Raw genomic sequence first — 113119 nt, forward strand, 5'->3', positions numbered from 1 at the left:
GATCGGCTTGGTGCTGACCCGGCAGTTGTTCCTCTCGTTGCGCTCGCGGACCTTCTTCTTCGCGTCGGCGCAGACGACCAGGTAGTAGGACCCCGCCGCTGTCCGGGAGGGGATCGCCACCGAGATCTTGCGGGAGACGGACCTCCGCGGTCGCAGTGGCGTCATCTTGCTGGTCGCAGCCAGACCGGTGTCACCACCGACCTTGCGATCCCGGGACAGCGACAGGCCGACGACCGACGCGCCGGCGGCCTTGGTGCCGGTGTTCTTGAGCGTGGTCGAGATCCGCATGCTCGTGCCGGCCCTCACCGCCGAGGCGGTGGCGACCTTCGCGACCGTCAGGTCGGGCTGGCGCTTGGCGGCGGTGGATGCCTGCCCGGGGGCCCCCAGAGCAGGCAGCACCAGCGCTAGGAGGAGCAGGGAGATGGCGGTCCGCGAGGTCGTACGCCGGCGTCTCGCGCCCGCAGCGGTAGTCACGTGTCTGACGCTCCTGCACGGTTGCGGGCAGGGTCCCCGACGAGGGTGCCCGAGTGTGCTGGCGACATTAGCGGAGAGTGCGGTTCTGCGCAGTTGTCAACCGGCCCCGGGCTAGACCAGGGAGCCATCGGCCGGCTCGCCGCGTCACACGAGCATGTCGATGCCTCCACGGACGGGAGTGGCTGCGGCCCTGGTGTCGTGCCTCTCAGCGCTCTTCCTGACGGCGTGCGCCGGCACCGACGAGGCGAAGGAGCGGCCGCGCGCTCTCTCAGGTCGGGCAGGGTCTCCGGCTGGCGCGTCGGCGCCCGGCGAGTGCCTGGACGCGGCGGAGGCGACGAGGAGGAGCGTGGAGGGGGCGCCGCTGTGGGCGAGGTTCTGCCCAGGCTCGCAAGGGAGCACGTCGCCGGCCGAGGTGCCGTCCGACGCGTTGATCACCCACATGGAGCTCCTCGACGGGCTGGTCGCGCTCAGGTCGGTGGGTGGGCCGAGGCGGGTGGGGTGCGCGGGGTCAGGGGCTCGGACCTACCGGCTCCAGATCGGCTACGACGACGGCCGGGTCGCGACCGTCGTCGGGCACACCGACCCACACTGCGCCGGGTACATCCCCGGCGCCGGAACGTTGGTCGACGGCCCGAACGGCCTCGGGGTCTACGGGCTGCTGATGACGGCGTTCGGTCGCCAGCACGCCGACGGCTTCGAGGACGCCGCGGGCGACCAGGCGCTCGCCTGCCCGACAGACCCTCGCCAGCCCGACAGCGTCGACCGTGACGGCGCGTCGGCGTCGATGGACACCGGCTACGTCCTCGGAGAGCGGGCGCCGATGGTCATGCCGCTGCCGGCGGTCCGCGGGATCGTCTGCACCTGGCCGTTCGGGGCGGAGAGCAAGGCAGCCCGGGTGCGAGACCTCAGCCCCGAGGACGCCGAGCGCGTGCGCATCGGCCTGCACGCCATCACCAGCGGCATGGTCGACTGCGGGGGGAGCCCGGAGCCCACGCACACCGCTGTCGTCGAGGACCGGACGGGCACCCGGCGCGCGGTGACGGTCGTCGATTCGGAGTGCGAGACCGTGATTCGCAGCGACGAGGGGTACGGCCTGGGTCTCGCCTGGCTCGAGCGGTAGTGCAGCCCCGGCTCAGGCCGGTTTCGACGTCCGTCCGTCGAGCACCAGGAGCAACGCCCACGTCACGGTGGCGGACACGAGTGCCGCGCCGAGCATGTGGAAGCCGACCAAGATCTCGGGCAGGTCGGTGAAGTACTGCACGAAGCCGATGGCGCCCTGGCTGAAGGAGACGGCCAGCAGCACGACGACGGCCCGGCGCGCCTCGCGCGACGCGCCGACGGCGATGAGCGCGAACAGCAGCCCGACGCTCAGGCCGAAGAACAGGAAGACGGAGTCGGCGTGGAGCTGGCTCACCTGGAGCGGGTCCAGCTCGTTGCGCTTGGACTCCAGGTCGCCGGCGTGCGGGCCGGAGCCGGTGACGACCGTGCCGATGTAGAGCACGACCCACGCGGCGGCGAAGGTCAGCCAGGCGAGGCCGACGAGGCCGCGCGCAGCCCGCTGCGGGTCAGGGTGGTCGATCCGTCGCAGGAACAGCACCGCGAGGCCGATGATCGCCATCGAGCACAGCAGGTGGAACGAGACGATCCACGGGTTCAGGTCGGTGAGCACGGTGATGCCGCCGATGACGGCCTGCGCCGGGATCCCCAGCGCGAGGACGATCGAGAGGCGGCGGAGCTCGCGCCGGCGGGTCTGCCAGGCCGAGACGAACGTCGCCACGGCGATCGCCACGAGGACGAACGTCAGCATCCGGTTGCCGAACTCGATGGCGGCGTGGAGGGTCAGCTCGCCGTGGGGACGGAACGACTCCTCGGTGCAGCGGGGCCAGGTGGGGCAGCCGAGGCCCGAGCCGGTCAGTCGGACGGCGCCGCCGGTGACGACCAGCATGATGTTGGCGACCAGGGTGGCCCAGCCGAGCGGGCGCACCCAGCGCGCCAGGCTCCAGCGGGTGTCGGTCACTCCCACGTGAACGTCCTCGCGGTGAGGACGGCGCCCCCGACGGCCCACCCGACGAGCACGGCGAGCTCGCGCCAGGCGACGGCGGAGTCGAGGAGGGCGTCGCGCATGGCGTTGCCCAGCGCCCCCGAGGGCAGCCACCGGACGACCTCGCCGAAGTCGCCGTACGCCGAGGTCGGCAGCACGACGGCGCCGCCCGCGAGCAGCAGCAGGTAGACGAGGTTGGCGGCGGCCAGCGTGGCCTCCGCACGCAGCGAGCCGGCCAGCGCGAGGCCCAGGCCGGCGAAGGCGGCGGTGCCGAGCACCAGCGAGAGGAGCACGGCGACGACGTCGACGCGGGGCGACCAGCCCATGGCGAGCCCGACTCCGGAGATGACCGCGACCTGGAGCACCTCGACCAGCAGGAGGGCGCCGACCTTGCCGGCGAGGAGGCCGGTGCGCGACAGGGGAGAGGTGCCCAAGCGCTTGATGACGCCGTAGCGGCGCTCGAAGCCGGTGGCGATCGCCAGTGAGGTGAACGCCGTCGACATGATCGCCAGCGCCAGGACGCCGGGGGTGAGCACGTCGACGGCGGGGCGCGAGAAGTCCAGGCCGATCCGGTCGGCGCCCTGGACGCCGCCGACCAGCACGATCGCCGGGATGACGACGGCCAGCAGCAGCTGCTCGCCGTTGCGCAGCATCAGCCGCGCCTCCATGCCGGCCTGCGCCAGGACCATGCGGGGGAGCGGTGCGGCTCCGGGCATCGGGGTGAAGGTGCCAGTGGTGGGGCCGGTCACGGGGTGAGCTCGCCTCCGGTCAGGTCGAGGAAGACGTCCTCGAGGTTGCGCTGGCCGAGCGTCAGCGACTCGGGCAGCACGCCCTGCTCGTCGCACCAGCGCGACACCTTGGCCAGCGTGGACGCGTCGGCAGGGCCCGTGACCAGCAGGCTGACGGCGTCCAGCTGGGCGACGACGGTCTCGGGGCCGAGGGCCTCGCGCAACGAGTCCGGAGCGCCGGCGGGGAAGGGCTGGGTGACGACCAGCCGGATCGTGGTCACGGTGCCGCCGCGGGTCAGCTCCAGCGGCGTGCCCGAGGCGACGAGCCGGCCCCGGTCGATGATGTGGATCATGTCGGCGAGGTGCTCGGCCTCGTCCATGTAGTGCGTGGTGAGGACCACGGTGACGCCGTCGGACCTGAGCTCCTCGAGCAGCTCCCACGTCGTACGCCGCACGGCCGGGTCCATGCCCGCGGTCGGCTCGTCGACGAAGACCACCTCGGGGCGCCCGACCAGGGCCAGCGCCAGCGCCAGGCGCTGCTGCTGGCCGCCGGAGAGCCGCCGGTACGGCGTGCGGCCGCAGTCGCCGAGCCCGATCCGCTCGGCCAGCACGTCGACGTCGAGCGGGTGGGCGTGCAGCTTGGCCATGTGCCGCAGCATCTCCATGGCGCGCACCCCGCTCCACGCGCCGCCACCCTGGAGCATGACGCCGATGCGGGGGTGGAGCTCGGTGCGCTGGCGGACGGGGTCGAGCCCGAGCACCCGGACGCTGCCCTGCTGCGGGGTGCGGTAGCCCTCGCAGGTCTCCAGCGTCGTGGTCTTGCCGGCGCCGTTGGGGCCGAGCACCGCGGTGATCGTCTGCTGCTCCACGGTGAGGCTGAGGCCGTCCACCGCGAGCTTGTCGCCGTAGCGCATCACCAGGCCGTCGACGGAGACGGCGGGGATGGCGGGCACCACCGCAGTCTAGGGTTGCGGCCGTGAACGTCTGGGTCATGGGTGCGGTGCTCGTGCTGGCCGCCGTGACCTTGCTCGCGGTGGCGGTCCTGCTGGTGCGAGACGAGCCGGCCGGTGACCGCGAGTTCGTCGTGATGGGCGCGGCCGAGGCGGTGCTGCTGGTCCAGCTGGTGCTCGGGCTGGTGCTGCTGTCGGGCACGGAGCGGGAGATGTCGGGGGTGCTGTTCGTGAGCTACCTGGTCGGCGTCGCGCTCGCCCTTCCCATCGGCGCCTTCTGGTCGCTGGCCGAGCGCTCGCGCGCCGGGACGGCCGTGCTCGGCGTCGCGACCTTCACGGTCGTGGCTCTCGAGCTGCGCCTGTGGGCGATCTGGGGAGGCGCCGGTGCGTGACCTCTCCGCCGGCCCCGGACGGGTGCTGGTCTTCGTCTACGGCGTCTTCGCGGTCGCCGCGACCGGCCGGTCGCTGGTCCAGCTCGGCACGGCCGCCGACCGCGCTCCGGTCGCCTACTCCCTCTCGCTGCTCGCCGCCGTCATCTACCTCGTCGCGACCACCTGCCTGCTGCTGGGCGGGCCGCGCGCCTGGTGGATCGCGGTGGCCGCGGTCTCGGTGGAGCTCGCCGGGGTCGCGCTGGTGGGGGTGCTCAGCTACGTCGTGACCGACTGGTTCCCCGACAAGACGGTGTGGTCGCACTTCGGTCAGGGCTACGCCTTCCTGCCCCTCGTGCTGCCCTTCGCCGGCCTCGCCTGGCTGCGCGCGACGAGACCCGGGTCACACCCTGCTGCCGGGTAAGGCTCACCTTCCTTGAAGGACCCCCCGCATTAACGTCACACTGGTGTTGTGGAATTCAACGAGGCGCCCGTCAGCGGGCCCGACCAGACGACGCGACAGCGCGTCGTGCGGTCGATCCTCGTCGACGGACCGTCCACCGCCGCAGCGCTGGCGGAGCGGCTCGCCCTGACGCCGGCCGCCGTACGCCGCCACCTCGACCAGCTGGTCGAGGAGGGCGCCGTGGAGGCACGCGAGCCGCGCTCGCAGGGCACCCGCGGCCGCGGTCGCCCGGCCAAGCTGTTCGCGCTCACCGAGGTCGGCCGCGACGGCTTCGACCAGAAGTACGACGACCTCGCCGTGCTGGCCCTGCGCTTCCTGGCCGAGACCGGTGGCGAGGAGGCCGTCCGCGCCTTCGCCGACCGTCGCGTCGCGTTCGTCGAGGAGCGCTTCGGCCCCGTGAGCGCCGCCGAGCCCGACCTCAGCCCGGCCGAGGTCCTCGCTCGGATCTTCACCGAGGAGGGCTACGCCGCCTCGGTGCGCCAGCTTCCCGTCGTGGGGGAGCAGCTGTGCCAGCAGCACTGCCCGGTCTCCCACGTCGCCCACGAGTTCCCGCAGCTGTGCGAGGCCGAGACCGCGGCGATCAGCCGCGTGCTCGACCACCACGTCCAGCGACTTGCCACCATCGCGCACGGCGACGGGGTCTGCACCACGTGCATCCCCGGCGCCGCCGCCACCAGCCCAGGCTCGACCAACCAGAAGGAGAGGGTCACCGGATGACCTCCATCGAAGAGCTCAACCCCGAGCTCCAGGGAATCGGCCGCTACGACTTCGGCTGGGCCGACACCGACGTCGCGGGTGCCACCGCGAAGCGAGGACTCAGCGAGGACGTCGTCCGCAACATCTCCGCGCTCAAGAACGAGCCGCAGTGGATGCTCGACCTGCGCCTGAAGGGCCTCAAGCTCTTCCACCGCAAGCCGATGCCCACGTGGGGCTCCGACCTCGGCGCGATCGACTTCGACAACATCAAGTACTTCGTGCGCTCCAGCGAGAAGCAGGCCGCGACGTGGGACGACCTCCCCGAGGAGATCAAGAACACCTACGACAAGCTCGGCATCCCCGAGGCGGAGAAGCAGCGCCTCGTGTCCGGCGTGGCCGCGCAGTACGAGTCCGAGGTCGTCTACCACTCGATCCGCGAGGACCTCGAGGCCCAGGGCGTGCTCTTCCTCGATACCGACACCGCCCTGCGCGAGCAGCCCGAGCTGTTCCAGGAGTACTTCGGCACCGTCATCCCCGTCGGTGACAACAAGTTCGCCGCGCTCAACACCTCGGTGTGGTCCGGTGGCTCGTTCATCTACGTGCCCAAGGGCGTCCACGTGGACATCCCGCTCCAGGCCTACTTCCGGATCAACACCGAGAACATGGGCCAGTTCGAGCGCACGCTGATCATCGTCGACGAGGACGCCTACGTGCACTACGTCGAGGGCTGCACCGCGCCGATCTACTCCTCCGACTCGCTGCACTCCGCGGTCGTGGAGATCATCGTGAAGAAGGGCGGCCGCTGCCGCTACACGACCATCCAGAACTGGTCGAACAACGTCTACAACCTCGTCACCAAGCGCGCGACGTGCGAGGCCGGCGCGACCATGGAGTGGGTCGACGGCAACATCGGCTCCAAGGTGACGATGAAGTACCCCGCCGTCTACCTCATGGGCGAGCACGCCAAGGGCGAGACGCTGTCGATCGCCTTCGCCGGCGAGGGCCAGCACCAGGACGCCGGCGCCAAGATGGTCCACGCCGCGCCGAACACCTCCAGCTCGATCCTGAGCAAGTCGGTGGCGCGAGGCGGCGGCCGCACGTCGTACCGCGGGCTGATCCAGATCAACGAGGGCGCCCACGGCTCGAAGTCCAACGTGCTGTGCGACGCGCTCCTGGTCGACCAGATCAGCCGCTCCGACACCTACCCCTACGTCGACATCCGCGAGGACGACGTCTCGATGGGGCACGAGGCGAGCGTCTCGAAGGTGTCTGACGACCAGCTCTTCTACCTGATGTCGCGCGGCATGGAGCAGGACGAGGCCATGGCGATGATCGTGCGCGGGTTCATCGAGCCGATCGCCAAGGAGCTCCCGATGGAGTACGCCCTCGAGCTCAACCGGCTCATCGAGCTCCAGATGGAGGGGGCCGTCGGCTGACCGCCGACCCCTCTCCGACCACCTGCAACGCGAGGAAGACGACGTAGTGACTGTGACCGATGCTGCACGCGAGAGCGTGGAGTCGATGCTCGAGACCAAGAAGATCGAGAGCCACCTCAACCCGACCGGGTCCTTCGACCTGGCCGACCACCCGGTCCCCACGGGGCGCGAGGAGATCTGGCGGTTCACCCCGCTCAAGCGCCTGCGCGGGCTGCACGCCGAGGCGGAGTTCGCCGCCCCGACGAGCGCGACGGAGTGGAACACCCCGGCCGGCGTGCGCATCGAGGTCGTCGAGGGTGACGAGGCCCGGGCCCTGCGCGGCGTGAGCGGGCTCGTGCCCAACACGCGGTTCGCCGCGCGGGTGCTGGCCGAGGTGCCCTCGACCCTGCTGGTCGACGTGCCGGCGGAGGCCGACGTGTCCGAGCCGATCCACGTGCGGGTCCAGGGCCAGGACGCCGGTTCCGCGGAGGCGGCCCACGTCGTGCTGCGCTTCGGCGCCCACTCGCGGTCCGTCGTGGTCCTCGACCACAGCGGCCACGCCTCGCTCGCCCAGGTGGTCGAGGTCGTCGCCGGCGACGGCGCGCAGGTCTCGGTCGTCTCGCTGCAGGACTGGTCCGACGACGCCGTCCACCTGACCCACCACGAGGCCAGCGTCGGTCGCGACGCGACGTACAAGCACGTGGCGATCAGCTTCGGCGGCGACGTCGTGCGGATGGACTCCAACGTCCACTACGCCGGACCCGGCGGCTCCGCGGAGCTGCTCGGCCTCTACTTCGCCGACGAGGGCCAGCACATCGAGCACCGGCTCTTCGCCGACCACAACGAGCCCCGCACCAAGAGCAACGTCGTCTACAAGGGCGCGCTGCAGGGCCAGGGCGCGCACACGGTGTGGGTCGGCAACGTCCTGATCCGCCAGGTGGCGGAGGGCATCGAGACCTACGAGGAGAACCGCAACCTCGTGCTCACCGACGGCTGCCAGGCCGACTCGGTGCCGAACCTCGAGATCGAGACCGGCGAGATCGAGGGCGCGGGCCACGCGTCCGCCACCGGCCGCTTCGACGACGAGCAGCTGTTCTACCTCCGTGCCCGCGGCATCGCCGAGGCCGAGGCCCGTCGCCTGGTCGTGCACGGGTTCTTCAACGACCTGATCCGCAAGATCGGCGTCGCCTCGCTCGAGGAGAAGCTGATGGCGACCGTCGAGGACGAGCTGTCCAAGAACGTCCTCAAGGACGTCACCGGGGACGTGACGGAGGTCGGCGTCTGATGGCCTTCGAGCTCGCCTGCGCCCTGAGCGACGTCCCCACCGATGAGGCCCTCGGGGTCACCGTCGGGGGAGTCGACCTCGCGGTCGCGCGTCACGAGGACGAGGTCTTCGCGCTGCAGGACCTCTGCTCCCACGCGGCGGTCGCGCTGAGCGAGGGCGAGGTGGAGGACTGCACGGTCGAGTGCTGGCTCCACGGCTCGCGCTTCGACCTGCGCACCGGCAAGCCGAGCGGGTTCCCCGCCACGGAGCCGGTCGCCACCTTCCCGGTCGAGGTCCGCGACGACGGCGTCTACGTCGACGTCTCGTCCACCCTCAACGGCGTCCGTCCCAGCTGAGGTCCAGCACCTCCACCCTCGAACTTCCGCAGAACCTAGGAGACACAATGAGCACCCTCCAGATCACCGACCTGCACGTCTCGGTCGACACCGAGGACGGCCCCAAGCAGATCCTCAAGGGCGTCACGCTGACGATCGACGACGGCGAGACCCACGCGATCATGGGGCCCAACGGCTCCGGCAAGTCCACGCTGGCCTACTCGATCGCCGGTCACCCGAAGTACACGGTCACGGGCGGCAGCGTGACCCTCGACGGCGAGGACGTCCTCGCGATGTCCGTCGACGAGCGCGCCCGCGCCGGCCTGTTCCTGGCGATGCAGTACCCCGTGGAGGTGCCCGGCGTCTCGGTGTCGAACTTCCTGCGTACCGCCAAGACCGCCATCGACGGCGAGGCGCCCAAGCTGCGCCACTGGGTCAAGGACGTCAACAAGGCGCTCCAGGACCTGAACCTCGACCCGTCGTTCGGCACCCGCTCGGTCAACGAGGGCTTCTCCGGCGGCGAGAAGAAGCGCCACGAGATCGCCCAGCTCGAGCTGCTCGACCCCAAGGTCGCGATCCTCGACGAGACCGACTCCGGCCTCGACATCGACGCGCTCAAGGTCGTCTCCGACGGCGTCAACCGCTTCCGCGCGAAGGAGGGCAAGGGCGTCCTGCTGATCACGCACTACACCCGCATCCTGCGCTACATCACGCCCGACCGCGTGCACGTCTTCGTCGACGGCAAGATCGCCGACCAGGGCGGCCCGGAGCTGGCCGACCAGCTCGAGGCCGAGGGCTACGACAAGTACCTCACGAAGGTCTGACCCGATGGACGGTCTTCTCCCCGAGCTGGACGTCATTCGCAAGGACTTCCCGATCCTCGAGCGGACGCTCGACAACGGGCAGCCGCTGGTCTACCTCGACAGTGCCAACACCTCGCAGAAGCCCCAGGTCGTCATCGACACGATGGTCGACCACCTGGAGCGCCACAACGCGAACATCTCGCGGGCGATGCACCAGCTCGGGGCGGAGTCGACCGAGGCGTTCGAGGCCGCGCGCGACAAGGTGGCGACGTTCATCGGCGCCCCCGACCGCGACGAGGTCATCTTCACCAAGAACGCCACGGAGGCGCTCAACCTCGTCGCCAACACGCTCGCCTGGGCGACCGGCGACCTGGCCATCGGCGAGGGCGACGAGGTCGTCATCACCGAGATGGAGCATCACTCCAACATCGTGCCGTGGCAGCTGCTCACCCAGCGCAAGGGTGCGACGCTGCGGTGGTTCGGGCTGACCGACGACGGCCGCCTCGACCTGTCGAACCTCGACGAGCTCGTCAACGAGCGCACCAAGGTCGTGTCGCTGACCTGGGTCTCCAACATGCTCGGCACGATCAACCCGATCACGCAGATCGCCCGCCGCGCCCACGAGGTCGGCGCGATCGTCGTCGTGGACGCCTCGCAGGCCGTGCCGCAGCTGCCCGTCGACGTCGCCGCCTCGGGCGCCGACCTGCTGGCCTTCACCGGCCACAAGGTCGTCGGGCCGACCGGCATCGGCGTGCTGTGGGGCAAGCGCGCGGTGCTCGACCAGCTGCCGCCGTTCCACGGGGGCGGCGAGATGATCGAGACCGTCCGCATGGACATCTCGACGTACGCCGGCATCCCGCACAAGTTCGAGGCCGGCACCCCGCCGATCGTCGAGGCCATCGGCCTCGGCGCCGCGGTCGACTACCTCGGCCACATCGGCATGGAGGCCGTGCACGCCCACGAGCAGGCCATCACCCGCTACGCGCTCGAGGGCCTCGCCACCGTGCCGGGCCTGACGGTCCTGGGCCCGCTGGACGCGCGCGAGCGCGGCGGCGCGATCTCCTTCGAGGTCGAGGGCGTCCACCCCCACGACATCGCGCAGGTGCTCGACTCCCGCGGCATCGCCGTGCGCGCCGGCCACCACTGCGCCAAGCCCGCGCACGCGCGGTTCGGGGTGCAGAGCTCGACCCGGATGTCGTCGTACCTCTACACCACGCCGAGCGAGATCGACGCCCTCGTCGAGGGGCTGGAATACACCCGGTCCTACTTCAAGTTGGGTTGAGAGATGAGCAACGAACTCGACGCGCTGTACCAGGAGATCATCCTGGACCACTACAAGCACCCTCACCACCAGGGGCTCCGCGAGCCCTTCGAGGCCGAGGTGCACCACGTCAACCCCACCTGCGGCGACGAGGTGACCCTGCGCGTCCACGTCGACGACGGGGTCGTGAGCGACGTCTCCTACGACGCCGTCGGCTGCTCGATCTCGCAGGCCTCGACCTCGGTCATGGCCGACCTGGTGATCGGCAAGCCGGTCGACGAGGCCATGAGCATCCACCAGGAGTTCCTGACCCTCATGCAGGGCAAGGGCACCGTCGTGCCGGACGAGGACGTCCTCGAGGACGGCATCGCGTTCGCCGGTGTCGCCAAGTTCCCGGCGCGCGTGAAGTGCGCTCTACTGTCATGGATGGCCTGGAAAGACGCCACCACCCAGGCGGGCGCGTCCGACGCGACCGCATCGAAGGAGATCTGATGGCTGACACTAGTTCTATCAACTATGGCGACCTGCCCGACGTACCCGAGGCAGCCCCGACGGGCGGCGGCACCGCCACCGTGTCGATCGACGACGTCACCGAGGCCATGAAGGACGTCGTCGACCCCGAGCTGGGCATCAACGTCGTCGACCTCGGCCTCGTCTACGACGTCCACCTCGACGAGGGCAGCAACGTCGTCCTCGACATGACCCTGACGTCGGCGGCCTGCCCGCTGACCGACGTGATCATGGACCAGACCAACTCCGCCTTGGAGGGCATCGTCAACGACGTCGCCATCAACTGGGTCTGGATGCCGCCCTGGGGCCCGGACAAGATCACCCCCGACGGCCGTGAGCAGCTGCGCGCCCTCGGGTTCAATGTCTAGGCCGTGACCTGATCCTCATCCCCGCCGCCCGCGTCGAGCGCTGGGTGGCCAACTTCGTCGAACGCCACGGCGGCGCCACGTTGGCGGTGACGGACGGCGCCCTGGCCGGGACGGCCGAGGACGGCTCGGACTTCACCGCGGTGCTGCCGTTCGACGCGTCGTACGACGGTCCGCCGGACGCGGCGTCGTTCGCCGGCGCCGTGACGTCGGCCGTGCCGTCCGACTGGGGCGTGCTGCTGGTCCGCAAGGGGGGCTTCGCCGTGGCGCGGATGACGGGCGACACGTTCGCGGAGTCCAAGGTCGGTCAGCGACACGTCCAGGGCCGCACCAAGGCCGGGGGCCAGTCGCAGCAGCGCTTCGCCCGACGCCGGGGCAACCAGGCGCGCCAGGCCTACGAGGCCGCCGCCGACCACGCGGCGCGCATCCTCGGCAGCGGCTCGCGCCTCGTCGTCGTCGGCGGTGACCACGCCGCCGTGGAGGAGGTGCTGGGCGACCCTCGCCTGGGCGCCCTCTCCGTGGTGGATCCGTGGCTGCCGGTGCCCGACCCGCGGCGCGGGATCCTCGAGCAGGCCGCGCGCGACGCCTGCGCTGCGCGGTTCGAGGTGCGCAACGCGGAGGAGGCGTCGTGACCCGGCTGCTGCTCCTCGCCGACACCCACCTCCCCAAGCGGGCACGCGACCTGCCCGAGCAGGTGTGGGCCGAGGTCGACGCCGCGGGCGTCGTCGTCCACGCGGGCGACTGGGTCGAGCCGTCGCTCCTCGACGCGCTGGAGGCCCGGTCAGCCGCCCTGCTGGCCTGCTACGGCAACAACGACGGCGCCGAGCTGCGCCGGCGCCTCCCCGAGGTGGCACGGGCCGTCGTCGGCGGCGTGCGGATCGCGGTGGTGCACGAGACGGGCGACGCGAAGGGCCGTGAGACGCGCTGCGCGGCGACGTACCCCGACGACGACGTGCTGGTCTTCGGCCACAGCCACATCCCGTGGGACACCACGACCGCGACGGGTCTGCGGCTGCTGAACCCCGGCTCGCCGACCGACCGCAGGCGCCAGCCGCACTGCACGTACATGACCGCGGTCGCGACCGGCGGTCGCCTCGAGGACGTCACGCTGCACCGGCTGCCGCCCCGACGCTGACGGCGTTCGAGGCCTGGTTGCGCGGCGATCGGGTCGGGATCGGCTAGCGTCCGAGGCATGTGGCAGCCCGAGCCCGGGTGGCATCCGCTCCCCGGCGGCACCGGCACGTCCACCGTCGGCGTGTGGCGCACCTCGCTCAGCGGCCGCCCGATGGTCGTCAAACGGCTCGCCCGACCAGTGCCCGGGGACCCGTCCGAGCTCTCGGACCCGCGGCACTTCGCGTACTGGCGGCGCGAGGCCGACGTCCTCGACTGCAGCCTCACCGCCACCACGCCCGGCCTCCGAGCCGCCCCAGCGGGCGTCGAGGAGGACGGCGAGGGCATCACCGTCACGCGCGAGTGGGTCGAGGACGCCGCGGTGAGCGGCCTGTTCGCGGCGGTGTCGCTCGGCCGCTTCGCCGGGGCCGCGCTGCCGTCGCTGACCTGGCTGTCGCAGGACCAGCTGCGCGCACGCGTGCAGCGGCTGGAGACCCGCGGGGGGTGGCGCACCCTGGCGCGGACGACGGTCGCCGACATCGCCGACCACCTCTGGACCCGTCGCGCCACCATGCTGGAGCTCAGCGAGTCGCTGCCGCAGGTCGCGCAGCACGGGGACCCGGCGCTGGCCAACTTCCCCGGCCGACACGGCGACGACCTCGTGGCCATCGACTGGGCGACGCTCGGCACCGGGCCGGTGGGCGCCGACCTCGGGCTGCTCTCGCTGGCCACGCGCGAGGAGTTCGAGCCGTTGCTCGACGCCTACCTGCTGGGTCTGCCCCCGGACATCGCGACGTCCGAGGAGGTGCTCACCGGAGCGCGGATCACCGGCGTCTTCACCGCCCTCACCCGCGCGGAGTGGGCCCTGTCGCGGGTCGCCGGGGGAGAGGGCGCCCTCGCCGGCAAGTACCGGCACCCCGCCGTCGCTCCCCACCTGCGCGCGCTGCAGCGCCAGTTCCCCGCGATCGAGGCGCTGCTCGGCTGGTGAGTCTCGCGGCACGCGGCGCGCGGCCCGCGGCTAGACCCGCCGCCCGTCGAAGGTGTCGCAGGCCTCGAGCGTGCCCTGGTCGAGGCCGACCTCGAACCAGCGCTGGCGCTGCTCGGCGGAGCCGTGGGTCCAGGACTCCTCGGTGACCTGGCCCTGGGTCTTGCGCTGGATGCGGTCGTCGCCGACGGTGGCCGCGGCCTCGAGGGCGAGGTCGATGTCCTGCTGGGTGAGCTCGGCGAAGAGCACGTTGCCGTCGGCGTCCTCGGTCTCGGTGGCGGCCTTGGTCCACATGCCGGCGTAGCAGTCGGCCTGGAGCTCGAGCTTGACCGCGTCGCTCTGGGGACCCTGCTGGGTGCGGACCTTGCTCATCGCGCCGAGCAGGTTCTGGATGTGGTGGCCGTACTCGTGGGCCAGCACGTAGGCCTCGACGAAGCCGCCGTCGGGACCGCCGAGCTGGTCCTCCAGCACCTGGTCGAAGAACGTCGAGTCCAGGTAGATGGTCTGGTCGGGCGGGCAGTAGAACGGGCCGACGTCGGCGGTGGCGCCGCCGCAGCCGGTCTCGACCGAGCCCGAGAAGGTCACCAGGGCCTGCTGGGGCGTGAAGTCGTCACCGAGCTCGCCGCTCCAGTAGTCGAAGAGCGAGTTCTCGACGGCCACCCGCTGGCAGTCCTTGTCCTGGTTGGCGTCCTCGCCGTCCTGGCACTTGGCGTAGCGACCGGTGTCGGTGACCCGGCTGGTGTCGAAGGCTCCGCCGGCCGCTCCGCCGCCACCGCCACCCCCACCGCCGCCGGTGAGGTCGATGCCGGAGCACTGGGCGACGACGAACAGGACCACCAGCAGGATCACGCCGCCGATGCCACCCCCGCCGACGCCGCCCGGGATGGGCAGGCGCGAGCGCGAGCCGCCGCCACCGGCGCCGCGGCCCGCGTCACGGGTGCGGCCGGTGTCGAGACGGGCCTTGGGGTTGAAGCGCATCGGCTTCCTCTCGTCGTTCGGGCATACCGGCCCGCAGTACCCGAACCGGCGTACCTACACTAGTGAGCCTCATGATCACTGCCCACCAGCTCGAGGTCCGAGCCGGCGCGCGGCTCCTCATGGACAACGTCAGCTTCCGCGTCGCCGCCGGCGACAAGGTCGGCCTGGTGGGCCGCAACGGCGCCGGGAAGACCACGCTCACCAAGATCCTCGCCGGTGAGGCGCAGCCCGCGTCCGGACAGGTCACCGCCACCGGCGACGTCGGCTACCTCCCGCAGGACCCGCGCACCGGCGACCCCGAGGTCCTGGCGCGCGACCGCATCCTGTCCGCGCGCGGCCTCGACGACGTCGTACGCCGCCTGCGCGAGGCCGAGGAGCAGATGGGCAGCGACGACACGGCGGTCTCCGAGCGGGCGATGAAGCGCTGGACGCAGGCCGACGCGGAGCTGCACGCCGGAGGTGGGTACGCCGCCGAGTCGGAGGCGGCCACCATCGCGGCCAGCCTCGGCATCCAGGAGCGCATCCTCGACCAGCCGCTGAAGACCCTGTCCGGCGGCCAGCGGCGCCGCGTCGAGCTGGCCCGGATCCTCTTCTCCGGCGCCGAGATCCTGATCCTCGACGAGCCCACCAACCACCTCGACGCCGACTCGATCGTGTGGCTGCGCGACTTCCTCAAGGCCCACAAGGGCGGGTTCATCGTGATCAGCCACGACAACGCGCTGCTCGAGGAGACCGTCAACAAGGTCCTGCACCTCGACGCCAACCGGATGACCATGGACGTCTACAACATGGGCTGGCGCCACTACCTCACGCAGCGCGAGACCGACGAGAAGCGCCGCAAGCGCGAGCGGGCCAACGCCGAGACCAAGGCCAAGACGCTCACCGACCAGGCCAACAAGATGCGGGCCAAGGCCTCCAAGGCGGTCGCCGCGCAGTCCATGCTCAAGCGCGCCGAGAAGATGATGGCCGGGCTCGAGGGGGAGCGGCAGGCCGACAAGGTCGCCAACATCAAGTTCCCCTCGCCGGCCCCCTGTGGCAAGACCCCGCTCATGGCCGAGGAGCTCTCGAAGTCCTACGGCTCGCTCGAGGTCTTCACCGACGTCGACCTCGCGATCGACAAGGGCTCGCGCGTGGTCATCCTCGGCCTCAACGGCGCGGGGAAGACGACGATGCTGCGGATCCTCGCCGGCGTCGACCAGTCGGACACCGGTCGGGTCATCCCCGGCCACGGCCTCAAGCTCGGCTACTACGCCCAGGAGCACGAGACCCTGGACACCAGCCGCACCGTCCTGGAGAACATGCAGAGCGCGGCCCCGCAGCTGACCGACACCGAGGCGCGCAGCGTCCTCGGCTCGTTCCTCTTCTCCGGCGACGACGCCAACAAGTCGGCCGCCGTGCTCTCCGGTGGCGAGAAGACCCGGCTCGCCCTGGCCAGCCTGGTCGTGTCGAGCGCCAACGTGCTGCTGCTCGACGAGCCCACCAACAACCTCGACCCCGCCTCCCGCGAGGAGGTGCTCGCCGCCATCCGCACCTACGAGGGCGCGATCATCCTGGTGACGCACGACGAGGGCGCGGTGCTGGCCCTGGAGCCCGACCGGGTGCTGCTGCTGCCCGACGGCGACGAGGACCTCTGGAACGACGAGTACGCCGACCTCGTCTCGCTCGCCTGAGCGCCGGTGCCCGCTCCTCGCACCGTCGGCGCCGGTTCCTAGACTCCGAGCATGTCTCCTGACGAGCTGTCCGCCGCCGGCCTCCGCCTCGACGTCGACCTCGCGGTCGCGACGATCACCCTCGACCGTCCCGACGTGCGCAACGCCCAGACGCCGGCCATGTGGCGCGCGCTCGGCCGCATCGGGGAGGAGCTGCCCGACAGCGTGCGGGTCGTCGTGGTCCAGGGCGCCGGCTCCAGCTTCTCTGCAGGCCTGGACCGCACGCTCATGGACCCCCGCACCGCCCCCGAGGGCGTGGAGTCGGTGGGCGACCTGTTCGGGATGAGCGACGAGGAGATGGCCGAGACCATCGAGGTCTACCAGCGCGGCTTCACATTCCTGCGCGACCCGCGGTTCGTCTCGATCGCGGTCGTGCGCGGCCACGCCGTGGGCGCCGGCTTCCAGCTGGCGCTCTCCTGCGACCTGCGGGTGCTCGCGGACGACGCGCTGCTGTGCATGAAGGAGTCCGCGCTGGGCCTGGTCCCCGACCTGACGGGAACAAAACCGCTCGTGGAGTGTGTTGGCTATGCACGGGCACTCGAGATCTGCGCGACCGCGCGGACGGTGGGAGCGACCGAGGCCGTCGACATCGGCCTCGCCCTGACCGCCGTACCAGCCGAGCAGCTGGACGCGACCGTCGCGGATCTCGTCGTGGCCCTGACCGCGCCCCTCCCGGGAGCGGTGTCCGAGACCAAGGGTCTGCTCCTCGGAGCAGCCCAGCGCCCCCTCGAGGAGCAGCGCCGCCTGGAGCGTGAGGCCCAGGTACGCCGGTTCCGCGAGGTGGCACAGTTCCTGGGCTGACGTGACGTCAGCGCCGGGGGAGTAGGAGGGCCCGGATGTCCGGAATGTCCCCCAACGGCGCCGCCTGGCGCAGCCTGCGCGCCGACCGGAGCGTGGTCAACAACCGCATCGAGGGCAAGACGGTGCGCCGCGTGCTGGGCTTCGCGCGGCCGCACCGCCGCCTGATCAGCGTGTTCCTCGGCCTCACCGTCGTCGACGCCGCGATGGTCGTCGTGATGCCGCTGCTGGTGCAGCGCATCGTCGACGACGGCATCCTCGCGGGCGACCGCGGCCTGGTCACCACCCTGGCGCTGGCGATGGCCGGCGTCGCCGTCTTCACGGCGGTGCTCGCGGTCATCGGCGGCTGGCTGTCCTCCCGCATCGGCGAGGGGCTCATCTACGACCTGCGCACCCAGGTCTTCTCCCACGTGCAGCGCCAGTCGCTGGCGTTCTTCACCCGCACCCAGACCGGCGCGCTCGTCAGCCGGCTCAACAACGACGTCATCGGGGCCCAGCGGGCGTTCACCTCGACGTTGTCGAGCACCGTCTCCAACAGCATCTCGGTCGTGGTCGTCGGCATCGCGATGCTGGCGCTCAGCTGGCAGGTGACGCTGCTCTGCCTGGTGATGTTCCCGATCCTGTTCTTCATCTCGCGCTGGGTCGGTGGTCGCCTCGCGGGGCTCACGCGCCGCCAGATGGACGGCAACGCCGACCTCGGCAACGTCATGACCGAGCGGTTCAACGTCGGCGGCGCGATGCTGCTCAAGCTCTTCGGCCGCCGCGCCGACGAGGACGTGCTGTTCCGCTCCAAGGCCGCCACCGTGCGCGACCTGGGCATCCGCATCTCGCTCATCACCCGGATCTTCGGCGCCTCCATGATGCTGGTCCCGGCCCTCGCCACCGCGCTCGTCTACGGCGTGGGCGGGCAGCTGGCCATCGACAAGACGCTGACCGTCGGCACGCTGCTGGCGCTCGCCACCCTGCTGCTGCGGCTCCTGGGCCCCCTGCAGGGGCTCTCCAACGTGCGCATCGACATCATGACCGCCCTCGTCAGCTTCGAGCGCGTCTTCGAGGTGCTCGACCTGCCCTCCTCGATCCGTCAGAAGCACGGCGCGATCGCGCTGCCGCGCGACGCGGGTCGCCTGGAGTTCGAGCACGTGTCGTTCACCTACCCCAAGGCCGAGGACATCTCGCTCGGCTCCCTGGAGTCGGTCGCCCGCGTGGAGTCGCGCGACAACCAGCAGGTGCTCACCGACGTCGGCTTCGTGGCCGAGCCGGGTCAGATGGTGGCGCTCGTCGGCCCCTCGGGTGCCGGCAAGACGACCATGACGCACCTGGTCGCCCGCCTCTACGACGTCGCCTCCGGCGCCGTGCGGGTCGGCGGCCACGACGTCCGCGACGTCACGCTCGACTCGCTCGAGGACGTCGTCGGCTACGTCACCCAGGACGCCCACATGTTCCACGACACCATCCGGGCCAACCTCGTCTACGCGCGCCCCGGCGCCACCGACGACGAGATCTGGTCGGCCCTCGAGGCGGCGCAGATCGCCCACCTGGTGCGCTCGCTGCCCGACGGGCTCGACACGGTCGTCGGCGACCGTGGCTACCGGCTCTCCGGTGGCGAGCGGCAACGGCTCGCGATCGGCCGCCTGCTGCTCAAGTCGCCCTCGATCGTGGTGCTCGACGAGGCCACCGCCCACCTGGACAGCGAGTCGGAGGCCGCCGTCCAGCGCGCCCTCGACGCCGCCCTGGAGGGCCGCACCTCGCTGGTCATCGCCCACCGGCTCTCCACGGTGCGCAACGCCGACCAGATCCTCGTGCTCGACGACGGGCGGATCGTGGAGTTCGGCACCCACTCCCAGCTGCTGGCGCGGGGCGGGCTCTACGCCGACCTCTACCGCACCCAGTTCCACCAGGACGCGACCGAGCCGCTGCCGGTCCCGGCCGACCTCTCCTAGGCTCGGGGGCATGGACCTCGACCTCGCCGACCGCGTCTACGTCGTCACCGGAGGCGCCCGGGGGCTCGGCAGGGCCACGGCCGACTGCCTGGTCGCCGAGGGCGCCCGGGTGGTGCTCTCCGGACGCTCGGAGGAGTCGCTGCGCGAGGCGACCGCGGCCCTGGGCGAGCGGGCGCACGGCGTGGTGGCCGACAACGCCGACCCGGCCACGCCCGCGCGCCTGGTCGAGGCCGCCCGCGAGCGCTGGGGTCGACTCGACGGGGCGCTGGTCAGCGTCGGAGGGCCGCCGAAGGGGCCGGTCACGAGCATCACCGACGAGCAGTGGACCACCGCGTTCGCCACGGTCTTCCTGGGGGCGGTGCGGCTGGCGCGGGAGATCGGGCAGCAGCTGCCCGAGGGCGGCTCGCTGGCGCTGGTGCTCTCCTCGAGCGTCAAGGCGCCGCTGGCGCAGATGGCGCTCTCCAACGGGCTGCGTCCGGGCCTCGCGATGGTCGCGAAGACCCTCGCCGACGAGCTGGGGCCCCGCGGGGTGCGGGTCAACGGCCTGTTGCCAGGGCGCGTGGCCACCGAGCGGGTCGCCGAGCTCGACGCCGGCACCGGGGACGCCGAGTCCGCCCGGCGCGCGGCCCTGGCCACGATCCCGCTGGGTCGCTACGGCGAGCCGGAGGAGTTCGGCCGCGCGGCGGCCTTCCTGCTCTCGCCGGCGGCGTCGTTCGTCTCCGGCGTGATGCTGCCCGTCGACGGAGGCATGCTGCGCTCGCTCTGAGCCACCCGGGCCCGATCCTCGGCCTCGCGCGCCTCGGCCTCGCGCCGGGCCCGCACGTAGGGGTGGTTGCTCTGCCGCTCCTTCTTGACCTTGGGCGGCCGAGGTCCGGGCGTGCGCGGTCCGGGCTTGCGGGACCCGCGCTCCGGCCGGCCCCCGCGGCGCGCGGTGCGCCACTCGTCGTACATCAGGTAGAAGAAGCCGAAGACCGCCAGCACGCCGAAGAACCACCACTGCAGGCCGTAGAAGAAGTGCGGGCCGTTGTCGAGCTCGGGGAGCTCGACCTGCTCGAGGGTGTCGCCGGGCGGCGGGTCCTCGGAGCGGAGCTCGACGAATCCGCCGTAGACCTCGCGGTCCACCGCCGCGCCGATCGCGGCGCTGTTGATCGCCCTGGTGGAGCCGTCGTGCACCTCGGTCGAGCTGCCGGTGCCGTTGGCACGCAGCCACCCGGTGACGGTGACCTCGCCCGAGGGCGGAGCCGGCACGTCGTCGAGGGCCGCGTCGCCCTGGTTCTCCGTGGGCATCCAGCCGCGGTCGACCAGCAGCGACGTGCCGGAGGAGGTGACCAGCGGCACCACCACGTCGATGCCGGACACGCCGTCGCGGGTGCGGTAGCGCACGATCACGGTGTCGTCGGGGTCGTAGGCGCCGGTGGCGGTCACGATCAGCCACTCGTCGTCCTCGGCGACTCCGCCGCCGTCGCCCAGGACCGCCCCGATCGGGGTGGGGGCGCCGTCCTCGTTGGCTCGGACGACCTCGTTGCGCTCCTTGCGGTCGGCGAGCCGGTCGAACTGCCACTGGCCCAGCCACCACGTCGCGCAGGCGACCACCACGATGGCCAGCGCGAACAGCGCCCAGCGCCTGCTCAGGAGGAACCGGAAGCCGCGCACCCCCCGAGATTATCCGCGCCGCCTAGACTCGTGTCATGGAGGTCTTGAAGCTCGGGGACAGGTTCGGTCGTGTGGCCACGGACCTGCGTGTCTCGCTGACCGACAAGTGCAACCTGCGGTGCACCTACTGCATGCCGGCGGAGGGCCTCGACTGGATGCCCGCCGAGAAGCAGCTCACCGACGACGAGCTCGTGCGGCTGATCCGGGTGGGCGTCGAACGCCTCGGCATCGAGGAGATCCGCTTCACCGGAGGCGAGCCGCTGGTGCGGCGCGGCATCGTCGACATCATCGGCCGGGTGCGCGAGATCTCCCCGCACGTCGACCTCTCCATGACGACGAACGCGCTGGGCCTGGCGCGCTCGGCCCAGGCGCTGGCCGACGCCGGTCTCAACCGGGTCAACGTCAGCCTCGACACCGTGCGCGCCGACACGTTCAAGACCATCACCCGGCGCGACCGTGTCGACGACGTCATCGCCGGACTGGCGGCGGCCGAGGCCGCCGGCATGGGACCGGTGAAGGTGAACGCCGTGCTGATGCGCGGCGTCAACGACGACCAGGCGCCCGAGCTGCTGCGCTGGTGCCTCGACCGCGGCTACGAGCTGCGCTTCATCGAGCAGATGCCGCTCGACGCCCAGCACGGCTGGCAGCGCGACGGCATGATCACCGCCGACGAGATCTTCGCCCAGCTGGCGACGGTCTTCGAGCTCACGCCGGGGGAGGAGCCGCGCGGCAGCGCCCCGGCCGAGCTGTTCCTGGTCGACGGGGGCCCCGGCACGGTCGGCGTCATCGCCTCTGTGACGCGGCCCTTCTGCGGCGACTGCGACCGGGTCCGGCTCACCGCCGACGGGCAGGTGCGCAACTGTCTCTTCGCCCGTGACGAGTCCGACCTGCGCCTGGCCATGCGCAGCGGCGCCACCGACGAGGAGATCGCCCAGCGCTGGGTCACCGCGGTCGTCGGGAAGCTGCCGGGCCACGGCATCGACGACCCGGGCTTCCTGCAGCCCGACCGGCCGATGTCCGCCATCGGCGGGTGATTCACGACCGCGTCAGCGGGCGTGAATGTCGGTGGTCGAGCAGCGACCGCGAGCGAGCCTGCGAGCTCGCGACGGAGCGTGTCGAGACCCGGTGAGACGACCGCCGACAGCGACCCAGGCACCTACTCGTGCGGCTGCACGTCCTTGAGGAACTGACGCGCCGTGAGGAAGTCCGAGAGCGACTCCCGGTGGACGTCGCACGCGAGCCAGATCTTGCGGCGCTCGGGGGTGTGCAGCTTGGGGTTGTTCCACAGCAGCTGCCACGTGGCGGGCGCCTGGCAGCCCTTGGCGGAGCACAGGTCGGGGTCCATCCCCCCAGTCTCGTCGCCGGTGCCCACGCTCAGTCGCGGGGGGCCGCCGCGGCCGGGAGCTCCGGGCGCGACCCGGGTGCGCCGCGCAGCTCGAACGAGTCGCTGCGCATGGTCGTGGCGTTGGCGAGCACGACCGCGATGTAGGGGAGGATGATCGCGCCCGCGATCAGGAACGGCCAGAGCCAGTCGAGCCCAGCGAGGGCCGCGACCACGGCTCCGACGAAGCACGCCGAGCGCAGGCTCATGCTGAGCAGGTAGCGCTTCTGACGTGCGGCGATGTCGTCGCTCCGGTTGGCTGCCGCGGTGGTGATGCGCACCGCGTCGCCGTCCGTCCTGCGTCCCCGAGCCATGCTTCGATCGTACGTCGGTACCGGTAGCCTCCTGAGTCCGCAGTGCACCGTCGTCGAGAGGCTCCCCATGACCAACCGCACCTACCGCGTCACCGAGATCGTCGGCACCTCGCCGGAGGGCATCGACGCCGCCATCCGCAACGGGGTCGAGCGGGCCGCCAAGACGCTGCGCCACCTCGACTGGTTCGAGGTCACCCAGGTCCGCGGGCAGGTCAAGGACGGGGCGGTCGAGCACTTCCAGGTCGGCATCAAGGTCGGCTTCCGCCTCGAGGACGACTGAGCGGCCCGGGGCGGTTAGGGCTACCTCCCGGTAATCGCTAGCGTCGAACAGCGTGAGCAACGACACCCAGCACGAGCCTCGATCGGTCCTGGTCACCGGCGGCAACCGCGGCATCGGCCGCGCGATCGCCGAGGCCTTCCTCGCCCAGGGCGACAAGGTCGCCGTGACCACGCGCAGCGGGGGAGCGCCCGACGGCGCCCTCGACGTGCGCTGCGACGTGACCGACCCGGCCGCCGTCGAGGCGGCGTTCGCGACCGTCGAGGCCGAGCACGGACCGGTGGAGGTCCTCGTGGCCAACGCGGGGATCACCGACGACACGCTGGTGCTGCGGATGTCGGAGGAGCAGTGGTCCTCGGTCATCGACACCAACCTGACCGGCTCCTTCCGGCTCGCCAAGCGCGCCGCCAAGGGCATGCTGCGCCAGCGCAAGGGCCGGCTGATCTTCATCAGCTCGGTCGTCGGGCTCCTCGGCTCACCCGGCCAGGTCAACTACGCCGCGTCCAAGGCCGGCCTCGTCGGCATGGCGCGCTCCCTGGCCCGCGAGCTCGGCTCGCGCTCGATCACGGCCAACGTCGTGGCGCCGGGGTTCGTGGAGACCGACATGACGGGCGTGCTCACCGACGAGCAGCGCGCGGGCATCAAGAGCCAGGTGCCGCTGGGCCGGTACGCCGCGCCCGAGGAGGTCGCCGCCGCGGTGACCTGGCTGGCCGGCGACGGTGGCGCCTACGTCACCGGAGCGGTCATCCCGGTGGACGGCGGACTAGGAATGGGGCACTGACATGAGCGACGAGACCACCCAGATCAACCCGAACGGCATCCTGGCGGGCAAGCGGATCCTGGTCGCGGGCGTGACGATGGACAGCTCCATCGGCTTCGCCGCCGCCAAGGTCGCCCAGGAGCAGGGCGCCACGGTGCTCATCTCGAACTTCGGCCGCGCCCTGGGCATCACCCGGCGCATCGCCAAGCGGCTCCCCGTGACGCCGCCCGTCATCGAGCTGGACGTCACCGACGAGGAGCACCTCGCGGCCCTGCCCGACGCCGTGCGCGAGCACGTCGACGGCCTCGACGGCGTCGTGCACTCCATCGCCTACGGCAACCCCGCGACGCTGCTCGGTGGCAACTTCCTCGAGGGGCCCTGGGACGACGTGGCCCAGGCGATGCAGGTGTCGGCGTACTCCCTGAAGGCGCTGACGCAGGCGTCCCGGCCGCTGATGACGTCGGGCGGGTCGGTCGTCGGCCTCACCTTCGACGCCACGGTGGCCTGGCCGGCCTACGACTGGATGGGCGTGGCCAAGGCCGCGCTCGAGTCGACGTCGCGCTACCTCGCCCGCGACCTCGGCGCCGAGGGCATCCGGGTCAACCTGGTGGCGGCCGGTCCGCTGCGCACGCTGGCGGCCAAGGCGATCCCCGGGTTCAGCGACCTCGAGGACATGTGGGGCACCCGCGCGCCGCTCGGCTGGGACAACACCGACCAGGAGCCCACGGCCAAGGCCGTGTGCGCCCTGCTGTCGGACTTCTTCCCGGCCACGACCGGCGAGATCGTGCATGTCGACGGCGGCTTCCACGCGATGGGCGCCTGACCGATAGCGTGCGGGCGGTGACGTCCTCCCTCATCGAGATCCGGGTCCTCGAGGGCCCCAACCTGTACTTCCCGCGGGCCGCCATCAAGCTGACGCTCGACATCAGCGCGCTGGCCGCAACCTCGGAGGAGACGGCGCTGCGGTTCGCCAGCCGGATCGGGCTCAAGAACGCCCGCCCGGGCGCACCGGAGTCGGGCTTCCGCCAGCGGTTCGCGCTGCGTGCCGTCGGACGCCTGGTGCGCGCCGTCGCCCAGGAGTCGGGCACGTCGCGGCTCGGCGTGCGCGTGCGGCCCACGAGCGACCAGCACCAGATCGTGGTCGCCTTCCCGTGGTCGCACCGGGAGCGGGCGCAGGAGATGGGCCGGGCGATCGGCGACGTGCTCGACGCGCTGCTGAGCAAGGACATCGACGCGGCCGTCAGCGCCGCCGCGGAGCGGGTCTCGACGAGCGAGCCGGGCGAGCGGCCGCGCACCCTGACGCCGTCGGTGCCGGTCGTCGCGGTCACCGGCACCAACGGCAAGACCACGACGTCGCGGATGATCGCGCACATCGGCCGCACCGACGGCCGGCTGGTGGGCTGGTCCAACACCGACGGCATCTACATCGACGGCGAGCTCGTGGAGGGCGGCGACTACTCCGGTCCCAGCGGGGCCGGGCGCGTGCTGGCGCACCCCGAGGTCGAGCTCGCCGTGACCGAGACGGCCCGGGGCGGGATCCTGCTGAAGGGGATCGGGCTGACCCGCAACGACGTCTCGGTCGTCACCAACGTCTCCGCCGACCACCTCGGCCAGCAGGGCATCGACACCGTCGACCAGCTCGCGGAGGTCAAGGCGGTGGTGCCGCGGATCACGCGCAAGAGCGGCTGGGCGGTGCTCAACGCCGACGACCCCCGCGTCTACGACATGCGCAACGTCGTGCGCGCGAAGCCGTGGGTGTTCAGCCGCGACCCCGACTCGCCGGCCATCCGCGAGACGCTCAACGCCGGCGGGCGTGCGACCACGGTCATCGACGGCTGGGTCTCGGTGCTCACGCCCAAGGCCGACCCGGACCCGCTCGTCGAGCTGGTCGACGTGCCGATGACGCTGGCCGGTCTCTCGCGCTTCAACGTCGAGAACACCCTCGCCGCCACCTCGGCGTCGCTAGCGATCGGCATCGCGCGCGAGGTGGTCGTCGAGGGGCTGCGGACCTTCCTGCCCGACGCCGAGCACAACCCCGGCCGGATGAACTTCTTCTCGCTCGGCGAGGTCTCGGTGGTCATGGACCTGGCCCACAACGAGGCGGGGCTCGAGGCGCTGATGGAGATCATGAACGGCGTGCGCCGTCCGGGGGCGCGGCTGCTGCTGGGCCTCGGCGTCGTGGGCGACCGCCAGGACGACCTGATCGAGAAGCTCGGCGAGATCGCGGCCCGCGACAGCGACGTGGTGGCGATCGGCCACAAGGAGAAGTACCTGCGCGGGCGCAGTCCCGAGGAGCTCGAGGCCCTCATGCGCGCCGGCGCCGAGCGGGTGGGCGTCACGGGCGTGCCGGCGTACCCGACGGAGGTGGCGGTGCTGGCCGCGCTGGTCGGCCAGGCCCTGCCGGGCGACGTCGTCGGGCTGATGTGCCACGCGGAGCGCGAGGAGTGCTACGCGTGGATCGCCGAGCACGACGGGTCCCCTGACTCCAGCTCGGCGCTCGCCGCCAAGGTGCGCGCCGCGGCCGCAGGATGAGGGTCGAGCCGGCCTCGGGGCTGCTCGTCGAGGACCGCGAGGTCGTCTCCGGCGCCCCCTCCTCGGGGATCTACCAGATCGGCTCCATCACCAAGGTGTTCACCGCACTCGTGCTGGCGCGCGAGGTGGTCGGGGGAAGGCTGGCGCTCGAGCAGCAGCTGCAGGACCTCCTGCCGAGGCTCGCCGACCGCCCGGTCGGGTCGGTGACGCTGCGCGAGCTCGTCACGCACACCAGCGGGCTGCCCCGACTGCCGCCCGGCATGTGGCGCAAGAGCGTCGGGAAGGAGCGGCGGGACCCCTACGCCGACATCGACGAGTCCTCGCTGCTGTCCTCCGTGGCGGACCTGGCGCCACGCCACCCGAGCCGTCCCGGCTACTCCAACCTCGGCTTCGGGCTCCTCGGGCACGCCCTGACACGTCATCTCGGGACGTCCTACGACGAGGCCGTGCGCGCGGCGGTCACCGCGCCGCTGGGCATGCACGACACCGGGTGCGCTCCGGACCCGGAGCGCCTCGTGGTCGGACGCTCGCGTCGAGGCCGGCCCCACGACGTGGCCTGGACGTTCCAGGCGATGGCGGGCGCAGGGGCCCTGTGGTCCACCGTCGACGACATGCTGCTCTTCCTGCGTGCCCAGCTCGACCCGCCCGGCGGTCCGCTCGGGGAGGCGATCGCGCTCTCGCAGGAGCCTCTGGCCGGATCGGGGAGGATGCGTCGCGCGATGGCCTGGCTCCAGGTGGGCGGCAAGGACGGAACGCTGCTCTTCCACAACGGCGGCACGGCCGGCTACCGCAGCTTCACCGCCGTCGACGCGAGTCGGCGCCGCGCCGCGGTGGTGCTCGGCGCCAGCGACCGCAGCGTCGACCGGGCCGGGATGCACCTCGTGCGCTCAGGATGAGGCCGCGGACGCGGCCCGGCGCTCGCGTCGCCCCCACGGCCAGGTCATCGCGGCCCACACCACGATGACGATCCCGATCTCGGCGAGCACGTAGACCGGCCACGGGCCGAGCAGGTCCAGGACGGAGTCGCCTCCGGGCTTGCGCTGGAGGTAGCCGTAGTTGGTGCCGGCGAGCTCGTTGAAGGTGTAGGCGCAGACCGCCCAGGCGAACGTCGCGGCGACGGTGAACCGGTAGTCGCGCCATCCCGGTGGGAGCCCGCGGCCCCAGACCAGGAAGACCGCCGCCCAGACGACCAGCAGGTGGATGAACCAGTAGGCGAAGTAGCGCAGGTCGGGGAAGTCCTCACCCAGCGACGGCGTCACGATGGCCTGCGTGGTGAGGACGAGGCCCCAGAAGTAGGTCAGGGCGACGGCGTAGCGGTGGTGGGTCCACAGCGCGACGGCGGCCGCGACCCAGGCGAGGTCGCTGAGGTGGAAGGGCAGGGAGACGCCCAGCTCGAAGCGCGTCGCGATGTCGTAGACCTGGGTCGGGACGTGGACCAGCGGGATGGCCACGGCGGCCCCGCGGCTCACCAGGCGGCTGCCGGTGCGTCGCTCCCAGCGTCCGAGCAGGACGGCCAGGGGCAGGCCGGCGACGAAGACGACCAGCATCACCACGTGCGAGCTGCTGTAGGCGTCCATCGCTTCTCCTCAGACGTCGCCCGGGTCGACGTGGTGGCCCGGCGTCCCGACCTCGACCTCGCCCTCGAGGACGAGGGCGACCAGGCCGTCGACGGTGCGGGTCTCGTGCGGCTCGTAGGGCTCCCAGACCACGGCGTGGCCCGGGCCGACCGTCACGGCCTCGCCGGTCCCGTCGGAGCCTCCCGAGACGACGGCCTCGCCGTCGAGCACCACGAGGAGCTGCCGCGCGGCCGCGGGGTGCCGGCCGATCACGCCGCCGGGCGCGAGGGTGACGGTGACCAGGTGGGCCTCGGCCGTGAGCCCGAAGGCCGCCACGGAGAAGCCCTTGCTGCCGTGGGCGTCGATGCGGCGGCCGCCGAGGGCGGTGAGGTCCAGGACGCGCATCAGGCCTCGGTCGGCGCCGCGACGTAGTCGGGGTCGGCCGCCGGGGCGTCCGAGGTGACGCCCGCGCCCGCCTGGGCCTGCGAGGACCAGCTCTCGAGCTCGGTCATCACCGACGCGTGCTTGTCGACGCAGATGACCACGAGGTCGCCGCGGTTGGCCCGGGCCATCGCGTGGCGCACGGCCTCGATCTCCTCGTGCACCTCCTCGACCTGCTTGCACCGGGCGCCGGCCTCCATGGCGGTCCGGACGCCCTCGGCGACCAGCCCGGCGACGTACCCTCGCTCGCGGCCGCGGAGCTGGACGTCCTCGCGGACGATGACGACGTCGAAGTGCTGGGCGGCGATCTCGCCCAGCTCGCGCATGTCCTGGTCGCGGCGGTCACCGGCGGTGGCGATGACGCCGATGCGCGACGGCCGGGCGAGGTCGTGCGAGGACGCCAGGGTCTCGCCCACCCGGTCGACGAAGTCGCCCAGCATGCGCATGCCGGGCGCGTTGTGGCAGTAGTCGACGATGACGTTGACGCCGTTGACCTCGACCTCGTTGAGGCGACCGGGGGAGAGGTAGTAGCTGGTGGAGAACGTGCGCAGCCCCTGGCGGATGTCGTGGAGCGGGGCGCCGGCCGCGAAGGCCGCGGCGGCGGCGCCGAGCGCGTTCTGGACGTTCATGCGGGCGCGACCGCCGAACGTCGCGGGCAGCAGGTGCGTCCACGCCAGCTGCATCTCGCGCGGACCGTGCTTGACGACGATCATCTCGCCACGCTCGGAGGGGTTGAGCACCAGCGCCTTGCCGCCGCGGCGGCAGTGGGCGTCGATCATGTCGCGCGTCTCCGAGCCCGGCTCCTCCATCGAGAACCACACGACCTGGCCCGAGCAGCGCCGGCGCATCTCGCGCACCAGCGGGTCGTCGGCGTTGAGCACGGCGTGGCCGTCGCGGGGGACCGCCTCGACCAGCACGGCCTTGACATCGGCGAGCTGCTCCACGGTGTCGATGCCGCGCAGGCCCAGGTGGTCGGGCTGCACGTTGAGGACGACGGCGACGTCGTTGCGCTCGTAGCCGAGACCCTCGCGCAGGATGCCCCCGCGCGCGACCTCGAAGACCGCGAAGTCGACGCGGGGGTTCTGCAGGACCATGCGCGCCGAGCGCGGCCCGGACGCGTCCGAGCGGATCAGGAGCCGCTCGTCGATGACGACGCCGTCGGTGGAGGTCATGCCGACCTTGCGGCCCATGCCCTTGAAGATGTGGCTGATCATCCGCGACGTGGTGGTCTTGCCGTTGGTGCCGGTCACGGCGACGATCGGGATCCGGCTGGTGGCGCCCGGCGGGAACAGCATGTCGACGACCGGCTTGGCGATGAACTGCGGCTCGCCGATCGTCGGGTGCGTGTGCATCCGGAAGCCCGGCGCGGCGTTGATCTCGCAGATCGCGCCGCCCGTCTCGCGCACCGGCTCGGTGATGTCGGGGCAGATGAAGTCGATGCCGGCGATGTCGAGGCCGACCATGCGGGCGGCCTCCTCGGCGATCTCGACGTTCTCGGGGTGCGCCTCGAAGGTGCGGTCGATGGAGATGCCGCCGGTGGACATGTTGCCGGTGAGGGCGAGCTTGACGACCTGGCCGTCGGGAGGCACGTCGGTCATGGCGAAGCCCTGCTCGCGGACCAGCTCGACGGCGGCGTCGTCGACCTTGATCCGGGTCAGGACCTTCTCGTGCCCGACGCCGCGGCGCGGGTCGGCGTTGGCGGTGTCGACGAGCTGCTCGACGGTGCTGGTGCCGTCACCGGTGACGGAGGCCGGCACCCGCTCGGCGATGGCGGCGACGCGGCCGTCGATGATCAGGCAGCGGTAGTCCTTGCCGAGGATCAGCGACTCGACCACGACGACGCCGCGACGCGACTGCTCCTTGGCGATGGGGAACGCCTCGCGCACGTCGTCGGCGTCCTGCAGGTCCAGGCAGACGCCGCGTCCGTGGTTGCCGTCGAGCGGCTTGACCACGACGGGGTAGCCGATGCGGTCGGCCGCGCGGACCGCCTGGTCCTCGGTGCGGACGGTGTCCTGCTTGGGGACCGGGAGTCCCGCGGCGCCGAGGAGCCGGGTCGTCAGGTCCTTGTCGGAGGCGATGTCCACGGCGATCGCCGAGGTGTTGGACGTCATCGTGGCGCGGATGCGCTTGGCGTGGACGCCCTGCCCGAGCTGGACCAGGGAGTGCTGGTTGAGCCGGATCCAGGGGATGTCGCGCGACACGGCCTCGTCGAGGATGGCCTGCGTGGACGGGCCGAACGCCGTGCGCTCGGCGCGCAGGATGAACGACTCGAGCTCGTCGTCCCAGTCGAGCTCCGGGTCGGCCTGCACGAGGTGGTTGACCAGGCGGACGGCCAGGCGCGCGGCGGCGAGGCCGACCTGCTCGTCGGCGTACCCGAAGATGACGTTGTAAACGCCCTTCTTGCCGCGGACCTGGCGGGTCTTGCCGCGGCGGATGTCGTGGCCGACGACCTGCTGCAGCGCCAGCGCGGTGTGCTCCGCGACGTGGCCCAGCCAGGTGCCCTCGTTGAGGCGCTCGACGAAGCCGCCGCGCTTGCCACGCGAGCAGGAGTGCTCGCGCAGGCCGGGCAGCATCTGCAGGAGGTTGTCGGTGAAGCCGGGGATGGTGTTGGTCGGGAAGTCCTCGAGGGAGCCGAGGTCCACGACGAGGTGGATGGCCTTGTCGTAGGACCAGATGTTGGCTCCGCGGTAGACCCGCGTCTCGATGATGTCGAGGTCGGGGGTGGGGCGTTCGCTCATGAGGTGACTCCGTCCGGTCCGTGGGTGGGCGGTGTGCTCTGGCGCCGGGCCCGCGCGAGGCGTCGACGGAGGGCGGTGGGCGAGGCGTCGGCGGCGGCGATGTCGCGCGCCATCTGGCGCAGGTCGTGGCTGGCCTCCGCGATCTCGGCGGCCTCCTCGAGGTCGACGCGCTGGTCGGGCGCCACGAGGGTGCGGGTGGTGAGGTCGAAGGTGGCGCCCGCCGGGAGCGCGTGGAGGACCACCCCGCTGGCGAGGATCGGCGCGGAGCGCTTGGCCTCGAACGCGTCCGTGGTGATGCGGGCGGGGTCGAAGATCGTGACCGCGCCGCGGCCCACCACGCGGAGCACCTCGTGCTCCTCGCCGTCGACGTCACGGCGCTCGACGACCGCGGCGGTGTCCTCGTCGACGCCGAGGCCCAGCAGCTGGGGTGACTGGGCGACGATCATCAGCAGCCGACCGTAGCGGTTGCGCTGGTCGAAGTGCTGGTCGATGACCGACGACTGGAGCAGGCCGAGCCCGGCGGCGACCTGGGTCATCCGCTGCTTGGCCGTCGCGCCCGGGCCGCCGAACGCGACCATGTGGCTGGACTGGATGCTGGCGCCCGCCGACGTACCGGCCACGACCACGCCGCGCTCGTGGGCGGCGATGATCGCCTCGCCCAGCGGGGTGCCGCCGATGATCGCGGACAGCTTGAGCTGGTTGCCGCCGGTCATGAAGATGCCGGTGGCATCGGCGAGGGTCTTGACCAGCGCCTCGTCGTGGGCGTCCTCGCGACTCTCGGGGCGGATGGCGATCACGTCCGCGGCGCCCTCGCGCCGGAACAGGGCGTCGTAGACCTGCACGACCTCGATCCCGAGGGACGAGGCGGTCGGGATGACCGCGATGCGTGCGTCAGCCCCACCCGCTGCTGCGACGAACTCCTTGAGGATGCTGCGCCGGCGGAGCTTGTCCTCGGCGCCGCCGATGATCATGAGGGGTCCCTTGGGCATGCGAGTCACCCTATGGTGTGCAGATGCCCGCAGCTCACCGCACCATCGTGGTCATGCGTCACGCCAAGGCCGAGCAGGTCGGCGACACCGACCAGCAGCGGGCGCTGGCCGCCTGCGGTCACGACGACGCCGCCGCCGCCGGCGCGTGGCTCGCCGCGCGCGACGTCCGCCCCGACGTGGCGCTGGTCTCCGCCGCCACCCGCACCCAGCAGACCTGGGCCGCCCTGGCCACCGGCGCGTCGTGGGACCTCGAGCCGTCGCTGGACGAGGGCCTCTACGCCGCCGGCCCCGACACCGTCCTGGACCTCCTGCGCGCGCTGCCCGACTCCGCGTCGAGCGTCGTGGTCGTCGGCCACAACCCCACCATGGCCTACGTCGCCACCACCCTCGACGACGGCGACGGCGACCCCACCGCCGCCACCGAGCTCGCCGCCGGCTTCCCCACCTGCTCCCTCGCCGTCTTCTCCTACACCGGCCCCTGGTCCGACCTCGACCTCGGCTCCGCCCGGCTTGACGCGTTCCACGTCGCTCGCGGGTAGCGGGGTCAGCAGGTTTTTCAGCAGATGCGGAAAAACCTGAGGTTCTGGGCCGAAGTTCTGGCCCAGAAGCGTGCCTCAAGGCCCAGAAGCTCTCGCTCGTCGGGCCGGTCGTTGTCCCGGGGAGTGGTTGAACCAGTGACCATCCACAGGCTGGCCCCCGCCGCCCGGCGGGTACGTCGCTCCTGGCCGAGCGTGGGCGCATGCTGCTTCCGACGACGACGCGTCCTGCCGACGACCCGCGCAACGGCTCCTTGATCTTCCGGCGCGACCTCCTCGCCCGGGGATACGACGACCGCGCGATCGCACGGCTCGTGCGCCGGGAGGGGCTCGTCAAGATCCGAGCCGGCGCCTACGTGCCGTCACAGGTGTGGAGTGCGAGCGACGCTCAGGCCCGCTTCGTGCTGCGCGGCCGGGCCGTCCTCGGCGCGTCCCGGACTCCCGTCGTCCTGTCGCACACGTCGGCGCTGGCCGAGTGGGACGTACCGCTGTGGGGCTTCGACCTCTCCACGGTCCACACCACTCGGACCGACGAGCTGTCCGGCAGGCACGGCCGCGACATCCACCAGCATGAGGGGCGTATGTGGCCAGGAGATCTGGCCGTGGTCAACGGCGTTCCTGTCATGACTCCGGCGCGTGCCTGTCTGGAGGCGGTCACGGTGGGCTCCACTGAGTCGGCGCTGTGTGCCACCAACGACGTCCTGCACCGCCGACTGGCCACGCCCGCGCGCCTTCACGGCCAGTACGTCGGCATGGAGAACTGGCCGAACACCCTGGAGGTGGAGCTCCTCCTGAGACTGTGCGACCGGAGGATCGAGTCGGTGGGGGAGAGCCGGTTCTTCTGGTGCTGCTTCCAGCAGGGGTTGCCTCGTCCCACGGTGCAGTACGTCGTCAGGGACGCCTCGGGGCGGGTGGTGGCGCGTCTCGACTTCGCATGGCCGCGGCACCGGGTCTGGCTCGAGTTCGACGGGAAGGTGAAGTACGAGGGACTCCTCGGGCCCGGTGAACGGGCCAGCGACGTGGTCCTGCGGGAGCGCGACCGAGAGCGGATGGTCGCCCGGTTGACCGGGTGGCGTTGCATCAGGATCACGTGGTCCGACCTGGCCGACCCCATCAGGCTCGCCGCGAGCGTCCGTGCCGAGCTGCAGCAGGCCGCGATCGCGTCCTGAAGCGAGCGCTTCTGGGCATTCCCAAGCGCTTCTGGGCCGAAGTTTCGCCCCGGAAGCGCAGGTTTTTCAGCAGATGCTGAAAAACCTGCTCAGGACACCGGCGGCGAGGGGGTGACGATGCCGGCCTCGGCGTCGGCCATCTCGATCTCCTCACGGGAGATGCCGAGGAGGTAGACGATGGCGTCGAGGTAGGGGACGTTGACGGAGGTGTCGGCCGCCTGCTGGACGATGGGGCGGGCGTTGTAGGCGATGCCGAGGCCGGCGGCGTTGAGCATGTCGAGGTCGTTGGCGCCGTCGCCGATGGCGATGACGGCGGCCTCGGGGACGCCGACCTTCTCCGCGAACTCGCGCAGCGCGCGGGCCTTGCCGGCGCGGTCGACGACGTCGCCCACGATCTCGCCGGTGATGACGCCGTCGACGATCTCGAGCTCGTTGGCGCGGGCGTAGTGGATGCCGAGGTCCTGGGCGAGGCGGTCGGTAATCTGGCTGAACCCGCCGGAGACGATCGCGAAGCGGTAGCCCAGGCGTCGCAGGGTGCGCACCATCGTGCGGGCGCCCGGGGTCACGACGATCTCGTCGTAGACCTCGTCGAGGGCGGAGGCGTCCAGGCCGGCGAGCAGGCGCACCCGGGCGCGCAGCGAGGCCTCGAAGTCGAGCTCGCCGCGCATCGCCGACTCCGTGATCCGGGCGACCTCCGCCTCGTGGCCGGCGTGGGCGGCAAGCATCTCGATGACCTCGCCCTGGATCAGGGTGGAGTCGACGTCGAGGACGATCAGGCGCATGCCGCGGCGCAGGAGGTTGGCGGGCTGGACGGCAACGTCGACCGACTGGGCGGCGGCCTCGGCGGCGAGCAGGGCGCGCAGCCGCTCCGGGTCGGCGCCGGAGACGTGCAGGTCGATCGCGGTGACGGGGTAGCGGGCCATCCGCTCGATCCGGTCGATGTTGCCGCCGCAGTCGGCGATCCGGCCGGCGATCGCGGACATCGCGCCGGCCTTGAGCGGCGAGCCGATGATCGTGACGTGCGAGCGGCCGTCGCGGCGCGGCTTGTTGTCGCCCGAGCCACGGTCGACCTCGACGACCATGCCGAGCGCCGCGGCGGTCTCCTCGACGGCGGCCTTGAGCCTGCGCCAGTCGCGCGGCGCGGTCACCAGGACGCCCAGGATGAGGCGGCGCCGGAGCAGGATCTGCTCGATGTCGAGCACCTCGACCCCGGCCTGCGCGAGCGCGGCGAAGACCGAGGAGGTCACGCCGGGGCGGTCCTTGCCGGTGAGGGTGATCAGGAGCGTCTCGGGCTTCGACGTGGGGCTCATGATGAGGGCGAGGCTATCGCCCGCCCGCGGGGTGTCGGTGGCCCCGTCCATGCTGGGGCCATGTCCGACACCGACAGCACCGCCCGCCTGCTGGAGCGCTACGGCGCCGCCGTCTCGGGCCGCGACTGGGTGGCCCTGGCCTCCCTGCTCGCGCCCTCCTTCAGCGCCACCCTGCTCCACACCGGGGAGCGCTTCGACCGCGACGGCTTCGTCGCGCTCAACGCCGACTACCTCGGCGACTGGGTCTTCCACGTCGACGAGGTCGTCGACGGCGGGGCGCGCTCGGTGCTCCGGTCGCACACCGTCCTCGGCGAGGAGACCTACCACGCGGCGTCCTTCGCGGTCGCCGTCGACGGGCTCCTGACCGAGCTGGTCGAGGTCTGGACCGAGGCTGTCGCCGCCCACCCCACCCGAGGAGAGACCGCATGACGCACACCCACCACGCGCTCGACTACGTCGAGCTCCAGGTCAGCGACCTGCCGACCGCGCGCACGTTCTACGAGCGCGCCTTCGGCTGGACGTTCAACGACTACGGCCCCGCCTACGCCGGCATCCGCTCCGCCGACGGCGAGGGCGAGGTCGGCGGGCTGAGCGCCGCCGGGGAGGCCCCGGTGCCCGGCGGTCCCCTGGTGCTGCTCTACTCCGGCGACCTCGACGGGTCCGTGCGGGCCGTCCAGGAGGCCGGGGGACGGGTCACCGAGGGTCCCTACGACTTCCCGGGCGGTCGCCGCTTCCACTTCGCCGACCCCAGCGGCAACGTGCTCGGGGTCTGGGCGGAGGGCTAGGAGCTACGACGGTGGCCAGACCTCGGGGGAGAAGGCAGCGACGAGGGCACGGCGCCCCGCGCGCTCCAACGGCGCCAGCGCGCCACGGCGGGCCGCGATCTCCGCCGCGCTGACCGCGCCACCGTCGTCCGCCAGGGCGAGGTCCACGATCCCGAGCGCCTGCATCGCGCGGGCCGCCAGGTCGACGCACCTCGACGGGACGCCCGGTGGTGCGTCGGGCACGGCGAGGTGGCGCAGGTTCAGCAGCTGGTCGGCCACCTCCGGGCGCCACCGCGCCACGTCGAGGGCCGCGAGGTCGCGTGCGCTCTCGAGCACCGTCGCGCGCAGGCCGCGGTCCGACTCGCCCACGTCGGGCAGCTGCCGGGGAGCGGCCGACTGCGCCTGCCACTCGTACGTCGGTCCAACGGCGCGCGGCACCAGCCCGATGCCGGCGCCGATGGCGACGACCGCCTCGCCGACGTCGAGCGCGTCGGTGTTGAACGCGCGCGGCCCGCCCAGCCCCACCGGGTCGCCCTCGGCGGGGAACGCCGCCCCGAAGCCGGTGGCGCCCCGACTGCGCAGCCGCGCCAGGGCCGTGAGGAGGGGCTCGGTGCCGTCGTCGTCGAGACCGCCGACGACGTGCGAGACGCTGTCGGTCAGCAGCGCGTCCAGGAGCTCGTCCGCGACGATGTGCCCGCGGAGCCAGGAGGTGCCCCACCACGCGACTCGGGCCGAGATCGCCAGGGGGCTGCTCACGACGGCCGATGGTAGTGGCCGGGCCCTAAGACCGCTCTGGATAGGGTGCCCTCATGGGAGCCGTGCTGGAGTTCGCCGACGTCACCGTCCGGCGTGGCCAGGCCACCCTGCTCGACGCCGTCTCCTGGACGGTCGAGGAGGACGAGCGCTGGGTCGTGCTCGGCCCCAACGGCGCCGGCAAGACGACGCTGCTGCAGGTCGCCTCCGCCCAGATGCACCCCACCAGCGGCGTCGTCGGGATCCTCGAGGAGGTCCTCGGCACGGTCGACGTCTTCGACCTGCGACCGCGCATCGGCCTGACCAGCGCCGCGATCGCCGAGCGCGTGCCGCGCGGCGAGGTCGTGCACGACGTCGTGGTCTCGGCCTCCTACGGCGTGGTCGGACGCTGGCGCGAGGCCTACGACGACCTCGACCACGAGCGGGCGTCCAGCCTGCTCGTCGAGATGGGCGTCAGCCACCTGGCCGACCGCACCTTCGGCACCCTGAGCGAGGGCGAGCGCAAGCGGGTCCAGATCGCCCGCGCGCTGATGTCCGACCCCGAGCTGCTGCTGCTCGACGAGCCCGCCGCGGGACTCGACCTGGGCGGCCGCGAGGACCTCGTTTCCACCCTGTCGGTGCTCGCGCACGACCCCGACTCGCCGGCCACCGTGCTCGTGTCGCACCACGTGGAGGAGATCCCGCCGGGCTTCTCCCACGCGCTGCTGCTGCGCCAGGGAGCGGTCGTCGCCGCGGGGCTGCTGGACGACGTGCTGACTCCCGAGACGCTGTCGGCGACGTTCGGGATGCCGTTGGCGCTGCACCACGAGGACGGTCGCTGGGCGGCGCGTCGCCAGACGCGGCACCGATAGGATCACGACATGGACTGGCTCTCGGACAACCTGTGGCAGACCTGGCTGGGTCTTGCCATCGTCCTGGGCGTCGCCGAGATGTTCAGCCTCGACCTCGTCCTGATCATGGTGGCGGCCGGTGCCGTCGCCGGCATGGTCGTGGCCCTGCTCGGTGCGCCGTTCGCCCTCCAGGCGCTCGTCGCGGCCGGCGCGTCCGTCGCCATGCTCGCGCTGGTGCGACCGCAGCTCGCCAAGCGCTTCCACGGCGGTCCCGAGCTCAGCCTCGGGCACGGCAAGCTGATCGGCCAGCGCGCCGTCGTCACCCAGGAGATCACCGGCCTCGAGGTCGGCCGGATCCGGCTGGCGGGCGAGATCTGGTCCGCCGCGCCGTACGACGAGCACCTCACGATCACCCCGGGGCAGACCGTGGAGGTGCTCGAGATCCGGGGCGCCACCGCCTACGTGCACCCGGTCGCCACCCTCGAGCCCTGACGCTCCACTGAAGGAGAACCCGTGATCTACCTGATCCTGCTGGGTCTGCTGTTCCTGTTCGTGATCGTGCTGCTCGCGAAGACCGTGCGCATCGTGCCGCAGGCGCGCGCCGGCATCGTGGAGCGCTTCGGCAAGTACAAGCAGACGCTGAGCGCCGGACTCAACGTCGTGGTGCCCTTCGTCGACAAGGTCCGCTACCTCATCGACCTGCGCGAGCAGGTCGTGAGCTTCCCGCCGCAGCCCGTGATCACCCAGGACAACCTGGTGGTCTCGATCGACACCGTCATCTACTTCCAGGTCACCGACCCGATCGCGGCGACCTACGAGATCGCCAACTACATCCAGGCCGTCGAGCAGCTGACGATGACCACGCTGCGCAACATCGTCGGTGGCATGGACCTCGAGGGCACGCTCACCAGCCGCGACGAGATCAACACCCGCCTGCGCGGGGTCCTCGACGAGGCCACCGGCAAGTGGGGCATCCGCGTCAACCGCGTCGAGCTCAAGGGCATCGACCCGCCGCCGTCCATCAAGGACTCGATGGAGAAGCAGATGCGCGCCGACCGCGACAAGCGGGCGCAGATCCTCACCGCCGAGGGTGGTCGCCAGTCCGCGATCCTGACCGCCGAGGGTGAGAAGCAGGCCTCGATCCTGTCGGCCGAGGGTGACCGCGAGTCGCTGATCCTGCGCGCGCAGGCCGACCGCGAGTCCTCGATCCTGCGCGCCCAGGGTGAGGGCCAGGCCATCCAGACCGTCTTCCAGGCGATCCACGACGGCAACCCCGACCAGTCGCTGCTGGCCTACCAGTACCTCACGATGATGCCCAAGCTCGCCGAGGGCAGCTCCAACAAGCTCTGGATCGTGCCCAGCGAGATCGGCAAGGCCCTCGAGGGCCTGGGCTCCACCATGAGCGAGATGGCCGGCATCCCCAAGGAGAACGACGGTCCGCGCAACCGCATCGACATGGGCAGCATGGACCCGGCGAAGCTCGCCGGCAGCGGCGCCCTCGCCGAGACCGAGCGGCGCACGAACAAGGCCGTCGAGGAGGCCATCGCCGAGGCCAAGGCGGCGGCCAACCCGGTCAAGCCGGCCGCGGCCGCCGTGCCGCCGCCGCCCCCGACCGACGTGGCCGACCAGGGTCCCACCGACGCCCTCGACGACACCGCCGGCGACACCGACACCGCCCCGCCGCCCCCGCCGCCTGCCCAGTAGTCCGTGTCGCTCCTCGAGGCCGCGGCGATCCTGCTCGCGGGCGTCGCTGCGGGCACCATCAACACGGTGGTCGGGTCCGGCACCCTGATCACGTTCCCCACGCTGCTGGCCTTCGGGGTCCCGCCGGTGACGGCCAACGTCTCCAACAACATCGGCCTCGTGCCGGGGTCGGTGACGGGCGCCATCGGCTACCGCCGCGAGCTCGTCGGGCAGCGCTCGCGGGTGCTGCGGCTGCTCTCGGCGTCGGTGCTCGGCGGCGCGATCGGCGCCGTCCTGCTGCTGGTGCTGCCCGAGGGCGCGTTCGCCGCGATCGTGCCGGTGCTGATCCTGCTCGGCGTGGTGCTGGTGATCTTCCAGCCGCGGCTCTCGGCGTGGGTCGCGGCGCGCACCGAGGCCCGTGGCGACACCGGGCGTGACGGCGCCTGGTGGGTGTGGCCGGCGGTGCTGCTGACCGGCGTGTACGGCGGGTACTTCGGCGCCGCCCAGGGCGTGCTGCTGATGGCGGTGCTCGGCATCGGGCTCTCCGACCACCTGCAGCGGCTCAACGCCGCCAAGAACGTGCTCGCCGCAGGCGTCAACGCCGTCGCGGGGCTGCTGTTCGTCTTCATCGCCGACGTCGACTGGCGCATCGCCGGCCTGATCGGCGCGGGCGCCGTCGTCGGCGGGATCATCGGGGCCGGCGTGGGACGACGGCTGCCGCCGCTGGTGCTGCGCGCGCTGATCGTCGTCGTCGGGCTGGTGGCCCTGGTGACCCTGCTCCTGACCTGACCCCGGGCAGGGAGGCCGCGGCGGCTACTCCGCGGTGACGGTCGTGCGCCGCTTCACCCGCAGCCCGAGCAGGCCCGAGACGACCGCGCCCGTCGCGACCGCCACCAGGCCGTAGCCGGCCTGCTTCGGAAGCGCCCCCGACTGCACGCCGGCGTAGGCCGTGGCGGCGTCGGCGCCGTCGACGGCCATGCCCACCAGGACGAGGTTGCGTCGCGCGCCGCCGGAGGACACCAGCGTGAGAGCCCCGAGGGCGATCTCGCGGGAGCCGAACCACTGCGTGAGCAGCGGCGAGGAGGTCTGGCCCATCGTGGAGGCGACGAGGTCGGGCTTGGCGAGCGAGGCGACGCCGATGGCGATGCGGCCGAGGGCGACGCTGGTCACGGGGTTCATGGCGGTGACCCTAGCGGGGAGCGCGGACCCAGCGTCCGAAGGTCGGGACGCGCCAGTCGGTCTCGACGCCCGCGGGTGCCCAGGTGTCGCTGTACCAGCCGTCGCCCACCTGCCCGCCGGTGGTGGCCGCGACCCTCGCACGACGGGGCTGGCGCAGGCAGGCTCGCGGCACGCGGAAGTCGACACGGTCGAGGCCGGGTCGTGCCTTGCCGACGAGGCCGCGGCAGCCGAAGCCGATCGAGCCGTACGCGATGGATCCGCACTCGTCGGGCTCGGCGTCGGAGAGGTCGGGAGCCCCCGTCAGGTCGACGTGCGGCTTCTTGCCGTCCTCCCACCGGATCAGGCTCAGGGAGTAGTCGCGCTTCGGCGTGCGCAGCGTGACGGACACCTGGAGCTCCCCGGTCGCGCGGAGGTCGCGGTAGTGGATCCGGACCCGGACCTCCTTGCGCAGGTGGCGCAGCGACAGCCTCCTGATGTCGACCTGGGTGACCTCGCTGCCGTCCAGGTCGGTGTAGGTGCCGCACGGCGGCGGCTCGGGCACGTAGCTCCAGCCGGTGACGTCGCCCGTCGGGTCGGGTGCGGTCCAGCGGCCGGCCATCGCCGGCGACGCGGTCAGCAGCACGAGGCCGACGACGAGCAGAACGAGACGGGTGCGCGCGATCACCGGACCAGGATGGGGCACGCGAGCAGCGTCCGCAGGCGAACGACTAGAGCAGCGAGCGCGACGGGGGAGCGACGTACGTGGTCAGCCAGCGCCCCAGCTCCTCGTAGACGCGGGCCCGGGGCTCGGGCCGCGACAGGACGACGTCGTGCAGCGCCCCCGGTACGGCGACGTAGGTGACGTGGGTGCCGATCGCGGTCGACCAGCGGCGGATCTGGCCCACGTCCAGGACGATGTCGGTGCTCAGGACGTCCTCGCCCATCTCCCGCGGCTGGGAGGAGCGGTCGGAGGACAGCACCAGCACGGGGCAGCGCACGTCGAGGCCGCGCTGCAGGCGCTTGTGCCCCTCGCGGATCGCGCGCAGCCAGCCGGCGTAGACCGAGAACGACGTCATCGGCTTCCAGGCCAGGTCGAAGTCCCACTCACCCTCGTGCTGGGCGTGCAGGCTGCGGGCGTAGAGACCCGAGACGGTGCGCTTGATCTCGCGCATCGGCTGGCGTGCCCCGACCTGCTTGATGATCGGGGAGCCGACCAGCCGCGCGGCGGTGCCGCCCTGCAGGTCCAGCCAGGGGGAGTTCAGCACCAGGGCGGCCAGCTCCCGCGGCCGTCGGCGGTCGAGCCACAGGGGCAGGATCAGCCCGCCGGTCGAGTGCGCGGAGGCGACGACCTGCGTGTGGCCGTCGCGGGCGGTGATCCGGTGCCAGGCCTCGGCCAGCTCGTCGTCGTAGTCACGCAGGTCGCCGACGTAGTTGGGCGTCTGGTGCGGCAGGATCGAGCGGCCGTACTTGCGGAGGTCGAGGGCGTAGAAGTCGTAGCCACGGTCCAACCACCAGGCGGCGTACTCGGTCTGGAAGAAGTAGTCGGCGAAGCCGTGCACGTGCAGCACGGCGCCGCGGCCGGCGACCGGCGAGCGGCGGCTGACCAGCGTGGCCACGACCTCGCCCTCGTCGTCGGGTCGCAGCGCGAAGGTCTCGGCCACCCAGGGCTCGCCGAGGACGTCGGGGTCGGTCTCCAGCGTCATGCCCGCAGTCTGTCAGGCCCGGTCGGCGGCGTACGACGAGGCCGCGCGCACCAGCCCGGCGAGGAGCCCGACGTCGGCGGCGGTCTCGGGGTGCCACTGCACGGCCAGGCAGAACCGCTCCCCGGGAGCCTCCATGGCCTCCAGGGTCCCGTCGTCGGCGTGCGCCACCCCGGTGTAGCCGGGGTGGTCGCGCACCGACTGGTGGTGGTGGCAGCGCACCTCGAGCACCTCCCCGACCAGGCCGGCCAGCCGGGAGCCCGACGCCGTGCGCACCGCGACGGCCCCGAAGGCGTCGCCGCCGGGGGAGTGCTCCTCGTGGCCGACCAGGTCGGGGGTGTGCTGGTCGAGTGCCCCGCCGGCGTGGACGGCCATCAGCTGCATGCCCCGGCACACCCCGAGGACCGGCAGCCCCACGGAGGCGGCGGCGTCCAGGAGCGCGGTCTCCCAGGCGTCGCGGTCGGGGCGCCAGCCGGCCGTGCGCGGGTGCGGCTCGGCGCCGTAGCGGGCCGGGTCGACGTCGGCGCCGCCGGTGACGACCAGCGCGTCGAGGCGCGCGACCACCTCGTCCGCGGCACCGACGCCGGTCACCGGCGGCAGCAGGACGGGCAGGCCGCCGGTGGCGGTCACGGCGTCGGCGTACTGGGTGGGCAGCAGGTCGGCCGGCTGCTGCCAGACGCCCCAGGCGGCCTGCTCGCGGTACGTCGACAGCCCGATGACGGGGGCGGCCACGTCAGATCGGCGTGACGTAGGCGCCGGAGATGCCGCCGTCGACCAGGAACGTGCTCGCCGTCATGAACGACGCGTCGTCCGAGGCGAGGAACAGCACCGCCGAGGCCATCTCCGAGGGCTCGCCGAAGCGGCCCATGGGCACGTGCACCAGCCGGCGCGCGGCGCGCTCCGCGTCGGCGGCGAAGAGCTCCTGCAGCAGCGGCGTGTTGACCGGCCCCGGGCAGAGCGCGTTGACGCGCACCCCCTGGCGCGCGAACTGCACGCCCAGCTCACGGGTCATCGACAGCACCCCGCCCTTGGAGGCGGAGTAGGAGATCTGCGACGTCGCCGCACCCATGACCGCCACGAACGACGCGGTGTTGATGATGGAGCCGCGGCCCTGCTCGAGCATGTAGGGCAGCGCGGCCTTGCAGCAGAGGTAGACCGAGGTGAGGTTGACCTCCTGGACCTTGCGCCAGGCGTCGAGGTCGGTGTCGAGGATCGAGTCGTCCTCGGGCGGCGAGATGCCGGCGTTGTTGAAGGCGATGTCGACGGCGCCGTAGGTCTCCTTGGCCGTGCGGAACAGCGCGTCGACCTGCTCCTTGTCGGTCACGTCGACGTGCACGTACGTGGCGAGGTCGGTGCCGCCGAGCTGCCCGACGAGCTCGTGGCCGCGCTGGTCGTCGATGTCGCCGATGACGACCTTGGCGCCCTCCTCGACGAAGCGCTGCACGGTCGCCAGGCCGATGCCCGAGCAGCCGCCGGTGACGACCGCGACCCGGTCCTGGATGCGTCCTGCCATGGTGGTGTGGTTCCTTTCGGGTTCCGGGGTCTCGACGGGTGCTCGGGCCTGGGAGGCCCCTCGCTGCTCGACCACCGGGGTGGGGAGGGGAGTCAGTGGGCGATGAAGACGTTCTTCTCCTCGGTGAACGCCGAGGTGGCGTCCGGACCGAGCTCGCGGCCGAGGCCGGACTGCTTGTAGCCGCCGAACGGGGTCCAGTAGCGGACCGCCGAGTGGGAGTTGACGCTGAGGTTGCCGCTCTCGACCGCGCGGGCCACGCGCAGCCCGCGTCCGAGGTCGCGGGTGAAGATCGAGCCGGACAGGCCGTACTCGGTGTCGTTGGCCAGGGCCACGGCCTCGGCCTCGTCGTCGAACGGCATGACGGCGACGACCGGGCCGAAGACCTCCTCGCGCCAGATGCGCGCCTGGGGGTCCTCGGTCGTGACCACGCTCGGCGGCACCCAGAAGCCGGGACCGCCCGGGGTGGAGCCCTCGAAGGCGACGTCGGCCTCGTCGAGGTAGCCGCGCACGGTGCCGAGCTGCTGGGCCGAGATGAGCGGGCCCATCTCGCTGCTCTCGTCGGTCGGGTCGAGCACCCGCATCCCCGTGACGGCCGGCTCCAGCTTGGACAGGAACTCGTCGTAGGCCGAGCGCTGCACCAGGATCCGCGACCGGGCGCAGCAGTCCTGGCCGGCGTTGTCGAACACGGCGTACGGCGCGCTGGCGGCGGCCGCGTCGATGTCGGCGTCGGCGAACACGATGTTGGAGCTCTTGCCGCCCAGCTCGAGGGTGACCCGCTTCACCTGGTCGGCGCAGCCGGCCATGATCCGCTTGCCCACGGCGGTGGAGCCGGTGAAGACGATCTTGCGCACCAGCGGGTGCGTGACGAAGCGCTCGCCGACGACCGAGCCCTTGCCGGGGATCACCGTGAGCACGTGCTCGGGCAGGCCCGCCTCCAGCGCGAGCTCACCCAGACGGATCGCGGTGAGGGGCGTGAGCTCGGCCGGCTTGAGGACCACGGTGTTGCCCGCCGCCAGCGCGGGCGCGAAGCCCCAACCCGCGATCGGCATCGGGAAGTTCCAGGGCACGATGACGCCCACGACGCCCAGGGGCTCGCGGAAGGTGACGTCGACCCCGCCGGGCACCGGGATCTGGCGGCCGAAGAGGCGCTCGGGGGCGGCGGAGTAGTAGTTGAGGCAGTCGCGGACGTTGCCGGCCTCCCAGCGGGCGTTGCCCCAGGTGTGACCGGCGTTGCGGACCTCGATCTCGGCGAGCTCCTCGACGTGGGCGTCGACGACGGAGGCGAAGCGGCGCAGCAGCGTCGCCCGTTCGCCGGGGGCGAGGTCGCGCCAGCCGCCGACGAACGCCGCGTGGGCGGCCTCGACGGCCGCGTCGGTCTCCTCGACGCTGGCCAGGTGGACGTCGGTCACCGCCTCGGTCGTGGCGGGGTTGATGACGGTGTAGGAGGACATCAGAGCCTTTCGAAGCCGCGGCGCAGCTCCCAGTCGGTGACGGCGGCGTTGAAGGAGGCCAGCTCCACGTCGGCCATGTTGGTGTAGTGCTCGACGACCTCGTCGCCGAACGCCGCCCGCGCGATCGCGGACGAGGCGAAGGCCTCGCGGGCGGCGGCCATCGTCGCGGGCACCTTGGGGCGACCGGACGTGTAGGCGTTGCCGGTGAGCGGCTCCTCCAGCTCGAGCCCGTGCTCGATGCCGTGCAGGCCGCCGGCGATCATCGCAGCCAGGGCGAGGTAGGGGTTGGCGTCGGCGCCGGGCACGCGGTTCTCCATGCGGGCGCCGGCGCCCCGGCCCACCAGCCGCAGCGCGCAGGTGCGGTTGTCCAGGCCCCACGCGATCGTCGTCGGCGCGAACGAGCCGTCGGCGAAGCGCTTGTAGGAGTTGATGTTGGGCGCGAACAGCAGCGTGAAGTCGGCGACGGTCGCCAGCACGCCCGCCACGAAGTGGTCGTAGAGCCTGGTGCGCTCGCCGGCGTCCTCGTCCCAGAACACCAGCGACCCGTCGGTGCCGCGCAACGAGAGGTGGATGTGGCACGAGCTGCCCTCGCGGGCGTCGTACTTGGCCATGAACGTGATCGCCTTGCCCTGCTGAGCGGCGATCTCCTTGGCGGCGTTCTTGTAGACCGCGTGGTTGTCGGCGGTCGTCATCGCGTCGGCGTAGAGGAACCCGATCTCGTGCTGGCCGAAGTTGCACTCGCCCTTGGCGCCCTCGACGTCGAGGCCGGCGGCGTACATGTGGTTGCGGATGGAGCGCAGCAGCGGCTCGGCGCGGGTGGTGCCGAGGATGGAGTAGTCGACGTTGTACTGGTTGACCGGCGTGAGGTCGCGGTAGCCGGAGTCCCAGGCCTGCTCGTAGGTCGTGTCGAACGCGATGAACTCCAGCTCGGTTCCGGCCAGCGCGGTCCAGCCCTGCTCGGCGCACCGGTCGAGCTGCTTGGCCAGGATCGTGCGCGGCGACTGCACGACGGGGGAGTGGTCGGGCCACACCAGGTCGCACTGCACCATCGCGGTGCCCTCGAGGTGCGTGAGCAGCCGGATCGTCTGCTCGTCCAGCACGAACTCCATGTCGCCGTAGCCCTTGTCCCACGACGACATCGCGTAGCCGTCGACGGTGTTCATGTCGACGTCGACCGACAGCAGGTAGTTGCAGCCCTCGGTGCCGTGGCCGACGACGTGGTCGGCGAAGTAGTGGCCATGCAGGCGCTTGCCCTGCAGCCGCCCCTGCATGTCGGTGAACGCGACGATCACGGTGTCGACCGCGCCGTCGCGGATGCGGTCGAGCAGGTGCTGCATGCTCAGGTGACGCTCGTTGCGCAGTTCCTTGCCGGTCATGGGGCTCCTATCCCAGGAGGCCGCGCAGGAGCGCGGCCGTGTCGTCGCAGTGGTGCTCCATGGCCCTGCGGGCCCGGTCGGGGCTGCCGGCGAGGATCGCCCGCACGACGGTGGCGTGCTGCCGGTCGGAGTGGGCGATGTTGGGCTCCAGCACCGGGATCGCCAGCAGCATCTCGTGGAGCGTCCCCTGCACCGACGTCACGGCCTCGATCAGCCGGGGCGACTCGCTCAGGGCGGCGATGGTCAGGTGGAAGCGGCTGTCGGCCTGCCGGTGGGAGGCCGCCTTGTCGGCGCCGGCCACCTCGGCGTGCGCCTGCTCCAGCCGCTCCCGTCGTACGGCGGTCAGCTCGAGCTGGGCGGCCAGGGCGGCCGCGCCCGGCTCCACCACCCGGCGGTACTCCAGCGCGTCCAGCCAGTCGGCGCGCTTGGCCTGCGGCACCCGGGCCGCGGCCCGACCCGAGGGCGTGCGCGGCTTGAGGGTGACCACCGTGCCGCCGCCGCGACCGCGCCTGGTCTGGACCAGCCCGGCCTCCCGCAGGGCGGCCATCGCCTCGCGCAGCGTGGCCCGCGAGACGTGCAGCCGCAGGGCCAGCTCGCGCTCGGGCGGCAGGGTCGAGCCGAGCGGGTAGACCCCGAGCCGGATGGCCGTCCCGAGCTGCTCCACGCACGCCTCGAAGGCGTGGTGGCCCCGCACCGGTCGGAGCACCGCCTCGGGCAGGTGCTGCGCGCGGGAGGCGGTCATGGCGACATCCTTCGGTCGAGCGGCGGCGGGTGTCAATCGGAACACGAGCCTAAGGTCTGAGTTCATACCAATTTAACGAGGAACCATTTACAGCCCGGAGCCCGCAGGTCTAGCGTCCCGTTCACGATCGCACTAACCACTCCGGAAGGCGCTCCATGTCTGACGACACCAAGCCGAAGAACGCTGACGAGGAGCTCCTCGCGAAGCTCGGGTACTCGCAGGAGCTGAACCGCAGCTGGTCCGGCTTCTCCAACTTCGCCATCTCGTTCTCGATCATCTCGATCCTGGCCGGGTGCTTCACCAACTACGCGGCCGGCTTCAACAACGGCGGCCCGATCTCGATCTCGTGGTCCTGGCCGATCCTCGGCATCCTGATCCTGATCATCGGGTTCACGATGTCCGAGCTGGTCTCGGCCTACCCGACGTCGGGTGGCATCTACTGGTGGGCGGCCAAGCTGGGCGGCGCCCGGGCCGGGTTCTTCACCGGCTGGCTGAACCTCATCGGGCTGATCGCCGTGACCGCGGGCGTCTCCTACGGCTGCGCGACGTTCATCGACCTGACCCTCGACACCGTCTCCGACGGATGGGCCGAGAGCTCCGGTCTCGGGACCATCTTCCTGATCTTCGTCGTCGTCCTGGTCCTGGCCTCGGTGCTCAACATCTTCAGCAGCCACCTGATGGCGGTGCTCAACAACATCTCGGTGTGGTGGCACGTCGCGGGCGCGCTGATCATCGTCGCGATCCTGGTGATCGTGCCCGACTCGCACCAGAGCCCGAGCTACGTCTTCACCGAGACCTTCAACAACTCCGGCTGGTTCGAGGGCAGCACGAGCGCGTTCGGCTTCTTCGCCGTCGTCATCCCCTTCGGCTTCCTGCTGACGCAGTACACGATCACCGGCTTCGACGCCTCGGCCCACCTCTCCGAGGAGACCGAGTCGGCGTCCAACGCCGCCGCCCGCGGCATCTGGCAGTCGATCCTCTACTCGGTGATCGGCGGCTACATCCTGCTGCTGGCCGTCACGTTCGCGATCCCCGACGGCGTCGACGGCAACCCCGCCAACGCGGAGGTCGGCCTGGGCGGCGTCGCCTACATCTTCAACACCGCGCTCGGCCAGAACTGGGCCGGACTGGTGCTGTTCATCTCCGCCGCCGCCCAGTTCTTCTGCGCCACCGCCTGCATGACGTCGGCGTCGCGGATGACGTTCGCCTTCGCCCGCGACAACGGCATCCCCGGGTCGAAGCGGTGGGCTGCCCTCAGCGCCAACAAGGTGCCGGCCAACGCGGTGATGTTCGTGGCGGTCACCGCCACGATCGTCACCCTGCCGGCGCTGAAGAGCATCAACGGCATCCCGACTGCATTCTTCGCCGTCACCTCGATCGCGGTCATCGGCCTCTACCTCGCCTTCGCGATCCCGATCTGGCTGCGCTGGCGCATCGGCGAGGACTTCGAGCTCGGCTCGTGGAACAACGGCGCCAAGTACAAGTGGATGAACATCCTGGCCGTGGTCGAGATCGTGGTGGTCTGCCTGTTCCTGATGCTGCCCACCGTCCCGGCGGGCGCGCCGTGGCGCGACGAGTTCACCTGGGCGAGCGTCAACTACGCCCCGATCGTCACCCTGGGCGCGCTCCTGGCCCTGGCGGTCTGGTGGAGCGTCTCGGCCAAGCACTGGTTCACCGGTCCGAAGATGACGATCGACAAGGCCGTCATCGAGGCCTTCGACGACTAGTGCCCCTGTCCCAGCTCGACAGCGACCTGGACCGCCTCGCCTGCCTGGCGGGGCGGTCCCGCCGTGTCACCGAGCTGCCTGGCGGGCTCACCAACCACAACGTGCGGGTGCGGACCGACGACGGCGGCGACTACGTCGTGCGGTGCTCGACCGAGGACGTGAGCCTGCTCGGCATCGACCGCGACGCGGAGCACCACAACACGCGACGGGCCGCGGAGGCCGGGGTGGGCGCCGGGGTCGTGGAGTACCGGCCGGACCTGCGGATGCTGGTCATCGAGCACCTTCCCGGCGACGTGCTCGACAACGCGGCGCTCGCCGACCCGGCCGTGCTGGGGCGCGCCGCCGACGCGGTGCGACGGCTGCACGCCGGGCCGCGCTTCGACGGTGACTTCGACATGTTCGCCCGCCAGGCGACGTACCTCGCGACGGTGAAGTCCGAGGGCTTCGCGCTGCCGGACGGCTACGACGACCTCGCCGACGCCTGGCACGACGTACGGCGTGCGCTCGCGGCCGCGCCGCGGCCGACCGTCCCGTGCAACAACGACCTGCTGGCCGCCAACTTCATCGACGACGGCGAGCGGGTGTGGCTCATCGACTACGAGTACTCCGGCAACAACGACGCCGCCTTCGAGCTGGGCAACACCGCCACCGAGTGCGACCTCACCCCGGAGCTCACCGAGGCGTGGACCGTGGCCTACTTCGGCGACCCGACCCCGGCCGACCTGGCGCGGGTGCGCGTCCAGGCGCTGTGCTCGGCCTACGGCTGGTCGCTGTGGGGCTTCATCCAGGCGGCGACCAGCACGCTCGACTTCGACTTCTACGCGTGGGGCGAGGAGCGGTTCGAGAGGGCCGCCGCCGGCCTGCGCGGACCCGACCTGTCCCGACTGCTCACGGAGACCACCGGTGGTTGACCTTCCCTCCCGCGCCCGCGTCGTCATCGTCGGGGGTGGCGTCATCGGCACCTCGGTGGCCTACCACCTGGCGAAGCTGGGCTGGACCGACGTGCTGCTGCTCGAGCAGGGGCACCTCTCGGGCGGCACGACGTGGCACGCGGCCGGCCTGGTCGGGCCGCTGCGGGCCTCGGAGAGCGGGACCCGGCTGGTGCAGTACTCCGCCGAGCTCTACGCCTCGCTCGAGGAGGAGACCGGCCTGGCCACGGGCTACCGCAACGTCGGCGGCGTCATCGTGGCGCGCACCGAGGACCGGATGACCCAGCTGCGGCGCACTGCGGCGAACGCCACGGCCTACGACATGGACTGCGAGCTGATCTCGCCCGAGCGCGCGCAGGAGCTGTGGCCGGCGATGCGCGTCGACGACCTGCTCGGCGCGATCTGGCTGCCCGGCGACGGCAAGGTCAACCCCACCGACGTGACGCAGGCGCTGGCCAAGGGCGCCCGGCAGCGCGGGGTCCGCATCGCCGAGCGCGTGCGCGTCACCGGCTTCGACGTCGTGGACGGTCCGCGCCGGCCGCGGGTCACCGGCGTGCGCACCGACCACGGCGACGTCGAGGCCGAGGTGGTCGTCAACTGCGGCGGCCAGTGGGCCAAGGCGCTGGGCGACCTCGCCGGGGTGACCGTGCCGCTGCACTCCGCGGAGCACTTCTACGTCGTGACCGAGGCGGTCGAGGGCTGTCACCCCGACCTGCCGATCATGCGCGACCCCGACGGCTGGACCTACTTCAAGGAGGAGGTCGGCGGGCTCGTGGTCGGCGGCTTCGAGCCGGAGGCCAAGCCGTGGCGGTCGCCGTCCGACCTGCCCTACCCCTTCGAGTTCCAGCTGCTGGAGGAGGACTGGGAGCACTTCTCGGTGCTGATGGACGAGGCGCTGGTGCGGGTGCCGGCGCTGGCCGACACCGGGATCCGCAAGTTCTACAACGGTCCGGAGTCGTTCACCCCCGACAACCAGTTCCTGCTGGGCGAGGCGCCCGAGGTCGCCGGGTTCTTCGTGGGCGCGGGCTTCAACTCGGTCGGCATCGCGTCGGCCGGCGGGGCCGGGCGGGCGCTGGCGGAGTGGATCGTCGAGGGCGAGCCGACCAGCGACCTGGTCGCGGTCGACGTACGCCGCTTCGCGCCGTTCCACGGCGACGAGGGCTGGCTGCGCTCGCGGGTCTCGGAGGTGCTCGGCCTGCACTACGCCGTGCCGTGGCCCAACCGCGAGCTCGAGTCGGGCCGCCCGCAGCGCACCTCGCCCCTGCACGACGTGCTGGCCGCGGCCGGGGCGGTCTTCGGGACCCGGATGGGCTGGGAGCGCCCGCTGGTCTTCGGCCCCCAGACGCTCGACTACGCGTGGGGCAGGCCGGACTGGCTCGACGCGTCGGCGGCCGAGCAGCGCGCGACGCGGACGTCGGTGGCGGTGTTCGACCAGACGTCGTTCAGCAAGTACGTCGTGGCGGGGCCGGGCGCGCTGGCCGCGCTGCAGTGGCTGTGCGCGGCCGACGTCGACGTGCCGGTGGGCGGCTGCGTCTACACGCCCCTGCTCAACCGGCGCGGGACCTACGAGGCCGACCTCACCGTCACGCGCACCGGCGAGTCGGACTTCCTGCTCGTGTCGAGCTCGGCGACCACGGTGCGCGACCTCGACTGGCTCCGCCGCCAGGCGCCGGACGGGCTGGAGGTGAGCGTCACCGACGTCACCGACGACCACGCCGTCCTGGGCGTCATGGGACCGTCCTCGCGCGACCTGCTCGCCGGCCTGTCGGAGGCGGACCTCTCCGAGGAGGGCTTCGCGTTCGCGACCAGCCGCGAGATCGATGTCGCCGGGGTGAGCCTGCGCGCGACCCGGATGACCTACGTCGGCGAGCTCGGCTGGGAGCTGATGGTGCCGGTCGCCGACGCCGTGGCCGTGCACGCGGCGCTGCGCGACGGCGGGGCCCTCGACGCGGGCTACTACGCGATCGAGTCGCTGCGCCTCGAGAAGGGCTACCGCGCCTTCGGGCGCGAGCTCACGCCCGACCTCACGCCCGTCGAGGCAGGCCTGGTCTTCGCCACCGCGCTCAAGGGCGACAAGGACTTCCTCGGGCGCGCCGCCCTGGAGGCCCACCGCGAGGCGCTGGCCGCCGGCGGGCCGCGCCGACGGGTGGTGTCGCTCGTGGTGGCCGACCCTGCGCCGATGCTCTGGGGTGGGGAGCTGGTGCTGCGCGACGGCACGCCGGTCGGCCAGGTGACGAGTGCCGCGTGGGCGCAGACCGTCGGGTCGAGCGTCGGGCTGGCCCTGCTGCGCCACGACGGCCCGGTGACCTCGGACTGGCTGGGGTCGGGGGAGTGGCGCGTCGACGTGGGCGGAGAGCTGACCGCCGTACGGCTGTCGCTGGCGGCGCCGCTGCGCTGACGCCGGGCCGGTGCCGGATCGTTACCGGTGCTTTGCCGCGTTCGGGACCGGGCGACGTGCCGGGGCCACTAGCCTTCCGCTGTGGATCCGGACCGACGTGCGTGACACGCCTGTGATGAGCCAGTGACGACCGCGGCCTCGCGCTACGTCCGCGAGCGCGTGCGCCGCTGGCGCAGCGGCTCGACGGAGGGACAGCGCGAGGTGCTGGCCGTCCTCATGGTCTGCGTCGTCGGGTCGTTCACGATCTCGGTCATCGACTACGACCTGGTGCCGTTCACGGCGTTCTTCGTCTGGCTCATCGTCGGGATGCTGCTCTTGCGCTTCTGGTTCCTGGCCGTGATGACGGGCTGGACGGCACTGGCCGCGGTGTCGGCGATGCTCATCGACGGACCCGTCACCGGGCCGCGAGGCGCTGCGCTGCTCACGCTGGGCGTCGCGGTGTCGCTGATCCTGTACCAGTCGAGCCGCCAACGCAGCGGGCTGCCGTCGCCGCTGAGCGAGGCCCTGCTGTCCGAGCTCAAGGAGCGGCTGCAGTCGCAGGGGGCGCTGCCCGCGCTGCCGCCGGGCTGGCACGCCGAGACCGCGATGATCGCCTCCGACGGGGTGGGCTACGCCGGCGACTTCCTGGTGGCCGACCTGGCCGACGGGGGGCGTCACTTCGAGCTGGTGCTCGTCGACGTGTGCGGCAAGGGGCTGGGCGCCGGCCCCCAGGCGCTGCAGTTCGCCGGGGCCCTGGGCGGGCTCATCGGGTCGCTGCCGCCGGCCGAGCTCATGCAGGCAGCCAACCGCTTCCTGCTGCGCCGCCATCTCGACGACTCCTTCGCCACGGCCGTCCACGTGGCCGTCGACCTCGACGAGGGCCGCTACTCCATCACCAGCGCCGGTCACCCGCCGGCGCTGCGCTGGGAGGCGGCCGCCGACGTGTGGCACATCGACAACGCGCGGGGCATGGCGATCGGCATCGAGCCCGACCCCGAGCTGACGGTCAGCGAGGGCGTCCTGGCCCCCGGCGACGCGCTGCTCTTCTACACCGACGGCGTGATCGAGACGCCCACGAGCGACCTGGACTCCGGCATCGACTGGCTGCGCGACATCGCCCGCGAGGCGATCCACCAGGGCCCCGTCGGCTCCGCGCACCGGATGGTCGCGCGCGTGGAGCGCGGCGACGACGACCGCGCGGTGCTCCTGCTCAGCCGGACCGGGGGCGCGAGTACAGCTCCCGGATGACCTCCTCGATGTCCGGCTCCTGGATGGACAGGTCCGCGACGTCGTACGACGAGGCGAGGGCCGCCACGATCGGGGCCGCGCTCGCGTCGGTGGGGAAGCTCAGCCACTGGCGGGGCCCCTCGACCCGCCGCGTCACCGCGCCGGGCACCTCGATCGGCGGCGCCTCGTCGACGAGGTCGACCACGACCGTGCGGTGCGAGCCGCCCTGCTCGTGCAGGCCGGCCAGCGTGCCGTCGTAGACCTGGGTGCCGTGGTCGATCACGATCACCCGGTCGCAGAGAGCCTCGATGTCCTGCAGGTCGTGGGTCGTGAGCATCAGCGTCGTCCCGCGGTCGCGGTTGAGCGCACGCAGGAACTCCCGCAGCCGCCCCTTGCTCACCACGTCCAGGCCGATGGTCGGCTCGTCGAGGTAGAGGATCTCGGGGTCGTGGAGCAGCGCGGCCACGATGTCGCCGCGCATCCGCTGGCCCAGGCTGAGCTGGCGCACCGGGGTGTCCAGGAGCGAGCCGAGGTCGAGCAGCTCGACGAACTCCGCGAGGTTGGCGCGGTGCCGCGCCGGGTCGGTGCGGTAGATCTTCTGCAGCAGGTCGAAGGAGTCGTGCAGGGGCAGGTCCCACCACAGGGAGGTGCGCTGACCGAAGACCACGCCGATGCGCCGGGCCAGGGCGGTGCGGTGGCGGCTCGGGTCGACCCCGGCCACCGAGATCCGCCCGCTGGTGGGCACCAGGATGCCGGTCAGCATCTTGACCGTCGTGGACTTCCCGGCGCCGTTGGGCCCGATGTAGCCCACCATCTCGCCCGCGTCGATGGCGAAGGTCAGGTCGCGCACGGCCTCGACCTCGGTGCGCTGCTTGCGGCGCTCGCCCTCGACGCGGCGGCGCACCGTGAAGGTACGGCGCAGGTCGGCGACCTCGATCAGCGACATGTCAGCTCCCGGTCGATCGGTAGTGGCGGACGCCGACGCGCCAGGCGAGGGCCCCGGCGGCGGCGAAGAGGAGGGCGGCGACGGGCGAGGCCAGCTGCAGCCAGTCGGGCAGGCCGAAGGGATCCTCGCGGCCCAGGATGTAGAGGCTGGGGTACCAGTTGACGAAGGCGATCGGCAGGACGAACGTCAGCGCCTTGACGACCTCCGCGGGGAACACCGACATCGGGAACTGCGTGACCTGGTTGCCGCCGTAGGTGAAGGCGTTGGCGAACTCCGTGGAGTCGGCGGTCCAGAACTGCACGCAGGCCAGCCCCACGAAGAGGCTGAAGAAGATCACCGAGCCGCTGGCGACCATCTCGACCGCGACCAGCGCCCGGGGCAGCGTCCAGTCGACGTACGCCGCCGCCCAGGCGAACACCAGCCCCGACTGCAGCACCCGGGCGAACCGGCGCGGGGCGAACTCGTCGGCGCAGACCTGCACCAGCAGCGGCACCGGCTTGGTCATCATGGTGTCCAGGCGGCCCATCCGGATCATCTGCCCGAGTCGCTCGACCCGCCCGACCAGCAGGTCCGCGAAGGCGATGCCGAGCCCGGTGGCGCCGTACAGGAAGCCGATCTCGGTGAGGCTGAAGCCGCCGAGGTCGTCGACGTTGCTCATCAGCACCCAGATGCCGACGAAGTCCAGCCCGGTCATCAGGAAGCTGCCGACCGCCATCATCCAGAACGACGCGGGGTAGGCCATCGAGGCGCGCACCCACAGCCCCGCGATGCGGCAGTAGTCGACGACGGCGTCAGCCACCCTGGACCACCACCCGGCGCTCGGCGCGGTGCAGGACGTAGGCGCAGGTGGCCAGCAGGACGATCGCCCAGCCGGCCATGAAGGCCAGGCCGCCGACAACCTCGAGGCCGGTGCGCTTGCCGAGCCAGATGTCGGCCGGCACCTGCAGGAAGGTCGCCCAGGGCAGCGCCATGGCCAGCTCGCGCAGGCCGTCGGGCAGGATCACCAGCGGCACGGTGAGCCCGCTGAAGAAGAGCGCCGCGAAGCCCAGCAGCATCCGGGGCCCGACGTCGTCGAGCAGCCAGAACGCCGCCAGCGACGCCAGCATCCGCAGCGCGAAGCTCACCGTCACCGCGATCGGGATCGCGGCCAGGAAGACCAGCCAGGTGAGCGCGTCGGCGGGGTAGTGCAGGTCGAAGAGCAGCCCGCCGACGAGCGTGGGGGCCAGGCCGCGGGTGAGCAGGTGGTACGCCGCGCGGCCGAGGTCGGCGGCGAGGTACCAGCCGAGGATCCCGACGGGCCGGTAGAGGTCGATCACCACGTCGCCCGTCCGGATCCGCTCCGCCAGGTCGTCGGGGGACCCGCCGCCCCACACCGCGACGGTCATGATCATCGCCTGGCCGAGCCAGACGTAGGTGACGGCGTCGCCGGCGTCGTACCCGCCGGCGTCGGGGTTGGCGCCCCACACCTCCAGGTAGACGAAGCACATGATCACGCCGAAGACGCAGTTGGTGAAGATGCCCGCGAGGGTGGCCCCGACGTAGGTGGAGTACCTCTTGAAGGCGCGCGTCGCGACGGCGACGTGCAGGGGCATGGGGGGAGTGTCCCACGCCGGCCGCCGTGGGGCGGGAGGCGGAATAGGGCGTGCCAGGATGTCGTTGGAGCAGGTGATGGATCGTTCAACTACCTCTGAGGAGATGGGCAGCATGCAGTTCGGCATCTTCACCGTCGGCGACGTCACCACCGACCCGACGACCGGGCGGACGCCGAGCGAGCACGAGCGGATCAAGGCCCAGGTCGAGATCGCGAAGAAGGCCGAGGAGGTCGGGCTCGACGTCGTCGCCGTCGGCCAGCACCACAACCCGCCGTTCGTGGCGTCGTCCCCGACGACGACCATGGCCTACATCGCCGCGCAGACCCAGCGGATCCTGCTGTCGACCTCGACGACGCTGATCACGACCACCGACCCGGTGCGCATCGCCGAGGACTACGGCACGCTGCAGCACCTCGCCGACGGCCGCATGGACCTGATGATGGGCCGTGGCAACACCGGCCCGGTCTACCCGTGGTTCGGCAAGGACATCCGCGAGGGCATCAACCTGGCGATCGAGAACTACGCGCTGCTGCACCGCCTGTGGCGCGAGGACGTCGTCGACTGGGAGGGCAGGTTCCGCACGCCGCTGCAGGGCTTCACCGCCACGCCGCGACCGCTCGACGGCGTACCGCCGTTCGTGTGGCACGGCTCGATCCGCAGCCCCGAGATCGCCGAGCAGGCGGCCTACTACGGTGACGGCTTCTTCCACAACCACATCTTCTGGCCGAGCTCCCACACGCGCCAGATGGTCGCGCTCTACCGGCGCCGCTTCGAGCACTACGGCCACGGCCGGGCCGACCAGGCGATCGTCGGGCTGGGCGGGCAGTTCTTCATGCGTCGCAACAGCCAGGACGCCGTGCGCGAGTTCCGTCCGTACTTCGACAACGCGCCGGTCTACGGCCACGGGCCCTCCCTTGAGGACTTCACCTCGCAGACGCCGCTGACCGTGGGCTCGCCGCAGGAGGTGCTGGAGCGCACGCTCGGCTTCCGCGAGTACGTCGGCGACTACCAGCGCCAGCTCTTCCTGGTCGACCACGCCGGGCTGCCGGTCAAGACCGTGCTGGAGCAGCTCGACCTGCTCGGCGAGATCCTGCCCGACCTGCGCGCGGGGATGGCCGAGGGCCGTCCCGCGCACGTGCCCGACGGCCCGACGCACGCCGGCCTGGTGGCCGCGCGCGACGCCGCCGTGGCCGCCGGGTCCGCCGTCCCCGAGACCGTCGAGGAGGTCTCGGCGTGACCCGGGTGCTCGCCGTCTCCGCCGGGCTGTCCGTGCCGTCCTCGACGCGGCTGCTCACCGAGCGGCTGGCCGACGCCGTGCGCGCCGACCTCGGCCCCGACGCCGAGGTGGAGCTCGTCGAGCTGCGCCCGCTGGCGCACGCGCTGGCCGACCACCTGCTGACGGGCTTCCCCGACGCCGAGCTCGAGGAGGTGCTGGAGAAGGTGCGGCTCGCCGACGGGCTGATCATGGTCACGCCGGTGTTCAGCGCGTCCTTCAGCGGCCTGTTCAAGACGTTCACCGACGTGATGGAGCCGGGGCTGCTGATCGGCAAGCCGGTCCTCATCGGCGCCACGGCCGGCACGTCGCGACACTCGCTGGTCCTCGACCACGCGCTGCGTCCGCTGTTCGCCTACCTGCGGGCCGTCGTCGTCCCGACCGGCGTCTTCGCCGCCACCGAGGACTTCGGCGACCACGGCCTGGAGCAGCGCGTCGAGCGCGCCGCCGGCGAGCTGGCCGCCCTGGTGGGCGGACGCCGCCCGCTCCACGTCGTACGCGACGAGTTCGCCGACCCCACCCCGTTCGCCGACCGGCTGCGCGGCCTCAGCACCTGAGGCCCCTCCCACGTGCGGTTTGGTCACAGACCGCACGTCTGAGGGCTCCGGACCTGCGGTTTGGCACCAAACCGCAGGGTCGAGGAGCCGCAGCCCCGGCGCTCAGTGCTGGTAGGTGCCGTGCAGGATCGCCCGGCCGGCGGTCTTGAAGGCGAGGTTGAACGACACCACGGCCGGGGAGGCGTCGGCGTCGGCGCCGAGCTGCTCCTCCTTGACCGCGTGCACGACGAAGAAGTAGCGGTGCACCTGGTCGCCCTGTGGCGGTGCCGCGCCCATGAAGCCGGCCTCGCCGCCGTCGTTGCGCACGTGGAAGGCGCCGCCGGGCAGCTCGTCCGCGGCCGCACCGGTGTCCAGCGACGTCACGTCGGCCGGCAGGTCCACCAGCACCCAGTGCCAGAAGCCGCTCGGGGTGGGCGCGTCGGGGTCGAAGCAGGTGACCGTGAAGCTCTTCGTGCCCTCCGGAGCGCCCTCCCACGACAGCTGCGGCGAGGTGTTGCCGAGGTCGGCGACCTGGTCGTCCTTCAGCGGCTGGCCGTCGGTGACGTCGGTGCTCGTCACCGAGAACGACGCAACGGTCGGGAGGAGGTCGTAGGGGTTCGGGCTGACGGGGCGCTCGAGGCTCATGCGTCAAACGTAGTCCGCGCCCTGAACCCTGGCCATCAGCCCGGAGCCGAGACCCGCGATGATGGTGGGATGGACGAGATCGCGACGTACCCCGTTGGCCTGCGCCTGACCGGCCGACGCGTCGTGGTCGTCGGGGGAGGCCATGTCGCGCAGCGTCGGGTGCCCCAGCTGCTGGCAGCCGGCGCCGACGTCCACGTCGTCTCCCCGGACGTGACGCCCGCCATCGAGGGCCTGGTCGGAGCCGGTGAGGCCACCTGGCACCGACGTGGGTTCGAGGAGTCCGACCTCGAGGACACCTGGTACGCGCTGGCTGTCACCGACGTCACCGAGGTCAACGAGCGGGTCTCCGCCGAGGCCGAGCGACGGCGGGTCTTCTGCGTGCGCGCCGACGACGCCACCGACGCCACCGCCTGGACCCCCGCCGTCGGCCGGGCCGCCGGCCTCACCGTCGCCGTGCTCGGCAACCGCGAGCCCCGGCTCTCGGCCTCGGTGCGCGACGAGATCCTGGTCGGGCTGCGGGAGGGCACGCTGGGCCGCCACCAGCGCGCCCATACGGCCGGCGTCACCCTGGTCGGCGGGGGCCCCGGTGACCCCGACCTGATCTCGGTTGCGGGACGCAAGGCCCTGATGGAGGCCGACGTCGTCGTCGCCGACCGGCTCGCCCCGCGCGAGCTGCTGGGGCAGCTGCCCGCCGACGTCGAGCTCGTGGACGTCGCCAAGCTGCCGCGCGGACGCTCCGCGCAGCAGGAGGAGATCAACCGCGTCATCGTCGAGCGCGCGCTCGAGGGCAGGCGGGTCGTGCGCTTCAAGGGCGGCGACAACTTCGTCTTCGGCCGCGGCTACGAGGAGGTCCTCGCGTGTCGCGAGGCCGGCGTGCCCGTCACGGTGATCCCCGGGCTCACGAGTCCCGTCGCCGTGCCCGCCGTCGCCGGCATCCCCGTGACCCACCGTGGGGTCGCGCACGAGTTCACCGTCATCTCCGGCCACCTGCCGCCGGGACACCCGGAGTCCCTCACCAACTGGGACGCGGTCTCCGCGCTGCGAGGCACCCTGGTGCTGATGATGGCCGTGGAGAACGCGCCGGTCATCGCCGACGTGCTCGTGGCGGGCGGGCGCGGCCCCGAGACCCCGGTCGCGGTGCTCTGCGACGGGACGATGCCGGGGGAGCGCACCGTGCTGGCCACGCTCGGCACCCTGCAGGCCGAGCTGGTCGCCCATGCGGTGCTCCCGCCCGCGATCATCGTGGTCGGCGACGTCGTCGCGGTGGCGCACCCCGAGCGCTTCGCGTGAGCGACGCCTGATGGCGGTCCTGGTCCCGATCGAGGACCCCGCCGACCCGCGCCTGGCCGACTACCGCGACCTGCGCGACGTCGAGCTGCGCAAGCACCTCGAGGGCGAGCACGGGCTCTTCCTCGCCGAGGGCGAGAAGGTCGTACGCCGCGCGGTCGAGGCCGGCCACGCGCCCCGCTCGTTCCTGATGGCGCCACGCTGGCTCGACGGCCTGGCCGACGTGCTCGACCGCTCCGACGCGCCCTGCTACGTCCTGGAGGAGCGGCTGGCCGAGCAGGTCACCGGCTTCCACGTCCACCGCGGCGCGCTCGCCTCGCTCCACCGACCGCCGCTGCGCTCGCTCGACGAGGTCCTCGACGGTGCCCGCTCCGTGCTGGTGCTGGAGGACCTCGTCGACCACACCAACGTCGGCGCGGTCTTCCGCAGCGGCGCCGCCCTGGGCTTCGACGCCGTGCTCCTCGCGCCCCGCTGCGCCGACCCGCTCTACCGGCGCTCGATCAAGGTCGGCATGGGGGCGGTGTTCACCATGGCGTGGACCCGCCTGCCCGACTGGCACGACGCGCTCCCGGACCTCTCGTCCCGCGGCTTCACCACGGTCGCCCTGACGCTGGCCGACGACGCGGTCGGCATCGAGGAGGCCGTCGCCGGGCTCGACCGGGTGGCGCTCGTCCTGGGCTCGGAGGGCCACGGGCTCTCCTCGCGCTGGGAGCAGTCGGCCGACCGGCGGGCGATCATCCCGATGGCCGAGGGCATCGACTCGCTCAACGTCGCCGCTGCGTCCGCCGTCGCCTGCTGGGTGACCGCGCGGCGCTGACCCCTGCGGTTTGGTCACAAACCGCAGGTTTCGACCGCCCGGACGTGCGGTTGGTGACCAAACGGCAGGGATCGGCCACCCGGGGCGGGAGGAGACCACCCCGGGCCCGCCTCGGACCGTCGGACGTGGCCGTCGCCGACCCACGCGGCCGGATCCGGACGCCTCTGACCTGCGGGTTGTGACCAAACCGCGAGCTCGGCGACCTCCGGTGGTGACCGGTTCCGGACGCCGGCGGGAGGGGGTGGGCTACGTCACGTCAGGCGCGTGGCACCGATCCTCCGGTTCGACTGCGCGGTTCCCGGCGGCCCGCTTAAGGTCGCGCAGAACCTGGGATCAAGGAGCACTGCGTGCGTCGTCGGACGGGTCGCCGTCCAGGCGCCATGGTTGTACTCTCGCTCGTTCTCGGGCTCGTCGCCGTCACGGCGCCCGTGGACGCCGCTCCCGCGCCGTCGGCCCTCGCCGACGAGGTGGCCGCGGCCGGCCCCAGCGCGACCAGCACAGCGGGAGCGACCGCGTCGACGACTCCGACCGCCGACGACGAGGACGACGAGAACGGCGGGTCCGGCACCGTCCCCGACGTCGACGCCAACTACGGCGACACCAGCGTCGACCTGCCGCGCCCCGTCCACGGCGCGACGGCCATCCGGCTGCTGGGCGAGCAGGTCGACGAGGCCGCCGCGCTCAACGACCTGGAGACCGACGAGCTGGTCGACCTCCTGCGCACGGACCCCACCGCCTGGCTGGACGCCGAGGGACTGGTGTTCTTCAAGGACGTCGCCGTCGACCCGCAGCGCGACCTGCCGGTGCCGGCCGCCGCCGCGCCGCTGGACCAGACCTTCCTGCTGCACAGCCGGCCCGGCGCGAAGCGCACGATCTTCCTCGACTTCGACGGCGGCAACGTCAGCGGCACCGGCTGGCACGCCCAGAAGCCGGGCCTCCCCACCACCCAGCCGGCCTGGCGTCCCTCCGGGGCCACCTCCGGCTCGTTCAACAGCACCGACCTCGCCGCCTTCCAGGCCGTCTACGAGGGCGTGGCCGAGGACTACGCGGCGTTCGACGTGGACGTGACCACCGCGGACCCGGGAGCCGCGGCCATCCTGCGCAGCAGCCTGAGCGACGATGTCTACGGCTCGCACGTGCTGATCACGCCCGACGCGGTCTCTCACGACATGATCTGCGGCAAGGTGTCGGAGGGCTTCGGCTGCGGCGGCGTCGCCTACCTCGGTGTCTTCGACGAGGCCCGGGGCCCGGGCGGCGACGGCTACGGCTACGCCCAGCCGGCCTGGGTGTTCCCCCAGAGTGCGGCGGCCTCCGTCAAGGGTGTCACCGAGGCCGCCAGCCACGAGGCCGGCCACCAGCTCAGCCTCTCCCACGACGGCAACCAGGCGGGCGTCGACAACTACGACACGGGTCACGGTGCGTGGGCCCCGATCATGGGCGCCGGCTACAGCCACCCGATCACGCAGTGGTCGAAGGGTGACTACGCCTCGGCCAACAACCGCGAGGACGACGTCGCGATCCTCGGCGCCAAGCTGGGCGTGCGGGTCGACGAGGCCCCCTCGGTCATCGTCGGCGCCCCGGTGAAGCCGGCCGGGCCGGCCTACATCAGCAGCCGCACCGACGTCGACACCTATCTGCTCGGCACCTGCTCGGGGGCGGTGTCGATCGCGGCGAACCCGCTGTCGGCGATGCCGGACCTCGACATCAAGCTGACCCTGCTCAACGCCGCCGGCAGCGTCGTGGCCACCGCCGACCCCGCCTCCGGCCAGACGAGCGTGAGCGTGGCCACCGGGATGGCCGCCTCGATCAACCAGACGCTCGGCTCCGCCACCTACTACCTGCAGGTCGACGGGGTCGGGTTCGGCACCTGGGCCAACGGGTACGACGACTACGGCTCCCTCGGCGCCTACACCGTCAGCACCAACGGCTGCGACGGCGCAGCCCCCACGGGCACCCCGACGGCCCCGGTCTCGGTGACGGGCACGCCGCACGCCTCGGACTCGACGGTCAACCTCAGCTGGGCCGCCCCGGCCAGCGACGGCGGCAGCCCGGTCACCGGCTACGTCGTGACCCGCGTCGGCGACCCGACGGTCGTCCAGCTCGGCCCGGGCGCCACCAGCTACTCCTGGACCGGCCTGTCGGTGTCGACGACCTACACGTTCAAGGTCACCGCGCTCAACGCACGGGGGCCGGGTCCGACCGTCAGCGTCAACGCGACCACCACCAACGGGACGATCAAGCCGGGGGCCCCGCAGGCCGTCAGCGCGCGCTGGCTCAGCGTCGCCGGCGCCGCTCAGATCTCGTACTCGGACCCGGCGAGCACCGGCACCCACGCCGTGCAGCAGTACGACGTCTTCGTCGACGGCGTCTTCGTGGTCAGCGGCGGCAGCGCCCGGCGCTCGGTCGACGTCCTCAGCAGCCTCCTCACCCCCGGCACGCACACGCTCGGCGTCGCCGCCACCAGCTTCGCCGGCCAAGGCCCGGTCACCACCGTCTCCGTCGAGGTCCCGGCGCGCCCGGCCAACGACGCCTTCGCGCAACGCACGACCCTCTCGGGCATCTCCGGGACCGTCACCGGCGACAACCTCGAGTCGTCGGCCGAGGTCGGGGACCCCCGGCCCCCCACGACCCGGATCGTCGCCGGCCGCGCCTCGCTCTGGTACTCCTGGACGGCGCCCCAGTCGGGACTCCTGCAGCTCTCGACGGGCTCGAGCGTCGCCGACCGCGACACGACCCTCGGGGTCTACGTCGGGACGGCTCTCGGCTCCCTGACGGAGTGGACCGGCAACGACGACGCCACGGGCAAGCTCTCCTCCGTGCAGCTCCTGGTCACGGCCGGCACCACCTACTCGATCGCCGTCGACGGGTTCCGCGACATCGCGACCGGGGTCGGGCCGTTCACCCTGTCGTGGAACTTCATCGACGACGGCCCGAAGGCGACCACGACCTCCCTGGCGGTGGCCTCCAGCGGGACCACCGTGACCCTGTCGGGCAGCGTCAGCGCCACCTACGGCGCCCCCGTCGGCTACCTGGAGTACCGGCGCGGCAGCGCGGTCATCGGCTACGGCGACGTCAACACCCTGACGACCGCCTCCACGCTCACCGTCGACCGGCAGCCCCGGGGCGAGCAGACCTACACCGCGCGCTTCGTGCCCGACAACCCCAGCAGGTTCGTCCCCTCCTCCACGAGCCAGGTCCACACGGTCGTCGGGACTCCCACGACCACGGGGCTGCAGGCCACGGTGGACGCGCGCAGCGTGACGCTCGCCGTGACCGTCTCGCCGGCGTCGGCCACGGGCTACGTGGAGCTCTACGACGGCAACGTCCAGGTCGGCTCGGGCCAGGTCACGACCGGCGCGCTGGCGGTGACCCTCACCTCCGTCACCTCCGGGGAGCACAGCTACACCGCGGTCTTCTCACCCACCGAGTCCCAGCTCTACGACGGCTCGACCTCCGCTGCCCGTAGCGTCACCGTCGAGGGGCCGCCGGGCACCAAGCCCACCACCACCAGCCTGACCGGATCCCTGGACGGGCGCACCGCCACGGTCACCGCGACCGTGCGCTCCGGCTCGGGCACCCCCTCGGGCAGCGTCCAGCTCACCGACGCCGGCGTCGTCGTCGCGACCGCGCCACTGACCGACGGCACGGCGACGCTCACGGCCGGCGACCTCACCAAGGGCAGCCACACGTTCCGTGCGACCTTCGTCCCGGAGGACCCCGCGGTCTACGCGGCCTCCCAGTCGTCCAACGTCGTCCTGTTCGCGCAGGCCACCGTCACCACCACCGAGCTGACGGCCAGCGTCAGCGGACGCACCGCGACCCTGCGGGCCACGGTCTCCCCGACCGCCGCGGCCGCAGGCGGCCACGTCCGGTTCATGGAGGGCGGCACGCTCGCCGCGTGGGCCTACGTCACCGACGGCGTCGCGCAGGTCTCGGTGTCCGGGCTGGCGACGGGGGAGCACACCTACGTCGCGCAGTTCTACCCGATCGACCCCACCCGCAACGACTACTCGAGCTCCCCGGCGCGCACCGCGACCGTCCTGGCGAACCCGACCACGACGGTCCTGGGCTCCGCGGTCGTCGACCGTCAGGTCACCCTGTCCGCCACCGTGACCACCAACCTGGGCAGCCCGGCCGGTGCGGTGCAGTTCCACGAGGACGGCACGCTGGTCGGGACCGGCACGGTCTCCGGCGGCAAGGCCTCCGTCGTCCTCGACGGCGTCACCCGGGGCGACCACGTCTACGTCGCGACGTTCGTCCCCACCAACCCGGCGGACTTCGCCGGCTCCGTCTCGGCCGCCCACACCGCCGTCGTCACCGCCCCTCGCACCACCACGGACCTGACCGTGGCGGTCGACGGGCGCACCGTGACCCTGACCAGCAGCGTGAGCGCCACCGAGGGCACCCTCGACGGCACCGTGGAGTTCCGGGAGGGCGGCACGCTCCTCGGCACCCGGCCGCTGGCCTCCGGCGCAGCGGAGCTGGTGCTGAGCGACGTCGGCCCCGGCCCGCACTCCTACACCGCGACGTTCGTCCCCAGCAGCGCGAGCCATGTCGGCTCGACGTCGCCGACGCGCACCGCGACGGTCTTCGTCGCCACCGCGACCGCCCTGACCGCGACCCTCGACGCCCGGCGGATCACGCTGGCCGCCGAGGTCACCGGCCCCGGCAGCCCCAGCGGCGTCGTGCGGTTCCGTGACGGCGGCGTCCTGGTCGGCACGGTCCCGCTGTCCGGCGGGGCCGCCACGCTGACCCTGGAGGCGGTCGTCCCGGGCGAGCACACCTACACCGCGACGTTCGAGGCGACGAACCCCGAGGCCTACGGCTCCTCGACGTCGGCGCCCCGTGCAGTCGTCGTGGACCGGGTCGCCACCACCACCACGCTCCAGGCCACGGCGACCGGCCGCACCGTCACGCTCGTGGCGAGCGTCACCGCCTCCTCCGGCGCCCCCACCGGCACCGTCGAGCTCCGCGAAGGCGCGAGCGTCGTCGCCACCGTCACCCTGAGCAACGGCACCGCCACGCGGACCCTCAACGGCGTCGCGTTCGGCCCGCACTCCTACACCGCGACGTTCGTGCCCACGGGCACGGTCCACCTCGGCTCGGCGTCCGCGAGCCAGGCGACGACCGTCCTGGGCTCCACCACGACCACGCTGGACGGCAGCGTCAGCGGCCGCACCGTGACGCTGACCGCCTCCGTGGCCAGCGACGGCACCCCCGCCGTCGGCCGGGTGACGTTCTACCGCGGCACCGGACCCTTCTTCGCAGCCGACGTCGTCGCCGGCACGGTGGTGACGACGCAGACCAACGTCGTGCCCGGCGACTACACCTACACGGAGAAGTTCGTCCCCACCAACAGCGCCAACCACAACGCCTCCGAGTCACCGGCGACGCCGGTGACGGTCGCGAAGGCCGTCTCCGCCACCACGCTCGAGGCGGCCGTCAGCAACCGCACGGTCACCCTCGACGCCGCCGTCACCGTGCCGAGCGGTGCGGCCGCCGGCCAGGTGCGCTTCCGCGAGGGCGAGACCGTCGTCGGGACCGTCACCCTCTCCTCGGGTGCCGCCCGGCTGACGCTGGGCACCGTGGCCCCCGGGGCGCACACCTACACCGCCACCTTCGTGCCCAGCGACTCGGTGACGTACGCCGGGTCGGTGTCCGCCGAGCGCAGCGTCGAGGTCGCACGCATCGCCACGACCACCGGCCTCGCGGCGGTCGTCGACGGCCGCACGGTGACGCTGACGGCGGTCCCGGCGACCACGTCCGGCACGCTCACCGGCGCCGTGGAGCTCCGCGAGGGCGACGCCCTCCTCGACACCGTGCCGCTCACCGGCGGCAGCTCGGTGCTCGCGCTGACCGGCGTCACGCCGGGTCAGCACTCCTACACCGCGACGTTCGTGCCCACCGGGACCACGCACGCCGGCTCCACCTCGCCCACCCGCACCGTGACCGTGGCAGCGGTGGCGACCGTCACCGGCCTGAGTGTGCAGGTGTCCGGACGAACCGTCACCCTGGACGCGAACGTCACGTCCGCGCTGGGCACCCCCGCCGGCGACCTCGTCCTGCGCGACGGCACCACCGTCGTCGGCACGGTCGCGCTGGTGGACGGCGCGGCGACGCTCGAGCTCTCGTCGGTCGTGCCCGGGGCGCACAGCTACACCGCGACCTTCGCCCCCTCCGACACCGTCAGGCACGGCGCCTCCCAGTCCCCGGCGCGGGTCGTCACGGTCGACCCGATCGCGACCACGACCTCGCTCACGGCGACGTACGCCGGCGGCCGCTCGCTCACGCTGGAGGCCCAGGTCGCCGGCGACAGCGGCACGCCCGCGGGCCGTGTCGTCTTCCGCGACGGCACCACCGTCGTGGGCACCGTCGACGTCGAGGACGGCGTCGCGTCGCGGACGCTGCAGGTCAGCCCGGGCGAGCACCGCTACGTGGCCACGTTCGTCCCGACCGACCCGGTGACCTACGGCGGCTCCGCCTCGGCGCCCCGCACGGTCGAGGCCGACCCCTACGTCACCAGCACCTCGCTGTCGGCCGTCGCCACCGGCGGGACCGTCGCCCTCGAGGCGCGCACCACGGCGGGCGCCGCCGGTGAGGTCGTCTTCCGCGAGGGCGGCGACGTCGTCGCCACGGTCGCGGTCACCGGCGCGGCCGCATCGGCCACGCTCGAGGACGTCGCCCCGGGGGAGCACACCTACGCCGCGACCTTCGTGCCGGCCGACCCCGCGACGTACGCCGGCTCGGTCTCGCCCGAGCGCACCGTCAGGGTCAAGAGCCCCAGCGCCACGGCGCTCTCCGCGAAGGTCGCCGGCCGGACGGTCACGCTGACCGCCGACGTCACCACGGACGGCTCGGCCGCCGGCGAGGTGGTGTTCCGCGAGGGCGACACCGTGCTGGGCGCCGTCCCCGTGGCCGATGCTGCGGCGTCGCTGGCCGTGGAGGACGTGACGCCGGGCGAGCACCGCTACCGGGCGACGTTCGTGCCGGCCTCGGCCGACGCCGTGTCGGGCTCGGTCTCGCCGGTCGCCTCGGCGACCGTCGACCCGTTCGCGACCAGCACCGCGCTCGGCGCGAGCGCCGAGGGCCGCACGGTCACGCTCGACGTCGAGGTCACCAGCCCCGACGGCACCCCGACCGGAGCCGTCGAGCTCCGCGAGGGCGACACCCTGCTGGACACCGTCACGCTGGCCGACGGCGGCGCGACCCTCGACGTCACGGACGTCGCGCCGGGCCAGCACGCCTACACCGCGACGTACGTCCCCGCCGACGCCGTGGCCTTCGCCGGCTCGACCTCCGCCGAGCGCACCGTCACGGTGGCGCCCGTGGCGACCCGGACCGCGCTGACCGCGTCGGCCGAGGGCCGCACGGTCACGCTCGGCGCCGAGGTCACGTCCGGCTACGGGACTCCCGCGGGTGAGGTTGTGCTCCGCGAGGGCTCGACCGTGCTGGGCACCGTCGAGCTCGAGGACGGCGAGGCCGCCCTGGAGCTGACCGACGTCGATCCGGGGGAGCACACCTACACCGCGACGTTCGCGCCGTCGGCGCCGGCGACCCACGCGGTGTCGACCTCGTCGGCGCAGACGGTGGCGGTCGGCGCCATCGCGACGGAGACGTCGCTGAGCGCCGCCGCCGAGGTCCGCACGGTCACGCTGTCCGCGGAGGTGACCGCCACCGGCGGCAGCCCCGCCGGAGACGTGATCTTCCGCGAGGGTGACCAGGTCGTCGGCCAGGACGATGTCGAGGACGGCGTCGCCTCCCTCCAGCTGACCGATGTCGAGCCGGGGGCACACGCCTACACGGCGACGTTCGTGCCCTCCGACGACGTCCGCCACGGCGGGTCCGTCTCCGCGGAGCGACGCGTCGTCGTCGACCCGATCGCGACGCAGACGGCGCTGAGCGCCGCCGCGGACGCCCGCACGGTCTCGCTGTCGGCCGAGGTGACCGCCGCCGGCGGTGCCGCGGCCGGTGACGTGGTCTTCCGTGAGGGCGACGAGGTCGTGGGCCGGGCGGCCCTCGAGGCCGGCGCCGCCTCCCTGGAGCTGACCGACGTCGCACCGGGGGCGCACTCCTACACCGCGACGTTCGTGCCCGCCGACGACGTCCGCCACGGCGGGTCCGTCTCCGCGGAGCGACGCGTCGTCGTCGACCCGATCGCGACGCAGACGGCGCTGAGCGCCGCCGCCGATGCCCGCACCGTCACGCTCTCGGCCGAGGTCTCTTCCGCCGGTGGGAGCCCGGCGGGTGACGTGGTGTTCCGTGAGGGCGACGAGGTCGTGGGCCGGGCGGCCCTGGAGGAGGGGACCGCCTCGCTGGAGCTGACCGGCGTCGCGCTGGGGGAGCACGTCTACACCGCGACGTTCGTCCCCACCGACGAGGTGCGCCACGGCGGTTCGGTCTCGGCCGAGCGCCGCGTCGTCGTCGAGCTGATCGTCACCACGACGACGCTGGACGCCGGCGTCGACGTGCGCCGGGTCGTCCTGAGCGCCCGCGTGGACGGCGCCAGCGGCACGCCCGCGGGAGACGTGGTCTTCCGCGAGGGTGACCAGGTGGTGGGCACGAGCGCCGTCGAGGACGGCGCGGCCTCCGTCGAGCTGACCGCGGCCACGCCGGGCCAGCACGCCTACACCGCCACGTTCGTGCCGGCCGACGAGACCCGGTTCGCCGGGTCCGTCTCGGCCGAGCGCTCCGTGGTGGTCGAGCCGATCGTGACCACGACCGAGCTGAGCCTCACCGCACGCGCGCAGACGGTCACCCTCGACGTCCGGGTCACCGGCGCGTCGGGCACCCCGTCCGGAGACGTCGTGCTGCGTCAGGGGGACACCGTCCTCGCGACGCTGCCGCTCACCGCGGGCGGGGTCACCTTCGACCGGACCGACCTGGACCCGGGCGAGCACCTGTTCACCGCGACGTTCGAGCCGAGCGACCCGGCGACGTACGCCGCGTCGTCCTCGGGCGACCAGAGCATCACCCTCGGCGCCGTCGCGACCACGACGGGCCTGACGGCGGTCGTGGACGAGCGCACCGTCACCCTGACCGCGACCGTCTCCGCCCAGCGGGGCACCCCCCAGGGCTGGGTCGTCTTCGTCCAGGACGGGCAGGAGGTCGCCTACGAGCAGCTCACAGGCGACGGCACCGCCTCCACGACGCGGCTCGACGTCCCGCCCGGCGAGCACGTCTACACGGCGCGGTTCACCTTCGTCGAGACGATGCACGCGGAGTCGACGTCGCCGGAGCGCACCGTCACGGTGTCCGACGCCGCGGTCCGCACCACGACCAGGCTCGAGGCCTCGGTCTCGGGTCACACGGTCTCGCTGACGGCGCAGGTCGACGCGTCCGTCGGCCTGCCCGAGGGCTCCGTGGAGCTCCGCGCCGACGGCGTCCTGGTCGAGACGGTCACCGCCTCCTACGGCTTCGCCAGCATCCAGCTCCTGGACGTCCCCACCGGCACGCACCGCTACGTCGCCACGTTCGTCCCGGCCGACGCCCGGCAGTACGCGGGCTCGTCGTCCACCGCGCAGGTGGTCGAGGTGGCGGGCACGCCGACCACCACGTACCTGAGCGGCTGGGCGACCGGCAGCACGGTCTCGTTGTACGCCAACGTCTACCCCGACACCGGCACCAGCGCACCTGGCGGCACCGTGGAGTTCCGCGAGGGCGACCGGCTGCTCCGGGCCGTCCCGGTCACCGGCGGTGTGGCCCAGCTGAAGGTCCCCGACGTGCTCGGCGGCACGCACACCTACACCGCCACCTACGTGCCGAGCGACGGGATTCACGGGGGCTCCGAGGCGTCGGCTCCGACCGTGGTCGCCCCCACGTCGACCACGACCGGCCTGACGGCCTCGGCCGACGGCCGCACCGTCACCCTGGCCGCCGACGTCGACGCCGCGCTCGGCACCCCGACCGGTCGGATCCAGTTCGTGGAGGACTCGGTCGTCCAGGGCACCGTCCCGGTGAATGCCGGCAGGGCCACGCTGTCCCTCGACGCGGTGCGGGCAGGCCAGCACCGCTACGCCGCCTACTTCGTCGCGGACGACGAGTCGGTGCACGCCGGCTCCGTCTCGCCGACGAGCACGCTCACCGTGGGAAGGAGCGACACCGCGAGTGCCCTCACGGTGACGGTCGCGGACAGCACGGTCACCGCCCAAGTCGCCGTGACGAGTCCCTACGAGGTCCCCGAGGGCGTCGTCGTCCTGCGCGAGGGCGGGCTCGACGTCGGCAGCGGCACGGTGGAGTCCGGCGCCGGCACGGTGACGCTGACCGACGTCCCGCGCGGCAGGCACACCTACGTCGCGCACTTCTTCGCCGCGGCCGGGACGTCCTACCGCGACTCGGTCTCGGCGTCGCGGGTCGCCCAGGTCGGGGAGCCCGACCCCGAGGCGGCCGCCACCGCGACCGCCCTCGACGTGGTCGTCACCGGCCGCTCGGTGGCGCTGAGCGCCGTGGTGACCGCCGGCCAGGTGAAGCCCGCCGGCCAGGTGGTCTTCGCCGAGGACGGCGTCGACCTCGGGGTCCCGGTGGCCGCCACCGGTGGCGTGTTCCGCCTGCCCGCCAGGCTCGCCACCGCCGGCCAGCACACCTACACGGCGCGCTTCGTCCCGGCCGACGCGGCGGCGTACGGCTCGTCGGTGTCGACGGGTCGCACCGTGACCGTCTCGCCGGCGGCGACCTCGACGTCGCTGACCGGCTCGGTCAGCGGCACCACGATGACGCTGAACGCCAGGGTCGCCGTGGCGGGGGAGCCGGTCGTCGGTGGACAGGTGCAGTTCCTCGAGGGCACCAGGTCGGTCGGCGTGGCGAACCTCGTCGGCGAGCGGGCGACCGTGCTGGTGACCGGGGTGAGCGTCGGCCGGCACAGCTACACGGCGCGCTACCTGCCGCCTACCGGTGACCACCTGTCGTCGAGCTCGACGGCGGTGTCCCTGACGGTGGCCCCGGCGGTGTCCCGCACGACGGTCACCGCGCCGAAGAAGGCCAAGCCGGGCGCCCGCCCGGTGGTGACGGTCAAGGTCCTGCGCGGTGCCGCCGCGGCGGCCGGCCAGGTCGTCCTGCGCTACGGCACGAAGTCGGTGACGCTCACGCTCCGCAACGGCGCCGCCACCTTCAAGCTCCCCCAGCTGCGCGCCGGCAAGCTCAAGCTCACCGCCACCTACCGCGGCAACGCCACCACCAAGACCTCGGTCGGCGTCTTCACGGTCACCGTGAAGCGCTGACCCTTGCGGTTTGGTCACAGACCGCACGTTTCGGGCCCCGAGACCTGCGGTTGGTGACCAAACCGCAGGGTCCGCGAGCCGCGGACCCGGGTCGAGGATGGCCAGCGTCCGTGCGGTCGCTGTCGGGGGCTGACCCCTGTGGTTTGGTCACAGACCGCACGTTCTGGGGCTCGAGACCTGCGGTTGGTGACCAAACCGCAGGGTCCACCGGCGCGGCGCAGGGGTGGGCGACGAGCGACCGGCGCTAGGAGGACGAGCCGGGGAGCGGGTAGCCGAGCTCCTGGTAGTCGCGCGCGTAGAACTCCGTCAGCCGGTCGACCAGCGACGGCGACAGCTCGACGGCCGAGCTGGAGACGCCGGCCCGCTTGGAGCTGTGCATGGTGTGGGGGATCTTGGGGTCGAGGTCCAGCTGCAGGCGGGTGTTGAGGTCCTCCATGACCGCCTCCATGCCGTCCTCGAGCCGGTGCACGGTCACCCCGTCGAGGTGGAACTCGTGCTGCGGTCGCAGGTGGTTGTCGAAGACGTAGGGGTTCGTGCGGTAGCGCGTGAACGCCCGGTCGGCCCACGCCTCGACCGAGGCGGCGTCGGTGCGCGGGTCCTTGGTGTTGCGCATCAGGTACTCCGAGCGGAAGCGCGCCACCGGGTCGCGCACGATCATGAACCGCACGTCGAAGCGCGAGACGTCGATCAGCTCTCGCAGCAGCTCGGCCTGGTAGTGCTGAGGCGAGCAACGGCGCAGGGGGAACAGGTCCGCCCCGGTCGCGCGGGTCTCCAGGAAGTACGTCGTCCAGCCCGACCGCTTGAAGATCCGCTCGATCGTGCTGCCCCCGGTCTTGGGGACGTGGACGAAGAGGAGGTTGCGTCCCTCGCGGCTGAAGATCGGCATCGGTCAGGCCGTCCAGGTCGGGAGCGGGAGGGCCGGGTGCAGCGGTGACAAGGTGGTCCTCTCGGGGCGACGTGCTCGCGGACTCGCGTGGCGCCAGAGCCTACAACGCGCCCGCGGGCGCCCCGCAGCCGCCCGGCAGCCCGTAGCTGCGGCGTCCCGGCTGGTTCGCACTCCCTGCGGTGTGGTCACAAACCGCATGTTCCGGGGCCCGAGACCTGCGGTTGGTGACCAAACCGCAGGGGTCAGGGACCCGGCGGCCTCAGGCCGGCCAGTCGGGCGGGTACTCGTCGACGAGCTTGTCGTGCTGCTTCTGCAGGCGCTTGCGCATCTTAGTGGGGAGACGGTCGCCGAAGACGGTGCCGAGGGTGTGGTCGGTCTCGTGCTGGAGGCAGCGGGCGAGCATGCCGTCGCCGGAGAAGGTCACGGGGGAGCCGTCGAGCCCGGTGCCGGTCACGGTGGCGGTGTCGGGGCGGGCGAGCTCGACGAACGCGCCCGGGAAGGACAGACATCCCTCCTCCGCCTCGTCGAGCACCCGGTCGCGTCCCTCGGGGAGCGTCAGCACGGGGTTGCAGACGAGCCCGACCGTGCGCTGCCCCGACTCGTCGGGGCAGTCGAAGACGAACATCGCCACGTCCTCGCCGATCTGGCACGCCGCGAGGCCGACGCCGTCGGCGGCGTACATCGTCGCCACCATGTCGGCGGCGAGCGAGGCCAGGGCCTCGTCGTACGACGTCACGAGCGTCTGCGGGCGGTGCATCACCGGGGTGCCCCAGCGGGTCATCGGCCGGACGCTGCCGCCGGTGGGCAGCGGACCGTGGGGAGCGAGGGGCGCGGGGGAGGACTGGTCGGGCACGCAGCGATCCTAGGACCGGAGCCGACGCGGACCGCGGCGGCCCGACGTGACCGGCCCCACGCGGGCCGGTGTAGCCCGGCGTGTAACTCCGAGTTACATTATCTCTATGTCCCTCCTCACCAGCCTCCGTCCCGGCGGTCGGCACGGCGTCCCGAGCACGGAGTCGCGCGACCCGATCGGCTACCTCGTCGCCGGCCTCAACCGGCTCGCGCAGAGCGACCTCCTCGACCGCGTCGGCCTGCGCCGACCCGCCGAGCAGGCGGTCTTCTCGGTCACCCGCAGTGGGTTCACGACGATCACCGCGGCGAGCCGCGGCTTCTCGTCCGCAGGGAAGAAGGGCCAGCCGGGCGTGCGCGTCGCCCCGGCGCCGGCCAAGGGGGTCTTCGACCTCACGCCCACCGAGGACGAGCAGATGCTCGTCGACGTGGTCCGCGAGCTGGCCCAGGAGGCGTTCCGGCCGGCCGCGGCCGACGCCGACGAGGCCTGCGCCGCCCCCGACGACGTGCTGGCCGCCAGCCTCGAGGTGGGCCTGCCTATGCTCGGTGTGCCGGAGGCGCTCGGCGGGATCTCCGAGGAGCGCTCGGCGATGGCCGGCACGCTCGTCGCCGAGGCCCTGGCCCACGGCGACATGGGGCTTGCGGTCGCCGCGCTGGCGCCCGGATCGGTCGCCACCGCGCTCGGCCTGTGGGGCACCGACGCCCAGCAGCAGACCTACCTGCCGGCCTTCGCCGGCTCCGACGTGCCGGCCGCGGCGCTGGCCCTCAACGAGCCCACCGTCCTCTTCGACGTGCTGGAGCCCGCGACCACCGCGACCCGCACCGCGGACGGCTACGTCCTGAACGGCGTCAAGAGCCTGGTGCCGCGTGGCGCCCAGGCCGAGCTCTTCGTCGTCGGCGCCTCGCTCGACGGGCGACCCGTGCTCTTCCTGGTCGAGTCGTCCACCCCCGGCCTGGCGGTCGAGGGTGACCCCGCCATGGGCGTGCGCGCCGCCTCGCTCACGAGGCTGACGCTCACCGACGCCGCCGTCCCGGCCGACGCCGTGCTCGGCGACACCGAGGGCGAGGCCTACCTCGAGTGCGTGCGGCTGTCCCGCCTGGCGTGGTGCGCGCTCGCTGTCGGCACCGGCCAGGCCGTGCTCGACTACGTCACGCCCTACGTCAAGGAGCGTCACGCCTTCGGCGAGCCCATCGCCCACCGGCAGTCGGTGGCGTTCATGGTCGCCAACCTCGCCATCGAGCTGCAGGCCATGCGCCTGGTGACCTACAAGGCGGCCTCCCGCGCGGCTGCCGGCAAGGACTTCGCCCGCGAGGTCGCGCTGGCGCGCAAGCTGTGCGCCGACAAGGGCATGCAGATCGGCCTCGACGGCGTCCAGCTGCTCGGCGGCCACGGCTTCGTCAAGGAACACCCGGTCGAGCGCTGGTACCGCGACCTCCGCGCGGTCGGCGTCATGGAAGGAAGCGTGCTGGTCTGATGCCCATCAACCTCGACGACCCGAAGAAGTTCCGTCCGCTGGTGGGCCAGGCCCACCAGGTGGCGATGAACATGCTGCGCCCGATCTCGCGCAAGTACGACCGCGCCGAGCACGAGTACCCGCAGGAGCTCGACATGCTGGCCGCGATGATCGACGGCCTGGCCGAGTCAGGGGCCAGCGAGGGCGCCGGAGCCGCCGGCGTACGCCGTGAGGACGCCGACGCCGACTCCTCGGTCAAGAACGGCGCCAACCTCGCCTCGGTGATGTCCATCGCCGAGATGTGCTGGGGCGACGTGGGGCTGCTGCTCTCGATGCCGCGTCAGGGCCTGGGCAACTCCGCCATCGCGTCGGTGGCCGACGAGGAGCAGCAGGAGCGCTTCGCCGGCGTCTGGGCCGGCATGGCCATCACCGAGCCCGGGGTGGGGTCCGACTCCGCCAACATCAGGACGACCGCCACGCTGGACGGTGATCACTACGTCCTGAACGGCGAGAAGATCTACGTCACCTCCGGCGACCGCGCCGACCACATCGTCGTGTGGGCCACCCTCGACAGGAGCCTGGGACGCGCGGCGATCAAGTCCTTCGTGGTGCCCAAGGGCACGCCCGGCATGCGCGTCGACCGGCTCGAGCACAAGCTCGGCATCCGGGCCTCCGACACCGCGACGATCATCTTCGAGGACTGTCGGGTGCCCGCCGAGAACCTCCTCGGCTCGCCCGAGGTGGACACCAAGCAGGGCTTCGCCGGCGCCATGGCGACCTTCGACAACACCCGCCCGCTCGTGGCCGCGATGGCCGTGGGCTGTGCGCGCGCAGCGCTCGACCTCACACGCGACCTGCTGGCCCAGGCCGGGGTGAGCGTCGACTACGACCGTCCCGCCCAGACCCAGTCGGCGGCGGCCGCGCGCCTGCTGCAGATGGAGGCCGACTGGGAGGCCGCCCACCTCCTGATGCTCCAAGCCGCCTGGATGGCCGACAACCGCCAGCCCAACTCGCTGGAGGCCTCCATGGCCAAGGCGAAGGCCGGACGCGTCGGCTCCGACATCACCCTGGGCTGCGTGGAGCTGACCGGGTCGCTGGGCTACAGCGAGGCCGAGCTGCTCGAGAAGTGGGCCCGCGACTCCAAGATCCTCGACATCTTCGAGGGCACCCAGCAGATCCAGCAGCTGATCGTGGCGCGCCGGGTCCTGGGGCTCTCGAGCGCCGAGCTGAAGTAGCGCTCCACCCACGAACGACGAACGGCGGCGGACCCTGGGGGGCCGCCGCCGTTCGCGTCGTGAGGAGGAAGGGTCGGGTCAGCTCGTCGACTTCTTCGCGACGGCCGAGGCGATGTCGGCGGGAGTCACGTCGACGTCGGCGGTGTCGGCCTGCGCGTCGATGCCGGTCAGCGGCTCCTTGGTGCCGCCAGCCGTGTCGCTGCTGCTCGTTGCCTTATTCGCGGCCGCCTTCTTCGCCGGGGTCTTCTTGGCCGGCGCCTTGGTGGCCGGGGCCTTCTTTGCGGCCGGGGCCTTGGTGGCCGGGGCCTTCGTCTCGACGGGAGCCGGGTCCAGGCCGAGCTCCTCGGTGACGTTCACCGGGGTCGTCGGGTCGACGGCGACCTTCGGAGCGGGCGCCTTCTTCGCGGCAGGCGCCTTCTTGGCGGCGGGAGCCTTCTTCGCCGGGGACTTCGTGGCGGGGGCCTTGGCAGCGGCGTCCGGGGCCGACGGCGCGGCGGGGTCCTTGACCGGCAGCACGGAGGACGCGGCCTGCTTGGCGGGCGTCGCCTTGGCCGGGGCCTTGGCAGTGGCCTTCTTGACGGCGGGCGCCTTCTTCGCGGGCGCCTTCGTGGCGGCGGCCTTCCTGACGGGAGGCACGACCTCGGGGGCGAGGGCGTCGCCCTGCACCTTGCCGGAGGCGTCAGGGGAGTCGGTGGTGGTCGACGGCTTCGAGGGGGCGGACGCGGCGGGCCGCGTGGGCTGCTTGCGCCCCGGGAGCAGCGAGGTGACGGTGTCCGCGGCCTTGCTGGCGGCGGTGCCGGCCACCAGCTTGCCCAGACCCACGCCGCCCTTGGCGCTCTCGACCGTCAGGCTGGCGGCCTTCTGGGCCGTGCCGAGCGCGGCGTCCTTGATCGACTCGATCGGGTTCTTGCGGGCCACGGGAGGTCCTTTCGTCGGTGCAGCTGTCGTCGTTCTCGGTACCCATCCAACGACCGGGGACGCGTCAGGTCAGGGTGACCTTGCCCACCGCGTCAGGCGTCGCCGAGGCGCCGCACCGGCAGCTTGGCTCCGGGGGCCGAGCGCTTCGGCGGCTTCCGGGCCGCCTTGGTGGCGGCCGGCCGCGGCGCGACGTTCCGGGCGACGGCCGCAGGTGACGGGGCCGAGGAGGTCGAGGAGGGAGGCGAGGGTGCCGGCGCAGGGGGCGGCGCCATCGGCGCCCGACCGGGGCGAGGAGGAGCCGCGGGCCCGGTCCCGCGTCCGGTGGCGTCGACGGCCCGTCGCAGGGCCCGGGCGAGCAGCGGACGCACGGTGCGGGCCGCGCGTGCCCCGATGGCGGTGCTGATGACGGCGGCCCCGGAGGCGGCGCTCCTGATGCGGTCGGTGGCTGCCATGGGGACTCCCTGTCGTCGAGCGATCCGGTCGTCGTCCGATTGAAGCAGGCTGCGACAACGACGGCGGGCGGGCGCACCGTCGCCGGGACGATGCGCCCGCCCGAGGTAGGCGGGGTGCTGAGGGGTCAGGAGGCGTCAGGAGACGCTGCGGAAGGGGTCGTGCTCGGCGAGGATCTTGTCGACCCGGGCCTGGTCCAGCCGGGACACGACGTACTGGCTCTCCTGCGAGTCGCGCACGCACTTGGCCAGCGTGAAGCACGACGTCGTCAGGAACATCGTGCCCAGGCCGAGGAAGGCGCGGATCCACGGGTCGACCGGCAGGTAGAGGATCGCGAGGATCATGGTCAGCAGCGCGATGCCGAACGAGATGGCGGCCTGCGCGAAGAAGGCGTTGGTGTTCTTGGCGGAGTTCGGAGTGCTCATGGCACCAGCCTGGCCGTCGTACGGCGGTCCGGGAGCGGTCCGAGTACCTGCATCCGACTGAGTACGCGTCCTCAACCGTGCTGCGGGGCGGCGCAGGCACGGCGGGCGCACGGCGTGGCAGGCTCGGGGGCGTGACGAGCGACGAGCGGGCCGACCTGATCGTCTCCACCCTGACCGACGCCTTCGCGCCACTCATGGCGGCCGACCCGGCGGCGTTCCGGGGGAAGTTCCGGACGATGTCGGCGGACCCGCACGCGTTCTACCGCGGCACCGCCTGCCTCTTCTACGCCGACGTGACCGTCGCCGACGACCCCTTCGCCGACGAGCGCAGCGGTCGGATCTGGGTGCACGGCGACCTGCACGTGGAGAACTTCGGCACCTACCTCAACTCCGACGGCCGTCTGGTCTTCGACATCAACGACTTCGACGAGGCCTACCTGGGCCGCTTCACCTGGGACCTCCAGCGGTTCGCCGCGTCCCTGGCGCTCGTGGGCTGGCAGAAGGCGCTGCCCGAGGAGGACGTGCGCCGACTGGTCGGGCGCTACCTGCGCGCCTACCTCGCCCAGGTCGACGAGTACCGCGACAGCGACGAGGACGACTTCGCGCTCCACCTCGACAACACCGAGGGCCCCATCCAGGAGGCCCTGGTCATGGCCCGCCACCAGCGTCGCGCCGAGCTGCTCGACGAGAGCACCGAGGAGGTCGACGGGATCCGCCTCTTCCGCGAGGGCCGCGGCGTGCGGCGGCTGGGCAAGCGGGAGCGGGCCAAGGTCGTGGCGGCGTTCGAGGGCTACCTGGAGACCATCCCCGAGCGCCGGCGCTCCGACCGCGACCTCTTCTACGAGCTGCGCGACGTCGTGGGCCGGTCGGGCTTCGGGATCGGCAGCGCCGGGCTGCCGGCCTACAACGTGCTCGTCGAGGGCTACAGCCAGGCGCTCGACAACGACGTGGTGCTCTCGATGAAGCAGGCCAACGTGCCGGCGATCAGCCGCTTCGTCGACACCTCCCACGTGGAGCGCTACTTCGAGCACGAGGGTCACCGCACGGTCGTCAGCCAGCGGGCGCTGCAGGTGCACACCGACCCGATGCTGGGCTACACCGACGTCGACGGGGTGGGCTACGTCGTCAGCGAGGTCTCGCCGTACGAGGTGGACCTGGACTGGACCCACCTGACCGAGCCCGACGAGATCGCCCGCGTCGTCGACCTGCTGGGCCGGGCCACGGCCAAGATTCACTGCGCCTCCGACGAGGACAGCGACCAGGACCTGGTGGACTTCCAGGTGGAGGACGCGATCGCGGAGAGCGTCGAGGGGCGCCGGCGCGAGCTGGTCCGGTGGGTGACGGACTTCGGGATGGCCTACGCCGACCAGGTGCGCGAGGACCACGCGCTGTTCGTGCACGCGTTCCGCGAGGGCCGCATCGGCGTCACGGCGACCTGAGGAGCTCCCGCAGGCGCCCCACCCGCGACCGGATCGTGGGCGGTCCGCGCGCTCAGACCAGGTGCGCGGGGCCGCTGGGGCCCGCGTCGAGGTGGCGCGGCGCGGCGAACCCCTCGGCCACGAACGCGGCGTCGACCGCGCGCCGTACGGCCTGGGTGCGCTCGCTGGGCACCAGGGCGATCGCCGAGCCACCGAAGCCGCCGCCGGTCATGCGCGCACCCACCGCGCCGGCCTCCAGCGCGGTGGCGACCACGACGTCGAGCTCGGGGCAGGACACCTCGTAGTCGTCGCGCAGCGAGACGTGGGAGGCCTGCATCAGCCGGCCGAGCTCCGCCCAGTCGGCGGCCTCGATCGCGGTGACGGCGTCGGCGACGCGGCCGTTCTCGGTGACGACGTGCCGGGCACGGGCCTGCAGCCGCGGGTCGTCGAGACGGTCGACGTCGGCCAGGGTGGCCCGCCGCAACGAGGACAGACCGAGCTGTTCGACGGCCGCCTCGCAGTCGGCGCGGCGGGCGCCGTAGCCGCCATCGGTGAGCGTGTGCGACACCTGCGTGTCCACCACGACGAGGGTCAGTCCGGCGTCGCCCCAGGGCAGGGCCACGTCGCGGGTCGAGCCGTCCTCGAAGTCGATCAGCAGCCCGGCGCCCGGTGCGGAGAGCAGCACCGCGCTCTGGTCGAGTCCCCCGGTGGGGGCGCCCGCGACCTCGCTCTCGGCGCGCCGGCAGGCGGCGACGAGCTCGTGGCGCAGCTCGTCGGTCAGCTCGCGGTCGACCAGCCCGGCCATGGCCACCGCGACCGCGCACTCCAGGGCCGCCGAGCTCGACAGGCCGGCGCCCATGGGCACCGTGCTCTCGACCTCGAGGTCGACGCCGGGCAGCTCCCACCCGGCCTCGCGCAGGGCCCAGAGCACGCCGACGGCGTACGTCGCCCAGCCCTCGGCCTGGCCGGGGCCGGTGGTGGCCAGCGTCCCGGACCACGGCTCGCCCTGGCCGCTGCTGCGGGCCGACACCCGGTCGTCGTCGCGCGCGGTGGCGGTGACGGTGGTGGCGTAGGGGATGGTGAGGGGCAGGCACAGGCCGTCGTTGTAGTCGGTGTGCTCGCCGATGAGGTTGACCCGGCCGGGAGAGCGGCCCACGGACGTCGACATGGTCGGAAGCCTAGGGGGCTCGTCTCGGGGCGCGGCCCTAGGCTCGTCGCGTGCACTTCCTCCACGACACCACGCCCACGCACGACCTGACCTACGACGACGTCTTCATGGTGCCGCGTCACAGCGGCGTCGCGAGCCGCTACGACGTCGACCTGGCGACCGCCGACGGCACCGGCGCGACGATCCCGCTGGTGGTGGCCAACATGACCGCGATCGCGGGCAGGCGGATGGCCGAGACGGTGGCGCGGCGCGGCGGGATCGTGGTGGTGCCGCAGGACATCCCGTTCCCGGTCGTGAAGGAGGTCGTCGCGGACGTGAAGTCGCGGCACCTGGTCTTCGACACCCCGATCGAGCTCACCGAGCACCAGACCGTGGCCGAGGCACTGTCGCTGATCCCGAAGCGGTCGCACCGCGCAGCCGTGGTCGTCGACGTGGAGGGGCGCCCGGTGGGCGTGGTCTCGGAGGCCGACTGCGCCGAGGTCGACCGCTTCGCGCAGGTCGGGCAGGTGATGAACCCCCGCCCGGTGCTGATCCCCGACGACACCGACCCGCGCGCCGCCTTCGACGCCATCGACGCGGCGCGGACCGCGCTGGCCGTGGCGGTGCGCCCCGACGGCCGGCTCGCCGGCGTCCTCACCCGCACCGGTGCGCTGCGCGCCACGCTCTACTCGCCGGCCGTCGACGCCTCCGGTGGCCTGCGGGTCGCGGCGGCGGTCGGCGTCAACGGCGACGTCGCCGAGCGGGCGGCCGAGCTGCTCGGGGCCGGGGTCGACTGCCTGGTCGTCGACACCGCGCACGGCCACCAGGACCGCATGCTCGACGCGCTGCGCGCCGTACGCGCCCTCGACCCCGGTGTCCCGGTCGCCGCGGGCAACGTCGTCTCGGCCGAGGGGACGCGGGCCCTGATCGAGGCCGGCGCCGACATCGTCAAGGTCGGCGTCGGGCCCGGCGCGATGTGCACGACGCGGATGATGACCGGCGTCGGCCGCCCGCAGTTCTCCGCGGTGCTGGAGTGCGCGGCGACCGCCCGTGAGCTCGGACGCCACGTGTGGGCCGACGGTGGCGTGCGCCACCCGCGCGACGTGGCGCTCGCGCTGGCGGCGGGGGCGTCGTCGGTGATGATCGGCTCGTGGTTCGCGGGCACCCACGAGTCGCCCGGCGACCTGCTGGAGGACTCGCAGGGCCGCGCCTACAAGACGTCGTTCGGCATGGCCTCCGCGCGTGCCGTGGCCAACCGGACGTCGGGGGAGTCGGCCTACGACCGGGCGCGCAAGGGCCTCTACGAGGAGGGCATCTCCTCCTCGCGCATGTACCTCGACCCGGCCCGCCCCGGCGTCGAGGACCTGATCGACGAGATCTGCTCCGGCGTCCGCTCGGCCTGCACGTACGCCGGCGCCTCCACCCTCGCGGACCTGCACGAGCGCGCCGTCGTCGGCGTCCAGTCCGCCGCCGGCTTCCACGAGGGTCGCCCGCTCGCCACGTCGTGGTGACCCCTTGCGGTTTGGTCACCAACCGCACGCCACAGCGCCGGGACCTGCGGTTTGTGACCAAACCGCAGGCCTGGCTGGCTAGCGCGAGGAGCGCTCGGTGCGTCCGCGGACGATGCCGATGAACGTCTGGACGCGCTCGTCGTCGTTCTCGACCAGCCACGCGAGGCCGACCTTGGTGTCCGGCAGGTCGGTGACCGGTCGCGTCACCACGTCCTTGCGCTGGTGCAACCTCGCCACCGACATCGGCACGAGCAGGACGCCGGTGCCGGAGGCGACGACCTCGACGGCGTCCTTGATGCTCATCTCGGGCCAGTCCAGCTGGTCGGCCGACGGGGTCCAGCCCGACTCGTGCGGGAGCACCAGCTGCTCCTCGCTCAGGTCGTCGAGCGAGACCTCGTCGGCGGCGGCCACCAGGTGCTCGAGCCCGGCCACGACGACCGGCACCTCGTCGTACAGCGGGATGCAGTGCATCCCGTCGCGGTCCACGGGCAGCCGCACGAGCGCCATGTCGAGCGCACCGTCGCGCAGGCCCGACTCCTGCTCGTCCTGGGTCACGGGCACCAGCTCCAGGGGGGTGCGCGGGTAGCGGGTGCGCCACACGCGCGCCCACTTGTCCGGGGTCGCGCCGGTGACGAAGCCGACACGGAAGGGGCGAGTGTCCACCGCCCGAGTATGGGGTAGTGGGCGGCACTGGCTAGCGTCGAGGTCGAGCCGGAGCCACGGCGAGACGTAGGGGAGAGGGACACGCATGCGGGTGCTCGTGACCGGCGCGACCGGCTACGTCGGGTCGCGGCTGGTGCCCGCGCTCCTCGCGGAGGGCCACGACGTGGTCGCCGCCGCCCGTGACCTGACCGCCCTGGACCGCTTCGCGTGGGGCGACCGGGTCGAGCGCCGCCACTTCGACGTCGAGGACACCGTCTCGGTCCACCTGGCCGTGCGCGGCGTCGACGCCGTGGTCTACCTCGTGCACTCCATGGCCTCGGGGGAGTTCCTCAAGCGCGACCGGGAGGCGGCCGACTACGTCGCCGACGCCTGCGAGTACGCCGGGGTCTCCCGCATCGTCTACCTCTCCGGGCTGGTGCCGCCCGGTCACCTGTCCGACCACCTGCGCTCGCGCCTGGAGGTGGAGGACATCCTGCTCGCCAGCGGCGTCCCCACCACCGTGCTGCGCGCAGCCATGGTGATCGGCGCCGGCTCGACGTCGTTCGAGCTGATGCGCCGCGTGAGCGAGCGGCTGCCGCTGACGCCGGTGCCGGTGTGGATGCTGCGCGACATCCAGCCGGTGGCCGTCGAGGACGTCGTCCACCTGATCGCCCGGGCGCTCGAGGGTGAGCCCCGCAACCGCGCCTACGACGTCGGCGGCGACGAGGTGCTCAGCTACCGCGCGCTCCTGGAGCGCTTCGCCGGGCTCGCCGGACTGGAGCGCCAGCAGGTCCTGGTGCCGGTCGCGCCCGAGTGGGCGGTCGGCGAGGCCGTGGCCCTGCTCTCCGGGCTGCCGCGCTCGACCGTCCGGGCGCTGGTGCGCAGCCTGGCCCACGACATGGTCTGTACCGAGGACGACGTACGGCGCGAGCTCTCGCCGGGTCATCGGTTCCTGTCCGTGGACGAGGCGATCACCCGCTCCCTGGCCGGCCAGACGCACGCCACCGAGGTCGACGGCGACGTCCAGGGCCAGGCCGCCAGCGACCCCGACTGGGTCGGCAGCACCCGCGACTGACGCCCGCGCCGGCGGCTGCTCACCCTTGCGGTTTGGTCACAGACCGCACGTTCGAGCGCCCCAGACCTGCGGTTGGTGACCAAACCGCAGCGTCCGGAGCGACGGACCTCAGTTGAGGATGCGCATGTCCTCGGGGACGCCACCGCCGGCGTGGACGGCCTCGACGAGCTTGGCGAGGGCGGTGAGGGCGACGTTCTGCGACATCGGGCCGTAGGAGACGCGCGCGACGCCGAGCTCCTCCAGGCGGGCGAGCGACGGCAGGCCCGGGATCCCGATCAGGGTGAGCCGCTGCGGGCCGAGGGCGTCGACGAGCGGGACGATCTGCTCCTCGGAGAGCCGCCCCGGGACGAACACCACCGGCGCGCCGGCGTCGAGGAAGGCGCGGCCGCGCTCGATGGCGTCGGCGAGCACGTCGGCGGGGTCGCGGTCGCCGGCCTTGACGAAGGCGTCGGTGCGGGCGTTGAGGACGAAGTCGGGCACGCCCTCGGCGGCCGCGGCGGCCATCACGGCCTCGACCTGGGCGGCGGCCTCGGCGAGGGGCTTCATCTGGTCCTCGAGGTTGGCGCCCACGACGCCGACGCCGATGGCCTTGCGGATCGTCTCCGGCGCGTCGCCGTAGCCGCCCTCGAGGTCGGCGGAGACCGGCAGCGTCGTCGCCGCGACGATGCGGGCCACCTCGGCGACCATCTCGTCGACGGGGATGTTCTCGCCGTCCTCGTAACCGCGGGAGGCGGCGATGGAGTGGCTGGCCGTGGCCAGCGCGGCGGTGCCCTCGACGTCGGTCACGACCTTGGCCGTGATCACGTCCCAGACGTTGACCACGGTGAGGAGCCGGGGGTCCTGGTGGAGGCGGAGGAGGTCGGTGGCGCGCTGCGCGGTGTCGGTCACGTCCCCATCCTGCACCCCCGACGGTCACGCCGGGCGGACCTCACGCGACGCTGCGGATCCGCGTCACCAGCAGCGAGCCCACGACCGTGGTCGCCGCGGCGAACGTGTAGAGCGTCGCGTAGCCGAGGTCCAGCCCCAGGATCAGCGCCGCCACCACCGGCGCGACGACCTGGGGGAGCGCGTTCGCGATGTTGATGACGCCGAGGTCCTTGGCCCGGTCGCCGGCCGACGGCAGCACCTGGCTGATCATCGCGAAGTCGACCGAGCTGTAGATGCCGAAGCCGATCCCGAGCACCACGGCGCCCACCCACGCCCCGGTCATCGTCGGCACGACCGCCAGGACCAGCAGCGCCGCCGCGATCACCAGGCCCGAGGCGATGACGAAGGGCTTGCGCCGCGCGACCCGGTCCGACCAGATCCCGCCGGCCACCGCGGTCAGCACCGTCAGGACGCCGTACGCCGCCGTCAGCTGGAAGACCCGCGACTCGGCCTGGTCCTCGGTCAGCCCGACGGCGTCGTCGAGGTAGTAGAGCAGGTAGAGCACGACCAGCGAGTTGCCCAGGTTGACCAGGAACCGCGTCAGCCACGCCCACGCGAAGTCCGGGTGCAGCCGCGGCGACACCCAGAAGGACCGCACGAACGGCCCGAGCACGAACGGCGTCCGCTCCTGCGGCCGCAGCGGCACGTCGCGGCTGCGCAGGACGTACGGCGCGGCCGTGAGCAGCAGCAGCCCGGCACTGGTGAGGTACCCGGCCGCGATGCTGCCGGTGGCCGCCGCGATCCCGGAGCCCGCGATGACGCCGGCCGTCTGCGCCAGGGCCAGCCAGCCGCCGACCGTGCCCCGCTCCCGGACCGGCACCTGGTCGGGGATCGTCGCGGTGAGGGCCGCGAGCATCGCGTTGAGCGAGGCCTGCGCCAGGCACCAGCCCACCAGCATCTGCCACAGGGTGTCGGCGGGCGCCAGCACCAGCATCGAGACGGCACCGGTGACGGCTCCGCCGACCACCCACGGCACGCGTCGCCCGATGCGCAGCACGGTGCGGTCCGACAGCGCGCCCCACAGCGGGTTGAAGACGAGGCTCACCGCCGCTCCGGCGCCGGTCACCAGCGCCAGCACCGACTCCTTCTCGGCCTCGTTGACCAGCTCGGCCTGCTGGGCGAGGAGCACCTGGATCGGGCCGAAGAAGCCGGCCCACACCCCGATGCTCGCCAGCGAGAGCCACAGCACCCAGATCCGGGGGACCGCCTCGGTGGGCTCGGCCAGCGCCGAGCGCGACGTGGTGCTCATCGCCCGCATCGTAGGAGCGCGGAGCCGGCCTCGGGGCCGAACCGGTCACTGGTCCAGCCCGGAGGAGCCGTCAGCCGGCCGCCTCGGCGCGGCCCACCACGGCCACCGAGCACTGCCCGGCCTCGACGACCTGGGGCGCCACCGAGCCGTAGACGAGCTCGCCGAGCCGCGGCTTGGGCTGGTGGCCCAGCACCACGAGGTCGGCGCGGCGGGTGGCGTCCAGGACGCGGGCGTCCACGAACCCACGCGTCAGCTGGGGGTGCACCGGCACCGACGGGTACGCCGCCCGGTGGTCCGCGAGCGCCGCGGCCAGCCGGTCGCGCAGCTCCTCCAGCCCCGGCTCGTCGTCGGGCACGTCGACGGCGCCACGGGAGATCTCGTTCATGTCCCAGAAGCAGTGCAGCGCCGTCAGCGGGAGACCGCGGCTGGCCGCGAACCGGAAGGCCAGGTCGAGCACCGGCGCGTCGGTGCCGTCGAGGGCGACGGCCACGAGCACCCCGCCGGGCGAGCGCGGACCCTCGGTCGGCCGGACGACGACCACCGGGCCCGGCGCGTGCTTGGTCAGCGCCAGGCTGACCGAGCCCAGGAGGAGGCTGCGCACGGGGCCCATGCCCCTCGAGCCGACCACCAGCAGCCGGTCCGGAGCAGCGAGCTCCAGCAGGGTCTGCCGGGGGTCGGCCACCAGGGCCAGCCGATGGGTCACGAGCCCGTCGTGCGCGGCAGCGACCCGCTCGGCGGCGCGGTCGAGCAACCCGTGCGCGTCGTTCAGGACCTCCTCCCGCAGGCGGACGGTGTCGACGCCGAGGGAGCCGAGGGAGGCGGCGGCCCCGGCGCCCAGCGGCGGCGCCGCGTGCACCAGCACCAGCGGGCGCCCCTCCAGGGCCGCCTGCTCGGCCGCCCAGTCCAGGGCCGTCGCTGCGGGCTGGGAGCCGTCGAGCCCGACGACGATCGCGTCGTGGGGGACCGGGGTGGCGTCGTTCATGGGTTCTCCTCCGTGGTGGGTGGTCGGGGCGTCGGCTGCGTGAGCCGGCGCCCCGTGACGAGGTGCGCCAGGACGCGCACGTGGCCGCTGCGGCTGCCGGGGGCCCAGGTGTCGAGGAGCCGCACGGCCTCGGGCACCTCGGCGACGTCGACCGCCTCCGCCGTCCCCGTCACCACCACGCTCCAGCCGGAGCGGTGGGCAGCGTCGAGGTGGTCGGCCTCGATCGCCACCGGAGCGCCGGCGCGGCAGTGGCCGAGCAGGGGCGAGTACGCCGCGGTGCGGAACCACACCTGTCGCTGGGACACCGCGAGGTTGACCGGGACGACGTGCGGGCCGTCCGGTCCGCACCGCGCCACGCGCCCGACCACCGCGCCCTCGAGCAGCGCCCAGCAGTCGTCCGGCGCGAGGTCGGTGAGCCGTCGGGGGCTCCGGTCGGGATGCGTGTCGACGTACTGCTCCGGGTCCATGCTCCTGCACCTCCTGCCTGCCAGCCTGCGGCAGGAGGGGACGTGACGGCAGGGGCGCGAGACCTCGAGGTCGGGACCTTGGTCCTGCCCGGGACGCGTGCGACGACGGGCCTCGACCAGGAGCCGAAATGAAGAAAAGACCCCGTGGAGCCGGGGCCTTTCCAGTGTCCGAGGGGGGACTTGAACCCCCACGCCCTAATACGGGCACTAGCACCTCAAGCTAGCGCGTCTGCCAATTCCGCCACCCGGACGAGTGCGGTGGAACAGTAGCAAAGGCAGCGCCCCCACCCCGCATCGGGAGGCACCCGGCAGTGCTTTGATGGGGCCATGACCTCCGATGCCGCCGCCGCGCCCTACGACCCGTCCGGGGAGGTCGTCGAGCTGTGCCGTGAGCTGATCCGGATCGACACGAGCAACTACGGCGAGGACGACGGGCCGGGGGAGCGCAAGGCGGCCGAGTACGTCGCCACCCTGCTCGACGAGGTGGGCATCGAGTCGCGCCTCTACGAGCAGACCCCGGGTCGCACCTCCGTCGTGGCCCACTGGGGCGGCCCGGCCGACGGCAGCGTGCCCGACCGCGGAGCCCTGCTGCTCCACGCGCACCTCGACGTGGTGCCCGCCGCGGCTGAGGACTGGCAGGTCCACCCCTTCTCCGGGGAGGTGCAGGACGGCTACGTGTGGGGGCGCGGCGCGGTCGACATGAAGGACTTCGACGCGATGCTGCTCTCCGTCGTGCGGGCGCGCGCCCGGGCCGGCGCCGTACCGGAGCGGCCGGTCGTCCTGGCCTTCACCGCCGACGAGGAGGCCGGCGGCCACCACGGGGCGCAGGTGCTCGTCGAGAAGCACGCGGAGGAGTTCGAGGGCGTCACCGAGGCGGTCGGCGAGGTGGGCGGCTTCTCCACCACCATCCGCGGGCAGCGCCTGTACCTCATCGAGGCCGCCGAGAAGGGCATGGCCTGGATGCGGCTGACCGCCCGCGGTCGCGCGGGCCACGGGTCGATGATCAACCGGGAGAACGCCGTCACCGACCTCGCCGCCGCGGTCGCGCGCATCGGCGCCTACGAGTGGCCGGTGCGGCTGACCCCGACGATGCAGACGCTGCTGGCGTCGGTCGCCGAGCTGGTCGGCACCGAGGCGACGCCGGAGAACGCCGAGAGCCTGATCGAGGAGTTCGGCAGCGCCGCGCGGATGCTGGGCGCGGTGATCCGCAACACCACCAACCCGACGATGCTGGGCGCCGGCTACAAGGTCAACGTCATCCCCACCGAGGCGACCGGCCACGTGGACGGGCGGTTCCTGCCGGGCTACGAGGACGAGTTCTTCGCCACCCTGGCCGAGCTGTGCGGCGAGCACGTGTCGGTCGAGTACGTCTCCAAGCAGCAGCCGTGGGAGATGCCCTACGAGGGCGCGATCGTGGACACGATGACCCGCGCCCTCCTCGCGGAGGACCCGGGCGCCATCGTGGCGCCGTACCTCATGAGCGGCGGGACCGACGCCAAGCACTTCAACAGGCTCGGCATGACCTCCTACGGGTTCGCGCCGCTGCGGCTGCCGGCCGAGCTGGACTTCACCGCGCTCTTCCACGGCGTCGACGAGCGGGTGCCGGTCGACGCGCTGGAGTTCGGCGCGCGCGTCTTCGACCGCTTCCTGGGCGAGGCCTGAGGCGTGGACGAGACCCCCTGGGAGCACCTGTTCGTCGAGGCGGTCGGCGCCAACGAGGCCGGCGACCCCGAGCGGGCGTTCCGCACCTTCCTGACCGTGATCGCCCTCGACGAGGTGCCCGGCTACGCCAAGTCGCTGGCCAGCACCAACATCGCGACGATGCACCTGCGCTCGCAGCGCGTCGACGAGGCGCTGGAGTGGTACGAGCGCGCCGTGGACTTCGACCCCGAGGGGGAGTCGGCGGCGGTGGCGCTCGGCGCCAAGGGGATGTCGCTGCACCGGCTGGAGCGGCTCGAGGAGGCGGTCGCGACCTTCGAGCGGATGCTCGCCCTGCCCGTCCTCCCCGAGCCCCAGCGCCTCGCCGCCGAGCAGCAGCTGCGCGTCCTGCGGGGCGAGTGAGCGCGCCGCCCGGCGCGCCGTACCCCCTGCGGTTTGGTCACCAACCGCACGTTCGGTGGCCCCCGGGTTGCGGTTTGTGACCAAACCGCAAGGGGTACGGCCCGAGCGCGGCGCCGCTCAGGCGGTGCGGACGGCGCGGATGATCTTGCGGCGCAGGATGACGCGGCGGGTGCCGTCGGGGGTCATCCGGACCCGGTCGAGCTCCCAGCCGCCGTGCTCGGCGCGCTCCACGAGCAGCTTGGTGACGACGTTGCGCGGGAACTCCCGCGGGAAGGTCACCCGGTCGAACTCCCACTCCACCCCGCGGCGCGGCGCCCGCCGCTCCTGGCGACTCACGCCGGCTCCGACACGTCGTCGAGGGCGGCGATGATCTCGGGCGGGAGCTCCTTGTCCTCGAGGGCGAGCGCTCCGCGGAGCTGGGCGGCCGTGCGGGCGCCGACGATCGGGGAGGTCACGCCGGCGCGGTCGCGCACCCACACCAGCGAGACCTCGAGCGGCGTCCAGCCGAGGCCCTCGGCGGCGCGGGCCACCGCCTCCACGATGCGGCCGCTGCGCTCGTCGAGGTAGGCGCCGACGAACTGCGAGAAGACGGGGGAGGCGCCGCGGGAGTCCGACGGCGTCCCGGTGCGGTACTTGCCCGTGAGCACCCCGCGTCCCAGCGGCGACCACGGCAGGACGCCGAGCCCGAGCGCCTGCGCGGCGGGCAGCACCTCGCGCTCGATGCCGCGGTTGAGCAGGGAGTACTCGACCTGCGTCGAGGCCAGGACCTCCCGCCCGGGGACGGCGCGCTGCCAGGTGGCGGCCTGCGCGGTCTGCCAGCCGGAATAGTTGGAGATGCCGACGTACGACGTGCGCCCGGAGCTCACCGCATGGTCGAGCGCCGTGAGCGTCTCCTCCAGCGGCGTCTCGTCGGACCAGATGTGGACCTGCCAGAGGTCGACGTGGTCGACACCGAGCCGCTTCAGCGAGGCGTCGAGGGTGGTCAGGAGGTGACCGCGCGAGGTGTTGGTGACCCGCTCGCCCGAGCGCCGCGAGATGCCGGCCTTCGTCGCGAGCACGATCTCGTCGCGCGCGACCACGTCACCGATGAGGGACCCGACCAGCGACTCGGAGTCGCCGTCGGTGTAGCCGGCCGCGGTGTCGACCAGGGTGCCGCCCGCCTCCGCGAACGCGATGAGCTGGTCCCGGGCCTCGTGCTCGTCGGTGTCGCGCCCCCAGGTCATCGTGCCCAGACCCAGGCGCGAGACCCGGAGACCGGTGTGGCCCACTGACCGCTGCTTCATGTCCACAAAACTAGTGGGCGAACCCTGGGGGCGGCGCGGCGGCTCGCCCGGGTGGCCCTAGGCTTCGTGCTCGTGTGGGACTACCTCCAGGCCGTCGTGCTGGGCATCATCCAGGGCCTCACGGAGTTCCTGCCGATCTCCAGCAGCGCCCACCTGCGGATCTTCCCCGAGCTCTTCGGGTGGGGTGACCCGGGTGCGGCGTTCACGGCCGTGATCCAGATCGGGACCGAGCTGGCGGTGCTCATCTACTTCCGCCAGGACATCTGGCGCATCGCCTCGATGTGGACCAGGTCGCTGTTCCGCGCGGAGTACCGCGGGCACATCGACGCGCGCATGGGGTGGTTCATCATCATCGGCTCGCTGCCCATCGTGGTGCTCGGTGTCCTGCTCAAGGAGCTCATCGAGCGCGACTTCCGCAACCTGTGGATCATCGGCACCACGCTGATCGTGCTCGGCATCGTCCTGGGCATCGCCGACCGCGTGGGCGGCACGTCGAAGCGGATCAAGGAGATCACGCTGCGCGACGCCGTGCTCATGGGCGCCGCGCAGGCCATGGCCCTGGTCCCCGGTGTCTCCCGCTCGGGCGCCACGCTGTCGATGGGCCGCTTCCTGGGCTACGACCGCGAGGCCGCGACCCGCTACGCCTTCCTGCTGGCCATCCCCGCCGTCGTCGGCGCCGGGCTCTTCGAGCTCAAGGAGATCCCGCACGGCGACAACACCTACGGCTGGGGCCCCACCATCGTCGCCACCGTGGTCTCGTTCGCGGTCGGGTACGCCGCCATCGCGTGGCTGCTGCGCTACGTCAGCACCCGCTCCTACACGCCGTTCGTGCTCTACCGCGTCGCGCTCGGCGCAGCCGTGCTCATCCTGCTCGGCACGGGCGTCCTCAGCGCCTGACCCGGCCCGCCGCCGCGGGTCGTCGGCCCTGCGGTTTGGTCACAAACCGCAGGTCTGAGCGCCCCGAGCCTGCGGTTGGTGACCAAACCGCAGGGGTCACAGCCAGCCGGACCGCTTGAAGAACACCCACAGCGCCAGCGACGACACCGCCATCAGCAGCAGCGCGAACGGGTAGCCGAAGGCCCAGTGGAGCTCGGGCATGTGGTCGAAGTTCATGCCGTAGACGCCGGCGATCATGGTGGGCGCGGCGACCAGGCCGACGCCGGCAGAGATCTTGCGCATGTCCTCGTTCTGCTGCACCGAGATCCGGGCCAGGTGCGCCTCGAAGGCGGTCGAGAGCAGCGAGTCGAGGTTGTCGATGATCTCCGAGGCGCGCACGAGGTGGTCGGCGACGTCGCGGAAGAACGGCGCCGCCTGCTCGTCGATCCCGCCGACCACCCCGGAGGCGAAGCGACGCATCGGCTCGCGCAGGGGCAGCACCGCGCGGCGTACCTCCGCGATCTCGCGCTTGAGCGTGTAGATGCGGACCGAGTCGTTGGTGCGGGCGGGGGAGAAGACCGACTCCTCCACCTCGTCGACGTCCTCCTCCAGGGAGCGGACCACGTCGGTGTAGGCGTCCACGACGGAGTCGCAGACGGCGTAGACGACGGCGGAGGGACCGTGGGTCAGGACCTTCTCGCGCTGCTCGAGGTACTGGCGCGCCGAGTGCAGCTCCCCGCCGTGGCCGTGGCGGACGGTGATCACGAAGTCGCTGCCGACGAACATGCTGATCTCACCGGTCTCGACCGCGTCCTCCTCGTCGACGTACCAGAGCGTCTTCAGGATCAGGAACAGGCTCTCGTCGTAGCGCTCCAGCTTGGGTCGCTGGTGGGCCTTCACCGCGTCCTCGACGGCGAGCCGGTGCAGGCCGAAGGCCTCCGCGACCCGCTCGAGCTCGGCCTGGTCGGGGTGGTGCAGCCCGACCCAGACGAAGTCCCCGCTCTCCTGGGCCTGGGCGCGCAGGGTGGCGTAGTCCTGGGGCCGGCAGTCGACGGGGATCCGCACACCTCGGCGGTACACCGCGCTGTCGACGATCACGGGGCTCACGGTAGCCGCACTACAGTCCCCGACATGGCAACAGTGATCCTCGTCCGCCACGGCCGGACGAGCGCCAACGCGAGCGGCACCCTCGCCGGACGGACCCCGGGCGTCAGGCTCGACGACACCGGCACCGAGCAGGCACGTCGTACGGCGGAGCGCCTCGCCGCCGTGCCGCTCGCCGCGGTGGTGACCAGCCCCCTGGAGCGCTGTCGGCAGACGGCCAAGATCATCACCGGCGCGCACCCCGCGGCGCCGCGCACGGTCAGCGAGCGCGGCATCACCGAGTGCGACTACGGCGAGTGGCAGGGGCGCCTGCTCAAGGACCTCGCCAAGGAGAAGCTCTGGTCGGTCGTGCAGACCCAGCCGTCGGCCGCGGCGTTCCCGGGGGGCGAGTCCCTGCAGGCGATGCAGGCCCGCTCGGTGGCCGCCGTACGCCGCCACGACGCCGCGGTCGAGGCCGAGCACGGCGCCGGCGCGGTGTGGGTCGCGGTGAGCCACGGCGACATCATCAAGTCGGTGCTGGCCGACGCGCTCGGCATGCACCTCGACCTCTTCCAGCGGATCTTCGTCGACCCCGCCTCGGTCTCGATCGTGCGCTACACCGGGGCGCGGCCCTACGTGCTGGCCTCCAACACCCACGCCGGCGACCTGTCCTGGCTGGCCGCCCCGACGGCCAAGCGCGCCTCGAGGCGCAAGGCCGCCGAGGACGCGCCCGTCGGCGGCGGCGCCGGGCCTTCGGTCCGGTCATAGGGTGGTCGGCATGCCACCGATCATCCACGGCTTCGACCCGCCCGAGCGCTTCGTCGCGGGCACCGTCGGGCCCCCGGGGTCGCGCACCTTCTTCCTCCAGGCCCGCAGCGGCGTGCGCGTCATCAGCGTCTCCCTGGAGAAGCAGCAGGTCGCGGCCCTCGCCGAGCGCGTCGACGAGCTGCTCGACGAGGTCATGTCCAGCGACCAGAGCGAGACCGTCATCCCCGCCGTCGCGCCGCTCGGGCTGGAGGACCCGCACCCGCTCGAGCAGCCGATCGAGGAAGAGTTCCGCGCCGGGACGATGACGCTGTCCTGGGACCCCTCGGACCAGCGGATCGTGATCGAGGTGTTCCCCTTCACCGAGGCCGCCGTCGTCACCCCCGACCAGCTCGAGGAGGACGTCGACTTCGAGGAGCCGGAGCCCGACGAGGTGTTCCTGGTCCGCATCGACCCCGGCCACGCGCGGGCCTTCGTCAAGCGCGCCGAGCAGGTGATCGAGGCGGGCCGCCCGAGCTGCCCCTTCTGCGGCAACCCGATCGACCCCGACGGCCACCTCTGCGTGCGAGCCAACGGCTTCCGCCGGCGGGACCCGTGAACCAGCCGGTGCCGGGTCCCGCTGCGGGGCCCTCTGCACAGCCCGCGCGGGCACGCGTGGCCCAGCCCGAGGGCGAGCTGACGATCCAGGGCCGCATCATGCCGGCGTCCAACGCGACGTTCCTCGGCGAGATCGACGGCACCAGCGTCGTCTACAAGCCGGTCGCGGGGGAGCGACCGCTGTGGGACTTCCCCGACGGCAACCTCGCCGGGCGCGAGGTCGCCGCCTACCTCGTCTCCGAGGCCACCGGCTGGGACGTCGTGCCCCACACGTGGCTGCGCGAGGGCCCCCACGGCCTCGGCATGTGCCAGCTGTGGCAGGAGCCCGACGAGGAGCAGGAGGCCGTCACGCTGGTCGCGGAGGGCGACGTGCCGCCGGGCTGGCGCCATGTCTTCGACGGCCTCGACGGACGCGACCAGGCGGTCTCGCTGATTCACGAGGACTCCGTCGCGCTGCGGCGCATGGCCGTCTTCGACGTCGTGGTCAACAACGCCGACCGCAAGGGAGGCCACGTGCTGGCGATGACCGACGGCCACCGCTACGGCGTCGACCACGGCATCGCGCTCCACCACGAGCACAAGCTCCGCACGGTCCTGTGGGGCTGGCAGGGCGAGCCGCTGACCGAGGACGAGGAGCGGACGGTGGGCCGCGTCCGGGCGAGCCTGGGCGACGGACTCGCCGACCGGCTGGCCGAGCACCTGACCGACCTCGAGATCGAGGCGCTGGACCGCCGGTGCCGCCGGCTGCTCGCCACCGGCCGCCTGCCCCGGTCGGGCAACGACTGGCCGTCGATCCCGTGGCCGCCCTTCTGAGGAGCGGCCACTAGGCTGGCGACCATGCGAGCCTGGAGCGCCCCCGAGGTCCCCACCCTGTCCGAGGTGGGTCCGCCCGTGGTGCTGCACGACACCGCCACCGGCGCCCGCGTCACCACCTCGCCGGAGGGTTCGGCGCGCCTCTACGTCTGCGGCATCACGCCGTACGACGCCACCCACCTCGGCCACGCCGCGACCTACGTCGCCTTCGACCTGCTCAACCGGGCCTGGCGCAACGCCGGCCACGACGTGAGCTTCGTCGAGAACGTCACCGACGTCGACGACCCGCTGCTCGAGCGCGCCACCAAGGTCAGCGTCGACTGGGTCGAGCTCGCCGAGCGCGAGACCGAGCTGTTCCGTCAGGACATGACGGCGCTGCGGGTCATCCCGCCCGACCACCTCGTGGGCGCGGTGGAGTCCATCCCGCTCGCGGTGGAGCTCATCCAGCGCCTGGAGGCCCTCGGCGCGACGTACACGGTCGACACCGACGTCTACTTCTCGGTCACCTCCGACCCGGCCTTCGGCCAGGAGTCAGGCCTCGACCGCGACACCATGCTCCGGCTCTTCGGCGAGCGCGGGGGCGACCCCGAGCGCGAGGGCAAGCGCGACCCGCTCGACTGCGTCGTGTGGCGCGGCGAGCGCCCGGGCGAGCCCAGCTGGGAGAGCCCGTTCGGCCCGGGGCGTCCGGGCTGGCACATCGAGTGCGCCGCGATCGCGATGCACCACCTCGGCGGCGCCTTCGACGTCCAGGGCGGGGGCTCCGACCTCGTCTTCCCGCACCACGAGATGTGCGCCGGCCACGCCCAGGTGGCGTCGGGTGGGACGCCGTTCGCGCAGGTCTACTCCCACGCCGGGATGGTCGGCTACGACGGCAAGAAGATGTCGAAGTCGCTGGGCAACCTGGTCTTCGTCTCCGCGCTGCGCAACAGCGACGTCGACCCGATGGGCATCCGCCTGGCCCTGCTGCGCCACCACTACCGCTCGGACTGGGAGTGGACCGACGCCGAGCTGTGGGAGTCCGTCGACACGGTCACGTCGTGGCGCAAGGCGCTGTCCCTCGGCGCCGGCGCCCCCGCCGGTCCGGTGGTCACCGAGATCCTGGCCGCCATGGCCGACGACCTCGACGCCCCCCGCGCGACCGCGGCGGTGGACGCCTGGGCCGCCGCCACGCTCGGCACCGACGGCCTCGCCGACACCAGCGACCCGGACGCCGCCGTCACCCTGCTCGCCGTCCTCGACGCCGCGCTCGGCCTGTCGCTCTAGCCCCAGCCGTGGGGCCCACCCCCTGCGGTTTGGTCACAACCCGCAGGTCCGAGGGGCCGAAACGTGCGGTTGGTGACCAAACCGCAGGGTCGACGGGCCGGCGGCGCCCTCAGGCCGGCCCCGGCTCCTCGTCGCCGCGGCGCTTCAGGTAGCGCTCGAACTCCCGGGCGATGGCCTCGCCGGAGGCCTCGGGCAGGTCTGCGGTGTCGCGGGTCTCCTCGAGGCTGCGCACGTAGTCGGCGACGTCCTCGTCCTCCTCGGCGAGCTCGTCGACGCCGCGCTCCCATGCACGGGCGTCCTCCGGGAGGTCGCCGAGCGGGATGCTGACCTCGAGCAGGTCCTCGAGCTGGCCGATCAGCGCCAGCGTCGCCTTGGGGCACGGCGGCTGGGCGACGTAGTGGGGGACCGCGGCCCAGTAGGACACGGCCGGCACGTCGAGCTTGACGCACGCGTCCTGGAAGACGCCGACGATCCCGGTCGGGCCCTCGTACGTCGACTGCTCGAGCTTGAGCCGGTCCACCAGCTCGGGCTCGGTCGCGGTGCCGGTGACCGGGATCGGCCTGGTGTGGGGGGAGTCGGCCAGCAGCGCCCCGAGCGTGACCACCAGCTCGCCGCCCAGGTCGTCGACGGCGGCCAGGAGCTCGGCGCAGAACTGGCGCCAGCGCATGCTCGGCTCGATCCCGCGGATCAGGATGACGTCGCGGTCCAGGTCGGGCGGCGAGGCCACCGCGATCTGCGTGCTGGGCCAGGTCAGCCGGCGGTAGCCGTGCTCGTCGGTGCTGACCTGGGGCCGGTTGACCTGGAAGTCGTAGAAGTCCTCCGGGTCGAGCGCTCCCACGACGCGGGCGTTCCACACGGTCATCAGGTGGTCCACCACGCCGGACGCGGCGTCGGCGGCGTCGTTCCAGCCCTCGAAGGCGGCGATCACGATGGGATCGACCAGGTCGGGGGCGTCATCGATCTGGATCACCCCGAAAGCCTAGTCCGCCTCCGTCGCCGTCGTACCCGGGGAATGGGGCGCGGGCACCCTTCGTTGACCCAGGCGGGGATTTCACCGCGTCCCAGCCGCGGTGTCACCATTCGGAATCCGAGTCCACCTCGTGGACGCGCTTCCTACGCTGGAACAACGGCGCCGCACGGCGCCGCACGAGCCCGAGAGGAGTCCCGTGTCCCGATCGACGGACCTGCGGCCCGACGCCACCGATGCCCTGACTGCGACCCTGCGGGAGCGGATCATGGTGATCGACGGCGCCATGGGCACGGCGATCCAGCGGGACCGGCCCGACGAGGCGGGCTACCGCGGCGAGCGCTTCGCCGACTGGCCCAGCGACCTCCAGGGCAACAACGACCTCCTGACGCTCACGCAGCCGGAGATCATCGCGAGCATCCACCGCGAGTACCTCGAGGCCGGCGCCGACCTGGTCGAGACCAACACCTTCAACGCCAACGCCATCTCGCTGGGCGACTACGGGATGGGCGAGCTCGCCTACGAGCTCAACCTCGAGTCCGCGCGCCTGGCCCGCCGCGAGGCCGACGCCATGACCGAGCGGACCCCCGAGCGCCCGCGCTACGTCGCCGGCGCCTTCGGACCCACGACCCGCACGGCGTCCATCTCGCCCGACGTCAACGACCCCGGCGCCCGCAACGTCAGCTACGACCAGCTCGTCGCCGCCTACATGGAGGCGGGCCGCGGCCTGCTCGACGGCGGCTCGGACCTGCTCTTCATCGAGACCATCTTCGACACCCTCAACGCCAAGGCCGCGATCTTCGCGGTGGAGACCCTCTTCGAGGAGTACGGCCGTCGCTGGCCGGTCATCATCTCCGGCACGATCACCGACGCGTCGGGCCGCACGCTCTCCGGTCAGGTCACCGAGGCCTTCTGGGACTCCGTGCGCCACGCCCGTCCCCTCGCCGTGGGCCTCAACTGCGCGCTCGGCGCCAAGGAGATGCGCCCCTACATCGCCGAGATGGCCCGCCTGGCCGACAGCTTCGTCTCCTGCTACCCCAACGCCGGGCTGCCCAACGCGTTCGGCGAGTACGACGAGGCGCCTGAGGAGACCGCGGCGATCATCGCGGAGTTCGCCGAGAGCGGCTTCGTCAACCTGGTCGGCGGCTGCTGCGGCACCACGCCCGACCACATCGCCGCGATCGCCAAGGCCGTCGACGGCCAGCCGCGCCGCGAGCCGGTCGACGTACCGCCGGCCATGCGCCTGGCGGGGCTGGAGCCCTTCACGGTCGACGAGTCCAGCCTGTTCGTCAACGTCGGCGAGCGCACCAACATCACCGGCTCGGCGCGCTTCCGCAACCTGATCAAGGACGGCGACTACGACGCCGCCCTCGCGGTCGCGCTGCAGCAGGTCGAGAACGGCGCCCAGGTCATAGACGTCAACATGGACGAGGGCATGATCGACGGCGTCGCCGCGATGGACCGCTTCCTCAAGCTGGTCGCCGCCGAGCCCGACATCAGCCGGGTCCCGGTCATGGTCGACTCCTCCAAGTGGGAGGTCATCGAGGCCGGCCTCAAGTGCGTCCAGGGCAAGCCGATCGTCAACTCGATCTCCATGAAGGAGGGCGAGGACGCGTTCCGCGAGCACGCGCGCCTGTGCAAGAAGTACGGCGCGGCGGCGGTCGTCATGGCCTTCGACGAGGACGGCCAGGCCGACAACCTGGAGCGACGCAAGCAGATCTGCGAGCGGGCCTACCGGATCCTCGTCGACGAGGTCGACTTCCCGCCCGAGGACATCATCTTCGACCCCAACGTGTTCGCGGTCGCGACCGGGATCGAGGAGCACGCCTCCTACGGGCTGGACTTCATCGAGGCCACCCGCTGGATCAAGGAGAACCTCCCGGGCGCCAAGGTGTCCGGCGGCATCTCCAACGTGTCGTTCTCGTTCCGCGGCAACAACCCCGTGCGCGAAGCCATCCACGCGGTGTTCCTCTTCCACGCCATCAGGGCCGGCCTCGACATGGGCATCGTCAACGCCGGCGCCCTCATCGTCTACGACCAGGTCGAGCCCGAGCTGCGCGAGCGCATCGAGGACGTCGTCCTCAACCGCCGCCCCGACGCGGCCGAGCGGCTCCTGGAGATCGCCGAGGCGCACAACAAGGAGGGCGAGAAGGTCGAGGCGGCCGCCGAGGAATGGCGCGCGCTGCCCGTCGGCGAGCGGATCACCCACGCCCTGGTCAAGGGCATCGACGCCTACGCCGAGTCCGACACCGAGGAGCTGCGCCAGCTGATCGCCGAGCGCGGTGGCCGCCCGATCGAGGTCATCGAGGGCCCGCTGATGGACGGCATGAACGTCGTCGGCGACCTGTTCGGCGCCGGCAAGATGTTCCTGCCGCAGGTCGTGAAGTCGGCGCGGGTGATGAAGAAGGCCGTGGCCTACCTGATCCCGTTCATCGAGCAGGAGAAGCTCGACAACCCCGAGTACGCCACCGCCAAGGAGACCAACGGCACGATCGTCATGGCCACGGTCAAGGGCGACGTCCACGACATCGGCAAGAACATCGTCGGCGTCGTCCTGCAGTGCAACAACTACGAGGTGATCGACCTCGGGGTGATGGTGCCGCCGCAGAAGATCCTGGACGCAGCCCGCGAGCACGAGGCGGACATCATCGGCCTCTCCGGGCTGATCACGCCCTCGCTGGACGAGATGGTGACGCTCGCGACCGAGATGCAGCGCCAAGGGCTCACGATCCCGCTGCTCATCGGCGGCGCGACGACGTCGCGGGCGCACACGGCGGTCAAGGTCGACCCCAAGTACGACGGGCCGGTGGTCTGGGTCAAGGACGCCTCGCGCTCGGTGCCCACCGCGGCCGCGCTGCTCCACGACGACCGCCGCGCCCAGCTGATGGCCGACGTCAAGGAGGACTACGACGCGCTGCGCACGCGCCATGCCGGCAAGAGCGAGCGCAAGCTGCTGTCGTACGACGCCGCCAAGGCCAACGCGACGCCGGTCGACTGGGACGGCTACGTCGCGCCCGCCCCGAAGCAGCCCGGAGTCCACGTCCTGGCGGACTACGACATCGCCGAGCTGCGCGAGTACATCGACTGGCAGCCGTTCTTCAACGCCTGGGAGATGAAGGGCAAGTTCCCCGACATCCTCAACAGCCCCACGTCGGGGGAGACCGCGCGCAAGCTCTACGACGACGCCAACGAGATGCTCGACACGATCATCGCGGAGAAGTGGATCACCGCCCACGGCGTCTACGGGTTCTTCCCGGCCAACGCCGACGGCGACGACGTGATCACCTACGCCGACGAGGCGCGCGAGCAGCCGGGCACCGTGCTGCACCACCTGCGTCAGCAGGGCGCGCACCGCGACGGCGTGCCCAACCGCTCGCTGGCCGACTACGTCGCTCCGGTCGGCAGCGGGATCGCCGACCACGTCGGCGGCTTCGCGGTCACGGCCGGCATCGGGCTGCCCGAGCGGGTGAAGGCCTTCCGCGACGACCTCGACGACTACAACGCGATCCTCATCGAGTCGCTCGCGGACCGGCTCGCCGAGGCCTTCGCCGAGCGGCTGCACCAGCGGGTGCGCACGGAGTTCTGGGGTCACGTCACCGACGAGCAGCTGTCCAACGCGGACCTGATCGCGGAGAAGTACGACGGCATCCGGCCCGCTCCGGGCTACCCCGCCTGCCCCGACCACACCGAGAAGCCGCTGCTGTGGGAGATGCTCGACGTCGAGGCCAACACCGGCATCACGCTCACCGAGTCGATGGCGATGTGGCCGGGCGCCTCGGTGTCGGGGTGGTACTTCAGCCACCCCCAGTCGCAGTACTTCGTCGTCGGCCGGCTGGGTCGCGACCAGGTCGCCGACTACGCCGAGCGCAAGGGCTGGACGCAGGCGGAGGCCGAGCGGTGGCTCTCGCCCAACCTCGGGTACGACCCTGAGGACTGAGCCGGCCGCCGTCGCGGCCCTGCGCCCCGCCGCCGTGCTGTGGGACATGGACGGGACGCTGGTCGACACCGAGCCGTACTGGATCGACGTCGAGTTCGAGATCGCCGAGCAGCACGGCGGCACGTGGAGCCGCGAGCACGCGCTCCAGCTGGTGGGCAACGACCTGCTCTCCTCGGGCCGATACATCCGCGAGCACATGGGCATCGACCTGAGCGCCGAGGAGATCGTCGAGCGGCTGCTCGACGGCGTCGTCGCCCGGGTGTCCGACGCGGTGCCGTGGTGCCCGGGCGCCCGGGAGATGCTCCTGGCGCTGCGTGAGGCCGACGTGCCGATGGCGCTGGTGACGATGTCCTACGCGCGCTTCGTCGCCCCGATCCTCGAGCAGCTCCCGCCCGGCACCTTCGACGTCATCGTCACCGGCGACCAGGTCACCCAGGGCAAGCCGCACCCCGAGCCCTACCTCACCGCCGCCGCCTCCCTCGGGCTCGCGCCGGAGGACTGCGTGGCCGTCGAGGACTCCACCACCGGCACCACCTCGGCCGTCAGCGCCGGCTGCCAGGTCCTGGTCATCCCCAACCACGTCACCGTCGCCCCCGGCCCCCGCCGCCACTTCCGCGACTCCCTCCTCGGCCTCACCGTCGCCGACCTCGCCGCCCTGCGCTGACCCGGGGCCGCGCCCTGCGTCCGGAGGACGTGTGGTTTGGTCACCAACCGCAGGTCTGCGGCCCCGCAACGTGCGGTCTGTGACCAAACCGCAGGGTCGCCGAAGGGCGTCCCACAGCGCTGCCGGCGCCATGGCCGTGAAGCCGTCCGGCACGGCCGACGACGGACCGGGGTGCGCGTGCCGTGCGGTTTGGTCACAGACCGCACGTCAGACGGCCTGAAACCTGCGGTTGGTGACCAAACCGCAGGGGGGAGCGTCAGCCGAGGGCGGGCTCGTCCGGGCCGGGAGGAGGATCAGCGACGACGGGGTCGACGTCCGGCAGGGGCGGGGGAGTGCCACCCCACTCCGGGCAGATCGCCTGGTGGGCGCACCAGTCGCAGAGCTTGCTGCGCCTGGGCCGCCAGTCCTGGGTCTCGCGAGCGAGGCGGATCGCCGCCCAGACGGCCTCGACCTTGCGCTCGGTCGCGAGCAGGTCGTCCTCGTCGGGGACGTAGCGCAGGATCTCGCCGTTGCCGAGGTAGACCAGCTGGAGCATCGCGGGCACCACGCCGCGGGTGCGCCAGATGACCAGCGCGTAGAACTTCATCTGGAACAGCGCCTTCGCCTCGAACCCCTCGGTGGGCGAGCGGCCGGTCTTGTAGTCGACCACCCGGATGGCGCCGTCCGGGGCGATGTCGAGACGGTCGACGAAGCCGCGCAGCAGCAGCTTGGAGTCCAGCAGGGCCTCGACGTACAGCTCGCGCTCCGCCGGCTCCAGGCGCTGCGGGTCCTCCAGGGAGAAGTAGCGGTCGAGCACCACCCGGCAGGACGCCAGCCAGGCGGCGACGTCCGGGCCCTCGGTGCCGAACATCTCCGCCACGCCCGGCTCGGCGTCCAGCAGCTCGTTCCACGCGGGCATCAGCAGACCTCGGGCCTGCTCCGGCGTCCGGTCCAGGGCCGGCAGGTCGAAGAGGTTCTCCAGGACGCGGTGGACCACCGTGCCGCGGACGGCGTCCACGGAGTACGGCTCCGGCAGCTTGTCGATGGTGCGGAAGCGGTAGAGCAGCGGGCAGGTCAGGAAGTCCCCCGCGCGGCTGGGGGACAGCGCCCCCAGCACGTCGACCCCGTCGACCGGGGTGGAGACGCGCTCGGCCGGGGAGGGCGACGTCGCGTCCTGGACCGTCATGCTGACCTCACGCCCCGACCCTAGGTCAGCCCACCGACACCACCCGCGGCCGCCGCCCTCCCCACACCGCCGCTCACATCGCCGCCCTCACCGCCGCCCCGGGGGACGCCGTACGGTCGGATAGGTTCGGTACGTGTCAGACCCCGCCCCACGCCCGGCTCCCCGCCCTCCCGGGACCTTCAAGCTGGGCACGATCGCGGGCAGCGACGTGCTGGTCTCCTCGTCGTGGTTCCTCATCGCCGGGCTGATCGCCTACCTCTACGCCCCCGTCGTCGAGCGCGCGCAGCCCGACATGGGCGTGTGGAAGTACGTCGCCGGGCTCGCGTTCGCGGTCATCCTCTACGGCTCGATCCTGCTCCACGAGGCCTCGCACGCGATCGTGGCGCGGCGCTTCGGGTTCTCGGTCCACTCGATCACCCTGCACTTCCTGGGCGGCATGACCTCGATCGAGGGGGAGTCGCGCACGCCGCGCCAGGAGTTCTGGATCGCCGTGGTGGGCCCACTGACGTCGCTGGCCGTGGGGGGAGTGGGCGTCGGGCTCTGGTTCGTGACGCCCGACGGCCTGCTGCTGGTCGCGGTCGAGGGGCTGGCCGGCGCCAACCTGCTCGTCGGAGTGCTCAACCTGGTCCCCGGCCTCCCGCTGGACGGCGGGCGGGTGCTCAAGTCGGCCGTGTGGCAGGCCACCGGCAACGTCCACCGCGGCACCATCGCCGCCGGGTGGGGCGGTCGCCTCACCGCCGGCGCCGTCCTGCTGTGGCCGCTGCTGCAGGAGGAGCTGTTCGGGCGCCCGCCGGACATCTTCGACTTCCTGCTCTCCCTGCTCATCGCGATGTTCCTGTGGTCCGGCGCCACCGCGGCGATCACCTCGGGCCGGCTCCGCTCCCGGCTCCCGGACCTGCGGGCCCGTGACCTCGCTCGCCGTACCCTCGCCGTCCCGGACGACCTGCCCCTGTCCGAGGCCGTACGACGCGCCCAGGACGCCGAGGCCGGCAGCATCGTCACCGTCACCAGCAGCGGCCGCCCGGTCGGTGTCGTCAACGAGGCGGCGCTCCTGGCCACGCCCCCGGACCGGCGCCCGTGGGTCGCGGTGTCCACGGTGGCGCGCTCGCTCGACGACGGCCTGAGCCTGCCGGTCACCATCAACGGCGAGGACCTGATCGTCGCGATCAACCGCACGCCGGCCGCGGAGTACGTCCTCGTCGAGGACGACGGCAGCGTCTACGGCGTGCTGTCCACGGCCGACGTCGACCGAGCGTTTCGCCAGTGACCCCTCGCCGCCAGTAGGGTTCCGCGGTGTCCTCGACTCTCCCGCACGATGACGATGTCGACCCCCGAGCCTGGTCCGGGGTCCACCGCGGCCCCCTGCGCGAAGGCGAGTGGGTGCGCCTCGTCGACGCCAAGGGCCGCAAGCACAACATCTGCCTCGAGGCCGGCAGGACCTTCCACACCAACCGCGGCGGGATGTCCCACGACGACCTGATCGGGCGCGAGGAGGGCTTCACGGTCACCTCCACCTCGGGTGGTGAGTACCTCGTCTTCCGGCCGCTGCTCTCCGAGTTCGTGGTCTCGATGCCACGCGGCGCGGCCGTCGTCTACCCCAAGGACGCGGCCCAGATCGTCGCGATGGCCGACATCTTCCCCGGCGCCGACGTCGTCGAGGCGGGCGTGGGCTCGGGTGCCCTGACCTGCTCGCTGCTGCGTGCGGTCGGGCCCTACGGCCGCGTGACGTCCTACGAGCGGCGCGAGGAGTTCGCCGACGTCGCCCGCAAGAACGTCACCCAGTTCTTCGGCGCCCCCGACGGCGAGACGCACCCCGCGTGGTCGCTGCGACTCGGCGACCTCGCCGAGGAGCTGCCGACCACCGGCGAGCGCTACGACCGGGTCATCCTCGACATGCTCGCGCCGTGGGAGTGCATCGACGCCACCGCCGACGCGCTGCGTCCGGGAGGGATCGTGTGCGCGTACGTCGCCACGACCACCCAGCTGTCGCGGTTCATGGAGACGGTGCGCCTGCACGGCGGCTTCACCGAGCCCCAGGCGTGGGAGTCGCTCGTGCGCGACTGGCACGTCGAGGGACTCGCCGTGCGCCCGGGCCACAAGATGATCGGCCACACCGCCTTCCTCGTCACCGCACGCCGCATGGCGCCGGGCCAGAAGGCGCCCCTGAAGCGGCGGCGTCCGGCGCCGGGCGCCTACGGTCCCGACTACACCGGCCCGCGCGCGGAGGGGCTCACCGAGGAGCCGACCGAGGTGATGGACGGCGGCACCCCGAGCACCGACGCCTCGGGGGAGTCGTCGGGGTCGTGAAGCCCTTCCTCCTGCTGTCGATCCGCTCCGAGCCGGAGGCGGTGACGGAGGAGTACGACGCGTTCCGGCGCTTCCTGGGGGTGACACCCGCGGAGCTGGAGACCCGGTCCCTGGCGACGGGCCGGCTGGGCGAGGTGACGCTGGACGACTGGTCCGGCATCCTGCTGGGCGGCGGAGCCTTCACCGTCTCCGACCCCGACGAGCGCAAGTCGGACGCCCAGCGGCGCGCCGAGGACGACCTGGGCGTCCTGCTCGACCTGGTCGTCGCGGCGGACTTCCCGTTCCTCGGCGCCTGCTTCGGCATCGGCACGCTGGGCACGCACCAGGGCGGCGTGGTCGACACGAGCTACCCCGAGCCGGTCGGACCCCTCGAGGTCACCCTCACCCGCGAGGGGGCAGCCGACCCCTTGTTCGCGTCGGTGCCGCGCGACTTCACGGCGTACGGCGGTCACAAGGAGGCCCTGTCGCGGCTGCCTGCGCACGCGACGCTGCTGGCCACCTCCGAGGCCTGCCCGGTGCAGGCCTTCCGGGTGGGAGAGCACGTCTACGCCACGCAGTTCCACCCCGAGCTCGACCTCCCCGGCATCCTGACCCGGATCGCCGTCTACTCCACCTTCGGCTACTTCGACCCCGGCGAGGTCGCCGACCTGCAGGCGGCCGCCGCCCGCGTCACCGTCACCCACCCCGGTCGGCTGCTGCGCAACTTCGCCCGGCGCTACGCGCGCTGACGTTCTCTTCCCAGGGCAGCCGGTGTCGCCAGGCCCTTGCGGTTTGGTCACAAACCGCAGCTCCGACGGCCCCGACCTTGCGGTTGGTGACCAAACCGCAGGGGCACCGAGCACCCTGTCCAAATCGTGACCAACACCGCGAGGCAACGACTTCCGTTGCGTGTCCGCCCGGGTAGGGTCGCAAGAACAGGAGGTGGGCCTCATGTCGATGTCAGATGGTGTGTCCAGCAACAAGGGTCGGAGCCCCGACGAGCTCGAGAGCCAGGTGCGCTTTCTCGAGGCCGAGGTGAGCGACCTGCGCCGCCGGCTCAGCGACGCGCCGACGTACTCACGCGGCGTCGACCTACGGCTGGCCGACGCCCAGCGTTCGCTGTCGGCGGTGACGTCGCAGAACGAGCGCCTCGCCGAGACGCTGCGCGAGGCGCGCGACCAGATCATGAAGCTCAAGGAGGAGGTCGACCGGCTGGCCCAGCCGCCGGCCGGGTTCGGGACGTTCCTCGCCCGCAACGACGACGACTCGGTCGACGTCTTCACCGGCGGTCGCAAGCTGCGCGTCAACGTCAGCCCCTCCGTCGAGCTCGACGAGCTGCGCCGCGGCCAGGAGGTCATGCTCAACGAGGCGCTCAACGTCGTCGCGGCCTTCGACTACGAGCAGGTCGGCGAGGTGGTGATGTTCAAGGAGCTGCTAGCCGACGGCGAGCGTGCCCTGGTCATCGCCAACGCCGACGAGGAGCGCGTCGTACGCCTGGCGCAGCCCCTGCTCAGCGACACCATCCGGGCCGGCGACTCCCTGCTGCTCGACTCCCGCGCCGGGTACGTCTACGAGAAGGTGCCCAAGTCCGAGGTCGAGGAGCTGGTGCTGGAGGAGGTTCCCGACATCGACTACGAGTCGATCGGCGGCCTGTTCGGGCAGATCGAGCAGATCCGCGACGCCGTCGAGCTGCCCTACCTGCACCCCGAGCTCTTCCTCGAGCACGAGCTCAAGCCGCCCAAGGGTGTCCTGCTCTACGGCCCCCCGGGCTGCGGCAAGACGCTCATCGCGAAGGCGGTGGCCAACTCGCTGGCCAAGAAGGTCGCGGCCAAGACCGGCCAAGAGGGGAAGTCCTACTTCCTCAACATCAAGGGCCCCGAGCTGCTCAACAAGTACGTCGGCGAGACCGAGCGCCACATCCGGCTCGTCTTCCAGCGGGCCCGCGAGAAGGCCAGCGAGGGCACGCCCGTCATCGTGTTCTTCGACGAGATGGACTCGCTCTTCCGCACCCGCGGGTCGGGCGTCTCCTCCGACGTCGAGAACACCATCGTCCCGCAGCTGCTCAGCGAGATCGACGGCGTGGAGCTGCTCGAGAACGTGCTGGTGATCGGTGCGTCCAACCGCGAGGACATGATCGACCCCGCCATCCTGCGCCCCGGTCGCCTGGACGTGAAGATCAAGATCGAGCGGCCCGACGCGGAGTCGGCGCGCGACATCTTCTCGAAGTACCTCACTCCGAGCCTGCCGCTGCACGCCGACGACCTGGGCGAGTTCGGCGGAGACCGCGACGCCTGCGTCGCCGGCATGATCCGCGCGACGGTGGAGCGGATGTACACCGAGACCGAGGAGAACAGGTTCCTGGAGGTCACCTACGCCAACGGTGACAAGGAGGTCCTCTACTTCAAGGACTTCAACTCCGGCGCCATGATCCAGAACATCGTCGACCGGGCGAAGAAGATGGCGATCAAGGACCTCCTCGACCACCAGCAGCGCGGACTGCGCGTCTCGCACCTGCTGCAGGCGTGCGTCGACGAGTTCAAGGAGAACGAGGACCTCCCCAACACCACCAACCCCGACGACTGGGCCCGCATCTCCGGCAAGAAGGGCGAGCGGATCGTCTTCATCCGCACGCTCATCACCGGCAAGCAGGGCACCGAGCCGGGTCGCTCCATCGACACCGTCGCCAACACCGGTCAGTACCTCTAGCCGGCCGTACGTCGCCGCTCCTCGGCCTTGCGGTTTGGTCACCAACCGCAAGGCCGAGGGCGTCAGACGTGCGGTTGGTGACCAAACCGCAGGGCTCGGCGACCGTGCGGCTCAAACGGCCTGCTTGCGCGCACGCCCGGCCGAGCAGTACGTGAACGGCCTAACGAGCGACGGCCCAGGCAGGTAGCCCTGCTCCAGCCCGGTCGGCACGAGGCCGGCCTCGGCGAGCACCACGGGCACGTCACGCGTCAGGTGGCAGCCGCCGGCGACGCGACGCTGCACGGGCTCGAGGCGGCGCTGCCAGGTCTGCACGCGAGGGTCCGGCGCGAGCCCGTGCTCGAGGAAGTGCAGCGACCCGCCCGGCCGCAGCACGCGGCGTACCTCCGCGAGCGCGCGGTCGACGTCGGGGATCGTGCACAGGGTGAACGTCGACAGGACGGCGTCGTACGTCGCCTCGTCGGCGTCGAGCCGCTGCCCGTCGAGACCCACGCGCTCGATCGGGACACGCGCTCGCGCCCGGCGCTGCGCCGAGAGGTCCCAGGCCAGGTCCGAGGGCTCGACGGCGTCCACGCGGCGTACACCGAGCGGGTAGTGACCGATGTTGAGCCCGCTCCCGAAGCCGAGCTCCAGGACGCTGCCCGTGAGCTCGGCGCACACGAGGGCCCGCCGCTCAGCCACCTCCGGGCTGCTCAGGGACGCCTCGACCAGGCGGGGCACGACCCGGCGCTCCCACCAGCTCATCTGGGTGCCTCCCCCCGCGCGCGGCACGGACCGAGCAGGGCCCGCGGCGTGCTACCTATGTACTCCCGCGTCACCCGATCGAGGTGACCGTCACGGTCGGAGACCCCCATGATCAAGATCCTCGTCATCATCGTCGTCGTGCTCGTCATCATCTACCTCGCGCAGATGGTGCTGCGGAAGCGCTGAGCAGGCGCTCGGCCCGGCCCCGTACCCTCGAGCCATGAGCGTACGGCGGGTGATGGGCACCGAGGTCGAGTACGGCATCTCGGTGCAGGGGCAGCCGCTGGCCAACCCGATGGTGGCGTCCTCGCAGGTGGTCAACGCCTACGCGTCCGCCACCGTCCGGGCCCGGCGGGCGCGGTGGGACTTCGAGGAGGAGTCGCCGCTGCGTGACGCGCGCGGCTTCGACATGGCCCGCCAGGTGGCGGACCCCACCCAGCTGACCGACGAGGACCTGGGCCTCGCCAACGTCATCCTGACCAACGGCGCCCGCCTCTACGTCGACCACGCGCACCCCGAGTACTCCACGCCCGAGGTCACCAATCCGCTCGACATCGTGCTGTGGGACAAGGCGGGGGAGCAGGTGATGCTCGACGCGCAGCGCCGGGCCGCCGCGCTGCCCAACGGCGTCGCCATCGCGCTGTACAAGAACAACACTGACAACAAGGGCGCCTCCTACGGTGCCCACGAGAACTACCTGATGCGGCGCTCGACCCCGTTCGCCGACATCGTGCGGCACCTGACGCCGTTCTTCGTGAGCCGCCAGGTGGTGTGCGGCGCGGGGCGCGTCGGCATCGGCCAGGACGGGCGCGAGCACGGCTTCCAGATCAGCCAGCGCGCGGACTTCTTCGAGGTCGAGGTCGGTCTCGAGACCACGCTGAAGCGCCCCATCATCAACACCCGCGACGAGCCGCACGCGGACCCCGAGAAGTACCGCCGCCTGCACGTCATCATCGGCGACGCCAACCTCGCGGAGGTCTCGACGTACCTCAAGGTCGGGACGACCTCGCTGGTCCTCGCGATGATCGAGGACCGCTTCATCGGCCCCGACCTCACCGTCGACGGCGCGGTCTCGGCGCTGCGGGCCGTCTCCCACGACCCGACGCTGAAGCAGACGTTCACGCTCACCGACGGCCGCACCCTGACCGCGATCCAGCTGCAGCTGGAGTACCTCGACCTGGCCAGGAAGTACGTCGAGGACCGGCTGGGCGCCGATGCGGACGCGCAGACGCTCGACGTGCTGGCGCGCTGGGAGTCGGTCCTCGACCGCCTCGAGCGCGATCCCATGCTGTGCGCCACCGAGCTGGACTGGGTCGCCAAGCTGAAGCTGCTGGAGCAGTACCGCTCCCGCGACGGTCTCGACTGGGACGACGCCAAGCTGCAGCTCATCGACCTGCAGTACTCCGACATCCGCCCCGACAAGGGCCTCTACAACCGGCTCGTCGCCGCGGGTCGCATGGAGCGCCTGCTCGACGACGAGGCGGTGGTTCAGGCGATGCACGACCCGCCGGAGGACACGCGCGCCTACTTCCGCGGCCGGTGCCTGGAGAAGTACGCCGAGGACGTCGCCGCCGCCTCCTGGGACTCGGTGATCTTCGACCTCCCCGGCCGCGAGTCCCTCCAGCGCGTGCCCACGATCGACCCCCTGCGCGGCAGCCGGAGCCACGTCGGCGACCTCCTCGACCGCTGCGACACCGCCGAGCAGCTCTTCGCCGCCCTCACCCGCTGACCTCGTCCGGGGCTGCGGTTTGGTCACCAACCGCAGGCCTGAGGGGCTCGACCTTGCGGTTTGTGACCAATCCGCGACGGCCAACCCCCGACTGGATAGGGTCGAGGCATGGCCCAGGAGCAGAAGCAACCGCGCAAGTCCTCGGAGACCGAGGAGTCGACCGAGGTCGCCCCGGAGAGCGATGTCGCCGAGCGCAAGGAGTCCCTCGACGGCGACGTCGACGCGATCCTCGACGAGATCGACGAGGTGCTGGAGTCCAACGCCGAGGACTTCGTGAAGTCGTTCATCCAGAAGGGTGGCCAGTGAGCGACCCGCGCCTGCCCGCCTCGTACCTCCAGCCGGGCATCTCCTCCTTCAGCGACTTCCTGGCGGGGGAGTCACCCGAGCTGCTCCCGAGCCGGCGCGCGTTGCCGCAGGGCCAGGCCGGTGATCTCGCGCCGCACGGCACCACCATCGTCGCGGCGACGTTCCCCGGCGGCGTGGTGATGGCGGGCGACCGCCGCGCCACGATGGGCAACATCATCGCCCAGCGCGACATCGAGAAGGTGTTCCCCGCCGACGAGTACTCCGTCGTCGGCATCGCCGGCACGGCTGGGCTGGCCGTGGAGATGGTGCGCCTGTTCCAGACCGAGCTCGAGCACTACGAGAAGATCGAGGGCACTACGCTCTCGATGGACGGCAAGGCCAACCGGCTCGCCGCCCTCATCCGCGCCAACCTCGGCATGGCCATGCAGGGGCTCTCGGTCGTCCCGCTCTTCGCCGGCTTCGACATGCGCCAGAGCCAGGGGCGGATCTTCAGCTACGACGTCACCGGTGGTCGCTACGAGGAGACCGCGTTCTACTCGGTCGGCTCGGGCTCCCTCTTTGCCAAGGGCTCGCTGAAGAAGCTCTACCGCGAGGACCTCGACGAGACCCAGTGCGTCACTGCCGTCCTCCAGGCGCTCTACGACGCCGCGGACGACGACTCCGCCACCGGCGGACCCGACATGGCCCGCAGGATCTTCCCGGTGGTGCGCGTCATCACCGTGGAGGGCGGGCGTCGCCTGGGCGACGAGGAGGTCGCCGAGATCGCCGACCGCGTCATCGCCGGGCGCATGATCAGGCCCGACGGGCCGGGGGCACCGCTCACCGGTGGCACGACGGGAGGCCAGCGATGAGCATGCCCTTCTACGTCTCGCCCGAGCAGCTGATGAAGGACCGGGCCGACTTCGCGCGCAAGGGCATCGCCCGCGGGCGCTCGGTCGTGACGGTCCAGTACGGCGACGGCATCCTGTTCGCCTCCGAGAACCCCTCCCAGGCGCTGCACAAGGTCTCCGAGATCTACGACCGGATCGCGTTCGCCGCCGTCGGCCGCTACAACGAGTTCGAGAACCTCCGCATCGCCGGCGTCCGGCTCGCCGACATGCGTGGCTACGCCTACGACCGTCGCGACGTCACCGGCCGGGGCTTGGCCAACGCCTACGCCCAGACGCTCGGCACCATCTTCTCCAGCGGCGGGGAGAAGCCCTACGAGGTGGAGATCTTCGTCGCCGAGATCGGTGACACCGCCACCGACGACCAGATCTTCCGACTGACCTACGACGGTCAGGTCGCCGACGAGCAGGGCTTCGCCGTCATGGGCGGAGCCTCCGACGTCGTCGCCGGCTACATCAAGGAGCGCTACGTCGCCGACTCCTCGCTCGAGGACGTCGTTCGTCTCGCCGTGGCCGCCCTGGGCCACTCGGCGGACGGCGACCGGGTGATCGACGTAGACCACCTCGAGGTGGCCATCCTGGACCGCACCCGCACCCAGCCCCGCAAGTTCGTGCGGCTCAGCCCCGCCCGGCTGAACGGGCTTCTGGGGGAGCGCGGCCCCTCGAGCCCCGACGAGGCGCTGCCGGAGGACACCCAGCCCGGGTCTGCCTCGCGCGGTGGCAACCCCGACGACCCCCGCGACCCCACCGACCAGACCAGCGGCCACGTCGCTCCCCTGGAGGACCCGGTCACCGGGGAGCCGACCTCGCGCGGCGACAACGGCCAGCAGCCCCCGGTCGCCCCGCCGGCGCCGGACTCCGGTGGCGCTCCTTCCTGAGCCTCGGCGCGACGTCGCCCTGCGGTTTGGTCACAAACCGCAGGGCGAGACGGCCAGATCCTGTGGTCGGTGACCAAACCTCAAGGGCGCTCTACGCGAGCTGACGCCGGAGTACCGCGGCCATCCACAGGCGCGCGGAGGCCGGGTTTGGTTGAGCCCGAGACCGTCCAGGCTCTGAGGCATGTCCGAGGAGGAGAAGGCCCGCGAGGCGATGGCGCTCGCTGTCGCCAGGTCCGTGCGCGAGTGCGGGGCGGTGCTGGGCGAGGTCCGGCTCGCCGGTGCGCGCCGGGTGAGCTTCGGGCTCTACCGTCCGGAGACGGCCGGCAGCGAGGCGACAGAGCTGAGGCTGGACCTCGCGGCCTGGCTCCTGGTGCTGCCTGAGGGAGCGGTCTTCACCCACCTCACGGGGGCGTGGCTGCGCGGCTGGTCGTTGCCGAAGGTTCCGGAGGGGGTCCCGGTGTTCGCGGCCGTACGGGGTGGTCACCGGCGGCCCCGGCGCCCGGGCCTGCTGTGCGCGCGGCTGGTGGGGGAGCCGTCCTACGACCTGCGACACGGCCTGCCGGTCGAGCGCCCGGAGGAGATCCTGCTGCGCACTGCCCGGGACCTCGGGGTCATGGACCTGGTGATCATGATCGACTCCGCCCTGCACCTGGGCGACATCGACGTCGACCGGATGGAGGCGCTGCTGAAGAGCCGCAGACCCGGCGTACGCCACCTGCGGACCGCGTGGCTGCTCTCCGATGGAGCCGCCGAGTCGGCGGGCGAGACGGTGCTGCGCCTCTTCCACCGGGCCATCGGCGTCCCGGTCCAGCCGCAGGTGGAGGTCGTCGACGACGCGGGCCGCCTGCTCGGGCGCGTCGACCTGCTCGTGACCGGCACCCGCGACGTCCATGAGTACGACGGCGAGCACCACCGCGACAAGGTCCAGCAGCGGACCGACCTGCGGCGTGAGCGCGGCCTGGAGCCGGCGTACGTGCGCCGGGGCTTCACCCTCGACGACCTGCTGAACCACCCGGGCACGACGATGCACGAGATCGACCGGGCGCTCGGCCGAGGGCATCGCAGCTCCCGGTTGGAGCGCTGGCGCGT

The 113119-nt window shown here is 72.3% G+C and carries 107 protein-coding genes and 1 tRNA gene (2 of these 108 cut by a window edge); 64 read left to right on the forward strand and 44 right to left on the reverse strand.

Features of this window, described 5'->3' with window-relative positions:
- Positions 1-474 carry the start of a choice-of-anchor D domain-containing protein gene (locus IRQ30_RS02855; protein WP_193611539.1) on the reverse strand. Its footprint begins 1656 nt before the window's first position, so only the first 474 of its 2130 coding nucleotides appear in the window; the start codon lies at positions 472-474; its stop codon lies beyond the left edge, outside the window.
- 439 nt (positions 475-913) lie between these two features.
- On the opposite strand from IRQ30_RS02855, the gene IRQ30_RS02860 reads away from it, so the two are divergent.
- Entirely contained in the window at positions 914-1594 is a 681-nt protein-coding gene (locus IRQ30_RS02860; RefSeq protein WP_193611540.1) for a hypothetical protein, read from the forward strand.
- Positions 1595-1606: 12 nt separating this feature from the next.
- Here IRQ30_RS02860 and IRQ30_RS02865 read toward each other — a convergent pair whose 3' ends face one another.
- From IRQ30_RS02865 to IRQ30_RS02875, 3 genes are read right to left on the reverse strand one after another with little or no spacing between them, the layout of a single operon-like run.
- Complete coding sequence (locus tag IRQ30_RS02865) at positions 1607-2497, reverse strand: COX15/CtaA family protein (protein ID WP_338089538.1); 891 nt, start codon at positions 2495-2497, stop codon at positions 1607-1609.
- A complete protein-coding gene (locus tag IRQ30_RS02870; protein ID WP_193607020.1) occupies positions 2488-3231 on the reverse strand; it encodes an ABC transporter permease in 744 nt (247 codons plus the stop codon). The genes IRQ30_RS02865 and IRQ30_RS02870 overlap by 10 nt, the downstream gene beginning before the upstream one ends.
- 29 nt (positions 3232-3260) lie before the next feature.
- Entirely contained in the window at positions 3261-4196 is a 936-nt protein-coding gene (locus IRQ30_RS02875; protein WP_338087710.1) for an ABC transporter ATP-binding protein, read from the reverse strand.
- A gap of 23 nt (positions 4197-4219) precedes the next feature.
- Here IRQ30_RS02875 and IRQ30_RS02880 point away from each other — a divergent pair, with 23 nt between their 5' ends.
- Genes IRQ30_RS02880 through IRQ30_RS02940 form a run of 13 tightly spaced genes read left to right on the forward strand, consistent with a single transcriptional unit; the run spans position 4220 to position 13771 of the window.
- On the forward strand, positions 4220-4585 hold the full coding sequence (locus IRQ30_RS02880) for a hypothetical protein (RefSeq protein WP_193611541.1): 366 nt from the start codon (positions 4220-4222) through the stop codon (positions 4583-4585).
- Positions 4578-4985 carry a hypothetical protein gene (locus IRQ30_RS02885; RefSeq protein ID WP_193611542.1) on the forward strand — a complete coding sequence of 136 codons (408 nt, stop codon included), beginning with the start codon at positions 4578-4580 and terminating at the stop codon, positions 4983-4985. Before IRQ30_RS02880 ends, IRQ30_RS02885 begins: the two co-directional genes overlap by 8 nt.
- 48 nt (positions 4986-5033) lie before the next feature.
- Positions 5034-5741 carry a helix-turn-helix domain-containing protein gene (locus IRQ30_RS02890; protein ID WP_193611543.1) on the forward strand — a complete coding sequence of 236 codons (708 nt, stop codon included), beginning with the start codon at positions 5034-5036 and terminating at the stop codon, positions 5739-5741.
- A complete protein-coding gene (sufB, locus tag IRQ30_RS02895; RefSeq protein WP_193607016.1) occupies positions 5738-7156 on the forward strand; it encodes a Fe-S cluster assembly protein SufB in 1419 nt (472 codons plus the stop codon). The genes IRQ30_RS02890 and sufB overlap by 4 nt, the downstream gene beginning before the upstream one ends.
- Positions 7157-7208: 52 nt before the next feature.
- Entirely contained in the window at positions 7209-8420 is a 1212-nt protein-coding gene (gene sufD / locus IRQ30_RS02900) for a Fe-S cluster assembly protein SufD (RefSeq protein WP_338089539.1), read from the forward strand.
- Positions 8420-8755 (forward strand): non-heme iron oxygenase ferredoxin subunit, encoded by a 336-nt coding sequence (locus IRQ30_RS02905; RefSeq protein WP_193607015.1) that lies wholly within the window; start codon positions 8420-8422, stop codon positions 8753-8755. Before sufD ends, IRQ30_RS02905 begins: the two co-directional genes overlap by 1 nt.
- Before the next feature lie 47 nt (positions 8756-8802).
- A complete protein-coding gene (gene sufC, locus IRQ30_RS02910) occupies positions 8803-9558 on the forward strand; it encodes a Fe-S cluster assembly ATPase SufC (RefSeq protein ID WP_193607014.1) in 756 nt (251 codons plus the stop codon).
- Positions 9559-9562: 4 nt separating this feature from the next.
- On the forward strand, positions 9563-10819 hold the full coding sequence (locus IRQ30_RS02915) for a cysteine desulfurase (protein ID WP_193611544.1): 1257 nt from the start codon (positions 9563-9565) through the stop codon (positions 10817-10819).
- 3 nt (positions 10820-10822) lie between these two features.
- Positions 10823-11290, forward strand: a complete 468-nt coding sequence (gene sufU, locus IRQ30_RS02920) for a Fe-S cluster assembly sulfur transfer protein SufU (RefSeq protein ID WP_193607012.1) — start codon at positions 10823-10825, stop codon at positions 11288-11290.
- Entirely contained in the window at positions 11290-11676 is a 387-nt protein-coding gene (locus tag IRQ30_RS02925; RefSeq protein WP_193611545.1) for a metal-sulfur cluster assembly factor, read from the forward strand. The genes sufU and IRQ30_RS02925 overlap by 1 nt, the downstream gene beginning before the upstream one ends.
- A 17-nt stretch (positions 11677-11693) precedes the next feature.
- Positions 11694-12305 (forward strand): acVLRF1 family peptidyl-tRNA hydrolase, encoded by a 612-nt coding sequence (locus IRQ30_RS02930; protein WP_338089552.1) that lies wholly within the window; start codon positions 11694-11696, stop codon positions 12303-12305.
- Positions 12302-12808, forward strand: coding sequence for a YfcE family phosphodiesterase (locus tag IRQ30_RS02935; protein WP_193611546.1), 507 nt, complete (start codon positions 12302-12304; stop codon positions 12806-12808). Before IRQ30_RS02930 ends, IRQ30_RS02935 begins: the two co-directional genes overlap by 4 nt.
- Before the next feature lie 57 nt (positions 12809-12865).
- Positions 12866-13771 carry a phosphotransferase gene (locus IRQ30_RS02940; protein WP_193611547.1) on the forward strand — a complete coding sequence of 302 codons (906 nt, stop codon included), beginning with the start codon at positions 12866-12868 and terminating at the stop codon, positions 13769-13771.
- Positions 13772-13801: 30 nt separating this feature from the next.
- On the opposite strand, the gene ypfJ is transcribed toward IRQ30_RS02940, so the two are convergent.
- The gene (gene ypfJ / locus IRQ30_RS02945; protein WP_193611548.1) at positions 13802-14746 is read right to left on the reverse strand and encodes a KPN_02809 family neutral zinc metallopeptidase; all 945 of its coding nucleotides are present in this window, start codon (positions 14744-14746) and stop codon (positions 13802-13804) included.
- 71 nt (positions 14747-14817) lie between these two features.
- Between ypfJ and IRQ30_RS02950 the strand changes: the two genes are divergently transcribed.
- The 4 genes from IRQ30_RS02950 to IRQ30_RS02965 are packed head-to-tail and all read left to right on the forward strand — an operon-like array spanning position 14818 to position 19959.
- Positions 14818-16416, forward strand: a complete 1599-nt coding sequence (locus IRQ30_RS02950) for an ABC-F family ATP-binding cassette domain-containing protein (RefSeq protein WP_193611549.1) — start codon at positions 14818-14820, stop codon at positions 16414-16416.
- A 51-nt stretch (positions 16417-16467) separates the two neighbouring features.
- Complete coding sequence (locus IRQ30_RS02955; RefSeq protein WP_193607005.1) at positions 16468-17256, forward strand: enoyl-CoA hydratase/isomerase family protein; 789 nt, start codon at positions 16468-16470, stop codon at positions 17254-17256.
- 35 nt (positions 17257-17291) lie between these two features.
- Complete coding sequence (locus IRQ30_RS02960) at positions 17292-19193, forward strand: ABC transporter ATP-binding protein (protein ID WP_193611550.1); 1902 nt, start codon at positions 17292-17294, stop codon at positions 19191-19193.
- Positions 19194-19203: 10 nt separating this feature from the next.
- Complete coding sequence (locus IRQ30_RS02965) at positions 19204-19959, forward strand: SDR family oxidoreductase (protein WP_193611551.1); 756 nt, start codon at positions 19204-19206, stop codon at positions 19957-19959.
- On the opposite strand, the gene IRQ30_RS02970 is transcribed toward IRQ30_RS02965, so the two are convergent.
- Positions 19845-20846 (reverse strand): SURF1 family cytochrome oxidase biogenesis protein, encoded by a 1002-nt coding sequence (locus IRQ30_RS02970; RefSeq protein WP_193611552.1) that lies wholly within the window; start codon positions 20844-20846, stop codon positions 19845-19847. The genes IRQ30_RS02965 and IRQ30_RS02970 overlap by 115 nt on opposite strands.
- A 35-nt stretch (positions 20847-20881) precedes the next feature.
- Between IRQ30_RS02970 and moaA the strand changes: the two genes are divergently transcribed.
- Positions 20882-21880, forward strand: coding sequence for a GTP 3',8-cyclase MoaA (gene moaA / locus IRQ30_RS02975; protein ID WP_193611553.1), 999 nt, complete (start codon positions 20882-20884; stop codon positions 21878-21880).
- Positions 21881-22002: 122 nt separating this feature from the next.
- On the opposite strand, the gene IRQ30_RS02980 is transcribed toward moaA, so the two are convergent.
- Both IRQ30_RS02980 and IRQ30_RS02985 read right to left on the reverse strand, forming a co-directional pair.
- A complete protein-coding gene (locus IRQ30_RS02980; protein ID WP_193611554.1) occupies positions 22003-22191 on the reverse strand; it encodes an acetone carboxylase in 189 nt (62 codons plus the stop codon).
- 29 nt (positions 22192-22220) lie between these two features.
- Positions 22221-22541 (reverse strand): DUF3099 domain-containing protein, encoded by a 321-nt coding sequence (locus IRQ30_RS02985; RefSeq protein WP_193611555.1) that lies wholly within the window; start codon positions 22539-22541, stop codon positions 22221-22223.
- Between the two features lie 67 nt (positions 22542-22608).
- Here IRQ30_RS02985 and IRQ30_RS02990 point away from each other — a divergent pair, with 67 nt between their 5' ends.
- Genes IRQ30_RS02990 through IRQ30_RS03010 form a run of 5 tightly spaced genes read left to right on the forward strand, consistent with a single transcriptional unit; the run spans position 22609 to position 27006 of the window.
- Positions 22609-22821 carry a dodecin gene (locus tag IRQ30_RS02990; RefSeq protein ID WP_193606999.1) on the forward strand — a complete coding sequence of 71 codons (213 nt, stop codon included), beginning with the start codon at positions 22609-22611 and terminating at the stop codon, positions 22819-22821.
- A gap of 52 nt (positions 22822-22873) precedes the next feature.
- Positions 22874-23599 (forward strand): 3-oxoacyl-ACP reductase FabG, encoded by a 726-nt coding sequence (fabG, locus tag IRQ30_RS02995; RefSeq protein ID WP_193611556.1) that lies wholly within the window; start codon positions 22874-22876, stop codon positions 23597-23599.
- Between the two features lies 1 nt (position 23600).
- Positions 23601-24401, forward strand: coding sequence for an enoyl-ACP reductase FabI (fabI, locus tag IRQ30_RS03000; RefSeq protein ID WP_193611557.1), 801 nt, complete (start codon positions 23601-23603; stop codon positions 24399-24401).
- Between the two features lie 17 nt (positions 24402-24418).
- The gene (locus IRQ30_RS03005) at positions 24419-26110 is read left to right on the forward strand and encodes a Mur ligase family protein (RefSeq protein WP_193611558.1); all 1692 of its coding nucleotides are present in this window, start codon (positions 24419-24421) and stop codon (positions 26108-26110) included.
- Positions 26107-27006 (forward strand): serine hydrolase domain-containing protein, encoded by a 900-nt coding sequence (locus tag IRQ30_RS03010; protein ID WP_193611559.1) that lies wholly within the window; start codon positions 26107-26109, stop codon positions 27004-27006. Before IRQ30_RS03005 ends, IRQ30_RS03010 begins: the two co-directional genes overlap by 4 nt.
- Here IRQ30_RS03010 and IRQ30_RS03015 read toward each other — a convergent pair.
- From IRQ30_RS03015 to IRQ30_RS03030, 4 genes are read right to left on the reverse strand one after another with little or no spacing between them, the layout of a single operon-like run.
- On the reverse strand, positions 26998-27687 hold the full coding sequence (locus tag IRQ30_RS03015; protein ID WP_193611560.1) for a YwaF family protein: 690 nt from the start codon (positions 27685-27687) through the stop codon (positions 26998-27000). The two genes, IRQ30_RS03010 and IRQ30_RS03015, sit on opposite strands and share 9 nt — an antisense overlap.
- A gap of 9 nt (positions 27688-27696) precedes the next feature.
- Positions 27697-28071: a cupin domain-containing protein gene (locus tag IRQ30_RS03020; protein ID WP_193606993.1), complete on the reverse strand. Its 375-nt coding sequence runs from the start codon at positions 28069-28071 to the stop codon at positions 27697-27699.
- Complete coding sequence (gene cphA, locus IRQ30_RS03025) at positions 28071-30845, reverse strand: cyanophycin synthetase (RefSeq protein ID WP_193611561.1); 2775 nt, start codon at positions 30843-30845, stop codon at positions 28071-28073. Before cphA ends, IRQ30_RS03020 begins: the two co-directional genes overlap by 1 nt.
- On the reverse strand, positions 30842-31834 hold the full coding sequence (locus tag IRQ30_RS03030) for a cyanophycinase (protein ID WP_193611562.1): 993 nt from the start codon (positions 31832-31834) through the stop codon (positions 30842-30844). Before IRQ30_RS03030 ends, cphA begins: the two co-directional genes overlap by 4 nt.
- 23 nt (positions 31835-31857) lie before the next feature.
- On the opposite strand from IRQ30_RS03030, the gene IRQ30_RS03035 reads away from it, so the two are divergent.
- Positions 31858-32373 carry a SixA phosphatase family protein gene (locus IRQ30_RS03035; protein ID WP_193611563.1) on the forward strand — a complete coding sequence of 172 codons (516 nt, stop codon included), beginning with the start codon at positions 31858-31860 and terminating at the stop codon, positions 32371-32373.
- A gap of 200 nt (positions 32374-32573) precedes the next feature.
- On the forward strand, positions 32574-33539 hold the full coding sequence (locus tag IRQ30_RS03040) for a hypothetical protein (RefSeq protein WP_193611564.1): 966 nt from the start codon (positions 32574-32576) through the stop codon (positions 33537-33539).
- A gap of 89 nt (positions 33540-33628) precedes the next feature.
- Here IRQ30_RS03040 and serB read toward each other — a convergent pair whose 3' ends face one another.
- Positions 33629-34849: a phosphoserine phosphatase SerB gene (serB, locus tag IRQ30_RS03045; protein WP_193611565.1), complete on the reverse strand. Its 1221-nt coding sequence runs from the start codon at positions 34847-34849 to the stop codon at positions 33629-33631.
- A gap of 60 nt (positions 34850-34909) precedes the next feature.
- Between serB and IRQ30_RS03050 the strand changes: the two genes are divergently transcribed.
- Both IRQ30_RS03050 and IRQ30_RS03055 read left to right on the forward strand, forming a co-directional pair.
- Entirely contained in the window at positions 34910-35278 is a 369-nt protein-coding gene (locus IRQ30_RS03050; protein ID WP_193611566.1) for a hypothetical protein, read from the forward strand.
- Positions 35275-35634: a VOC family protein gene (locus IRQ30_RS03055; RefSeq protein WP_193611567.1), complete on the forward strand. Its 360-nt coding sequence runs from the start codon at positions 35275-35277 to the stop codon at positions 35632-35634. The genes IRQ30_RS03050 and IRQ30_RS03055 overlap by 4 nt, the downstream gene beginning before the upstream one ends.
- A 3-nt stretch (positions 35635-35637) precedes the next feature.
- Here the strand turns inward: IRQ30_RS03055 and IRQ30_RS03060 are convergent, their stop codons facing one another.
- Positions 35638-36369: a hypothetical protein gene (locus IRQ30_RS03060; RefSeq protein WP_193611568.1), complete on the reverse strand. Its 732-nt coding sequence runs from the start codon at positions 36367-36369 to the stop codon at positions 35638-35640.
- A gap of 53 nt (positions 36370-36422) precedes the next feature.
- On the opposite strand from IRQ30_RS03060, the gene IRQ30_RS03065 reads away from it, so the two are divergent.
- Genes IRQ30_RS03065 through IRQ30_RS03080 form a run of 4 tightly spaced genes read left to right on the forward strand, consistent with a single transcriptional unit; the run spans position 36423 to position 39668 of the window.
- On the forward strand, positions 36423-37217 hold the full coding sequence (locus IRQ30_RS03065; RefSeq protein ID WP_193611569.1) for an ABC transporter ATP-binding protein: 795 nt from the start codon (positions 36423-36425) through the stop codon (positions 37215-37217).
- 9 nt (positions 37218-37226) lie between these two features.
- Complete coding sequence (locus tag IRQ30_RS03070) at positions 37227-37688, forward strand: NfeD family protein (RefSeq protein WP_193611570.1); 462 nt, start codon at positions 37227-37229, stop codon at positions 37686-37688.
- A gap of 21 nt (positions 37689-37709) precedes the next feature.
- Positions 37710-38900 (forward strand): SPFH domain-containing protein, encoded by a 1191-nt coding sequence (locus IRQ30_RS03075; RefSeq protein WP_338089540.1) that lies wholly within the window; start codon positions 37710-37712, stop codon positions 38898-38900.
- A gap of 3 nt (positions 38901-38903) precedes the next feature.
- The gene (locus tag IRQ30_RS03080; protein WP_193611571.1) at positions 38904-39668 is read left to right on the forward strand and encodes a TSUP family transporter; all 765 of its coding nucleotides are present in this window, start codon (positions 38904-38906) and stop codon (positions 39666-39668) included.
- Positions 39669-39692: 24 nt separating this feature from the next.
- Here the strand turns inward: IRQ30_RS03080 and IRQ30_RS03085 are convergent, their stop codons facing one another.
- The 8 genes from IRQ30_RS03085 to IRQ30_RS03120 form a co-directional block, all read right to left on the reverse strand.
- Positions 39693-40058, reverse strand: coding sequence for a hypothetical protein (locus tag IRQ30_RS03085; protein ID WP_193611572.1), 366 nt, complete (start codon positions 40056-40058; stop codon positions 39693-39695).
- Between the two features lie 10 nt (positions 40059-40068).
- The gene (locus IRQ30_RS03090; protein ID WP_193611573.1) at positions 40069-40722 is read right to left on the reverse strand and encodes a hypothetical protein; all 654 of its coding nucleotides are present in this window, start codon (positions 40720-40722) and stop codon (positions 40069-40071) included.
- 43 nt (positions 40723-40765) lie between these two features.
- The gene (locus tag IRQ30_RS03095) at positions 40766-41740 is read right to left on the reverse strand and encodes an alpha/beta hydrolase (protein WP_193611574.1); all 975 of its coding nucleotides are present in this window, start codon (positions 41738-41740) and stop codon (positions 40766-40768) included.
- Between the two features lie 12 nt (positions 41741-41752).
- Positions 41753-42469: a gamma-glutamyl-gamma-aminobutyrate hydrolase family protein gene (locus IRQ30_RS03100; protein WP_193611575.1), complete on the reverse strand. Its 717-nt coding sequence runs from the start codon at positions 42467-42469 to the stop codon at positions 41753-41755.
- Position 42470: 1 nt separating this feature from the next.
- Positions 42471-43250, reverse strand: coding sequence for a 3-oxoacyl-ACP reductase (locus tag IRQ30_RS03105; protein WP_193606977.1), 780 nt, complete (start codon positions 43248-43250; stop codon positions 42471-42473).
- A 92-nt stretch (positions 43251-43342) separates the two neighbouring features.
- Positions 43343-44701 carry an aldehyde dehydrogenase family protein gene (locus tag IRQ30_RS03110; protein ID WP_193611576.1) on the reverse strand — a complete coding sequence of 453 codons (1359 nt, stop codon included), beginning with the start codon at positions 44699-44701 and terminating at the stop codon, positions 43343-43345.
- Complete coding sequence (locus IRQ30_RS03115) at positions 44701-46077, reverse strand: glutamine synthetase family protein (RefSeq protein ID WP_193611577.1); 1377 nt, start codon at positions 46075-46077, stop codon at positions 44701-44703. Before IRQ30_RS03115 ends, IRQ30_RS03110 begins: the two co-directional genes overlap by 1 nt.
- 7 nt (positions 46078-46084) lie before the next feature.
- The gene (locus IRQ30_RS03120) at positions 46085-46819 is read right to left on the reverse strand and encodes a FadR/GntR family transcriptional regulator (protein ID WP_193611578.1); all 735 of its coding nucleotides are present in this window, start codon (positions 46817-46819) and stop codon (positions 46085-46087) included.
- Positions 46820-46974: 155 nt separating this feature from the next.
- On the opposite strand from IRQ30_RS03120, the gene IRQ30_RS03125 reads away from it, so the two are divergent.
- The 4 genes from IRQ30_RS03125 to IRQ30_RS24055 all read left to right on the forward strand — a co-directional run bounded on the left by IRQ30_RS03125 (position 46975) and on the right by IRQ30_RS24055 (position 53100).
- Positions 46975-48546 (forward strand): amino acid permease, encoded by a 1572-nt coding sequence (locus tag IRQ30_RS03125; protein WP_193611579.1) that lies wholly within the window; start codon positions 46975-46977, stop codon positions 48544-48546.
- Positions 48546-49457, forward strand: coding sequence for a phosphotransferase (locus IRQ30_RS03130; protein WP_193611580.1), 912 nt, complete (start codon positions 48546-48548; stop codon positions 49455-49457). The genes IRQ30_RS03125 and IRQ30_RS03130 overlap by 1 nt, the downstream gene beginning before the upstream one ends.
- Positions 49450-51873, forward strand: a complete 2424-nt coding sequence (locus IRQ30_RS03135; protein ID WP_193611581.1) for an FAD-dependent oxidoreductase — start codon at positions 49450-49452, stop codon at positions 51871-51873. Before IRQ30_RS03130 ends, IRQ30_RS03135 begins: the two co-directional genes overlap by 8 nt.
- Positions 51874-51996: 123 nt before the next feature.
- A complete protein-coding gene (locus tag IRQ30_RS24055; protein WP_193611582.1) occupies positions 51997-53100 on the forward strand; it encodes a SpoIIE family protein phosphatase in 1104 nt (367 codons plus the stop codon).
- Here IRQ30_RS24055 and IRQ30_RS03145 read toward each other — a convergent pair.
- The 3 genes from IRQ30_RS03145 to IRQ30_RS03155 are packed head-to-tail and all read right to left on the reverse strand — an operon-like array spanning position 53063 to position 55617.
- Entirely contained in the window at positions 53063-54025 is a 963-nt protein-coding gene (locus IRQ30_RS03145) for an ABC transporter ATP-binding protein (protein ID WP_193611583.1), read from the reverse strand. The two genes, IRQ30_RS24055 and IRQ30_RS03145, sit on opposite strands and share 38 nt — an antisense overlap.
- 1 nt (position 54026) lies before the next feature.
- The gene (locus IRQ30_RS03150) at positions 54027-54824 is read right to left on the reverse strand and encodes an ABC transporter permease (protein ID WP_338089541.1); all 798 of its coding nucleotides are present in this window, start codon (positions 54822-54824) and stop codon (positions 54027-54029) included.
- A complete protein-coding gene (locus IRQ30_RS03155) occupies positions 54817-55617 on the reverse strand; it encodes an ABC transporter permease (RefSeq protein WP_193611584.1) in 801 nt (266 codons plus the stop codon). Before IRQ30_RS03155 ends, IRQ30_RS03150 begins: the two co-directional genes overlap by 8 nt.
- A gap of 112 nt (positions 55618-55729) precedes the next feature.
- Here IRQ30_RS03155 and IRQ30_RS03160 point away from each other — a divergent pair, with 112 nt between their 5' ends.
- Together IRQ30_RS03160 and IRQ30_RS03165 are read left to right on the forward strand one after the other, a co-directional pair.
- On the forward strand, positions 55730-56854 hold the full coding sequence (locus IRQ30_RS03160; RefSeq protein WP_193611585.1) for an LLM class flavin-dependent oxidoreductase: 1125 nt from the start codon (positions 55730-55732) through the stop codon (positions 56852-56854).
- Complete coding sequence (locus IRQ30_RS03165; RefSeq protein WP_193611586.1) at positions 56851-57447, forward strand: CE1759 family FMN reductase; 597 nt, start codon at positions 56851-56853, stop codon at positions 57445-57447. The genes IRQ30_RS03160 and IRQ30_RS03165 overlap by 4 nt, the downstream gene beginning before the upstream one ends.
- A gap of 102 nt (positions 57448-57549) precedes the next feature.
- On the opposite strand, the gene IRQ30_RS03170 is transcribed toward IRQ30_RS03165, so the two are convergent.
- Complete coding sequence (locus IRQ30_RS03170; RefSeq protein ID WP_193611587.1) at positions 57550-58071, reverse strand: YbhB/YbcL family Raf kinase inhibitor-like protein; 522 nt, start codon at positions 58069-58071, stop codon at positions 57550-57552.
- Positions 58072-58140: 69 nt separating this feature from the next.
- On the opposite strand from IRQ30_RS03170, the gene cobA reads away from it, so the two are divergent.
- The 3 genes from cobA to IRQ30_RS03185 all read left to right on the forward strand — a co-directional run bounded on the left by cobA (position 58141) and on the right by IRQ30_RS03185 (position 71388).
- The gene (gene cobA, locus IRQ30_RS03175) at positions 58141-59361 is read left to right on the forward strand and encodes a uroporphyrinogen-III C-methyltransferase (protein WP_193611588.1); all 1221 of its coding nucleotides are present in this window, start codon (positions 58141-58143) and stop codon (positions 59359-59361) included.
- A gap of 10 nt (positions 59362-59371) precedes the next feature.
- On the forward strand, positions 59372-60175 hold the full coding sequence (locus tag IRQ30_RS03180; RefSeq protein WP_193611589.1) for a TrmH family RNA methyltransferase: 804 nt from the start codon (positions 59372-59374) through the stop codon (positions 60173-60175).
- A 380-nt stretch (positions 60176-60555) separates the two neighbouring features.
- Positions 60556-71388: an Ig-like domain repeat protein gene (locus tag IRQ30_RS03185; protein ID WP_193611590.1), complete on the forward strand. Its 10833-nt coding sequence runs from the start codon at positions 60556-60558 to the stop codon at positions 71386-71388.
- Between the two features lie 244 nt (positions 71389-71632).
- Here IRQ30_RS03185 and IRQ30_RS03190 read toward each other — a convergent pair whose 3' ends face one another.
- Positions 71633-72274, reverse strand: coding sequence for a sulfotransferase family 2 domain-containing protein (locus tag IRQ30_RS03190; RefSeq protein ID WP_193611591.1), 642 nt, complete (start codon positions 72272-72274; stop codon positions 71633-71635).
- Positions 72275-72533: 259 nt separating this feature from the next.
- On the reverse strand, positions 72534-73055 hold the full coding sequence (def, locus tag IRQ30_RS03195; protein WP_193611649.1) for a peptide deformylase: 522 nt from the start codon (positions 73053-73055) through the stop codon (positions 72534-72536).
- 178 nt (positions 73056-73233) lie between these two features.
- Between def and IRQ30_RS03200 the strand changes: the two genes are divergently transcribed.
- Positions 73234-74598, forward strand: coding sequence for an acyl-CoA dehydrogenase family protein (locus tag IRQ30_RS03200; protein ID WP_193611592.1), 1365 nt, complete (start codon positions 73234-73236; stop codon positions 74596-74598).
- The gene (locus tag IRQ30_RS03205; RefSeq protein WP_193611593.1) at positions 74598-75812 is read left to right on the forward strand and encodes an acyl-CoA dehydrogenase family protein; all 1215 of its coding nucleotides are present in this window, start codon (positions 74598-74600) and stop codon (positions 75810-75812) included. Before IRQ30_RS03200 ends, IRQ30_RS03205 begins: the two co-directional genes overlap by 1 nt.
- Positions 75813-75890: 78 nt before the next feature.
- On the opposite strand, the gene IRQ30_RS03210 is transcribed toward IRQ30_RS03205, so the two are convergent.
- The 3 genes from IRQ30_RS03210 to IRQ30_RS03220 form a co-directional block, all read right to left on the reverse strand.
- A complete protein-coding gene (locus IRQ30_RS03210) occupies positions 75891-76730 on the reverse strand; it encodes a hypothetical protein (RefSeq protein ID WP_193611594.1) in 840 nt (279 codons plus the stop codon).
- A gap of 92 nt (positions 76731-76822) precedes the next feature.
- Entirely contained in the window at positions 76823-77182 is a 360-nt protein-coding gene (locus IRQ30_RS03215; RefSeq protein ID WP_193611595.1) for a hypothetical protein, read from the reverse strand.
- Between the two features lie 135 nt (positions 77183-77317).
- Complete coding sequence (locus tag IRQ30_RS03220; RefSeq protein WP_193606955.1) at positions 77318-77605, reverse strand: YiaA/YiaB family inner membrane protein; 288 nt, start codon at positions 77603-77605, stop codon at positions 77318-77320.
- 131 nt (positions 77606-77736) lie between these two features.
- Here IRQ30_RS03220 and IRQ30_RS03225 point away from each other — a divergent pair, with 131 nt between their 5' ends.
- Positions 77737-79044, forward strand: coding sequence for a DUF2252 domain-containing protein (locus IRQ30_RS03225; protein WP_338089542.1), 1308 nt, complete (start codon positions 77737-77739; stop codon positions 79042-79044).
- Between the two features lie 52 nt (positions 79045-79096).
- On the opposite strand, the gene galK is transcribed toward IRQ30_RS03225, so the two are convergent.
- On the reverse strand, positions 79097-80191 hold the full coding sequence (galK, locus tag IRQ30_RS03230) for a galactokinase (RefSeq protein ID WP_193611596.1): 1095 nt from the start codon (positions 80189-80191) through the stop codon (positions 79097-79099).
- Between the two features lie 50 nt (positions 80192-80241).
- On the opposite strand from galK, the gene IRQ30_RS03235 reads away from it, so the two are divergent.
- Complete coding sequence (locus IRQ30_RS03235) at positions 80242-81681, forward strand: GuaB1 family IMP dehydrogenase-related protein (RefSeq protein WP_193611597.1); 1440 nt, start codon at positions 80242-80244, stop codon at positions 81679-81681.
- A gap of 78 nt (positions 81682-81759) precedes the next feature.
- Here the strand turns inward: IRQ30_RS03235 and IRQ30_RS03240 are convergent, their stop codons facing one another.
- Positions 81760-82344 (reverse strand): LysR family substrate-binding domain-containing protein, encoded by a 585-nt coding sequence (locus tag IRQ30_RS03240; RefSeq protein ID WP_338089543.1) that lies wholly within the window; start codon positions 82342-82344, stop codon positions 81760-81762.
- Positions 82345-82429: 85 nt separating this feature from the next.
- On the opposite strand from IRQ30_RS03240, the gene IRQ30_RS03245 reads away from it, so the two are divergent.
- Complete coding sequence (locus IRQ30_RS03245; RefSeq protein ID WP_193611599.1) at positions 82430-83398, forward strand: NAD(P)H-binding protein; 969 nt, start codon at positions 82430-82432, stop codon at positions 83396-83398.
- A gap of 108 nt (positions 83399-83506) precedes the next feature.
- On the opposite strand, the gene IRQ30_RS03250 is transcribed toward IRQ30_RS03245, so the two are convergent.
- From IRQ30_RS03250 to IRQ30_RS03270, 5 genes are all read right to left on the reverse strand, one after another.
- On the reverse strand, positions 83507-84286 hold the full coding sequence (locus tag IRQ30_RS03250) for an isocitrate lyase/phosphoenolpyruvate mutase family protein (RefSeq protein ID WP_193611600.1): 780 nt from the start codon (positions 84284-84286) through the stop codon (positions 83507-83509).
- A gap of 40 nt (positions 84287-84326) precedes the next feature.
- Positions 84327-85574, reverse strand: a complete 1248-nt coding sequence (locus IRQ30_RS03255) for an MFS transporter (RefSeq protein WP_193611601.1) — start codon at positions 85572-85574, stop codon at positions 84327-84329.
- Positions 85575-85644: 70 nt separating this feature from the next.
- The gene (locus tag IRQ30_RS03260) at positions 85645-86556 is read right to left on the reverse strand and encodes a universal stress protein (protein WP_193611602.1); all 912 of its coding nucleotides are present in this window, start codon (positions 86554-86556) and stop codon (positions 85645-85647) included.
- Positions 86553-87023, reverse strand: coding sequence for a pyridoxamine 5'-phosphate oxidase family protein (locus IRQ30_RS03265; protein ID WP_193611603.1), 471 nt, complete (start codon positions 87021-87023; stop codon positions 86553-86555). The genes IRQ30_RS03260 and IRQ30_RS03265 overlap by 4 nt, the downstream gene beginning before the upstream one ends.
- A 165-nt stretch (positions 87024-87188) precedes the next feature.
- Positions 87189-87274 (reverse strand) — tRNA-Leu (locus tag IRQ30_RS03270).
- Positions 87275-87350: 76 nt separating this feature from the next.
- Here IRQ30_RS03270 and IRQ30_RS03275 point away from each other — a divergent pair.
- Together IRQ30_RS03275 and IRQ30_RS03280 are read left to right on the forward strand one after the other, a co-directional pair.
- Positions 87351-88685, forward strand: a complete 1335-nt coding sequence (locus IRQ30_RS03275; protein WP_193611604.1) for a M20/M25/M40 family metallo-hydrolase — start codon at positions 87351-87353, stop codon at positions 88683-88685.
- 3 nt (positions 88686-88688) lie between these two features.
- Positions 88689-89084, forward strand: a complete 396-nt coding sequence (locus IRQ30_RS03280) for a tetratricopeptide repeat protein (protein WP_193611605.1) — start codon at positions 88689-88691, stop codon at positions 89082-89084.
- Between the two features lie 117 nt (positions 89085-89201).
- Here IRQ30_RS03280 and IRQ30_RS03285 read toward each other — a convergent pair whose 3' ends face one another.
- Together IRQ30_RS03285 and IRQ30_RS03290 are read right to left on the reverse strand one after the other, a co-directional pair.
- Positions 89202-89420 carry a DUF5703 family protein gene (locus IRQ30_RS03285; protein WP_338087704.1) on the reverse strand — a complete coding sequence of 73 codons (219 nt, stop codon included), beginning with the start codon at positions 89418-89420 and terminating at the stop codon, positions 89202-89204.
- Positions 89417-90367, reverse strand: coding sequence for an aldo/keto reductase (locus tag IRQ30_RS03290; RefSeq protein WP_193611606.1), 951 nt, complete (start codon positions 90365-90367; stop codon positions 89417-89419). The genes IRQ30_RS03285 and IRQ30_RS03290 overlap by 4 nt, the downstream gene beginning before the upstream one ends.
- A 72-nt stretch (positions 90368-90439) precedes the next feature.
- On the opposite strand from IRQ30_RS03290, the gene IRQ30_RS03295 reads away from it, so the two are divergent.
- Entirely contained in the window at positions 90440-91264 is an 825-nt protein-coding gene (locus tag IRQ30_RS03295) for an undecaprenyl-diphosphate phosphatase (RefSeq protein ID WP_193611607.1), read from the forward strand.
- A 96-nt stretch (positions 91265-91360) separates the two neighbouring features.
- On the opposite strand, the gene corA is transcribed toward IRQ30_RS03295, so the two are convergent.
- The gene (gene corA, locus IRQ30_RS03300; RefSeq protein WP_193611608.1) at positions 91361-92341 is read right to left on the reverse strand and encodes a magnesium/cobalt transporter CorA; all 981 of its coding nucleotides are present in this window, start codon (positions 92339-92341) and stop codon (positions 91361-91363) included.
- Positions 92342-92374: 33 nt separating this feature from the next.
- Here corA and IRQ30_RS03305 point away from each other — a divergent pair, with 33 nt between their 5' ends.
- From IRQ30_RS03305 to mshC, 4 genes are read left to right on the forward strand one after another with little or no spacing between them, the layout of a single operon-like run.
- Positions 92375-93094 carry a histidine phosphatase family protein gene (locus tag IRQ30_RS03305; RefSeq protein ID WP_193611609.1) on the forward strand — a complete coding sequence of 240 codons (720 nt, stop codon included), beginning with the start codon at positions 92375-92377 and terminating at the stop codon, positions 93092-93094.
- Positions 93095-93104: 10 nt separating this feature from the next.
- Entirely contained in the window at positions 93105-93689 is a 585-nt protein-coding gene (locus IRQ30_RS03310; protein WP_193611610.1) for a DUF3090 domain-containing protein, read from the forward strand.
- 56 nt (positions 93690-93745) lie between these two features.
- The gene (locus IRQ30_RS03315) at positions 93746-94501 is read left to right on the forward strand and encodes an SCO1664 family protein (RefSeq protein ID WP_338089544.1); all 756 of its coding nucleotides are present in this window, start codon (positions 93746-93748) and stop codon (positions 94499-94501) included.
- A gap of 24 nt (positions 94502-94525) precedes the next feature.
- A complete protein-coding gene (mshC, locus tag IRQ30_RS03320; RefSeq protein WP_193611611.1) occupies positions 94526-95764 on the forward strand; it encodes a cysteine--1-D-myo-inosityl 2-amino-2-deoxy-alpha-D-glucopyranoside ligase in 1239 nt (412 codons plus the stop codon).
- A gap of 109 nt (positions 95765-95873) precedes the next feature.
- Here mshC and IRQ30_RS03325 read toward each other — a convergent pair whose 3' ends face one another.
- A complete protein-coding gene (locus IRQ30_RS03325; protein WP_193611612.1) occupies positions 95874-96734 on the reverse strand; it encodes a PAC2 family protein in 861 nt (286 codons plus the stop codon).
- A gap of 196 nt (positions 96735-96930) precedes the next feature.
- Here IRQ30_RS03325 and metH point away from each other — a divergent pair, with 196 nt between their 5' ends.
- Positions 96931-100668, forward strand: coding sequence for a methionine synthase (gene metH / locus IRQ30_RS03330; protein ID WP_193611613.1), 3738 nt, complete (start codon positions 96931-96933; stop codon positions 100666-100668).
- A 34-nt stretch (positions 100669-100702) separates the two neighbouring features.
- Entirely contained in the window at positions 100703-101332 is a 630-nt protein-coding gene (locus IRQ30_RS03335) for an HAD family hydrolase (RefSeq protein ID WP_338089545.1), read from the forward strand.
- Between the two features lie 256 nt (positions 101333-101588).
- Here the strand turns inward: IRQ30_RS03335 and IRQ30_RS03340 are convergent, their stop codons facing one another.
- Positions 101589-102497: a RecB family exonuclease gene (locus tag IRQ30_RS03340; protein WP_193611615.1), complete on the reverse strand. Its 909-nt coding sequence runs from the start codon at positions 102495-102497 to the stop codon at positions 101589-101591.
- A 133-nt stretch (positions 102498-102630) separates the two neighbouring features.
- On the opposite strand from IRQ30_RS03340, the gene IRQ30_RS03345 reads away from it, so the two are divergent.
- The 4 genes from IRQ30_RS03345 to arc all read left to right on the forward strand — a co-directional run bounded on the left by IRQ30_RS03345 (position 102631) and on the right by arc (position 107489).
- Entirely contained in the window at positions 102631-103764 is a 1134-nt protein-coding gene (locus IRQ30_RS03345) for a M50 family metallopeptidase (RefSeq protein ID WP_193611616.1), read from the forward strand.
- 26 nt (positions 103765-103790) lie between these two features.
- The gene (locus tag IRQ30_RS03350) at positions 103791-104804 is read left to right on the forward strand and encodes a tRNA (adenine-N1)-methyltransferase (protein ID WP_338089546.1); all 1014 of its coding nucleotides are present in this window, start codon (positions 103791-103793) and stop codon (positions 104802-104804) included.
- Positions 104801-105532, forward strand: coding sequence for a glutamine amidotransferase (locus tag IRQ30_RS03355; protein WP_193611617.1), 732 nt, complete (start codon positions 104801-104803; stop codon positions 105530-105532). Before IRQ30_RS03350 ends, IRQ30_RS03355 begins: the two co-directional genes overlap by 4 nt.
- Positions 105533-105734: 202 nt before the next feature.
- Positions 105735-107489, forward strand: coding sequence for a proteasome ATPase (gene arc / locus IRQ30_RS03360; protein WP_193611618.1), 1755 nt, complete (start codon positions 105735-105737; stop codon positions 107487-107489).
- Positions 107490-107600: 111 nt separating this feature from the next.
- Here arc and IRQ30_RS03365 read toward each other — a convergent pair whose 3' ends face one another.
- Complete coding sequence (locus tag IRQ30_RS03365; protein WP_193611619.1) at positions 107601-108230, reverse strand: class I SAM-dependent methyltransferase; 630 nt, start codon at positions 108228-108230, stop codon at positions 107601-107603.
- A 220-nt stretch (positions 108231-108450) separates the two neighbouring features.
- Between IRQ30_RS03365 and dop the strand changes: the two genes are divergently transcribed.
- From dop to IRQ30_RS03390, 5 genes are all read left to right on the forward strand, one after another.
- Positions 108451-109959, forward strand: a complete 1509-nt coding sequence (gene dop / locus IRQ30_RS03370) for a depupylase/deamidase Dop (protein WP_193611620.1) — start codon at positions 108451-108453, stop codon at positions 109957-109959.
- Between the two features lie 108 nt (positions 109960-110067).
- A complete protein-coding gene (locus IRQ30_RS03375; protein WP_193606930.1) occupies positions 110068-110265 on the forward strand; it encodes a ubiquitin-like protein Pup in 198 nt (65 codons plus the stop codon).
- Positions 110262-111116, forward strand: a complete 855-nt coding sequence (gene prcB, locus IRQ30_RS03380; protein WP_193611621.1) for a proteasome subunit beta — start codon at positions 110262-110264, stop codon at positions 111114-111116. The genes IRQ30_RS03375 and prcB overlap by 4 nt, the downstream gene beginning before the upstream one ends.
- Positions 111113-112030 (forward strand): proteasome subunit alpha, encoded by a 918-nt coding sequence (gene prcA, locus IRQ30_RS03385; protein ID WP_227466885.1) that lies wholly within the window; start codon positions 111113-111115, stop codon positions 112028-112030. Before prcB ends, prcA begins: the two co-directional genes overlap by 4 nt.
- Positions 112031-112211: 181 nt before the next feature.
- A protein-coding gene (locus IRQ30_RS03390; RefSeq protein WP_193611622.1) for a hypothetical protein crosses the window boundary here: on the forward strand, positions 112212-113119 show its 5' portion. It continues 100 nt past the right edge of the window; 908 of the gene's 1008 nt are visible here — the first part of the coding sequence; it begins with the start codon at positions 112212-112214; its stop codon lies beyond the right edge, outside the window.

The sequence above is a fragment of the Nocardioides lijunqiniae genome, assembly GCF_015024225.1.
In the GTDB taxonomy this organism is placed as follows: domain Bacteria; phylum Actinomycetota; class Actinomycetes; order Propionibacteriales; family Nocardioidaceae; genus Nocardioides; species Nocardioides lijunqiniae.

Coding starts and splice junctions, on each gene's coding strand:
- IRQ30_RS02860 (WP_193611540.1), top strand. CDS start 914: ATGGAGCTCCTCGACGGGCTGGTCGCGCTCAGGTCGGTGGGTGGGCCG.
- IRQ30_RS02870 (WP_193607020.1), bottom strand. CDS start 3,231: ATGCCCGGAGCCGCACCGCTCCCCCGCATGGTCCTGGCGCAGGCCGGC.
- sufB (WP_193607016.1), top strand. CDS start 5,738: ATGACCTCCATCGAAGAGCTCAACCCCGAGCTCCAGGGAATCGGCCGC.
- IRQ30_RS02905 (WP_193607015.1), top strand. CDS start 8,420: ATGGCCTTCGAGCTCGCCTGCGCCCTGAGCGACGTCCCCACCGATGAG.
- sufC (WP_193607014.1), top strand. CDS start 8,803: ATGAGCACCCTCCAGATCACCGACCTGCACGTCTCGGTCGACACCGAG.
- IRQ30_RS02915 (WP_193611544.1), top strand. CDS start 9,563: ATGGACGGTCTTCTCCCCGAGCTGGACGTCATTCGCAAGGACTTCCCG.
- sufU (WP_193607012.1), top strand. CDS start 10,823: ATGAGCAACGAACTCGACGCGCTGTACCAGGAGATCATCCTGGACCAC.
- IRQ30_RS02925 (WP_193611545.1), top strand. CDS start 11,290: ATGGCTGACACTAGTTCTATCAACTATGGCGACCTGCCCGACGTACCC.
- IRQ30_RS02940 (WP_193611547.1), top strand. CDS start 12,866: ATGTGGCAGCCCGAGCCCGGGTGGCATCCGCTCCCCGGCGGCACCGGC.
- ypfJ (WP_193611548.1), bottom strand. CDS start 14,746: ATGCGCTTCAACCCCAAGGCCCGTCTCGACACCGGCCGCACCCGTGAC.
- IRQ30_RS02950 (WP_193611549.1), top strand. CDS start 14,818: ATGATCACTGCCCACCAGCTCGAGGTCCGAGCCGGCGCGCGGCTCCTC.
- IRQ30_RS02955 (WP_193607005.1), top strand. CDS start 16,468: ATGTCTCCTGACGAGCTGTCCGCCGCCGGCCTCCGCCTCGACGTCGAC.
- IRQ30_RS02960 (WP_193611550.1), top strand. CDS start 17,292: ATGTCCGGAATGTCCCCCAACGGCGCCGCCTGGCGCAGCCTGCGCGCC.
- IRQ30_RS02965 (WP_193611551.1), top strand. CDS start 19,204: ATGGACCTCGACCTCGCCGACCGCGTCTACGTCGTCACCGGAGGCGCC.
- moaA (WP_193611553.1), top strand. CDS start 20,882: ATGGAGGTCTTGAAGCTCGGGGACAGGTTCGGTCGTGTGGCCACGGAC.
- IRQ30_RS02980 (WP_193611554.1), bottom strand. CDS start 22,191: ATGGACCCCGACCTGTGCTCCGCCAAGGGCTGCCAGGCGCCCGCCACG.
- IRQ30_RS02985 (WP_193611555.1), bottom strand. CDS start 22,541: ATGGCTCGGGGACGCAGGACGGACGGCGACGCGGTGCGCATCACCACC.
- IRQ30_RS02990 (WP_193606999.1), top strand. CDS start 22,609: ATGACCAACCGCACCTACCGCGTCACCGAGATCGTCGGCACCTCGCCG.
- fabI (WP_193611557.1), top strand. CDS start 23,601: ATGAGCGACGAGACCACCCAGATCAACCCGAACGGCATCCTGGCGGGC.
- IRQ30_RS03010 (WP_193611559.1), top strand. CDS start 26,107: ATGAGGGTCGAGCCGGCCTCGGGGCTGCTCGTCGAGGACCGCGAGGTC.
- IRQ30_RS03015 (WP_193611560.1), bottom strand. CDS start 27,687: ATGGACGCCTACAGCAGCTCGCACGTGGTGATGCTGGTCGTCTTCGTC.
- IRQ30_RS03020 (WP_193606993.1), bottom strand. CDS start 28,071: ATGCGCGTCCTGGACCTCACCGCCCTCGGCGGCCGCCGCATCGACGCC.
- cphA (WP_193611561.1), bottom strand. CDS start 30,845: ATGAGCGAACGCCCCACCCCCGACCTCGACATCATCGAGACGCGGGTC.
- IRQ30_RS03030 (WP_193611562.1), bottom strand. CDS start 31,834: ATGCCCAAGGGACCCCTCATGATCATCGGCGGCGCCGAGGACAAGCTC.
- IRQ30_RS03035 (WP_193611563.1), top strand. CDS start 31,858: ATGCCCGCAGCTCACCGCACCATCGTGGTCATGCGTCACGCCAAGGCC.
- IRQ30_RS03040 (WP_193611564.1), top strand. CDS start 32,574: ATGCTGCTTCCGACGACGACGCGTCCTGCCGACGACCCGCGCAACGGC.
- serB (WP_193611565.1), bottom strand. CDS start 34,849: ATGAGCCCCACGTCGAAGCCCGAGACGCTCCTGATCACCCTCACCGGC.
- IRQ30_RS03050 (WP_193611566.1), top strand. CDS start 34,910: ATGTCCGACACCGACAGCACCGCCCGCCTGCTGGAGCGCTACGGCGCC.
- IRQ30_RS03055 (WP_193611567.1), top strand. CDS start 35,275: ATGACGCACACCCACCACGCGCTCGACTACGTCGAGCTCCAGGTCAGC.
- IRQ30_RS03065 (WP_193611569.1), top strand. CDS start 36,423: ATGGGAGCCGTGCTGGAGTTCGCCGACGTCACCGTCCGGCGTGGCCAG.
- IRQ30_RS03070 (WP_193611570.1), top strand. CDS start 37,227: ATGGACTGGCTCTCGGACAACCTGTGGCAGACCTGGCTGGGTCTTGCC.
- IRQ30_RS03085 (WP_193611572.1), bottom strand. CDS start 40,058: ATGAACCCCGTGACCAGCGTCGCCCTCGGCCGCATCGCCATCGGCGTC.
- IRQ30_RS03095 (WP_193611574.1), bottom strand. CDS start 41,740: ATGACGCTGGAGACCGACCCCGACGTCCTCGGCGAGCCCTGGGTGGCC.
- IRQ30_RS03105 (WP_193606977.1), bottom strand. CDS start 43,250: ATGGCAGGACGCATCCAGGACCGGGTCGCGGTCGTCACCGGCGGCTGC.
- IRQ30_RS03110 (WP_193611576.1), bottom strand. CDS start 44,701: ATGTCCTCCTACACCGTCATCAACCCCGCCACGACCGAGGCGGTGACC.
- IRQ30_RS03115 (WP_193611577.1), bottom strand. CDS start 46,077: ATGACCGGCAAGGAACTGCGCAACGAGCGTCACCTGAGCATGCAGCAC.
- IRQ30_RS03120 (WP_193611578.1), bottom strand. CDS start 46,819: ATGACCGCCTCCCGCGCGCAGCACCTGCCCGAGGCGGTGCTCCGACCG.
- IRQ30_RS03125 (WP_193611579.1), top strand. CDS start 46,975: ATGTCTGACGACACCAAGCCGAAGAACGCTGACGAGGAGCTCCTCGCG.
- IRQ30_RS03145 (WP_193611583.1), bottom strand. CDS start 54,025: ATGTCGCTGATCGAGGTCGCCGACCTGCGCCGTACCTTCACGGTGCGC.
- IRQ30_RS03155 (WP_193611584.1), bottom strand. CDS start 55,617: ATGCCCCTGCACGTCGCCGTCGCGACGCGCGCCTTCAAGAGGTACTCC.
- IRQ30_RS03160 (WP_193611585.1), top strand. CDS start 55,730: ATGCAGTTCGGCATCTTCACCGTCGGCGACGTCACCACCGACCCGACG.
- IRQ30_RS03170 (WP_193611587.1), bottom strand. CDS start 58,071: ATGAGCCTCGAGCGCCCCGTCAGCCCGAACCCCTACGACCTCCTCCCG.
- cobA (WP_193611588.1), top strand. CDS start 58,141: ATGGACGAGATCGCGACGTACCCCGTTGGCCTGCGCCTGACCGGCCGA.
- IRQ30_RS03180 (WP_193611589.1), top strand. CDS start 59,372: ATGGCGGTCCTGGTCCCGATCGAGGACCCCGCCGACCCGCGCCTGGCC.
- IRQ30_RS03185 (WP_193611590.1), top strand. CDS start 60,556: ATGGTTGTACTCTCGCTCGTTCTCGGGCTCGTCGCCGTCACGGCGCCC.
- IRQ30_RS03190 (WP_193611591.1), bottom strand. CDS start 72,274: ATGCCGATCTTCAGCCGCGAGGGACGCAACCTCCTCTTCGTCCACGTC.
- def (WP_193611649.1), bottom strand. CDS start 73,055: ATGACCCGCTGGGGCACCCCGGTGATGCACCGCCCGCAGACGCTCGTG.
- IRQ30_RS03200 (WP_193611592.1), top strand. CDS start 73,234: ATGTCCCTCCTCACCAGCCTCCGTCCCGGCGGTCGGCACGGCGTCCCG.
- IRQ30_RS03205 (WP_193611593.1), top strand. CDS start 74,598: ATGCCCATCAACCTCGACGACCCGAAGAAGTTCCGTCCGCTGGTGGGC.
- IRQ30_RS03215 (WP_193611595.1), bottom strand. CDS start 77,182: ATGGCAGCCACCGACCGCATCAGGAGCGCCGCCTCCGGGGCCGCCGTC.
- IRQ30_RS03220 (WP_193606955.1), bottom strand. CDS start 77,605: ATGAGCACTCCGAACTCCGCCAAGAACACCAACGCCTTCTTCGCGCAG.
- galK (WP_193611596.1), bottom strand. CDS start 80,191: ATGTCGACGTCCGTGGGCCGCTCTCCCGGCCGGGTCAACCTCATCGGC.
- IRQ30_RS03245 (WP_193611599.1), top strand. CDS start 82,430: ATGCGGGTGCTCGTGACCGGCGCGACCGGCTACGTCGGGTCGCGGCTG.
- IRQ30_RS03255 (WP_193611601.1), bottom strand. CDS start 85,574: ATGAGCACCACGTCGCGCTCGGCGCTGGCCGAGCCCACCGAGGCGGTC.
- IRQ30_RS03260 (WP_193611602.1), bottom strand. CDS start 86,556: ATGAACGACGCCACCCCGGTCCCCCACGACGCGATCGTCGTCGGGCTC.
- IRQ30_RS03265 (WP_193611603.1), bottom strand. CDS start 87,023: ATGGACCCGGAGCAGTACGTCGACACGCATCCCGACCGGAGCCCCCGA.
- IRQ30_RS03275 (WP_193611604.1), top strand. CDS start 87,351: ATGACCTCCGATGCCGCCGCCGCGCCCTACGACCCGTCCGGGGAGGTC.
- IRQ30_RS03290 (WP_193611606.1), bottom strand. CDS start 90,367: ATGAAGCAGCGGTCAGTGGGCCACACCGGTCTCCGGGTCTCGCGCCTG.
- IRQ30_RS03305 (WP_193611609.1), top strand. CDS start 92,375: ATGGCAACAGTGATCCTCGTCCGCCACGGCCGGACGAGCGCCAACGCG.
- IRQ30_RS03310 (WP_193611610.1), top strand. CDS start 93,105: ATGCCACCGATCATCCACGGCTTCGACCCGCCCGAGCGCTTCGTCGCG.
- mshC (WP_193611611.1), top strand. CDS start 94,526: ATGCGAGCCTGGAGCGCCCCCGAGGTCCCCACCCTGTCCGAGGTGGGT.
- IRQ30_RS03340 (WP_193611615.1), bottom strand. CDS start 102,497: ATGACGGTCCAGGACGCGACGTCGCCCTCCCCGGCCGAGCGCGTCTCC.
- arc (WP_193611618.1), top strand. CDS start 105,735: ATGTCGATGTCAGATGGTGTGTCCAGCAACAAGGGTCGGAGCCCCGAC.
- IRQ30_RS03365 (WP_193611619.1), bottom strand. CDS start 108,230: ATGAGCTGGTGGGAGCGCCGGGTCGTGCCCCGCCTGGTCGAGGCGTCC.
- dop (WP_193611620.1), top strand. CDS start 108,451: ATGAGCGTACGGCGGGTGATGGGCACCGAGGTCGAGTACGGCATCTCG.
- IRQ30_RS03375 (WP_193606930.1), top strand. CDS start 110,068: ATGGCCCAGGAGCAGAAGCAACCGCGCAAGTCCTCGGAGACCGAGGAG.
- prcA (WP_227466885.1), top strand. CDS start 111,113: ATGAGCATGCCCTTCTACGTCTCGCCCGAGCAGCTGATGAAGGACCGG.